At 68.7% G+C, this 115343-nt stretch carries 100 protein-coding genes, 1 tRNA gene and 1 pseudogene (1 of these 102 running past the window's edge); 54 read left to right on the top strand and 48 right to left on the bottom strand.

The genetic code is table 11. The features are described 5' to 3' along the window. Together IHE47_RS05800 and IHE47_RS05795 are read left to right on the top strand one after the other, a co-directional pair. Positions 1-2574: the 3' portion of a pitrilysin family protein gene (locus IHE47_RS05800; protein WP_192104926.1), read on the top strand. Its footprint begins 93 nt before the window's first position; the window shows 2574 of its 2667 coding nt (coding positions 94-2667); its start codon lies off the left edge, out of view; its stop codon occupies positions 2572-2574. 139 nt (positions 2575-2713) lie between these two features. After that, the gene (locus IHE47_RS05795) at positions 2714-3025 is read left to right on the top strand and encodes a hypothetical protein (protein ID WP_192104925.1); all 312 of its coding nucleotides are present in this window, start codon (positions 2714-2716) and stop codon (positions 3023-3025) included. 50 nt (positions 3026-3075) lie between these two features. Here IHE47_RS05795 and IHE47_RS05790 read toward each other — a convergent pair whose 3' ends face one another. After that, positions 3076-3543 carry a Dps family protein gene (locus IHE47_RS05790; RefSeq protein WP_192104924.1) on the bottom strand — a complete coding sequence of 156 codons (468 nt, stop codon included), beginning with the start codon at positions 3541-3543 and terminating at the stop codon, positions 3076-3078. A gap of 361 nt (positions 3544-3904) precedes the next feature. Here IHE47_RS05790 and hrpA point away from each other — a divergent pair, with 361 nt between their 5' ends. From hrpA to IHE47_RS05770, 4 genes are all read left to right on the top strand, one after another. Then, complete coding sequence (gene hrpA, locus IHE47_RS05785) at positions 3905-8032, top strand: ATP-dependent RNA helicase HrpA (RefSeq protein WP_192104923.1); 4128 nt, start codon at positions 3905-3907, stop codon at positions 8030-8032. A 45-nt stretch (positions 8033-8077) separates the two neighbouring features. Continuing rightward, positions 8078-8875: a helix-turn-helix transcriptional regulator gene (locus tag IHE47_RS05780; RefSeq protein WP_225561651.1), complete on the top strand. Its 798-nt coding sequence runs from the start codon at positions 8078-8080 to the stop codon at positions 8873-8875. 125 nt (positions 8876-9000) lie between these two features. After that, entirely contained in the window at positions 9001-10407 is a 1407-nt protein-coding gene (locus tag IHE47_RS05775) for an NAD-dependent succinate-semialdehyde dehydrogenase (RefSeq protein WP_192104922.1), read from the top strand. 263 nt (positions 10408-10670) lie between these two features. Continuing rightward, positions 10671-12314 carry an acetolactate synthase large subunit gene (locus IHE47_RS05770; RefSeq protein ID WP_192104921.1) on the top strand — a complete coding sequence of 548 codons (1644 nt, stop codon included), beginning with the start codon at positions 10671-10673 and terminating at the stop codon, positions 12312-12314. 60 nt (positions 12315-12374) lie between these two features. Here IHE47_RS05770 and IHE47_RS05765 read toward each other — a convergent pair whose 3' ends face one another. Further along, entirely contained in the window at positions 12375-12590 is a 216-nt protein-coding gene (locus IHE47_RS05765; protein WP_192104920.1) for a hypothetical protein, read from the bottom strand. Positions 12591-12704: 114 nt separating this feature from the next. On the opposite strand from IHE47_RS05765, the gene IHE47_RS05760 reads away from it, so the two are divergent. The 7 genes from IHE47_RS05760 to IHE47_RS05730 all read left to right on the top strand — a co-directional run bounded on the left by IHE47_RS05760 (position 12705) and on the right by IHE47_RS05730 (position 20664). Next, entirely contained in the window at positions 12705-14846 is a 2142-nt protein-coding gene (locus IHE47_RS05760; protein ID WP_192104919.1) for a bifunctional (p)ppGpp synthetase/guanosine-3',5'-bis(diphosphate) 3'-pyrophosphohydrolase, read from the top strand. A 237-nt stretch (positions 14847-15083) separates the two neighbouring features. After that, positions 15084-16784: a hypothetical protein gene (locus tag IHE47_RS05755; protein ID WP_192104918.1), complete on the top strand. Its 1701-nt coding sequence runs from the start codon at positions 15084-15086 to the stop codon at positions 16782-16784. 7 nt (positions 16785-16791) lie between these two features. Then, positions 16792-17643, top strand: coding sequence for an NAD-dependent epimerase/dehydratase family protein (locus tag IHE47_RS05750; protein WP_192104917.1), 852 nt, complete (start codon positions 16792-16794; stop codon positions 17641-17643). Positions 17644-17723: 80 nt separating this feature from the next. After that, positions 17724-19373 carry an acyl-CoA dehydrogenase family protein gene (locus IHE47_RS05745; RefSeq protein WP_192104916.1) on the top strand — a complete coding sequence of 550 codons (1650 nt, stop codon included), beginning with the start codon at positions 17724-17726 and terminating at the stop codon, positions 19371-19373. 31 nt (positions 19374-19404) lie between these two features. Beyond that, positions 19405-19896 (top strand): asparaginase domain-containing protein, encoded by a 492-nt coding sequence (locus tag IHE47_RS05740; protein WP_192105040.1) that lies wholly within the window; start codon positions 19405-19407, stop codon positions 19894-19896. A gap of 103 nt (positions 19897-19999) precedes the next feature. Then, positions 20000-20257, top strand: coding sequence for a type II toxin-antitoxin system Phd/YefM family antitoxin (locus tag IHE47_RS05735; RefSeq protein WP_192104915.1), 258 nt, complete (start codon positions 20000-20002; stop codon positions 20255-20257). Continuing rightward, positions 20257-20664 (top strand): type II toxin-antitoxin system VapC family toxin, encoded by a 408-nt coding sequence (locus tag IHE47_RS05730; RefSeq protein WP_192104914.1) that lies wholly within the window; start codon positions 20257-20259, stop codon positions 20662-20664. The genes IHE47_RS05735 and IHE47_RS05730 overlap by 1 nt, the downstream gene beginning before the upstream one ends. A 110-nt stretch (positions 20665-20774) precedes the next feature. Here the strand turns inward: IHE47_RS05730 and sufT are convergent, their stop codons facing one another. Then, positions 20775-21332: a putative Fe-S cluster assembly protein SufT gene (sufT, locus tag IHE47_RS05725; RefSeq protein ID WP_192104913.1), complete on the bottom strand. Its 558-nt coding sequence runs from the start codon at positions 21330-21332 to the stop codon at positions 20775-20777. 161 nt (positions 21333-21493) lie between these two features. Here sufT and IHE47_RS05720 point away from each other — a divergent pair, with 161 nt between their 5' ends. Beyond that, positions 21494-21925, top strand: coding sequence for a hypothetical protein (locus tag IHE47_RS05720; protein ID WP_192104912.1), 432 nt, complete (start codon positions 21494-21496; stop codon positions 21923-21925). 239 nt (positions 21926-22164) lie between these two features. On the opposite strand, the gene IHE47_RS05715 is transcribed toward IHE47_RS05720, so the two are convergent. Next, complete coding sequence (locus IHE47_RS05715) at positions 22165-23634, bottom strand: NAD(P)(+) transhydrogenase (Re/Si-specific) subunit beta (RefSeq protein ID WP_192104911.1); 1470 nt, start codon at positions 23632-23634, stop codon at positions 22165-22167. Further along, complete coding sequence (locus IHE47_RS05710; RefSeq protein WP_192104910.1) at positions 23631-23933, bottom strand: NAD(P) transhydrogenase subunit alpha; 303 nt, start codon at positions 23931-23933, stop codon at positions 23631-23633. The genes IHE47_RS05715 and IHE47_RS05710 overlap by 4 nt, the downstream gene beginning before the upstream one ends. 152 nt (positions 23934-24085) lie before the next feature. Here IHE47_RS05710 and IHE47_RS05705 point away from each other — a divergent pair, with 152 nt between their 5' ends. From IHE47_RS05705 to IHE47_RS05695, 3 genes are read left to right on the top strand one after another with little or no spacing between them, the layout of a single operon-like run. Continuing rightward, complete coding sequence (locus IHE47_RS05705; RefSeq protein WP_192104909.1) at positions 24086-24676, top strand: RNA polymerase sigma factor; 591 nt, start codon at positions 24086-24088, stop codon at positions 24674-24676. Continuing rightward, positions 24673-25074: a hypothetical protein gene (locus IHE47_RS05700; protein ID WP_192104908.1), complete on the top strand. Its 402-nt coding sequence runs from the start codon at positions 24673-24675 to the stop codon at positions 25072-25074. The genes IHE47_RS05705 and IHE47_RS05700 overlap by 4 nt, the downstream gene beginning before the upstream one ends. 3 nt (positions 25075-25077) lie before the next feature. Continuing rightward, a complete protein-coding gene (locus IHE47_RS05695; RefSeq protein WP_192104907.1) occupies positions 25078-25557 on the top strand; it encodes a DUF3106 domain-containing protein in 480 nt (159 codons plus the stop codon). 32 nt (positions 25558-25589) lie between these two features. Here the strand turns inward: IHE47_RS05695 and IHE47_RS05690 are convergent, their stop codons facing one another. Continuing rightward, the gene (locus IHE47_RS05690; RefSeq protein ID WP_192104906.1) at positions 25590-26690 is read right to left on the bottom strand and encodes an NAD(P) transhydrogenase subunit alpha; all 1101 of its coding nucleotides are present in this window, start codon (positions 26688-26690) and stop codon (positions 25590-25592) included. A gap of 122 nt (positions 26691-26812) precedes the next feature. Here IHE47_RS05690 and cdd point away from each other — a divergent pair, with 122 nt between their 5' ends. The 7 genes from cdd to IHE47_RS05655 all read left to right on the top strand — a co-directional run bounded on the left by cdd (position 26813) and on the right by IHE47_RS05655 (position 34325). Beyond that, positions 26813-27217 carry a cytidine deaminase gene (cdd, locus tag IHE47_RS05685; RefSeq protein ID WP_343227446.1) on the top strand — a complete coding sequence of 135 codons (405 nt, stop codon included), beginning with the start codon at positions 26813-26815 and terminating at the stop codon, positions 27215-27217. Between the two features lie 39 nt (positions 27218-27256). After that, entirely contained in the window at positions 27257-27826 is a 570-nt protein-coding gene (locus IHE47_RS05680; protein WP_225561650.1) for a nitroreductase, read from the top strand. Continuing rightward, positions 27823-28722, top strand: coding sequence for a 5'-3' exonuclease H3TH domain-containing protein (locus tag IHE47_RS05675; RefSeq protein ID WP_343227440.1), 900 nt, complete (start codon positions 27823-27825; stop codon positions 28720-28722). Before IHE47_RS05680 ends, IHE47_RS05675 begins: the two co-directional genes overlap by 4 nt. 126 nt (positions 28723-28848) lie before the next feature. After that, positions 28849-29388, top strand: coding sequence for a (2Fe-2S)-binding protein (locus IHE47_RS05670; protein ID WP_192104903.1), 540 nt, complete (start codon positions 28849-28851; stop codon positions 29386-29388). After that, positions 29385-31661 (top strand): molybdopterin cofactor-binding domain-containing protein, encoded by a 2277-nt coding sequence (locus tag IHE47_RS05665; protein ID WP_192104902.1) that lies wholly within the window; start codon positions 29385-29387, stop codon positions 31659-31661. The genes IHE47_RS05670 and IHE47_RS05665 overlap by 4 nt, the downstream gene beginning before the upstream one ends. 298 nt (positions 31662-31959) lie before the next feature. After that, on the top strand, positions 31960-32988 hold the full coding sequence (locus IHE47_RS05660; protein ID WP_192104901.1) for a hypothetical protein: 1029 nt from the start codon (positions 31960-31962) through the stop codon (positions 32986-32988). Beyond that, positions 32985-34325, top strand: a complete 1341-nt coding sequence (locus IHE47_RS05655) for a GGDEF domain-containing protein (protein WP_192104900.1) — start codon at positions 32985-32987, stop codon at positions 34323-34325. The genes IHE47_RS05660 and IHE47_RS05655 overlap by 4 nt, the downstream gene beginning before the upstream one ends. Before the next feature lie 135 nt (positions 34326-34460). Here IHE47_RS05655 and IHE47_RS05650 read toward each other — a convergent pair whose 3' ends face one another. Together IHE47_RS05650 and IHE47_RS05645 are read right to left on the bottom strand one after the other, a co-directional pair. After that, on the bottom strand, positions 34461-36452 hold the full coding sequence (locus IHE47_RS05650; protein WP_192104899.1) for a hypothetical protein: 1992 nt from the start codon (positions 36450-36452) through the stop codon (positions 34461-34463). A 30-nt stretch (positions 36453-36482) separates the two neighbouring features. Further along, positions 36483-37385, bottom strand: coding sequence for a hypothetical protein (locus tag IHE47_RS05645; protein WP_225561649.1), 903 nt, complete (start codon positions 37383-37385; stop codon positions 36483-36485). 346 nt (positions 37386-37731) lie between these two features. Here IHE47_RS05645 and fusA point away from each other — a divergent pair, with 346 nt between their 5' ends. Next, positions 37732-39771, top strand: coding sequence for an elongation factor G (gene fusA, locus IHE47_RS05640; RefSeq protein WP_192104898.1), 2040 nt, complete (start codon positions 37732-37734; stop codon positions 39769-39771). A gap of 119 nt (positions 39772-39890) precedes the next feature. Here the strand turns inward: fusA and IHE47_RS05635 are convergent, their stop codons facing one another. Further along, positions 39891-40286, bottom strand: coding sequence for a hypothetical protein (locus IHE47_RS05635; RefSeq protein ID WP_192104897.1), 396 nt, complete (start codon positions 40284-40286; stop codon positions 39891-39893). 18 nt (positions 40287-40304) lie between these two features. Further along, a complete protein-coding gene (locus IHE47_RS05630) occupies positions 40305-40772 on the bottom strand; it encodes an SET domain-containing protein-lysine N-methyltransferase (protein WP_192104896.1) in 468 nt (155 codons plus the stop codon). Between the two features lie 141 nt (positions 40773-40913). Here IHE47_RS05630 and IHE47_RS05625 point away from each other — a divergent pair, with 141 nt between their 5' ends. The 3 genes from IHE47_RS05625 (at position 40914) to IHE47_RS05615 (ending at position 44084) form a co-directional block, all read left to right on the top strand. Continuing rightward, positions 40914-41408, top strand: a complete 495-nt coding sequence (locus IHE47_RS05625) for a hypothetical protein (protein ID WP_192105038.1) — start codon at positions 40914-40916, stop codon at positions 41406-41408. Positions 41409-41429: 21 nt separating this feature from the next. Continuing rightward, positions 41430-43205 (top strand): acyl-CoA dehydrogenase C-terminal domain-containing protein, encoded by a 1776-nt coding sequence (locus tag IHE47_RS05620; RefSeq protein ID WP_192104895.1) that lies wholly within the window; start codon positions 41430-41432, stop codon positions 43203-43205. A gap of 279 nt (positions 43206-43484) precedes the next feature. Continuing rightward, on the top strand, positions 43485-44084 hold the full coding sequence (locus IHE47_RS05615; RefSeq protein WP_192104894.1) for an OmpA family protein: 600 nt from the start codon (positions 43485-43487) through the stop codon (positions 44082-44084). Positions 44085-44204: 120 nt separating this feature from the next. Here IHE47_RS05615 and IHE47_RS05610 read toward each other — a convergent pair whose 3' ends face one another. Further along, entirely contained in the window at positions 44205-46106 is a 1902-nt protein-coding gene (locus IHE47_RS05610; protein WP_225561648.1) for an alpha/beta hydrolase, read from the bottom strand. A 116-nt stretch (positions 46107-46222) separates the two neighbouring features. Here IHE47_RS05610 and IHE47_RS05605 point away from each other — a divergent pair, with 116 nt between their 5' ends. Beyond that, the gene (locus IHE47_RS05605; protein ID WP_192104893.1) at positions 46223-47224 is read left to right on the top strand and encodes a DUF4105 domain-containing protein; all 1002 of its coding nucleotides are present in this window, start codon (positions 46223-46225) and stop codon (positions 47222-47224) included. On the opposite strand, the gene IHE47_RS05600 is transcribed toward IHE47_RS05605, so the two are convergent. Beyond that, positions 47216-50488 (bottom strand): EAL domain-containing protein, encoded by a 3273-nt coding sequence (locus tag IHE47_RS05600; protein WP_192104892.1) that lies wholly within the window; start codon positions 50486-50488, stop codon positions 47216-47218. The two genes, IHE47_RS05605 and IHE47_RS05600, sit on opposite strands and share 9 nt — an antisense overlap. A gap of 254 nt (positions 50489-50742) precedes the next feature. Further along, a complete protein-coding gene (locus tag IHE47_RS05595) occupies positions 50743-52197 on the bottom strand; it encodes an RNB domain-containing ribonuclease (RefSeq protein WP_192104891.1) in 1455 nt (484 codons plus the stop codon). 122 nt (positions 52198-52319) lie between these two features. Between IHE47_RS05595 and IHE47_RS05590 the strand changes: the two genes are divergently transcribed. Both IHE47_RS05590 and IHE47_RS05585 read left to right on the top strand, forming a co-directional pair. Continuing rightward, the gene (locus IHE47_RS05590) at positions 52320-52805 is read left to right on the top strand and encodes a GNAT family N-acetyltransferase (protein WP_192104890.1); all 486 of its coding nucleotides are present in this window, start codon (positions 52320-52322) and stop codon (positions 52803-52805) included. 39 nt (positions 52806-52844) lie between these two features. Further along, positions 52845-54821 (top strand): CocE/NonD family hydrolase, encoded by a 1977-nt coding sequence (locus tag IHE47_RS05585; RefSeq protein WP_192104889.1) that lies wholly within the window; start codon positions 52845-52847, stop codon positions 54819-54821. A gap of 105 nt (positions 54822-54926) precedes the next feature. Here the strand turns inward: IHE47_RS05585 and IHE47_RS05580 are convergent, their stop codons facing one another. Together IHE47_RS05580 and IHE47_RS05575 are read right to left on the bottom strand one after the other, a co-directional pair. Beyond that, positions 54927-55130 (bottom strand): hypothetical protein, encoded by a 204-nt coding sequence (locus IHE47_RS05580; protein WP_192104888.1) that lies wholly within the window; start codon positions 55128-55130, stop codon positions 54927-54929. Between the two features lie 75 nt (positions 55131-55205). Beyond that, positions 55206-55982 (bottom strand): SapC family protein, encoded by a 777-nt coding sequence (locus tag IHE47_RS05575; protein WP_192104887.1) that lies wholly within the window; start codon positions 55980-55982, stop codon positions 55206-55208. A gap of 250 nt (positions 55983-56232) precedes the next feature. Here IHE47_RS05575 and IHE47_RS05570 point away from each other — a divergent pair, with 250 nt between their 5' ends. From IHE47_RS05570 to IHE47_RS05555, 4 genes are all read left to right on the top strand, one after another. Then, positions 56233-56832, top strand: a complete 600-nt coding sequence (locus IHE47_RS05570; RefSeq protein WP_192104886.1) for an HNH endonuclease — start codon at positions 56233-56235, stop codon at positions 56830-56832. Between the two features lie 109 nt (positions 56833-56941). After that, positions 56942-58834 carry a 1-deoxy-D-xylulose-5-phosphate synthase gene (dxs, locus tag IHE47_RS05565; RefSeq protein WP_192104885.1) on the top strand — a complete coding sequence of 631 codons (1893 nt, stop codon included), beginning with the start codon at positions 56942-56944 and terminating at the stop codon, positions 58832-58834. 108 nt (positions 58835-58942) lie between these two features. Beyond that, on the top strand, positions 58943-59212 hold the full coding sequence (locus tag IHE47_RS05560; protein WP_192104884.1) for a YlcI/YnfO family protein: 270 nt from the start codon (positions 58943-58945) through the stop codon (positions 59210-59212). Continuing rightward, the gene (locus tag IHE47_RS05555; protein WP_192104883.1) at positions 59209-59508 is read left to right on the top strand and encodes a type II toxin-antitoxin system RelE/ParE family toxin; all 300 of its coding nucleotides are present in this window, start codon (positions 59209-59211) and stop codon (positions 59506-59508) included. Before IHE47_RS05560 ends, IHE47_RS05555 begins: the two co-directional genes overlap by 4 nt. A 12-nt stretch (positions 59509-59520) precedes the next feature. Here IHE47_RS05555 and prmC read toward each other — a convergent pair whose 3' ends face one another. From prmC to IHE47_RS05535, 4 genes are all read right to left on the bottom strand, one after another. Next, complete coding sequence (gene prmC / locus IHE47_RS05550) at positions 59521-60348, bottom strand: peptide chain release factor N(5)-glutamine methyltransferase (protein WP_192104882.1); 828 nt, start codon at positions 60346-60348, stop codon at positions 59521-59523. Beyond that, positions 60341-64444, bottom strand: coding sequence for a hypothetical protein (locus IHE47_RS05545; protein ID WP_192104881.1), 4104 nt, complete (start codon positions 64442-64444; stop codon positions 60341-60343). The genes prmC and IHE47_RS05545 overlap by 8 nt, the downstream gene beginning before the upstream one ends. Positions 64445-64517: 73 nt before the next feature. Beyond that, positions 64518-65477, bottom strand: coding sequence for a hypothetical protein (locus IHE47_RS05540; protein WP_192104880.1), 960 nt, complete (start codon positions 65475-65477; stop codon positions 64518-64520). Positions 65478-65638: 161 nt separating this feature from the next. Then, complete coding sequence (locus IHE47_RS05535) at positions 65639-68320, bottom strand: M1 family metallopeptidase (RefSeq protein ID WP_192104879.1); 2682 nt, start codon at positions 68318-68320, stop codon at positions 65639-65641. A gap of 348 nt (positions 68321-68668) precedes the next feature. Here IHE47_RS05535 and IHE47_RS05530 point away from each other — a divergent pair, with 348 nt between their 5' ends. Together IHE47_RS05530 and IHE47_RS05525 are read left to right on the top strand one after the other, a co-directional pair. After that, positions 68669-69610, top strand: a complete 942-nt coding sequence (locus tag IHE47_RS05530) for a LysR substrate-binding domain-containing protein (RefSeq protein ID WP_192104878.1) — start codon at positions 68669-68671, stop codon at positions 69608-69610. A gap of 39 nt (positions 69611-69649) precedes the next feature. Next, positions 69650-69877: pseudogene (locus IHE47_RS05525) on the top strand (transposase); the annotation flags it as partial. 291 nt (positions 69878-70168) lie between these two features. Here IHE47_RS05525 and IHE47_RS05520 read toward each other — a convergent pair. Together IHE47_RS05520 and IHE47_RS05515 are read right to left on the bottom strand one after the other, a co-directional pair. Then, positions 70169-70561 (bottom strand): helix-turn-helix domain-containing protein, encoded by a 393-nt coding sequence (locus IHE47_RS05520; protein WP_192104876.1) that lies wholly within the window; start codon positions 70559-70561, stop codon positions 70169-70171. An 11-nt stretch (positions 70562-70572) separates the two neighbouring features. Then, a complete protein-coding gene (locus IHE47_RS05515) occupies positions 70573-70866 on the bottom strand; it encodes a type II toxin-antitoxin system HigB family toxin (protein ID WP_192104875.1) in 294 nt (97 codons plus the stop codon). A gap of 106 nt (positions 70867-70972) precedes the next feature. On the opposite strand from IHE47_RS05515, the gene IHE47_RS05510 reads away from it, so the two are divergent. Continuing rightward, on the top strand, positions 70973-71617 hold the full coding sequence (locus IHE47_RS05510) for a hypothetical protein (protein WP_192104874.1): 645 nt from the start codon (positions 70973-70975) through the stop codon (positions 71615-71617). A gap of 87 nt (positions 71618-71704) precedes the next feature. On the opposite strand, the gene IHE47_RS05505 is transcribed toward IHE47_RS05510, so the two are convergent. Together IHE47_RS05505 and IHE47_RS05500 are read right to left on the bottom strand one after the other, a co-directional pair. Continuing rightward, a complete protein-coding gene (locus tag IHE47_RS05505; RefSeq protein ID WP_192104873.1) occupies positions 71705-72223 on the bottom strand; it encodes an adenine phosphoribosyltransferase in 519 nt (172 codons plus the stop codon). Positions 72224-72237: 14 nt separating this feature from the next. Beyond that, positions 72238-72516, bottom strand: coding sequence for a DUF2007 domain-containing protein (locus IHE47_RS05500; protein WP_192104872.1), 279 nt, complete (start codon positions 72514-72516; stop codon positions 72238-72240). A 103-nt stretch (positions 72517-72619) separates the two neighbouring features. Here IHE47_RS05500 and IHE47_RS05495 point away from each other — a divergent pair, with 103 nt between their 5' ends. From IHE47_RS05495 to IHE47_RS05480, 4 genes are all read left to right on the top strand, one after another. Next, positions 72620-74368, top strand: coding sequence for a glutamine--tRNA ligase/YqeY domain fusion protein (locus IHE47_RS05495; protein WP_192104871.1), 1749 nt, complete (start codon positions 72620-72622; stop codon positions 74366-74368). Between the two features lie 11 nt (positions 74369-74379). After that, positions 74380-74937 carry a nucleoside deaminase gene (locus IHE47_RS05490; protein WP_192105036.1) on the top strand — a complete coding sequence of 186 codons (558 nt, stop codon included), beginning with the start codon at positions 74380-74382 and terminating at the stop codon, positions 74935-74937. Continuing rightward, positions 74934-75653 carry a VTT domain-containing protein gene (locus tag IHE47_RS05485; RefSeq protein WP_192104870.1) on the top strand — a complete coding sequence of 240 codons (720 nt, stop codon included), beginning with the start codon at positions 74934-74936 and terminating at the stop codon, positions 75651-75653. Before IHE47_RS05490 ends, IHE47_RS05485 begins: the two co-directional genes overlap by 4 nt. Before the next feature lie 109 nt (positions 75654-75762). After that, positions 75763-76752 (top strand): YncE family protein, encoded by a 990-nt coding sequence (locus IHE47_RS05480; RefSeq protein ID WP_192104869.1) that lies wholly within the window; start codon positions 75763-75765, stop codon positions 76750-76752. 99 nt (positions 76753-76851) lie between these two features. Here the strand turns inward: IHE47_RS05480 and IHE47_RS05475 are convergent. The 18 genes from IHE47_RS05475 to IHE47_RS05390 form a co-directional block, all read right to left on the bottom strand. Continuing rightward, a tRNA-Lys gene (locus tag IHE47_RS05475) sits at positions 76852-76927 on the bottom strand. Between the two features lie 62 nt (positions 76928-76989). Further along, entirely contained in the window at positions 76990-77685 is a 696-nt protein-coding gene (queC, locus tag IHE47_RS05470) for a 7-cyano-7-deazaguanine synthase QueC (RefSeq protein ID WP_192104868.1), read from the bottom strand. A gap of 201 nt (positions 77686-77886) precedes the next feature. Next, positions 77887-78576, bottom strand: a complete 690-nt coding sequence (gene queE, locus IHE47_RS05465; RefSeq protein ID WP_343227445.1) for a 7-carboxy-7-deazaguanine synthase QueE — start codon at positions 78574-78576, stop codon at positions 77887-77889. Positions 78577-78586: 10 nt separating this feature from the next. Beyond that, a complete protein-coding gene (gene ybgF / locus IHE47_RS05460; RefSeq protein WP_192104867.1) occupies positions 78587-79414 on the bottom strand; it encodes a tol-pal system protein YbgF in 828 nt (275 codons plus the stop codon). A gap of 42 nt (positions 79415-79456) precedes the next feature. Beyond that, a complete protein-coding gene (pal, locus tag IHE47_RS05455; protein ID WP_192104866.1) occupies positions 79457-79966 on the bottom strand; it encodes a peptidoglycan-associated lipoprotein Pal in 510 nt (169 codons plus the stop codon). A gap of 239 nt (positions 79967-80205) precedes the next feature. Continuing rightward, positions 80206-81531, bottom strand: coding sequence for a Tol-Pal system beta propeller repeat protein TolB (gene tolB, locus IHE47_RS05450; RefSeq protein WP_192104865.1), 1326 nt, complete (start codon positions 81529-81531; stop codon positions 80206-80208). 8 nt (positions 81532-81539) lie between these two features. Further along, the gene (locus tag IHE47_RS05445; RefSeq protein WP_192104864.1) at positions 81540-82481 is read right to left on the bottom strand and encodes a cell envelope integrity protein TolA; all 942 of its coding nucleotides are present in this window, start codon (positions 82479-82481) and stop codon (positions 81540-81542) included. After that, positions 82468-82929 carry a protein TolR gene (tolR, locus tag IHE47_RS05440; protein ID WP_192104863.1) on the bottom strand — a complete coding sequence of 154 codons (462 nt, stop codon included), beginning with the start codon at positions 82927-82929 and terminating at the stop codon, positions 82468-82470. Before tolR ends, IHE47_RS05445 begins: the two co-directional genes overlap by 14 nt. Positions 82930-82942: 13 nt before the next feature. Continuing rightward, positions 82943-83626, bottom strand: a complete 684-nt coding sequence (tolQ, locus tag IHE47_RS05435; RefSeq protein ID WP_192104862.1) for a protein TolQ — start codon at positions 83624-83626, stop codon at positions 82943-82945. A 32-nt stretch (positions 83627-83658) separates the two neighbouring features. Next, positions 83659-84069 carry a tol-pal system-associated acyl-CoA thioesterase gene (gene ybgC, locus IHE47_RS05430; RefSeq protein WP_192104861.1) on the bottom strand — a complete coding sequence of 137 codons (411 nt, stop codon included), beginning with the start codon at positions 84067-84069 and terminating at the stop codon, positions 83659-83661. Continuing rightward, positions 84062-85111, bottom strand: coding sequence for a Holliday junction branch migration DNA helicase RuvB (gene ruvB / locus IHE47_RS05425; RefSeq protein ID WP_192104860.1), 1050 nt, complete (start codon positions 85109-85111; stop codon positions 84062-84064). Before ruvB ends, ybgC begins: the two co-directional genes overlap by 8 nt. A gap of 216 nt (positions 85112-85327) precedes the next feature. Beyond that, positions 85328-87205: a potassium transporter Kup gene (locus IHE47_RS05420; protein WP_192104859.1), complete on the bottom strand. Its 1878-nt coding sequence runs from the start codon at positions 87203-87205 to the stop codon at positions 85328-85330. A 26-nt stretch (positions 87206-87231) separates the two neighbouring features. Further along, on the bottom strand, positions 87232-87825 hold the full coding sequence (ruvA, locus tag IHE47_RS05415; RefSeq protein WP_192104858.1) for a Holliday junction branch migration protein RuvA: 594 nt from the start codon (positions 87823-87825) through the stop codon (positions 87232-87234). Beyond that, on the bottom strand, positions 87822-88343 hold the full coding sequence (ruvC, locus tag IHE47_RS05410) for a crossover junction endodeoxyribonuclease RuvC (protein WP_192105034.1): 522 nt from the start codon (positions 88341-88343) through the stop codon (positions 87822-87824). The genes ruvA and ruvC overlap by 4 nt, the downstream gene beginning before the upstream one ends. A 33-nt stretch (positions 88344-88376) precedes the next feature. After that, on the bottom strand, positions 88377-89105 hold the full coding sequence (locus IHE47_RS05405; RefSeq protein ID WP_192104857.1) for a YebC/PmpR family DNA-binding transcriptional regulator: 729 nt from the start codon (positions 89103-89105) through the stop codon (positions 88377-88379). A gap of 80 nt (positions 89106-89185) precedes the next feature. Next, a complete protein-coding gene (locus tag IHE47_RS05400) occupies positions 89186-89818 on the bottom strand; it encodes an alpha/beta hydrolase (RefSeq protein WP_192104856.1) in 633 nt (210 codons plus the stop codon). A gap of 42 nt (positions 89819-89860) precedes the next feature. Next, positions 89861-91624: an aspartate--tRNA ligase gene (gene aspS / locus IHE47_RS05395; RefSeq protein WP_192104855.1), complete on the bottom strand. Its 1764-nt coding sequence runs from the start codon at positions 91622-91624 to the stop codon at positions 89861-89863. A gap of 375 nt (positions 91625-91999) precedes the next feature. Beyond that, complete coding sequence (locus IHE47_RS05390; RefSeq protein ID WP_192104854.1) at positions 92000-92296, bottom strand: zinc ribbon domain-containing protein; 297 nt, start codon at positions 92294-92296, stop codon at positions 92000-92002. A 266-nt stretch (positions 92297-92562) separates the two neighbouring features. Here IHE47_RS05390 and IHE47_RS05385 point away from each other — a divergent pair, with 266 nt between their 5' ends. Further along, positions 92563-95058, top strand: coding sequence for a TonB-dependent receptor (locus IHE47_RS05385; RefSeq protein WP_192104853.1), 2496 nt, complete (start codon positions 92563-92565; stop codon positions 95056-95058). A gap of 66 nt (positions 95059-95124) precedes the next feature. Beyond that, on the top strand, positions 95125-96906 hold the full coding sequence (gene ggt / locus IHE47_RS05380) for a gamma-glutamyltransferase (protein ID WP_192104852.1): 1782 nt from the start codon (positions 95125-95127) through the stop codon (positions 96904-96906). A gap of 153 nt (positions 96907-97059) precedes the next feature. Here the strand turns inward: ggt and clpB are convergent, their stop codons facing one another. The 3 genes from clpB to rluD form a co-directional block, all read right to left on the bottom strand. Then, entirely contained in the window at positions 97060-99642 is a 2583-nt protein-coding gene (gene clpB, locus IHE47_RS05375) for an ATP-dependent chaperone ClpB (RefSeq protein ID WP_192104851.1), read from the bottom strand. A 182-nt stretch (positions 99643-99824) separates the two neighbouring features. Further along, positions 99825-100574: a peptidoglycan editing factor PgeF gene (gene pgeF / locus IHE47_RS05370; protein WP_192104850.1), complete on the bottom strand. Its 750-nt coding sequence runs from the start codon at positions 100572-100574 to the stop codon at positions 99825-99827. Between the two features lie 4 nt (positions 100575-100578). Next, positions 100579-101550 carry a 23S rRNA pseudouridine(1911/1915/1917) synthase RluD gene (gene rluD / locus IHE47_RS05365; RefSeq protein WP_192104849.1) on the bottom strand — a complete coding sequence of 324 codons (972 nt, stop codon included), beginning with the start codon at positions 101548-101550 and terminating at the stop codon, positions 100579-100581. Positions 101551-101640: 90 nt separating this feature from the next. On the opposite strand from rluD, the gene IHE47_RS05360 reads away from it, so the two are divergent. Both IHE47_RS05360 and IHE47_RS05355 read left to right on the top strand, forming a co-directional pair. Then, positions 101641-102507, top strand: a complete 867-nt coding sequence (locus IHE47_RS05360) for an outer membrane protein assembly factor BamD (RefSeq protein ID WP_192104848.1) — start codon at positions 101641-101643, stop codon at positions 102505-102507. Positions 102508-102601: 94 nt separating this feature from the next. After that, entirely contained in the window at positions 102602-102907 is a 306-nt protein-coding gene (locus tag IHE47_RS05355; RefSeq protein ID WP_192104847.1) for a hypothetical protein, read from the top strand. A gap of 19 nt (positions 102908-102926) precedes the next feature. Here IHE47_RS05355 and IHE47_RS05350 read toward each other — a convergent pair whose 3' ends face one another. Next, positions 102927-104618 carry an NAD+ synthase gene (locus IHE47_RS05350; RefSeq protein WP_192104846.1) on the bottom strand — a complete coding sequence of 564 codons (1692 nt, stop codon included), beginning with the start codon at positions 104616-104618 and terminating at the stop codon, positions 102927-102929. A gap of 121 nt (positions 104619-104739) precedes the next feature. Continuing rightward, a complete protein-coding gene (locus IHE47_RS05345; RefSeq protein ID WP_192104845.1) occupies positions 104740-105357 on the bottom strand; it encodes a LysE/ArgO family amino acid transporter in 618 nt (205 codons plus the stop codon). A gap of 105 nt (positions 105358-105462) precedes the next feature. On the opposite strand from IHE47_RS05345, the gene IHE47_RS05340 reads away from it, so the two are divergent. After that, on the top strand, positions 105463-106371 hold the full coding sequence (locus IHE47_RS05340; RefSeq protein ID WP_192104844.1) for a LysR family transcriptional regulator ArgP: 909 nt from the start codon (positions 105463-105465) through the stop codon (positions 106369-106371). A gap of 65 nt (positions 106372-106436) precedes the next feature. Here the strand turns inward: IHE47_RS05340 and sucD are convergent, their stop codons facing one another. Continuing rightward, positions 106437-107312 carry a succinate--CoA ligase subunit alpha gene (gene sucD, locus IHE47_RS05335; RefSeq protein WP_192104843.1) on the bottom strand — a complete coding sequence of 292 codons (876 nt, stop codon included), beginning with the start codon at positions 107310-107312 and terminating at the stop codon, positions 106437-106439. Positions 107313-107326: 14 nt separating this feature from the next. Further along, positions 107327-108487: an ADP-forming succinate--CoA ligase subunit beta gene (gene sucC, locus IHE47_RS05330; protein WP_192104842.1), complete on the bottom strand. Its 1161-nt coding sequence runs from the start codon at positions 108485-108487 to the stop codon at positions 107327-107329. Between the two features lie 315 nt (positions 108488-108802). On the opposite strand from sucC, the gene IHE47_RS05325 reads away from it, so the two are divergent. The 7 genes from IHE47_RS05325 to IHE47_RS05295 all read left to right on the top strand — a co-directional run bounded on the left by IHE47_RS05325 (position 108803) and on the right by IHE47_RS05295 (position 115174). Next, positions 108803-110443: an ATP-binding protein gene (locus IHE47_RS05325; protein ID WP_343227439.1), complete on the top strand. Its 1641-nt coding sequence runs from the start codon at positions 108803-108805 to the stop codon at positions 110441-110443. A gap of 120 nt (positions 110444-110563) precedes the next feature. Further along, positions 110564-111973 (top strand): sigma-54 dependent transcriptional regulator, encoded by a 1410-nt coding sequence (locus IHE47_RS05320; protein WP_192104841.1) that lies wholly within the window; start codon positions 110564-110566, stop codon positions 111971-111973. 311 nt (positions 111974-112284) lie between these two features. Then, positions 112285-112689, top strand: a complete 405-nt coding sequence (locus IHE47_RS05315) for a hypothetical protein (RefSeq protein ID WP_192104840.1) — start codon at positions 112285-112287, stop codon at positions 112687-112689. A 309-nt stretch (positions 112690-112998) separates the two neighbouring features. After that, positions 112999-113418, top strand: coding sequence for a hypothetical protein (locus IHE47_RS05310; protein ID WP_192104839.1), 420 nt, complete (start codon positions 112999-113001; stop codon positions 113416-113418). A 61-nt stretch (positions 113419-113479) separates the two neighbouring features. After that, positions 113480-113776, top strand: coding sequence for a hypothetical protein (locus tag IHE47_RS05305; RefSeq protein ID WP_192104838.1), 297 nt, complete (start codon positions 113480-113482; stop codon positions 113774-113776). A gap of 577 nt (positions 113777-114353) precedes the next feature. Then, positions 114354-114752, top strand: a complete 399-nt coding sequence (locus tag IHE47_RS05300; protein WP_192104837.1) for an SMI1/KNR4 family protein — start codon at positions 114354-114356, stop codon at positions 114750-114752. A gap of 56 nt (positions 114753-114808) precedes the next feature. Further along, the gene (locus IHE47_RS05295) at positions 114809-115174 is read left to right on the top strand and encodes a hypothetical protein (protein WP_192104836.1); all 366 of its coding nucleotides are present in this window, start codon (positions 114809-114811) and stop codon (positions 115172-115174) included. Positions 115175-115343: the final 169 nt, after the last annotated feature.

The raw sequence follows: 115343 nt of genomic DNA, 5'->3' as shown, positions 1-115343 counted from the left end.
CGCGCCACGCTGGACAACGGCCTGCGCGTGGTGATCGTGCGCGACACGCTGGCGCCGGTGGTCACCACCGAGATGAACTATCTCGCCGGCTCCGACGAAGTGCCCGCCGGCTTCCCCGGCACCGCGCACGCGGTGGAGCACATGATGTTCCGCGGCAGCCCGGGCCTCAGCAAGGACCAGCTCGCCGCGATCGCGGCGAACATGGGCGGCGCGTTCAACGCGGACACCACGCAGGGCGTGACGCAGTACTACTTCCTGGCGCCTGCGCAGGACCTCGACGTGGCCCTGCACGTGCAGGGCCTGCGCATGCGCGGCGTGGACATGGACCCGAAGGAATGGGACAAGGAGCGCGGCGCGATCTCGCAGGAAGTCTCGCGCGACCTGTCCAGCCCCGACTTCAAGTTCTACACGCAGCTGCTGGAGCAGATGTTCGCCGGCACGCCCTACGCGCACACGCCGCTGGGCACGCGCGACTCGTTCGACAAGACCACCGCGGCGATGCTGAAGGACTTCCACGACACCTGGTACGCGCCGAACAACGCGATCCTGGTGATCGCGGGCGACGTCGACCCCGTCGCCACGCTGGCCAAGGTGAAGCAGGAATTCGGCGGCATCGCGAAGAAGACACTGCCGGCGCGCCCCGCGTTCGACTTCAAACCGGTGGCGGCGAAGACCGTGCAACTGCCCACCGACGCGCCCTACGGCTCGGTGTACCTGGGCTACCGCTTCCCCGGCCTCACCGCGAAGGACTACGCCACGGCGATGGTGCTGAGCAGTGCATTGGGCTCGCAGCGCGCCGCGCTGGCCGGCATGCGTTTCGACGGCACCGCGCTGTTCGGCGGCTTCTTCGACCAGGCGATGCCGCAGGCCGGCGTGGGCATGGCGGTGGGCATCTTCCCCAAGGGCGGCAACCCGCAGCCCGTCCTCGCCAAGATGCAGGCCATCCTCGCCGAGGCGGCGACGAAGGGCATCGACCCGGCGCTGGTGGAGGCGGCCAAGCGCAAGGCCATCGCCGCGCTGGAATTCAAGAAGAACTCGGTGGACGGCCTCGCCAATGCGTGGTCGAACGCGCTGGCCTTCCAGGACGCCGAATCGCCCGACGCGATCAAGGCCGCGCTCGCGGCGGTGACGCCGGATGCAGTGAACGCGCTGGCGAAGCAGACCTTCGATCCCGCGCACGCGATCACCGCCATCCTCACTCCGGAAAGCTCGGGCAAGCCGGTGGCGGGCAAGGGCTTCGGCGGCGCGGAAAGCTTCGCCTCCAGCCCCGACAAGCCGGTGCAGCTGCCGGCGTGGGCGGAGCAGGCCTTCGCCAAACTCGACGTGCCGAAGTCCTCGCTGGACCCGGTGTCGTACACCCTGCCGAACGGCCTCAGGCTGATCGTGCAGCCGGAAACCATCAGCGACACCGTGGAGCTGTACGGCAGCGTCAAGACCAACCAGGACCTGCAGGCGGCCAAGGGCGAGGAGGGCGTGGCCGAGTTGCTGGACGGCCTGTTCCCGTTCGGCACCGAACACCTGAACCGCCTGCAGTTCCAGCAGGCGCTGGACGGGATCAGCGCGCACGTGGAGGCAGGCTCCAGCTTCGCGCTGTCGGTGCCGTCCGCGCACTTCGCCGAGGGCGTGAAGCTGCTGGCCGACAACGAACTGCACCCCGCCCTGCCCGCGCAGGCCTTCCCGGTGGTGCAGCAGCAGACCGCCGGCATGCTGGCCGGACAGCTGCAGTCACCCGACTTCCTGCTGCAGCTCGGCCTGGACAAGGCGCTGCTGCCCGCGAATGACCTGCAACTGCGCCACCCGACACCGCAGAACGTGATGGCGCTGACGCTGGACAAGGTGAAGCAGTACTACGCGCAGACCTTCCGCCCCGACCTGACCACCATCGTCGTCGTGGGCAAGGTCGACCCGGCGCAGGCGAAGCAGGCGATCGCGCAGGCCTTCGGCGACTGGAAGGCCGAGGGCGCCAGGCCCGACACCGACTACGCCGCCGTGCCCGCCAACCAGCCCGGCAAGCTGCACGTGCCCGACGCCAGCGCGGTGCAGGACAGCGTGGACATGGCGCAGACCATCGCCGTCACCTACGACGATCCCGCGCGCTACGCGATCAACCTCGGCAACCAGGTGCTGGGCGGCGGCTTCTACGCCTCGCGGCTCACCCGCGACCTGCGCGAGAAGCACGGCCTGGTCTACACCGTGGGCGTGGGCCTGGACGCCGACAAGCACCGCGGCACCTACAAGGTGAATTTCGGCTGCGATCCCGACAAGGTGGGCGCGGCCAGCGCGCTGGTGGTGCAGGACCTGAAGCAGATGCAGCAGCAGCCGGTGACCGGCACCGAGCTGATGCAGGCCAAGGGCATCCTGCTGCGCCGCATCCCGCTGGGCGAGTCCAGCTTCGGCGGCATCGGCAACCAGTTGCTCACGCTGTCGCAGCAGGGCAAGCCGCTGGATGCGATGACCATCGCCGGCCAGCACTACCTCGCGCTCACCGCGCCGGAAGTGCAGCAGGCATTCGCGAAGTACGTGCGTCCGGATGGATTGGTGACGGCGGTTAAGGGGCCGGCGCCGAAGGATTGACCGCTGCAAGCCCCGCTTGCGGACGCCGGGAAGGGCCATGGATGGCCCTGCCTTGAGGAGCAAGGAAGCGGGGTTGGGAAGAGGACACACCCGCTTCTGTCGAACGGATGGACGAAGTCCACCTTCAAGGGAAAACCGAATGATCTGCACCGTTTCCAGACTGCAACGCGAATTCGGCCTGCCGTACCACGTGGCCGAGGGCATCCTCCGCGAACAGATGGCGCTGGCGCAGCGGAGCTACCGTCTCTGGTACATACCCGTCTGGGTCGGCATCGCGGCGGTGCTTGCCTGCAACTTCGCGCCCAATCATTCCGTGTTCTTTCGCGCCGGCCATTTCATCCCGCCCATCTCGATCGCATACCTCTGCGTCACGCAATTTCTCACCTACCGCCACGCGCAAGCACCGATTCTCGCTGCCGCCCGCGCCGCCATGCCCGACGCGCCGGCCTGAAACGACAAGGCCCGCCATCCGGTGGGCCCCGTTCCAGGATGCGTCGCTGCTTACTTGAGCAGCGAACGCAGCATCCAGGCCGTCTTCTCGTGCGCCTTCAGGCGACCGGTAAGCATGTCGGCGCTGCCTTCGTCACCGGCCTTGTCGGCCACCTTGATCGCGGCGCGCGCGGTGTTCGCCACGATCTCGTGGCCTTCGACCAGCTGTTTCACCATCTCCTTCCATTCCGGCACGCCGGACTCTTCCCTGACCGAGCTGAGCTTGGCGAACTGGCTGTACGAGCCGGGGGCGAACACGTCCAGCGTGCGGATGCGCTCGGCGATCTCGTCGGCGGCCAGCCACAGTTCGTTGTACTGGGCTTCGAACATCGCGTGCAGGCTGTTGAACTGCGGGCCGGTGACGTTCCAGTGGAAGCTGTGGGTCTTGAGGTAGAGCGAGTAGGTGTCGGCGAGCAGCCTGGACAACTGCTTGGCGATCGCTTCGCGGCTCTTCTTCGCGATGCCGATGTTCGAGGCCATGGTGTTCTCCCGTGCAGTGAGCGATGAAACCACGTTAGCGCCGCGGCGGCCGCGTTGGAAATGAATCCTTGCAATGCTGCTGATAGCGGGAGCCTATCGGGCGTTGCGCAAATAGTTTGTCATCGTCGAAGGCCGGACAAAAGCGAGCCATGCGAGCGTTGAACAGCCTAAGGCTGGACCCAAAGGGGCGAGCGCAGCGAGTCATCCAGTGGCGGTGAGGCCTGGGCATGCACTGCCGTCACCGGCTGATTCGCTGCGCCCACCCTGCGAGGCCCGCCCCGCGGGTGTTCCACGCATTGCACGCTTGTCCGGCCTGCGCCGGAACGACGGGCAAGAGCGAGCCGTTATCATGTGCGGTTCCATGACCGACACGAACCGCCCACCGAGCCCCCAGCCCACGCTGCGCGACCTGCGCCGCGCACTCGACGCCGTGTGCAGCCGCGACTTCGGCCGCCTGCTGGGGCGCTGGCGCGGGCTGTCGAAGCACGCCGACGACAGGAGGCTCGCGGCCCTGCTCGCCGACATCGGGACCTCGGCCGCGAAACGCCGGGCGCGGGCCGAAGCCAAGCCCGCCATCCGCCTGGACGAATCGCTGCCGATCGCCGCGCGCGCCGACGAGATCGTCAAGCTGATCCGCGAGCACCAGGTGGTGGTGATCGCCGGCGAAACCGGCTCGGGCAAGACCACGCAGATCCCCAAGCTCTGCCTCGCCGCCGGCCGCGGCGAAGCGGGGCTGATCGGCTGCACCCAGCCGCGCCGGCTCGCCGCGCGCTCGGTGGCGCGCCGCGTGGCGGAGGAACTCGGCACGCAGCTCGGCGACCAGGTGGGCTTCCAGGTGCGCTTCACCGACCAGGTGAGCGAGCGCACCCTGGTGAAGTTCATGACCGACGGCATCCTGCTCGCGGAGACGCAGAACGATCCCTGGCTGTCGGCCTACGACACCCTCATCATCGACGAGGCGCACGAGCGCAGCCTCAACATCGACTTCCTGCTCGGCTATCTCAGGCGGCTCGCCGCGAAGCGGCCCGAGCTGAAGATCATCGTCACCTCGGCCACCATCGACACCGCGCGCTTCGCCGAGCACTTCGGCGGCGCGCCGGTGGTGTCGGTGGAAGGCCGCGCCTACCCGGTGGAGCTGCGCTGGCGGCCGGTCGACATGCCTGCAGGAGCGCACCCTGTGCGCGATGGCTCCAGTGCTCCGGCTGGAACAAAAAACGATCGCGCACAGGGCGCGCTCCCACGCTCGAACATCCAGCAGGGCAGCGCCGATCACATCGCCGCCGTGCTCGACGAGATCATGGCCGACCGCAGCCTTGGCGGCGGCCCTGGCGACGTGCTGGTGTTCCTGCCCGGCGAGCGCGAGATCCGCGACACGCACCTGCTGCTGTCGCGCCGCCAGTACCGCGAAACCGAGATCCTGCCGCTGTACGCGCGGCTCTCCGCCACCGACCAGGACCGCGTGTTCAAGCCCGGCCCGAAGCGCCGCGTGGTGCTGGCGACCAACGTGGCGGAAACCTCGCTCACCGTGCCGCGCATCCGCTACGTGGTCGACACCGGCAGCGCGCGCGTGAAGCGCTACAGCCAGCGCAGCCAGCTGGAGCGGCTGCACGTCGAGCCCGTCTCGCAGGCCGCCGCCGACCAGCGCAAGGGCCGCTGTGGCCGCATCGGCCCGGGCATCTGCTACCGCCTGTACGACGAGGCAGACTTCGTCGCACGCAACGCCTTCACCGATCCCGAGCTGCTGCGCTCCTCGCTGGCCAACGTGATCCTGCGCATGCTGGCGCTGAAGCTGGGCGAGGTGGACGACTTCCCCTTCCTCGACGCTCCCGATCCGCGCGTGGTGGCCGACGGCTACCGCCGCCTAGCCGAGATCGGCGCCATCGACGAAGCGCGCACGCTCACCGCCATCGGCCGCACGCTGGCCAGGCTGCCGATCGACGTGCAGCTCGCACGCATGCTGGTGGAGGCCGAGAAGCTGCATGCGCTGCGCGAGCTCATCACCATCGCCGCCTTCCTCAGCATCCAGGACCCGCGCGAACGCCCCGCCGACGCGCGCCAGCAGGCCGACGCCGCGCACGCCGCGTTCGCCGATCCGAAATCCGACTTCATCGGCGTGCTGAACCTGTGGCGCGAGTACGACAAGGCGCATGAGGAACTCACGCAATCCAAGCTGCGCGATTGGTGCTCGCGGCACTTCCTCAGCTTCATGCGCATGCGCGAGTGGCGCGAGCTGCACCGGCAATCGTTGCTGGTGGTGCAGGAGCTGGGATGGACGATGACTTCTCCCTCTCCCCTCCGGGGAGAGGGCCGGGGTGAGGGGGCACGCTCGCGAGGCGATGGGAAGAACAAGCGCGCTTCGCACGAACGCTCCCGCAAGTCCCAGCCCCTCACCCCAGCCCTCTCCCCGGAGGGGAGAGGGAGTGAAGACGAGGCTGCTCGCCAATTCGAACACATCCATCGCGCGCTCCTCACCGGCCTTCCCACCCAGGTGGGCCGCAAGGACGAACGCGGCATCTTCCAGGGCACGCGCGAGCGCAAGTTCCAGGTCTTCCCCGGTTCCGCGCTGGCGAAGCTGCCGCCGAACTGGGTGTTCGCCGCGCAGATCCTCGACGTGGGCGGCAAGGTGTGGGCGATGATGTGCGCGCGCGTCGAGCCCGCGTGGATCGAACAACAGGCCGCACACCTGCTGAAGTCCAGCTGCCGCGACGCGCACTGGTCGAAGAAGCGCGGCTGCGTGGTGGCCTACGAGCAGGTGAGCCTGTTCGGCCTGAACCTGGTCGAGCGCCGCGCGGTGACCTTCGAGAAGCAGGATCCCGCGCTGGCCCACGAAATCTTCCTGCGCGAAGCGCTCGCGCGCGGCGACATCGAGGCGCGCGCCGACTTCGTGCGCGCCAACCAGCGCGTGCTGGAGGATGCCCAGGGCATCGAGGCCAAGCAGCGCCGCGAAGGCCTGATCCGCCACGAGGACGAACTGGTCGACTTCTTCCGCGGCAAGCTGCCAGTGGACATCTCGTCCAGCCGCGCGCTGGATGCGTGGTACCGCCATGCGCGTCCCGCCGAGCAGGCGGCCTTGCGCTGGTCGCTGGACGACGTGATGGTGGGCGGCGCGGGCCTCGATCCCAGGGCCTTCCCTGCCGCGCTTGAGATCGTGCCGGTGGCCGCCAGCGGGGCGCCGGCGGCGGGCGCGCAGCGCTATCGCCTCGAATACCGCTTCGTGCCGGGCGACGACGCCGACGGCGTGACCCTGCACCTGCCGCTGGCGATGCTCAACGCCCTGCCCGCCGCGCGCTGCGAATGGCTGGTGCCCGGCCTGCTCGCCGACAAGGCGGCGGAGCTGATCCGCGGCCTGCCCAAGGCGTTGCGCCGCAACTTCGTGCCCGCGCCGGATTTCGCGCGCGCCTTCGCCGAGGCCGAGGCGCCGCGCGACGAGCCGCTGGCGAAAGCATTGGCCGGCTTCCTCAAGCGCGCCACCGGCGTCGCCATCGATGCCGGCGAATTCGCCGCCGTCGATCTCGCGCCACACTTCCTGATGCGTTTCCGCGTCCACGACGACAGTGGCCGCACGCTCGCCACCGGCCGCGACCTCGCCGCGCTGCGCGCCGAGTGGGAAGGCCGCGCGCGCGAGGCGTTCTCGCGCAAGACCGACGTGGAGCTCACCCGCGAGGACGTCGCCGCGTGGGACTTCGAGGAAATCCCGCGCGAGGTGCGCTCCAGTGGCGGCCTGCTCGCCTTCCCCGCCCTGGTCGACCTGGGCGACGCCGTGGCCCTGCGCGTGTTCGAACGCCGCGACGAAGCCGCCGAGGCGCATGTGGATGGCGTGCTTCGGCTGCTGCGCAACGCGCTGGCCAGCGAGCTGAAGCAGGCACGCCGGCGCCTGCCCATCGCCAACCCGCTCGCGCTGAAATACGCATCGCTGGGCGGCGTGGATGGCCTGCGCGAAGACCTGGTCGAAGGCGGCTTCGCCGACCTTGTCGCCCGGCTCGACCTCGACGCGCGCAGCGCCGGTGCGTTCGAGGCGCTGCGCACGCAGGCCGCGCGCGAGCTGTTCGGCCACGCCGTCGAACGGCTGAAGCTCGCCGAACCCATCATCGAGGCGCAGGCCGAACTGCGGCCATGGTTGCAGCCGCCGCTGATGGGTTTCGCCCGCGCCAGCTACGACGACCTGCGCGAGCAACTCGATGCCCTGCTCGCACCCGGCTTCCTGCGCGAGTTGCCGCTCGCACGCCTCGCCCACTACCCGCGCTACCTCAAGGCCATGCGCCTGCGCGGCGAACGCCTGCGGCAGGACCCGGCGAAGGACCAGCAACGCATGCTGCAGGTGCTGCCCTACTGGCGCGAATACCTGAAGCACCGCGCCGCCGGCGACGGCCACCTCGACGAACTGCGCTGGCTGATCGAGGAGTGGCGTGTTTCGCTGTTCGCACAGGAGCTGAAGACGGCAGAACCGGTGTCGGCCAAGCGCCTGGCCAGGGCGCTGGAAGCCGTCTGATCCGTCCCCGCTATGATGCGGAGAGATCCGCAGGCAGCGACGACCATGAGTGCCTCCACGCACAACGCGGCGCAACGCAAGGAACTCGGCGCGTTCCTGATGGCCTGCCGCGCGCGCGTGCCGCCGACCGCGCTGGGCTTCCCCATCGGCCGCCGCCGCACGCCGGGCCTGAAGCGCGAGGAAGTGGCGCTGGCCGCCGACGTCAGCGCGAGCTGGTACACGTGGATCGAGCAAGGCCGCGACGTGCGCGCCTCGCCCGAGGCGCTGGAGCGGCTGGCGCGGGTGCTGCGCATGAGCGACGCCGAGCGCGCCTACGTGTTCGCGCTGTCCGGCTACGCGCCGCCCGAGGACACCCACGACGAGTCGCTGACCGACGGCCTGCGCCAGTTCGTGCAGGCGCTGGGCCCACTGCCCGCCTACGTGCGCAACAACCGCTTCGACATCCTGATTTGGAACCGCGCCATCGCCGAGCTGTTCGTCGACTACGACCGCCTGGCGCCGCACGAGCGCAACACGCTGCGGCTGATGTTCCTGCACGAGCCCTACCGCACGCTCATCGTCAACTGGGAAGAGATCGCGCGCGGCACCCTCGCCAGCTTCCGCGCCGCCTACGCGCAGGCGGCGGACAAGCGACCCTTCGACGCGCTGGTCGCCGAACTCACCGAGCGCAGCGACGTCTTCCGCCGCTGGTGGCCCGACCACGACGTGCGCCGCTTCGACGAAGGCATCAAGCAGCTCGACCATCCCACGCTGGGCCGGGTCGACCTGCAGTACGTGGCGCTGGTACCGCAGAACCGCCACGACCTGTCGCTGGTCACCTACCTTCGACGCACGAAAGGCTAGCCTGCCCAGACTGGTGGTACGGCACCCAGGATCGCCACCCGTCTTGTCCGCGCAAGCGTGCAGGTCCATGTTTCGCGCATCGACCGCGCGCCGTGCCGGCCACATCCCCTCGAAGGAAACACGCCATGCCTGCCGACTCCACCCACCAAACCGCGCCCGACAACGTTTCGGTGTCGCGCGACCCCGCCACCGGCGAATTGGTCGCCGAACGCCCCTTCCTCGACGACGCCGCGCTGGGCCCCTTGCTCGACCGCGCGCAGGCCGGCTTCGCGCGCTGGAGTGCCGCCAGCCTGGCGCAGCGCGCCGAAGTATTGCGCGCGATGGCCGCCTCGCTGCGCCAGCGCAGCGAGGCAATGGCGGCGATGGCCACCGCCGAGATGGGCAAGCCGCTGCGCGACATGCGCGCCGAGGTGGAGAAGTGCGCGCACCTGTGCGAGTGGTACGCCGAGCACGGCCCGCGCCTGCTGGCCGACGAACCCACCGAGGTGCCGGACGGCAAGGCCTATGTGTCCTACCTGCCGCTGGGCGTGGTGCTGGGCGTGATGCCGTGGAATTTCCCCTACTGGCAGGCGATGCGCGCCGCGGTGCCGATCCTGATGGGCGGCAACGCCTTCCTGCTGAAGCCGGCCGAGAACGTGGTGGGCTGCGCCGAGCTGCTGGACCAGGCCTGGCGCGCCGCCGGCCTGCCCGCGGACGCCTTCATCAGCGCCCACCTCACCCGCGCGCAGAGCGCCACCGCGATCGCCGATCCGCGCGTCACGGCGGTCACCGTCACCGGCAGCGTGGGCGCCGGGCGCACCATCGCCGGCCAGGCCGGCCAGGCGATCAAGAAGGTGGTGCTGGAACTGGGCGGCTCGGATCCCTTCATCGTGCTGGCCGACGCCGACGTGGAGAAGGCCGCCGGGATCGCCGTGGCCGCGCGTTTCCAGAACGCCGGCCAGGTGTGCATCGCGGCCAAGCGCATGATCGTCGAAGAGGCCGTGCTGGAGCGCTTCACCCAGGCCTTCGTCGAACACACCAGGGCCCTTGTGGTAGGCGACGGCCGCGACGCGGCCACCCAGGTCGGCCCGATGGCCCGCCTCGACCTGCTGGAGCAGTTGCACCAGCAGGTGACCGACAGCGTGAAAGCCGGCGCGAAAGTGCTGCTCGGCGGCCAGCGGCTGGATCGCGAGGGCTACTTCTACGCGCCCACCGTGCTCGCCGACGTCAAGCCCGGCATGCCGGTGTTCGATGCCGAGACCTTCGGCCCGGTGGGCGCGATCATCGCCGCGCGCGACGCCGACCATGCGGTGGAACTGGCCAACCAGAGCGACTACGGCCTCAGCGGCAACCTGTGGACCGGCGACGTCGAGCGCGGCAAGCGGCTGGCGCGCCGGCTGGTCACCGGCGGCGTGTTCATCAACGGCTGGTCCGCCTCCGACCCGCGCGTGCCGATCGGCGGCGTGAAGCACAGCGGCTTCGGCCGCGAGCTGTCGCACTTCGGCCTGCGCGAATTCGTCAACGCGCAGACCGTGTGGGTCGATCGTCTCTGACAAGGACCTCATCCTGCTCGTCATCCCAGCGAAAGCTGGACAAGCGCTTCGCGCGCAGAACGCCCGAAGGGCGGCCCCGGAGGGGCGAGCAAAACGAGTCATCCAGTGCCTTCAAGCCTTGAACACGAAGACACTGGATTCCTGCTTGCGCAGGAATGACGGGCAAAGAGCAGATTATTCCGACCCTCCCTGATGACACCCGGTTTCCGCTTGCACGGGAACGACAGGGAAATCACCAACCCCATCACCCGGAACATCACGACATGACCAAGGGATCCGACCTGCTGGTGGCCGCGCTGGAGAACGAAGGCGTCGAGCGCATCTTCGGCATACCCGGCGAGGAAAACCTCGACGTGGTGGAATCGCTGCGCCACTCCTCCATCCAGCTCGTGGTCACCCGCCACGAGCAGGCGGCGGCATTCATGGCCGCCACCTACGGCCGGCTCACCGGCAAGCCGGGCGTGTGCATGAGCACGCTGGGGCCGGGCGCGCTCAACTTCACCACCGGCGCCGCCTACGCCTTCCTCGGCGCGATGCCGATGATCATCCTGACCGGGCAAAAGGGCATCCAGTCCAGCCGGCAGGCGCAGTTCCAGATCGTCGACATCGTCAACACGATGAAGCCGCTAACCAAGTCGGCGCGGCAGATCGTCTCGCCCACCACCATCCCCACCCTGGTGCGCGACGCCTTCCGCATCGCGCAGGAAGGACGCCCCGGCCCGGTGCACCTGGAGCTGCCCGAGGACATCGCCGCGATGGAGTGCGAAGCGGTGCCGCTCATACCGCCGCATGCTCCGGAGCCGACGGTGGCCGGCGTCGAATCGCTGGAACGCGCCGCTGCGCTGATCCGCGGCGCCGAGCGGCCGCTGGTGATGCTTGGCGCCGCGGCCTCGCGCCCGGCATCGAGCGAGGCGCTGTCGCGCTTCGTGCTGCGCGCCGGCATCCCGTTCTTCACCACGCAGATGGGCAAGGGTTCGGTCGCCGGCGGCTCCGGCCTGTACATGGGCACGGCCGCGCTGAGCGAACGCGACTACGTGCATGAGGCGATCGACCGCGCCGACGTGATCGTCGCGATCGGCCACGACACCGTGGAGAAGCCGCCCTTCATGATGCGTCCCGGCGGCCCCACGGTGATCCACGTCGGCTACCAGCCGGCGAGCGTGGAGCAGGTGTACTTCCCGCAGGCGGAGGTCGTGGGCGACATGGGCCGCTCGCTGGCGCTGCTGGCCGACCGCATCGAGGGCCAGGTGCCGAACGCCAGGGCGCTGCTGCCGCTGCGCGAGGGCATCCTCGCCCGCCTCGCCGACCGCGCCGGCGAAGACCGCTTCACGCCGCAGCGCATCGTGCGCGACGTGCGCGCGGTGATGCCGTCCGACGGCGTCGTGGCGCTGGACAACGGCATGTACAAGATCTGGTTCGCGCGCAACTACCGCACCCAGGTCGCCAACACCCTGCTGCTGGACAACGCGCTGGCCACCATGGGCGCCGGCCTGCCCTCGGCGATGATGGCCTCGATGCTGTACCCGCACCGCCGCGTGCTGGCGGTGTGCGGCGACGGCGGCTTCATGATGAACGACCAGGAGATGGAGACGGCGGTACGCCTGAAGCTCAACCTGGTGGTGCTGATCCTGCAGGACAACGCCTACGGCATGATCCGCTGGAAGCAGGCCGTGGACGGCTTCGCCGATTACGGCATGACCTTCGGCAATCCCGATTTCGAGCTGTATGCGCGCGCGTTCGGCTGCCAGGGGCACCGTGTCGACGACATCGCGCAGTTCGCGCCCACGCTGGAGGCCGCCTTCCAGGCGGGCGGCGTGCACCTGGTCTCGGTGCCGATCGACTACTCGGAGAACGAGCGCGTGCTGGTGAGCGAGCTGCGCGAGGCGTTCCCGCCCAACTTGTCCTGATTCCGGCCGGCGGCAACCAGGCCGGGGCGGAAGCCAACGGCAAGCCCAGGAACGATGGGTTCAGCGTGACTTTTGTCGGCGCCGTTGAAGCAGCGCCGACACCACCACGGCCAAGGTGGACAGCAAGCCGAAGGTGGTCCCGATCAGGGGATGCCGTTGCGTGACATCGAGCAGCGACGGCGCACCCGCCTCGCTCCACGCCATCAGCAGCCACGCCCCGAGCAGGGTGATGCCACCAGCCAGCACGACGGCCAGCAGTGATCGAAACCAACGCATGAATAGAACTCGCTGCAACCGAAACGGTATCGGCATGATTCTGCAGCCGTAGGGCGGTGAAGCCAAGCGCCGCCGATCCACCTAGAATGGATCGTCCCCGATGCGCTCCCGGCCATGACCACGCCCACGCCACCCGCCCGCCCGCAAGCCTGGCGCGACCGCGCCGGCACCCTGCCGCCCACGCTGGCCGCGGCGGTGGATGCCTGCGTGGAGCGTGCGGTCGACCAGGCCGAATGCGCCGACGTGCTCGACCTGCTGGCAACGATGGGCTGCGACGCGCCCACCCAGGCGGCGGCGCTGTGGTTCGCGCTGTCGCGCGCCGATGCCGCGCTGTGGCAGGCCGAGGCGCCGAAGCTTCCCGTGGACGTGCGCCGGCTGGTGGAAGGCCAGCAGGCCGCCGAGCAGGTCTGGGCGCTGCACGCGCAGCGCACGCAGGGCGGCGGTTCCGAGGGTCTGCGCCGGCTGCTGCTGGCGATCATCCGCGACCTGCGCGTGGTGTTCGTGCTGCTGGCGCGCCAACTCGCGCGCCTGCGCGCGGCGACCGCGCTGCCGGAAGCGGAACGCACCGAACTGGCGCGGCTCACCCGCGACATCCACGCGCCGCTCGCGAACCGCCTCGGCATCTGGCAACTGAAGTGGGAGCTGGAAGACCTCGCCTTCCGCCACCTGCAGCCCGACACCTACAAGCGCATCGCCAAACTGCTGGACGAGCGCCGCGCCGACCGCGAGGCCTTCATCCGCGACTCGCTGGACGAGCTGGGCCGCGCGCTGGCCGATGCCGGCATCCGCGCCGAGCTGGCCGGGCGGCCCAAGCACATCTATTCCATCTGGAAGAAGATGCAGCGCAAGGAGCTGGAATTCGGCGAGCTGTACGACATCCGCGCGGTGCGCGTGCTGGTGGACTCGGTGGCCGACTGCTACGCCGCGCTGGGCGTGGTGCACACGCTGTGGCCGCACCTGCCGCGCGAGTTCGACGACTACCTCGCCCGCCCCAAGGGCAACGGCTACCGCTCGCTGCACACCGCGGTGATCGGCCCGCGCGACAAGACGCTGGAAGTGCAGATCCGCACCCACGAGATGCACCGCGCCAACGAACTCGGCGTGGCCGCGCACTGGCGCTACAAGGAAGGCGGCGGCGCCGATGCCGAGTTCGAGGCCAAGATCGCCTGGATGCGCAAGCTGCTGGACACGCGCAGCGAGGACGAAGGCACGCTGGCCGCCGACCTGCGCACCGAGCTGATGGAGGACCGCGTCTACCTGCTCACGCCACGCGGCGAGGTGGTGGACCTGCCGCACGGCGGCACCGTGCTGGACTTCGCCTACCACGTGCACACCGAGGTGGGGCACCGCTGCCGCGGCGCCAAGGTCAACGGCCGCATCGTGCCGCTCACCTACCAGCCGCAGAGCGGCGACCGCGTGGAGATCCTCACCGCGAAACAGGCCGAGCCCAGCCGCGACTGGCTCTCGCCGCACCACGGCTACCTGAACAGCGCGCGGGCGCGCGACAAGGTGCGCGCGTGGTTCCGGCGGCTGGCGCACGACGCCAACCTCGCGGTGGGCCGCGCGATGTTCGAGCGCGAGCTCAAGCGCCTGGCCCTGCCCGAGATCGAACTGGCCAAGCTGCCCGCGCACTTCCACCTGAAGACGCAGGACGAGCTGCTGGTCGCGCTGGCGCTCAACGAGATCAGCACGGGACAGATCGCGCGCGCGCTGCAGGAAGCCGCGCAGCCGCTGGCAGACGACGACGCCATCGTGCCGACCGCGACCGCGCGACCCGCACCCGCGCGCGATCCCGGCGCGCTCAGCATCGAGGGCATCGGCAACCTGCTCACCACGCTGGCGCGCTGCTGCCAGCCGCTGCCCGGCGATCCGGTGCGCGGCTTCATCACGCGCGGCCGCGGCGTGTCGGTGCACCGCGCCGACTGCGCCAGCCTCGCGCGGCTCGCGCGGCGCGACCCCGACCGCGTGATCGAAGTGGCCTGGGGCAAGGCCAGTGCGCAGGCCTACGAAGTGGACGTCGAACTGCGCGGCTACGACCGCAAGGGCCTGCAGAAAGACGTCGCCGGCGTGATCAGCAACGCCGGCACGCCCATCCTCGCCTCGTCCAGCCGCGCCATCGCCAGCAGCGGCGAGGTGGAGATGCGCTTCGCCCTGCGCGTGCGCGACTTCGAGCAGCTCTCCACCCTGCTCGGCCGGCTGCTGGCCCTGCCCAACGTGCTGGAAGCACGCCGCATCGGCGGGGCGCGCGCATCCTGAACGCGCGTTCCGGCGCGGCGCGGCAATGCTGCAGTGCGCTGCTAAGCTGCGGTGGATTCCCGGACACTGCGGGTTTTGCCCGTCATCCCGGCGAGGCGCTCCTCAACAGCCGGATGGCTGGTCAAGCCGGGATCCAGCGCCTTCAGGCCAAGCGCATCAAGACACTGGATGCCGGCCTTCGCCGGCATGACTAGCCAGAAAGCCGATCACTCCACCTCCCCACGATTTGCCGAACCCATGAGCGGACGCCGCGACCAGCACGAACCCGAACAGCGCGGACGCACCGAACCCACGCTGGGCAACCTCGACCAGCTCGACGCGCCGCCGCGCCAGGCAACGCCGCGCGACGACCTGCCGTCGATGAAGGCCGAGCCGCGCGGCGCCCGCGCGGCGGCGCAACCCCGGCGGAAGCGCCGCGGCTGGCTGGCGCCCGTGCTCCTGCTGCTCGCGGTCGGCGCGATCGGCGCGATGTGGTACGGACGCAGCTACCTCAGCAACAGCCTGCTGCCGCGCACCGAGCTCAACGACGTGCTCGGCCGCGCGCAGCAGGCGCTGGCCGCCGGCCATCTGGACGGCCAGGACGGCACCAGCGCGCGCGAGCTGTTCCAGGCCGCGGTGGCGCTGGAACCGGACAACGACATCGCGCACGACGGCCTGCATCAGGTCGGCACGGCCGAACTTTCGCAGGCCGACGCCGCCCTGCAAGCCGGCCAGTTCGACGTGGCGGCGCAAAAGGCCGCGGTGGCCCGCGAGCTGCTGGGCGGCGGCAGCGACGTGGACCATCTCGACCAGATGATCGCCGCCAAGCGCGCATCGCAGGTACAGGTCTCGACCCTGGTGGACCAGGCGCAGCAGGCCTTCGCCGCCGGCCAGTACGGCGGCGACCGCGGCGCCGGGGCGCTGTACCGGCAGATGCTCGCCGCCGATCCCGGCAATGCCGTGGCGCGCCACGGCCTGGACCAGGTCGGCGACGCACTGGCGGCGCAGGCGCAGAAGGCCATCGATGCGAACGACGGCGCGGGCGCCGACGCCGCCATCGAACAGCTGGCCGCGTTGCAGCCGAATAACGCCGCCCTGCCCGGCCTGCGCGCCGCGCGGGCGCAGGCCGGGCAACAGGACGGCGCCGCATTGGCCGCCGACCTGCAGCAAGGCGACGATGCGCTGCGCAACGGCCGCATCGCCGGCGCCGGCGACGACACCGCGCTGGCGCATTACAAGGCCGCGCTCGCGCTGGACCCGGACAACGCGCAAGCGCAGGCCGGCCTCGGCAAGGTGGCGCAGGCACTCACCGTGCAGGCCAGCGCGGCGATGGACGCCGGCGACGCCGCGCAAGCCGGCAAGCTGCTCGACGACGCGGCGGCACTGGCGCCGAAGTCCGCCGACATCGCCGCCGCGCGTGCGCACCTGCAGGGCATGCAGCAGCAGCCAGCGGCCGCCAAGGCGCCCGCGAACGACGGCCAGGACGTCGCAGCCGCCGCGGCGCCCGCGCCGACGCCGCAGCAAAGCGCGCAGATCGCCCGCCTGCTGCAGCAGGCGCAAGCCGCCACGCAGCGCGGCGACATCATGATGCCGCCCGGCAACTGCGCCTACGACCTCTACCGCAGCGCGCTGGCCATCGACGGCAACAGCGCCGCCGCCCAGCAGGGCCTGCAGGCGCTGCCAGGCACGGTGCAGCAGCTGTTCAACCGCGCGCTGGCCTCGGGCGACCTCGTCCGCGCCGGCCGGATGCTGGACAACCTCGCCGACCTCTCGCCCGGCGATGCATCGCAAGGCGCGCTGCGCCAGCGCCTTGCCGGCGCGTGGCTGGACCAGGCCGACCGGCAACTCGCCGGCGGCGACCGCACCGGCGCCATGCAGGCGCTGCAACAGGCGCGCAAGCTGGCGCCGAACCTGCCGCGCGTGCTCGACCTCGCCACGCGCCTGCAATCGGGTAACTGACACGCGCATGACGGTATTGGTCTTCGGCGGCAGCAGCCAGATCGGCCACTTCCTCCTGCCGCGCCTGGTCGCCGGCGGCGCAGCGGTGACGGCCCTGAGCCGCCGCGCGCGCGTCTCGCGACCCGGCCTGCACTGGCTGCAGGGCAACCTTCCAGACACCATGCCGGGCGAACTGCCGCATCCCTCCGCCATCGTCAGCTTCGGCCCGCTCCAGCCGTTTGCCGACTGGCTGGCGCGCATGGATTTCGGCAGCGAACCGCCGCGCGTGGTCGCCACCAGTTCGATGAGCGCGGAGACCAAGCGCGATTCCGGCGAGCCTGCCGAACGCGCCATCTCGCAACAGCTGCGCGACGGCGAACAGGCCCTGGCCGCCGCCTGCGCGCGCCACGGCGCCCCGTGGACGGTGCTGCGCCCCACGCTGATCTACGGCGCGGGACTCGACAAGAGCCTCAGCCCGATCGCCCGCCGCGCCTGGCGCACGCGCGTCTTCCCGCTGCCCACCGGCCGCGGCATGCGCCAGCCGGTGCACGCCGAGGACATCGCGCTCGCCGTGCTCGCCGCGCTGGCCAGCCCCGCCAGCGCGGGACGCATCCTGCCCATCGGCGGCGGCGAACGGCTCAGCGCGCACGACATGTTCGCCCGCGTCCGCCAGACCCTGCCCCACGCCAACCTGCCCGTGCCGTTGCCGGCATGGCTGCTGCATGCGGGCCAGCGCTTCGCGCCGGCGAAATGGCGCGGCCCGCTGGCGCGGCTCGATGCGGACCTCGTGGCGGACAACGGCGAGCTGGAGCGCCTGCTCGGCGTGACGCCGCGGGCGTTCCAGCCGACGGCGAACATGTGGTTTCCCGCCAGGGATTGACGCCGGCACTGCCGGTCTGATCCGGCTTGCCCGGCGCTTCCTATACTGGCCGCTCCGCGCAAAGGAACCAGGAGCCGCCCATGGGATTCCTGCAAGCCGCCCCGCAACTGCCGCACCCATGGCGCGACGAGCGCCTGCTGCACTCGCTGATCGAGCGCGTCCTGCCCGCTGCACGGCGCGACGCGCTGGCCGGCGATCTCGACGCGCTGGGCGACTACGCACTGATGGCCTGGCGGCGCGCCACCACGAGCACGCGGCGCAAGCCGGTGCTGACGCAGTGGGACGCGTGGGGGCGGCGGGTGGACCGCATCGAGCTGACCACGGCGTGGCAGGAAGGCCCGCTCCTCACCACGCGCCACGCGATTCTCGCCGCCGGCCACGAAAACCACGAGCACGCGCGGCTGGAGGAATTCGCACGTGTCTACCTCTACCACGTGGCCAGCGAGTTCTATACCTGCCCGCTGGCGATGACCGATGGCGCGGCCACCGCGCTGAAGGCCTCCGGCAACCGCGCGCTGATCGAACGCGCGCTGCCGCATTTCCTCAGCCGCGACGCGGCGACGTTCTGGCTCAGCGGCCAATGGATGACCGAGACGCACGGCGGCTCCGACGTGGGCAACACCGAGACCGTGGCGCGGCAGGATGCCGACGGCCAGTGGCGGCTGCACGGCCGCAAGTGGTTCAGCTCGGCCGTGGTGGGCGAAGCGGCGCTGGCCCTGGCGCGCCCCGAAGGCGCCGGCAGCGGCTCCGGCGCGCTGGCGCTGTTCTACGTGGAGACCATGGACGACGCGCACGGCGCGCAGCGCAAGCCGCAGCTCGTCATCGACCGCCTCAAGGACAAGCTGGGCACGCAGGAACTGCCCACCGCCGAGATCCACCTCGACGGCCTGCCCGCGTGGCCTCTCGGTGAGTTGTCGAACGGCGTGCGCCAGGTCGCGCCGATGCTCAACGTCACGCGCACCTGGAACGCGGTGTGCGCGATCGCCAGCATGGCGCGGGCGATCGCGCTGGCGCGCGACTACGCCACGCGCCGGCAGGCCTTCGGCCGCCCGCTGATCGAACAGCCGCTGCATGCGCAGACGCTGGCCGACATGCAGGCCGAGTTCGAGGGCGCGTTCGCGCTGGCCTTCGAGGTGGCGCAACTGCTGGGCCGCGTGGAACACGGCAGCGCCGCCCCGCACGAAACCGCGCTGCTGCGCCTGCTCACGCCACTGGCAAAACTGTGGACCGGCAAGCTGGCGGTGCGCCTCTGCTCCGAGGCGCTGGAATGCTTCGGCGGCGCCGGCTACATCGAGGACACCGGCCTGCCGCAACTGCTGCGCGACGCGCAGGTGTATGCGATCTGGGAAGGCACCACCAATGTGCTGTCTCTTGACGCGCTGCGCGCGCTGGCAGGCGACGGATTGGGCGCACTGCGCACCGCCGTCGCCGCATGGCTGCACGGCGGCGACCCGCACGCCGCCTTCGCCATCGACGCTGCGCTGGATGCCGCCGCCGGCCATCTCGACGCGACGCCCGCGCAACGCACCACCCTGGAAGCCGGCGCGCGCGGCCTCGCGCTCACGCTGGCGCGCTGCGCGGCGGCGGCCCTGCTGGCACGCCAGGCGGCCTGGTCGCAGGCGCGCGGCGATGCGCGACCCGCGGCGGCCTTGCGCCGTTTCCTCGGCCACGGCCTGCTGCGGCTGGCGGATGTCGGCACGGACGACACCGCCCTGCTGTCAGGCGGCTAAAATGGCGGCTTTCACCATCGGCGCAGCGACCATGCAGCATCTCACCATCGTCACCACCGGCGGCACCATCGACAAGATCTACTTCGACGACAAGTCGGACTACAAGATCGGCGCGCCGCAGATCGGCGAGATCCTCGGCCAGCTCGGCGTGGCCTTCCAGTTCGACGTGATCCCGATCCTGCGCAAGGACAGCCTGCACGTCACCGACGAGGACCGCGCGCTGATCCGCTCCACCATCGAGGCGCAGCCGCACCGCCACGTGCTGGTCACCCACGGCACCGACACCATGGTGGAAACCGCCAAGGTGCTGGCCGCCATCCCCGGCAAGGTGATCGTGCTCACCGGCGCGCTCAACCCCGCGCGCTTCCAGGGCTCGGACGCGGTGTTCAACATCGGCTGCGCGGTGGCCGCGGTGCAGACGCTGCCCGACGGCGTGTACATCGCGATGAACGGGCGCGTGTGGGATCCGGCGAAGGTGCGCAAAAACCGGGCGGAGAATCGGTTTGAGGAAGTGCGGGGCTGAAATATCGCGGCCCTTGGAAAGGGCACTCTGCCCCCTGTTTCCCGGGCCGTCTCCAGCCAACGTGCTAAACTAGTCACATATCTGGTCAGGACAGAGGTGACTCATGAGCACATGGCCCGTACAAGATGCAAAAGCCCGCTTCAGTGAGTTTCTGGACGCCTGCATGACCGATGGCCCCCAGCTTGTGACCAAGCGCGGGGCAGAGGCCGCCGTCCTGGTCAACGCGGCTGAATGGCGGCGCCTGAAACAAGCGGCGAAGCCAAGCCTGAAGGATCTTCTCCTAATGCCTGAAGGTCGTGGAGACATCCCCGTCCCGACACGCGGAAAGGCAAAGCGCCGACCTGCCAAGGGATTGTCCTGATGTTCCTGCTCGACACGAACGTCGTTTCGGAATTGAGAAAGCCGAAGCCGCATGGCGGAGTCGTTGCCTGGATCGAGCAGGTGGCCGATGCCGATCTGCACCTGTCGGCCGTGACCATCGGCGAGATTCAAGCAGGGATCGAGATCACCAGAGAGCAGGACAAGGCCAAGGCGGCCGAGCTGACAAGTTGGCTGGATCAGCTTGCTGCGGCCTACAACGTGATTCCCATGGACGGGCGGGTGTTCCGGGAGTGGGCAAGGCTCATGCACCGGAAGTCGGACACCCTGTATGAAGATGCCATGATCGCAGCGACGGCACGAATCCATGACTTGACCGTCGTGACGCGGAATATTGCTGATTTCAGGGGATTCAAGGTTGCGCTGTTGAATCCGTTTGCGAGGAAGTAAAAAAGCACACGCAAGAGTGCAACTTCTGAATCGCACTCCGACTTCACCACCTCGCAAGATTGCCCCTCACCCCAACCCTCTCCCCGAAGGGGAGAGGGAGAAAAGCGGCATCAAAGCATCCCCGTTTCCAGCTTCGCCAGCTCGGACATCATCGAGTGGCTCCACGGCGGGTCGAACACCAGGTCGATGTCGGCTTCGGCGATGGTGGGGATCATTTCCAGCTTGGTGCGGGCGTCGTCCACCAGGATGTCGCCCATGCCGCAGCCGGGCGCGGTGAGGGTGAGCTTGACGTAGACCTTGCGCTGGCCGTCCTCGCGCTGTTCGAGGCTGAGGTCGTAGACCAGGCCCAGCTCGACCACGTTCACCGGGATCTCCGGGTCGAACACGGTGCGCAGTTGGTCCCAGCAGAGCCTTTCCACGTCGGCGTCGGTGGCGTCGGCCGGCACCTCGATCGGCGGCGGCGGCTCCTTGCCCAGCGCGTCGGCGTCCTTGCCCGCGATGCGGAACAGGTTGCCTTCCACGTACACGGTGAAGCTGCCGCCCAGTGCCTGGGTGATGTAGCCGATCTGGCCGGCCGGCAGGCTCACCGTTTCGCCCTGCGGCACCATCACCGCCTCGCAGTCGCGCACCAGGGTGAAGGGTTCGCTGCTCAGACTGAAACCGCTCATGCCACTCGCCAATCCGTCGTCAATGAGGCGTGCTGCACGGCACGCCAAGCTGCCTATTATGGCCCGGATCGGGGGCAGCTGGGCACGGCGACCAGCTATGATCGGCGTTTTTTGCCCACCGACCACCGCATGACCCGCCTCTCCGCCACCCGGCCCGCGCCATGAAGCCACGCGACGTTCCGCTGTTCGTTTTCGCGCTGTTCTGCGCCGCGATGATGGGCCTGGCCGTGGGCGCGACGTGGATGGTGGCGACCATGTACCTGCACCGTGCCGCCCCCTGGCTGGCGCTGCCGGCAGGCGCCGTGCTGGCGTGGGCGACCCGCCACTGGATCCGCCGCGCCGGCGCCGGCGCGGCGGTGCTGGCGGCCTTTGCCACGGTGCTGGCGGCGCTCTACTTCAACGTGCTGATGGCCGCGATCCTGCTGGCCGGCAACTTCGACCTGGGCCTCACCGAGGCATTGCGCACGGCAGGCGCCGGCATGTTGCTGGACCTGGCATGGCTGGGCCTGCATCCGGCCGATGTCGCGTGGTACGCGCTGGGCATCCTGCTGGCGGCCTGGCTGGCCTGGCGCCAGGCCACGCCGCGCCGCTGATACACCATCGGTAGGAGCGCACCCTGTGCGCGATTGCCTTGCGCCTTGATCGAAGCGCAAGGCAATCGCGCACAGGGTGCGCTCCTACACGTGGCATTTTGCCTGGCCCTTGTCTGTACTTTTGCGATCATCCTGATCGCGAGAATCAAACGGGCAACCATCCATGGCCGCACTGCTCAAGCTTTTGCGATCATCCCTGATCGCAGGATCAAACGGGCGGCCATCCATGGCCGCACTCTTCAAACGTCGAGGGACTTCAGCTCGCTCACCAACTGGCCGGCGGCGGCCTGGCCGTCGCCGTACAGCATGCGCGTGTTGTCGGCGTAGAACAGCGCGTTCTCGATGCCGGCGAAGCCGGTGCCCTTGCCGCGCTTGACCACGATCACGTGCTTCGCCGCCGCCACGTCGAGGATGGGCATGCCGTAGATCGGCGAGGACGGATCGGTCTTGGCCATCGGGTTGACCACGTCGTTCGCGCCGATCACCAGCACCACGTCGGTGTTCGGGAACTCGGGGTTGATGTCGTCCATGTCCTCGATCAGGTCGTAGGGCACGCCGGCCTCGGCCAGCAGCACGTTCATGTGGCCGGGCATGCGGCCGGCCACCGGGTGGATCGCGAACTTCACCTTCACCCCGCGCTCGATCAGCAGCTTGGCGAACTCCCACACCTTGTGCTGCGCCTGCGCCACCGCCATGCCGTAGCCCGGCACGATCGCCACGCGCTCGGCGTAGGCCATCATCACCGCCGCATCGGCGGCCTCGATCGGTTTCTGCGCACCGGCGATCTCCTGCGCCGCCCCGCCCGCCGCCGCGCCGAAGCTGCCGAACAGCACGTTGCCCAGCGAGCGGTTCATCGCCTTGGCCATCAGCTGGGTCAGCAGGGTGCCGGCCGCGCCGACCACCATGCCGGCGATGATCATCGCCTCGTTGCCCAGCACGTAGCCCTCGAACGCCACCGCGAGGCCAGTGAAGGCGTTGTACAGCGAGATCACCACCGGCATGTCGGCGCCGCCGATCGGCAAGGTCATCAGCAGGCCGAACAGCAGCGAGAGCACGAAGAACGCCGCGATCACCGGCAGTTCGAGGTGCCCCGTCGCCAGCATCGCGCCATGCAGCAGCGCCAGCAGCAGCACCAGCAGGTTCACGATGCGCTGGCCGGGGAACACGAAGCGCCGGTCCATCCAGCCCTGCAGCTTGGCGAAGGCGACCAGCGAGCCGGAGAAGCTCACCGCGCCGATCAGCGCGCCCAGCACGCCCAGCAGCAGCGCCACCGGCGACAGCGGGGCCACCGCGGGAACCTGGTGCAGGGCGTCGATCGCCCAGCTTTCCGGGCGCAGCGGCGAGGTGTCCGGCACCATCGTCGCGGCACGCTGCACGTGCGCCACCAGTTCCGCCGCGCCAATGCCGGCCGCGGCGCCGCCACCCATGCCGTTGTACAGCGCCACCATCTGCGGCATCGCGGTCATCGCCACGCGGCGGCCGCTCCACCACGCCGCGGCCACGCCGATCAGCACCGCGGCGAGGATCAGCCCGCGGTTGTGCATGTCCGGCAGCGCGAAGGTGGCCAGCACCGCCAGCAGCATGCCCACGCCCGCCCACACGATGCCGCCGCGCGCGGTGCGCGGCGAACTCATGCGCTTCAGGCCCAGGATGAACAGCAGTGCGGCGAGGAAATAGCAGGCATCGACCAGGGTGGGCAGCCAGCTCATGCCTTGTCTCCCGGCTTGCCGGCGCTGGGCTTGAACATCTCCAGCATGCGCTCGGTGACCACGTAGCCGCCGGCGACGTTGCCGGCGCCCAGCAGCACGGCCACGAAGCCCAGCCCGGTCTCGAACGGCGTGGAGGCATGGCCAAGCGCTATCATGGCGCCCACCAGCACGATGCCGTGGACGAAGTTGGAACCGGACATCAACGGCGTGTGCAGGATCACCGGCACCCGCGCGATGATCTCGTGGCCGGTGAACGCGGCCAGCATGAAGATGTACAGCGCCACAAACCCGTCGATCATGACCCCTCTCCCATGAGTGCCACCCGCCTGAACAACGCAGTTCCAGCATCATACGGGCGCCAGTCAACCTGTGCGAGCGCCAAGCGTTGAGCACGGGTGTCGAACCGTTGGAGCCCAGGCATGCGTCAGCCGACGATGCGGACGAGGCCGCCATGAACGGCCTCGCCGGTACCCTCGATGCCGAACTGCTGGCCGCCGCAGGCGCGCAGGAAATCCCGGCCACCCTGGACGCCTTCCTGGCGCAGGTGGAGCGGCGCGCCTTCCGCGTGGCGGAGCTGAACCTGCGCAACCGCGAGGACGCGCTGGACGCGGTGCAGGACGCCATGCTGCGGCTGGTGGGGCACTACCGGGACAAACCGGCCACCGAATGGGCGCCGCTGTTCTGGGGCATCCTGCGCCGGCGCATCGTCGACCTGCAGCGCCGCCGCAAGGTGCGCTCGATCGTGGTGGGCTGGCTGGGCGGCGGTCGCGACGACGAGGGCGACGAACTGCCCAGCTGGGATCCGGCCGACCACGGTCCCGGCCCGCAGGACAGGGTGCAGGACGCGCAGTCGTGGCACGACCTCAGCGCCGCGCTGCGCGGATTGCCGCAGCGCCAGCGCGAGGCCTTCACGCTGCGCATGCTGGAAGAACTGGACGTGGCCGAGACGGCACAGGCCATGGGTTGCTCGGAAGGCAGTGTGAAAACACATCTGTCGCGCGCCATGCAACGGCTGCGCGAACAACTGGAGGACTGGCGATGAACACGCCTGGCAACAACCTGTCGAACGCCACGCTGGAGCAGCGCGCCCGCGCGCTTTACCACGAAGCCGCGCGCAACCTCGATCCCGGCCTCGCCGGCCGCCTGCGCGCCGCGCGCCGCGAGGCGCTGGCCGGCACGCGGCAGGTGCACCATCATGTCGCGCGCTGGCTGGTGCCTTCCGGCGCCTGCGCGGCGATCGCGCTGGCCGCGCTGCTGGCGTGGCCGTCCGAACCCCGCCCAGCCGCCGAGATGCCGGCCACCGCCGTCACCGCCACGGTTGGCAACGAAGCCGACAGCCCGCTGCCGCCCGATCCCGAGCAGGCCGACCCCAACCTGTACCAGAACCTCGACTTCTACGGCTGGTTGGCCGCCAACGACAACCCGCCCCCCGCCCACTGATCCATGGCCCTGTCCGCACGCCCATTGCAGTCGCTCGCCCTCGCCATCATCCTGCTCGGCGGCCTTGCCGCGCCTGCCCTGCACGCGCAGAACGCACCCGCGCCGACCGCCTGGAACAGCCTCACGCCGGCCCAGCGCGACGTGCTGTCGCCGTTGCGGCAGGACTGGAGCAGCCTGCCGCCGCAACGGCAGCAGCACCTGCTGGAAAAGAGCAAGGACTGGGTGAACCTGCCGCCGCAGCAGCGCGCGCAGATCAGCGATCGCATCGCGCGCTGGCAGCAGATGACGCCGGCGGAGCGCCAGCAGACGCGCGAGAACCAGCGCCTGTTCCGGCAATTGCCGCCCGCGCAGCGCGAGCAGTTGCACGCCGCCTACCAGCGTTTCCAGCAGATGCCGCCGGAGCAGCGCGAGAAACTGATGCAGCAATGGCACGCCATGCCTCCCGCGCAGCGGCTGCGCTGGCTGCACGCACCAAGGCACTGATCGCGCCGCGGGCCGTTCGCCCGCGGGAGCCGCTACCCCTTGAACACCGCCTCGCCGGCGCGCGCCACGCAGCTCTTCGCCACCAGCTCGTCGTCGAAGTCGGGCGCGAGCGCGCCATCCTTCAGCAGCAGCTCGGCGAAGTTCACCACGTTGCGCGCATACATCTCCGACGCGTGCAGCGGCGCACCGGCCGGCAGGTTGAGCGGGCCGAGGATGGTGACACCGCCCTGCTCCACGCGCTCACCCGGCCGGGTCAGCCCGCAGTTGCCGCCGCTCTCGGCGGCCAGGTCCACGATCAGCGCGCCCGGCTTCATGCCCGCGACCATCGCGGCCGTGAGGATCTTCGGCGCCGCGCGGCCCGGCACCGCGGCCGTGCTCACCACCACGTCGAACGCCTTGAGGTGCTCGGCCAGCGCCTGCTGCTGCGCCGCGCGCTCCTCCGCCGACAGTTCGCGCGCATAGCCGCCGCTGCCGGCGGCGCTGACGCCGAGGTCGAGGAACTTCGCGCCCAGCGACTCCACTTGTTCACGCGTTTCGGGGCGCACGTCGTAGCCCTCGGTCTGCGCCCCCAGCCGGCGCGCGGTGGCGATCGCCTGCAGGCCGGCCACGCCAGCGCCGATCACCAGCACCTTCGAGGGCCGGATGGTGCCTGCGGCGGTGGTGAGCATGGGGAAGAACTTGGGCGCCGCCTCGGCGGCGATCAGCATGGCGCGATAGCCGGCCACCGCCGCCTGCGAGCTCAGCACGTCCATCGCCTGCGCGCGCGTGGTGCGCGGCAGCAGCTCCAGCGCGAACGCGGTGAGCCTGCGCGCGGCCAGTGCCGCGATGCGCGCGGGCGCGCCGTAAGGCCGCAACTGCCCCACGACCACCGCGCCTTCGCGCAACTGCGCGAACACCGCATCCTCCGGCGGCAGCACGCAGGCCAGCAGGTCGGCCTGCGCCAGCACCTCGCCGGCCGGGGCGAAATCCGTGTTCGCATACAGCGCGTCGGGAAAGCCCGCCGACGCGCCCGCACCGTGTTCCAGCAACACGCGCAGGCCCTTGCCGTGGAGCTTCTTCGCCATCTCGGGCGTGATCGCCACGCGGCGTTCGCCGGCGGCGGTCTCGCGCAGGGCGGCTACGGTGATCGGCATCGTGCGTCCCTCATGGAAGGTCGCCGCATCTTGCCATGTTTGCGCGGGCTTGGACGCACCGCCGCGGCGCGCTACCCTGACCCACCGCCCGGGGGAACACGGAGAGCACGATGCCCGTTTCCATCCCGCACGACGAACTGCTGGCGCTGGCGCGCGCCGCCCGCGAACAAGCCCACGCCCCGTATTCCGGCTTCGCCGTGGGCGCCGCCCTGCTGGCCCGCGACGGCCGCCGCTTCGCCGGCTGCAACGTCGAGAATGCCGCCTACGGCCTGTGCAACTGCGCCGAACGCACCGCGCTGTTCGCCGCCATAGCCGCCGGCTGCAGGCCGGGCGACTTCGCCGCCATCGCGGTGGTCGCCGACTGCGATGGACCGGTCAGCCCCTGCGGCGCCTGCCGCCAGGTGCTGAGCGAGCTGTGCGACGGCGACATGCCGGTGCTGCTCGCCAACCTGCGCGGCGACACCGCGCAGACCAGCGTGGCGGCCCTGCTGCCCGGCGCCTTCGCCGCACGGGCCCTGCTGCGCTGATGCCGGTTACCATGCGGCTTTCCGCAACGTGACCACGACATGCCCGCCCCGCTCGAGCTGCTGCAGCAACGCCAATCCGTCCCGTCGCGCCAGCTCGGCGCGCCCGCGCCCGACGAGGCCACGCTGCGCGAACTGCTCGCCGCCGCGATCCGCGTGCCCGACCACGGCAAGCTGGCGCCGTTCCGGCTGATCCGCCTCGAAGGCGACGCCAAGCTGCGCTTCGGCGAGCGGCTGGCGGAACTGGCGATCCGCAAGCAGCCGGAACTCTCCGACGCCAAGCGCGAGAAGGAGCAATTGCGCTACACCTTCGCGCCGCTGGTGATCGTGGTGGTGGCGCGCATCGACGCCGGCAGCAGCGTCCCCGAGATCGAGCAGCGCCTGAGCGCCGGCTGCGTGGCCTACAACATCCTGCTCGGCGCGCATGCGCTGGGCTTCGGCGCGCAATGGCTCACCGGCTGGGCCGCCTACGACCCCGATGTGGCCGCCCTGCTGCGGCTGTCCACGAACGAGCACGTGGTCGGCTTCGTGCACCTCGGCACGCCGCAGCTCGACGTGCCCGACCGCGAACGCCCCGCGCTGGACGACCTGCTGGTCACGTGGGCGCCGTGAACGCGGATCGCCGCACCGCCGCCCACCTGGTCGACGGCAGCCTCTACGTGTTCCGCGCCTGGCACTCGATGCCGGACGAATTCCTCGACGCCGAAGGCCACCCCGCCAACGCCGTGCACGGCTACACCCGCTTCCTGTGCGAGCTGCTGGAAAAGGCACGGCCGGAGCGCCTGGCGGTGGCCTTCGACGCCTCGCTCACCAGCTCCTTCCGCAACGCCATCTACCCGCCCTACAAGGCCAACCGCGAACTGCCGCCGCCCGACCTCGAGCGCCAGTTCGTGTTGTGCCGCGAAGTCACCGCCGCACTCGGCGTCGCCGTGCTGATCGACCACAGCTACGAGGCCGACGACCTGATCGGCAGCGCGCTGTGGAACCTGCGCGCGCACGGCGTGCCCGGCGTGATCGTCTCCGCCGACAAGGACTTCGGCCAGTTGCTGGGCGAGCACGACGAGCAGTGGGACTACGCGAAGAACCTGCGCTGGGGCCCCGCCGGCGTGCACGAGAAACTCGGCGTGCACCCGCACCAGGTCGCCGACTACCTCGCCCTGTGTGGCGACGCGGTGGACAACATCCCCGGCGTGCCCGGCATCGGCGCCAAGACCGCCGCCGCCCTGCTCGGCCATTTCGGCAACCTCGAAGCCCTGCTCGAACACGTGGACGAAGTCCCCTTCCTGCGCCTCCGCGGCGCCGCCAGTTGCGCCGCGAAGCTGCGCGAGCACGGCGACCAGGCGTTGCTCTACCGCCGGCTCACGCGCATCGCGCTCGATGCGCCCGTGCCCGAGGGCATCGATGACCTGCGCCGCGGGGCCGGCGATGCCGCCGCGCTCGACGCCTTGTGCGGGAAACTGCGGTTCGGCCCGTTGACGCGGGCACGGGTGAAGGCCCTGCTGGAATGAGCGGCCCCGGGCGGCGGGGCATTCCGGCGCCCCGCCGGCACGCGCGCGCGACAATTCAGCCCCTGCATTCCTAAGCCGCCCGCGGCAATGCCACAATGCGTGGGATACGTTTGGAGGAGATCCCGCATGGCGCAAGCCCAGGCCCACGGTACGCCGGCCGTTCCGGACAACGGCGTCGCCGCCGAGACGGCGCGCAACGACGGCATCGCGGTCGAGATCAACGGCGAACGCTTCGTGCACACCGGCGATCCGCAGATGCCCCTGCTGTGGTACCTGCGCGACGTGCTGTGGCTCACCGGCACCAAGTACGGCAGCGCGCACGGCGGCAGCGGTGCCGACCTGGTGCTGGTGAACGGCAGGCTGGTTTCCGCGATCACCCAGCCGATGGCGAAGCTGGCCGGCAAGAGCATCACCACGGTGGAGGGCCTCGCCGCGGAAGACGGCGCCCTGCACCCGCTGCAGCAGGCCTTCATCGATGAGGACGCGATCGGCTGCGGCTACTGCACGCCGGGCTGGCTGATGGCCAGCTTCGACCTGCTCAGGCGCAAGCCGCAACCCGGCGATGCCGACATCGACCAGTTGCCCAACAGCTGCCGCTGCGGCTGCCAGACCCGGGTACGCGCCGCGATCAAGCGCGCCGCCGCCGGCAAGGCGGGCCAGGCATGAGCACGAACCCGTCGAACGGCATCCGGCTGTCGCGCCGGCGCTTCCTGCAGATCCTCGCCGGCACCGCGGGCGCGCTGGTGGTCGGCGTGCGCTTCGCCGAAGCCGGCGAGCCGCCGCTGCCGGCGGAATGGCTGGGCAACGACTTCCACGGCCTGGGCGCCTACGTGCGCATCGATTCCGACGGCAACGTGCTGATCGGCGCGCGCGACCCCGACACCGGCACCGGCGTCGCCACCGCGCTGCCGATGATCGTGGCCGACGAGCTCGACGCGGACTGGAACCGCGTCAGCGTGGTGCACCTCGGCCTCGGCGTCGAGGCCGGCGACAACGGCAAGCCGCGCTGGACCTACGGCCACCAGCGCGGCGGCACCGGCGACTCCATCCCCGCCGCCTGGGCCGACCTGCGCCATGCCGGCGCGCTGGCGCGCTGGCTGCTGACCCAGGCCGCCGCGCGCCGCCTCGGCATCGCCGCCGACCGCCTGCACTGCGAAGCCGGCACGGTGATCGCGCCGGACGGTCGCCGCGTCACCTACGGCAGCCTGGTCGACGACGCCAGCAAGATCGACCTGCCCCAGCAGCCGCCCGCGCCGAAATCGCCGCAGCACTACACCCTGATCGGCAAGCCGGTGGGCGACGCCAATGCGCACGCCATCGTCACCGGCCAGGCCAGGTACGCCATCGACCACAACGAAGCCGAGGCGCTGGTCGCCGTGCTGCTGCACTGCCCGTGGCCGGACGGCACGCTGGCGAGCATCGACCCCGCGCCCGCGCTCGCCGTGAAGGGCGTGGCCAAGGTGATGCAGCTCAAGCCGGACCCGGCCCAGCAACCCGGCTTCACCGTGATCGCGCCCGCGGTGGCGGTGCTGGCGGAGAACACCTGGGCCGCACTGGAAGGCCGCGACAAGCTCAAGGTGGAATGGAAGCCCGGCGCCGGCGCCACGGAAAGCAGCGTCGCGCTGGAACAGCAGGCCACCGCCCTGCTCGACGACAAGTCCACCGCCGCGCCCACTACCCGCGTGCGCGACGACGGCGACGTGGAGAAGGCCGCCAGGCACGCCGCGGTCCGCGTCGACGCCACCTACTACCAGCCCTGGCTCGCGCACGCCTGCGCCGAGTCGATGAACTGCCTCGCGCGCGTCGACAAGGACAAGGCCAGCCTGGTGGTGCCCACGCAGGCGCCGCAGCAGGCCTGGGCCGTGGTGCAACGGCTCACCGGCCTTGCCCCCGAGCAGATCGAGATCCGCGTGCCGCGCGTGGGCGGCGGCTACGGCCGCCGGCTCGACCACGACTACGTGGCCGAAGCGGTACTGCTGGCCAAGGCCGTGAACAAGCCGGTGCGCCTGTTGTGGACGCGCGGCGAGGACCTCGCGCACGACTACTATCGCCCCGCCAGCGCGCACCGGATCAGCGCCGCGCTGGACCGCAAGCGCAATGTGACCGCCTGGAACCAGCGCGTCGCCAGCGCCTCCGCGCTCGCCGGCCGCGGCGTGCCCGCCGAGCGGCTGTGGAGTTCGGAAGTCTCCGCCGACCAGTTGCCGGCCGGCCTCGTGCCCAACTTCCGCAGCGACTGGTACGCGCAGCAATCCGCCCTGCCGCGCGGCCCGCACCGCGCCATGCCGCACCTCGCCAACGCCTTCGCGGCGGAAAGCTTCATCGACGAGATCGCCCACCAGTTGCGCGAGGATCCGCTGCAGACCCGCCTGCGCCTGCTCGGCGAACCGCGCGGTATCGCGCTGAAGAACGGCGGCACGCTGGACACCGGCCGCCTGCGCAACGTGCTGCAACTGGTCGCCGACCGCATCGGCTGGAAGAACTGGCTGCGCAGCATCAACGGCCTGGGCATCGCCTGCTGGGCCATGGACGGAGCCTACGTGGCGCACGCCATCGAGACCTCGCTGCAGAACGACAAGCTGGGCATCGAGCGCGTCGTCTGCGCCGTGGACGTGGGCCGCGTGATCAACCCGCTCGGCCTCGAAGGCCAGGTCGCCGGCGCCACGCTGGACGCGCTCTCCACCGCGCTCAACCTCGCCATCACCACGAAGGACGGCGAGGTGCAGCAGCGCGACTGGAAGAGCTACCCGCTCGCGAGCATGGCCCTGCTGCCGGACAGCGTGGAAACCATCATCGTCTCCGACGACGACCGCCCGCCCACCGGCGCCAGCTTCCTCGCCATGCCCACCGCCGCGCCGGCCCTGGCCAACTCGGTGTTCCGCGTCAGTGCGGTGCGCGTGCGGCGGTTGCCGTTGCTGAGGGAATTCCAGCGGTTGCTGTGACCGTTCGCCACCGGTTTCCTCGCCTGCTGTTACCGGCCTGCGGACGGCTTGTGCCCACCCGCCAGGCGACGACGACTCCGGGCGCTTGCCGGCGGCCGGGGCGACCCTTCCCTGCCCACCCGGGAAGCAGGCCCGGTTAATGTTTCTGGCCTGCACGCCGATACCACACGCAACGATGTATCAATGATCCGGGAACGATCCCCGACTGCGCGAGGCGCCTGCCGACCACCCCCAGCCGTAATCAAATTTGCGTGCTATCGACTGTATTCACGATCCGGCGCAACCGTGGATCAGTCAAGTGATCGGCCGTCAGGAAATTCGAAGCCCTGCAAGTATCCGGTGCATTCCCGACGACCCGCTGCAAGACGAACGGATGGCCGTCCCGGCCACCCTTTTCATGGCCAAGGTGTCGGCGCCGGGGAACGATGTGACTTGGCAAGGCGAGGCTGGCATGGTGGGGAAACGTCTTTTCCGCTTGGCCATGATGGCTGGACTCGGACTCCCGTCGGCAGGCGTGCGTGCCACGCCACCTCTGCGGGTGGTCTTTCCCCGGCCGGAAACGCCCTACGACACCAGAACGGGCTACCCGGTCGCGGTTCTGCGCCTGGCGCTGGAACATCTGCATGTCGCGTTTTCGATGAAGCAAAGCACGATCGTGCTGTCGCAGGCACGCACGCTCAAGCTGCTCGAAGACAACCAGGTGGTGACCGTGGGATGGTCCGTCGCGACGGTGGAGCGGGACAAGCGGCTGCTTGTCGTCAGGGTCCCGATCGATCGCGGCCTGATCGGCTGGCGCGTCCTGCTGATCAGGCGGGACGACGAGAAGCGGTTCAGCGACCTGCTGACGGCATCGCAGCTGGCCCATGTGCCGATGGCCCAGGACCAGGACTGGCCGGATCTGGCGATCTTGCATGACAACGGCTTCGACATGACCGCGGCGATCAACTACACGTCCCTTTTCTCGATGTTGAAGCTGGGCCACGTCGACGCCGTGCCCCGATCGGTGGCCGAGATCGGCGGGGAACTCCAGAGCCCCGATGGCGCCGGCCTCGTCGCGGAGACGCATCTGCTGCTGCACTATCCGTCGGCGCTCGTCTTCTTCGTTTCGAAAAGCAATCCATCACTCGCCGCCGACCTGCAGATAGGCCTCCAACGGGCCATTGCCGACGGCAGCCTCCAGCGGCTGTTCGAGCTCACCTATCGCCAGAACCTGAATGCCCTGCACCTGCACGATCGCCGTGTCATCGAACTGGCCAACCCGTTGCTTCCGGCCAGCATGGTGCCCGCTTGCCGCGACTTCGGGTTTCAACCCGGCACCGCGCAATGAATACGCAAGGCCCCGACGGCCGGCACAAGCGCGTACTGGCGAAGAGGCTGGCCGTAGCGAATGTCTGCATCAACCTCCTGGTCACCGCCATCATCACTGCCTGGATGCTTCTCGGCAGCTATCGCAGCGAGGTGAACGCGACGCGGCAAAGACTCGACGAAATCGGCCGGACCATCGTCCCCGGGCTCGTCGACAGCCTCTGGCAGGTGGACCCGCATGGAATCGATGACCGCCTGGACGAGATCGGCAACATACCTGGCGTCGAATATGTGCGCCTGCAGAGCAAGGAGGAACTGCATGAGCGCGGTCGGCCCGATGCCCACCCGCGGACGGCCCGCAGCTACCCCCTGATCTACAACGACCACCGGCATTTCGACCTCGGCACCCTGACCGTCGAGTTCGGCTGGGACCCGGTCAGGCAGAAGCTGCAGCACCAGGCCATCGAGATAGGCATCGCCACGCTGTCCCTCACGTTCTTCGGAACGCTGGCGCTACTGTTCCTCGTCCAGGCCCGGATGACGCAATCGCTGGAGATCATGTCCGGCTATCTGCGCATGCTGCGTGTCGAGTACCTGGACATCCCGCTCATCCTGCCCAAATCGACCTGGAACCGGTCGCCCGACGAGATTGATCAAATGGCGGGGTCGATCAATCGCATGCGCGAATACCTGGCCGAAAACGTTGCGGCACGCATTCGCCACGAGGCGGAACTTCAATCGCACCACGAGAAACTGGAAGCGCTCGTCAGGGAGAGAACCGCGGCCCTCGAGGAAAAGACGCGCGAACTGGAGCTCCAGTCGCATACCTTCGAGAAGATGGCGAATACGGATGCGCTCACCGGGGCCTGTTCCAGGCGCTTCTTCATCGAGATGTCCGAGCACGTGATAGCACGCTGTGCGAGAAGCAAGACCCCGCTTGCAATGCTGCTGCTGGACGTCGACCACTTCAAGAGCATCAACGACGTCCATGGCCACGCCGTGGGCGACCAGGTGCTCGTCGGCCTGGCCAGCACGTGCCAGGCCGGGCTGCGCGAGATCGACCTGCTCGGCCGGCTCGGCGGAGAAGAATTCGGCCTGCTGCTGCCCGAGGTGAGGATCAGCGACGCGCTGGCCATTGCGGAACGGCTGCGCAGCACCCTGGCGTCGCTGGCCATCCGCATTCCGCGCGGGGACGAGGTCCGGTTCACCGTCTCCATCGGGCTCTGCATGCTGTCCGATGGTTCGGACACCTACGAGACCCTGATGGCCCACGCGGACAGCGCCCTGTACGGCGCCAAGGAAGGCGGTCGCAACCGCGTTTGCATCTTCGACGCCGCCACACTCATGGTTGCGCGATGAAGACGGCCCGCCTCCTGCCCGGACCTTGACCGCAGGACGACTCGCGCGGGACCCACGGTGGGCACCGGCATCCAGGGCCATCCGGGCGACCCCTCATCCGCTGGTCCCGGCGCACGACATCCCCGATGCGCCGTCCTACGGCTGGCCGGCACGAATCGGCGAAGGCGGCCCGAACTGGTCGCTGGCCGGCACCCACGAACGCGGCGAAGCCGCTGGCGCATGGCCTTTCACCATCGGCTCGACGGGCGGACATCCGGGTGGCGGCGGGCCGCCTGCGACGCGCGCAGCGGCACACTGCGCCGAATTGTCCAGCACGATGCGCGAAGGCGCCCCGGCGGTCGCCGCTGCTGCGGGTGGCATGCTGGGCACGCTGCCGCCGGGCACATCCGGCAGATTGAGACGATCATAGGATTTCTGCGCCACAGCCGGCGGAGGCGCATCGGCATTGCCACAGCCGAGCAGCGAAACGGGTATCAGCGGCGTCACCGAACACTTGATGCGGATGCCGAGCGGCAGGTGGAAGGTGTGCTGCACCGTGGTCTTTTCCGCCGCGTGGCGCAACGCGGTATCCACCGAGCTTTCGCCCGGCGGCGTCCAGTACGGGTCGAAGCGCGTGGCCTGGTACTTCACGCCGTTGACGTCGTGGCGCATCACCGCGGTGTCGCCGGTGGGCTTGAGCTGGACGAACTCGGGCACCTTGTCCGGCGTGGCCTGATCGCCCGATGCCGTGCCCGCGCCCGCGATGCCGGCGCCGGATTGCGTGCCCGGCAAGGCGCCCTGCCCCTTGCCGGCCTCGCCTGAAGTGGCGTGACCCAACCCATGCGAGTTCACCGGGCCATGGCCATGCACGGCGGCCACGTCGCTGGCGCTGGTCGTGCCCTGCGGCTCGCCGGGACGTGCAGCGTCACTGCCCTGCGGCGTGGCATTGGGCGCAGTGCTGACGTCCGGGGCCGCGCTTTCACCTGGCTTGCCGGCGGCCTCTTCGCTAGCCGCGTTGTCCGCGGCGGTCGATGAGGCCGTCGTCGATGCCCCGCTCGACGCCGGCGTGCTTGCCCCCAGCGGCAAGGCCACCGGCGTGGGCTGGCCGATCGCGGTGAGCGAGCTGTCGTTGGCGATCTCCACCGTGGCCCTGGGCGAAGGCGTGACGCTGGGCGTGGCGGACGCGGACTGCGGGATCGCGGCGAGCGGCTGCTCCGGCGCCTCGACAGGCTCCGGCGCCTGCACCTTGGCCAGGTGCCGCGGCACATCCGGGACGGGCGCGGCCAGCGCAGTTTGCAGGCTCACCTGCGGCGCGACCTGCGCCGGCAGCGGCACCGCCTGCAGCTCGGGAACCGGCGGTGCCGCCGGCAGGTCCACGTGCGCGGCTTGCACGATGGCGGGCACCTGCGTGTCCGGCGCCACGCGGTCCAGCGCCACGGCGGGTGGCGTGACCGTGGGCGGCGATTGCGGCGGCTCGGCCGGCAGCGCCAGCGAAGGCGGCGGCAACATCGGCTGGTTGCCCTCGATCTGCGGCGGACGCACGGGCTGCGGCTGGAATTTCGGGGGTACCGGTGGCTGCAGCGTGGGCCTGGACAGGGTCACCGGCGGCGGCTGGCTCGCCACCGGCACCGGCTGCAATTTCGGCGTGGGCGCCGGCTGCGGCACGCTGGGCGGCGGCACGGGAGCCGCGGCCACCTTCGCAGGCGCGACGGCCACGGCCTTCGCGGCGACGACGGGTTGTGGCTGCGCGCGGTGCGCGGCGGCGCTCGCGGCATGCTGCGCACCGGAACGGGCGGCCGCATGGCCCAGATGCACCGGTCCGGCCTGGCGCGGCGGCTCGCCTTTCGGCGGCGGCGGTGGCGCGAGGTCGGGCAACTCGATGAAACGCGCCTGCATCTTCGCCGGCGTGTCCACGCCCGGCGGCGGCTCCCACTCCGTCACGAAGGTGAAGCCGAGCAGGAACAGGACGTGGATCAGCAGGCTGCAGGCGAGCGCCACCACGCGCCGCCATGCCAGCTGCGGACCCGGCCGTCGCGATGCGCGCAGGCCGAGCATGCGCGACGAGGCGGCGAGCGGCGAGTTCAGCAGTACCTGCGCCGGCCGTTGGGCATGCGGGCGTGGTGCGTGGGGATCCGTGGGCAGCGGCATCGCGCGAGTGTAGCGGGCGACCTGGAAACTTCAGTGTCCCGCAGCTTGCTTCGCCTGCTTCCCGCGTTGCTCGCGCAGCTCCTCGTCCACCGCGCGGATCGGCGTGTCGGCGGGGCAACCGTCGGCGAGCGGTTTGCCGGCGCGATAGAGCGCGATGCACCTGGACAGCGGCGGCGGCTCCGGCGTGTCCGGGTTGGGCGCCAGCGGCCTGGCCGGCGCCATGTCCATGCGCACGTCGCCGTCCTTCGGCGGCGGCGGCGAAGGCGGATCGCCGCCACAGCCGCCCGCCAGCGCCGCCAGCGAAATGCCGCAATGGATGTGGATGCCATGTCCCAGGTCGAAGGTGTGCTTCACCGTGGTCTTGTCCACCGCCTTCTGCAGCGCATCGTCGATGGGGTTGCCGCCGTGGCCCCAATCCTTGTCGAAGCGCGTGGGCTGGTATTTCACCGGGTTGGTGTGCTGCATGATCCGTTCGTCGCCCTGCGGCATGCGCTGCACGTATTCGGGCGGCGGCGCACTGCTGGAGGCTGCCGGCAGGATGGGCATGCCGTTGCTGTCGAACAGGCGCGGCCGCGCCACGCTGGCCGCCGGCGCCGGTGCGGGCGGTTGCACGCTCGGTGCGCCCTTCCCGCTGGCGCGCTTCGCCGGCGCATGGATCGCCGGCGGCGGCAACGCCATGGGCGGCGGCGCCTTCGCGACCGGTTTGCCGGCGACGGAGATGAAACGCACCTCGAGCACGTCGTCCGCCGCCGCGGATGGCGCGCCGGCCGACGGCGCCGGTGGCCGCATCGCCCACCACGTCAGCACCGCGAACACCAGGTGCAGCAGCGCGACGACGGCCAGCACCCACCACGCCAGCCCCCGCCCGTACGTCGGCTCGCGCCAGCGCGACTGGCGCAGGCGCGCGACCGTCGCCGGATCGAGCACGGGCATGCCGCCCCACCCGGGATCGGGCTTTGCCGTGGCACGGGTTTCGGCCTGCGAGGGAGTGGCGATGGGAATGCCTTTGCGCCAGGGACGGCGTCGGGGATGGCGTGGAGTATGCGGGGCGCCGCTTGAACCGGCCCTAGAGACAACGGGGCGCCGCGGCGGTTCCCGGCGCGTGTTGACGCGAGCCTAACCATTCCGCGCCGTACCATCGGCGGACTCGTCCCGCCATGACCGCCCCCGCGTCCGCGCCCGGACGACCATGACGGCCCCGTCAGCCGCCACGTGCGGTTCCGTGCGGCGCCGCTCATGCCGATGCGGGCCCGCACCTCTGCAAGAGGAGGGTCGCATCGTGTCGTACAACACGGAAAGCATCCGCAACATCGCACTCGCCGGCCACGCCGGCAGCGGCAAGACCACGCTGTTCGAGGCCTTGCTGCACGCCGGCGGCGCGATCCAGTCGCAAGGCTCGGTGGAGCGCGGCACCACGCAGTCGGACACCGACGCGCAGGAGAAGGCGCGCGGCCATTCCATCGACAGCTGCATCGCCGGCATCGACCGCGGCGGCTGCCATATCAACCTGATCGACACCGCCGGCTACGACGATTTCCGCGGCGGCACGCTCTCCGCCTTCGCCGCGGTGGAAACCGTGATGGTGGTGGTGAACGCCGTCAACGGCATCGAGCACGGCACGCGCCGCATGATGGATCACGCGCGTGCGCGCGGCCTCGCCCGCGTGCTGGTGGTCAACAAGATCGACTTCGAGGGCGCGCGCCTCGGTGCGCTGGTGGAAGCGCTGCGCGACGAGTTCGGCCCCGAATGCCTGCCGGTGAACCTGCCCGCGCAAGGCGGCAAGTTGGTACTGGACTGCTTCTTCCACGCCGAGGGCACCACCGATTTCTCCTCGCTGGCCAGCGCGCACCAGCGCATCCTCGATCAGGTGGTGGAGATCAACGAAGCCACCATGGGCGCCTACCTCGACAACGGCGAGGCGGCGCTGGGCCGGCAGCAGCTGCACGATGCCTTCGAGCAGTGCCTGCGCGAAGGGCACCTGGTGCCGATCTGCTTCGTCAGCGCGCGCAACGGCGCGGGCGTGTCGGAACTGCTGGATCTCGCGGACCGGCTGCTGCCGAATCCCGCCGAAGGCAACCCGCCGCCCTTCCGCAACGGCGAGGACGAGGCGATCACCGTGAACGCCGACCCGAAGCAGCACGTGATCGCCGACGTGTTCAAGATCATCAACGACCCCTTCGTGGGCAAGCTCGGCATCTTCCGCGTGTGGCAGGGCACGCTGCGCCGCAACGCGGAACTGTTCGTGGACGACGGCCGCAAGCCGTTCCGCGTGGGCCACCTGTTCCGGCTCAACGCGAAGAACCACGTGGAGATCGAGCAGGCCATCCCCGGCGACATCGCCGCGGTGGCCAAGGTGGAGGAGATCCACTACGACGCCGTGCTGCACGACGCGCACGAGGAGGATCGCATCCACCTCGCGCCGATGCGTTTCCCGCAGCCGATGTCCGGCCTCGCGCTGGAACCGAAGCACAAGGGCCAGGAACAGAAGCTGGCGAACGCGCTGGCGCGGCTGGCCGAGGAAGACCCCTGCCTGCGCATGGAACACCACAAGGAACTCAACGAGACCGTGCTGCGCGGCCTGTCCGAACTGCACCTCAAGGTGACGCTGGAACGCATGCGCGAACGCTACGGCGTGGAAGTCGTCACCCACCCGCCGCGCATCGCCTACCGCGAAACCATCGCCGCACCGGCGGAAGGCCACCACCGCCACAAGAAGCAGACCGGCGGCGCCGGCCAGTTCGGCGAAGTGTTCCTGCGCGTGGAACCGCTGGAACGCGGTGCCGGCTTCGAGTTCGTCGACGCGGTGAAAGGCGGCGTGATCCCCGGCAGCTTCCTGCCCGCGATCGAGAAAGGCGTGCGGCAGGCGATGGAACGCGGCGCGGTGGCCGGCTACCCGCTGCAGGACCTGCGCGTCACCGTGTACGACGGCAAGTACCACCCGGTCGATTCAAAGGAGGTCGCCTTCGTCAGCGCCGGCAAGAAAGCCTTCCTCGACGCCGTGGGCAAGGCGCGCCCGGTCCTGCTGGAACCCATCGTGGACGTGGAGATATCCATCCCCGAGGTCGACGTCGGCGACGTCACCGGCGGCCTCGCCGGCAAGCGCGCCCGCATCCTCGGCACCGACAGCAACCGCGGCGGCGAACTGATGATACGCGCCCAGGCCCCACTGGCCGAACTCGCCGACTACCCCACCGAGCTCAAGGCCATGACCGGCGGTCGTGGCCGCTACAGCCTAGACCTCAGCCACTACGAGCCGGTGCCAGCGCCGGTGCAGAAGCAGCTCAGCGAAGCGTGGCGGCCGAAGGTCGAGGAGGACTAAGGAAACGGCTTTCTGCTCGTCATTCCGGCGAAAGCCGGAATCCAGTGCCTTTGCTTTACAAGGCATTACAGGCACTGGATCCCGGTTTTCGCTGGGATGACGAGCACAATCAAGTCTCCCTAATGATCCACGTTCGCGTAGGCGCGCAGGATGCGTCTTGCGGCGAACAGGTTCTTGGCCGGGGGAATCAATCCCGACTCGAATGGACTCAGCACGAAGGTGGTGATCAACAGGGGAACCCAGCCCACCGTGGCGGCGGCCGGGTCGATGCTGCGGCAAAGCTTGTGCACCCTGACGGTGTAAAAGAGTACGAACGGAACCGTGACCAATGTCAGCAACACGGCAGCTTCCACGCCATCCTTGTGCCATTGCATGCCCGCCGTGATGCACATGGCGGCGAACCAGAAAACGTGCAGCACATACGCCTGTACAAGTGTCCGGCTTGCCTTGCGCAATTGACGAACGAGCACCGCTTTTTCTTCGGTGCAGCGTCCATGTTCGTCAAGTCGTGGCATGACTGCGGATGCGGCGCGCTATTTCTTCGGCTTGAGCAACGTCCCCGTGCAATTCTTCGACCCGCACAGGCACTTCCACAGCTTCTTCAGCCGCGCCGTATGCGGCACTTCCAGCGTGATGCCGTAGTCGTAGGTGAGTTCCTCGCCGGGCTTGATGCTGCGGATGGACTCGATCAGCACCCTGTCCTTGCGCGGGTCGCCGCTGGCGCTTTCCTCCACCACCGCGCGGCAGTTCGGCGCGCAGCTGTGGTTGATCCAGCGCGCGGTGTTGCCCTTGCGGTTGGCGTCGACGATGTAGTCGTCGTTGAGCGTGAACAGGAAGGTATGGCCAGTCTCGCCGCCGTCGCCGTACATGTCGTCGGCCTCGGCGTGGGTCATCAGCGTGCCCTTGTACTGGATGATTTCCTCGCCCTTGCCGATCGGCTCGACGGCGAACACGCCATTGCCATGGATGGGGGAGCGACGGGCGACGATGCGACGGGTCATGTGGCGTGCTGGCGTGGTGATGGAACTCCGCATGATGCCTGCAGTGCGCACCCGTGGAAACCGCCGGCATTGACGCGCGCGGCGGCCCGGGTCAAGATTCAAACAATCGTTTGAGATCGTAGCCCTGAGGTCACGGCCGTGATGCGACTGATCCGCTGCTTCGCCCTCGCTGTCCTGGCCGCCTGCCTTGCGGCCTGCGGCCCGCAGCGCAAGAGCGTGTTCCCGCCCTCGCTCACGGTGCAGCAGATGCAGGTGCTGCCGAACGGCATGTGGCGCCTCACCGTGCGCATCCAGAACAACAGCTACGGCGGCATGGACTTCAGTGCCATCGAAGGCTCGCTGCAGGTGGCCAGCGAGACGCCGGTGCGCCTGCATGCCGCGTTCGACCGCGATATCCCGTCCTTCGCCGGCGACGTGATCAGCGTCGACGTGCTGCCCACGCCGCCGATGGGCAAGGCGCTCGCCGCCACGGCGGCCAAGGGCAGTGCCGGTGCGCTGGCCTATGCCATCAGCGGCACCATCCACGCCCAGCCGGATCTTGCCGACCGGCCGGACGACAAGAACCCGCAGGACTTCCCCTTCCAGCACAGCGACTTCCTGTCGCCGGTGCCGGGCATCGCCAACACCTTCCGCTGATTCCTTCCGAGAGTAACGACCATGACGATCTACAAGGCCCCGCTGGACGACCAGCGCTTCGCCCTCTTCGACCTGCTCGGCGCCGAGGCCATCCTCACCAAATTGCAGGGTGGCGCGGAACACAGCCGCGACCTGCTCGACGCGGTGCTGGAGGAAGCCGGCAAGCTCTCCGAACAGGTGCTGGCGCCCACCAATGCAGCGGGCGACGCCGAGGGCTGCCACTACGACAAGGCCACCCACGCGGTGACCACGCCCAAGGGCTTCAAGGAGGCCTTCAAGGCCTTCGCCGAAGGCGGCTGGGCCGGCCTCACCGCGAAGGAAGAGTTCGGCGGCCAGGCGCTGCCCAACGTGATCGGCACCGGCACCACCGAGCTGTTCCAGTCCGGCAACCTGTCGTGGAGCCTGTACCCGCTGCTCAGCGAAGGCGCCTGCCACGCGATGGAGCTGCACGGTACCAAGGAGCAGCAGCACGCCTACATGATGCCCATCGTGGAAGGCCGCTGGACCGGCACGATGTGCCTCACCGAGCCGCAGGCCGGCTCCGACCTCGGCCTGCTGAAGACCCGCGCCGAGCCGAACGCCGACGGCAGCTACGCGATCAGCGGCACCAAGATCTTCATCAGCGCCGGCGAGCACGACATGGCCGGGAACATCGTGCACCTGGTGCTGGCGCGCCTGCCCGACGCCCCGGCCGGCAGCCGCGGCATCTCGATGTTCATCGTGCCGAAGTTCAAGGTGAACGCGGACGGTTCGCTGGGCGAACGCAACCAGGCCTACGCCGGCGCGATCGAGCACAAGATGGGCCTGAAGGGCTCGGCCACCTGCGTGATGAACTTCGACGGCGCCGAGGGCTATCTGATCGGCCAGCCGCACAAGGGCCTGGCGGCGATGTTCACCATGATGAATGCCGCGCGCCTGTCGGTGGGCGTGCAGGGCCTGGCGCTGGCCGAACGCGCCTGGCAGAACAGCCTGAACTACGCGCGCGAACGCCTGCAGGGCCGCGCGCTGTCCGGCGCGAAGTTCCCCGACAAGGCCGCCGACAACCTGCTGGTGCAGCCGGACGTGCGCCGCATGCTGCTGACCCAGCGCGCCTTCGTGGAAGGTTCGCGCGCCCTGCTCTACTACACCGCGCTGCAGACCGACATCGAGGCGCGCGGCGTGGACGAAGCCACGCGCAAGCAGGCCAGCGAACTGGTGGCCTTCCTGATCCCGATCGCCAAGGGCGTGGTGACCGAACTCGCGCAGGAGTGCACCAAGGAAGCGTTGCAGGTGTACGGCGGCCACGGCTACATCGGCGAGAACGGCATGGAGCAGTTCGTGCGCGACGCGCGCATCATCACGCTGTACGAAGGCACCACCGGCATCCAGGCCGCCGACCTGCTGGGCCGCAAGATCCTCCAGTTGCAGGGCGTGGGCTTCAGGCATTTCCTCGCCGAGATCGGCGCGTTCTGCAAGGCGCATGCGGGCGATGCGAAGCTCGCCGCCCTGGTCGCTCCGCTGGCCGTCCTGGCGAAGGAATGGGGCGAACTCACCCAGTCGCTCGCGCAGCGCGTGCAGGCCAACCCGGAGGAACTGGGCGCCGCCGCCACGGATTACCTGTGGTACTCGGGCTACGTCACGCTGGCCTATTTCTGGGCGCGCGCCGTGGCCGCCGCCGAAGCGAGTACGCAGTCCGAGGCGTTCAAGCAGGCCAAGCGCGACACCGCCGCGTTCTACTTCGCCCGCCTGTTGCCGCGCACGCTGGCGCACAAGGCGGCCATGGTGGCGGGCGCCGGGACGATCGCCGACATCGCCTGACGCACGCTGCGCACCTGCCTCGAAGCGAAGCCCGGCCCATGCCGGGCTTCGCTTTTGTGCTCGCGTGGCACGCGCACATCGCCGCGGCGGCAGGCTTCATCGCCCTCGCGACCGAGCGCCGGGAAACTGAACGCAACCGTAGCGATGGCGCCCCGACATGCGCGATTCCGCGCCGGCATGGGTTAGGTTCGAAAAGGCAGCACATGCAGGGGGATCCATGAAGGGCCGGCATCGCCGCTGTCACCCGCGATGCCGGCACGCACATCGGGAGAAACATCGATGAACATCCGAACCCCACGAACCGCCCTGCTGGCAACGGGCATCCTGGCCGTCGGCCTGGCGGGTTGCTCGCAATACGTGAAGAAGGACGAGCTCAACGCCGCCATCCAGCAGCTGCAGCAGAAGCAGCAGGACCAGCAGCAGCAGATCGATGCGATCAGGCAGCAGATGCAATCGCAGTTCTCCAAGTACGACTCGCAGATCACCGCCATGCAGGGCCGCGTCAGCGTGGACACCGTGGCGCACTTCGCCTTCAACAGCGCCGACCTCAGCGACCAGGACAAGCCCGCGCTGCAGGACTTCGCCGCGACCATCAGCAAATACCATCCCAACGTGCTGGTCACGGTGGAAGGCTTCGCCGACCCGGCCGGCTCGCGCGCCTACAACCAGCACCTGGGAATGGAGCGCGCCAAGGCCGTGCGCGACTTCCTGGTTTCCAGCGGCATCAGCGCCGACCAGGTCCGCGCGGTGAGCTACGGCAAGGATGCGAACCGCCAGGTGGTGAAGGGCGCCAGCCGCGACCAAGGCGCCGACAACCGCCGCGTCTCGTTGACGGTGGATTCCGCCGGCGCCGCAGCCTCGGCCACACCCACCACCTGACGCGGCTTTCGTCGCACCCCACCCACGCGAAAACGCCCGGATCGATCCGGGCGTTTTCGTTCGTCGGCAGCCGGCGATCAGCCACCCCTTTCCGCCGATGCCTGATGCCGGGCTTCCGGCTCAATCCGGGCCCGCGGCCTTGCCCGCCGCGGCGGCGGCGCCATCCACCTGCTGCAGGTGCAGCCGCATGATCCGGCGCAGCTCCAGGATCGCCGCCGGCGTTTCCTGCACGCTGTGCCACGAGGGGATCACCACCTCGGAATCCGCGCCGTCGAGATGCGCGCTGGCATAGGGCACCACGCCGTCGCTGCTCTGCTGCAGCGGACCGGTCGGCTTGTACAGGCCGATGATCGAGTGGTAGCGCACCGCGGGCGAGATCGGCAGGTTCGCGGTGGCGACGATGAAGGGATCGGCGTCGCTGAGGTTGCCCACGCTGTTCGAGACGTGGATGGGGGCGCCGTTGCCGCCGTCCTCCTGCAGCAGGTCCGACACGCCGGCCAGTTCCTTGAGCACGCCGAACGGCAGACGGATCAGCTCGGCGACCCAGCGTGCGAGGCGATGCCGCGCCACCGGCGTGCCGCGGTGCGGCGCGGCGAGGAAGACCGCGGCATCCACCTGCGGCATGGGGGAGAACTGCAGGTAGGGCGCCAGTTGCCGGTGCAGCTTCGCGCGCTTGGCGTCCGAAAGGTGCGTGCCTTCCGGCACCAGGCTCCACAGCCTGTCGCCGCTGGACGACACCAGCAGCCGCGCGATCACGCCGCCCATGCTGTGTCCCACCAGCATCATGTGCCGGGTGGCGCGTGCGCTGCCGGCGGGGTCGAAATGACGGATGGTGGCGTCCAGCGCGCGGCGGATCTGCAGCAGGTTCACCGCGATGGGCGCATTGGTGGGGTAGTAGACCTGCCACACCTGGTAATGGCGGCGCAGTTCCTCGTCGCCCAGCACTTCGTTCGCCACGTTCACCCACGCCTCGGGGCTGCTGGCCAGGCCATGCAGCATCACCACGGTGCGGCGGTCCGGATCGTAGGGCTGCAGCAGCAGCACGCGTGGCGAATCCAGCCCGCCCCGCCCCAGCAGCGAACGGATCGACTGCACCGCGAAACCCGAGCGCGCCAGCCACAGGCCGTAGGGTGCGGTGAAGTTGGCGCCCAGTGGCACGCTGCGCCCGGCGATGTCCACGGCCGCGTCGCGATACGGATCACGCACCAGCAATTGCACCTGCCGCGTGTCCAGCACTTCGTCCAGCGTGCCGCCGCCGAACGCGAGCACGCCGGTCATCGCCACGAAGCGCGGCTCGCGCCACGGCACGGCGTCCGCATCCGGGGCGCGCGGCGTCACCGCCACGAATTCCGAACCGAAGCCGTCGCGCCGGTACACGTTGCGCAAGCCCTTGAAGCGCAGCGACGAGGCGGGCAGCAGCTCCGTCGGCGCGGTGCGCAGGTGCAGGTCGGTGTCCGGCCGCAGCACCGTCCAGCCGGCCAGGTCCGTCCGCGACCAGCCGGTGCTGAGCTTCGGCAACTCCTGGAACCAGCGTCCCACCACGCGCTCCACCGCGTAGTCGTAGAACGCGATCACCTTGGCCTGGCGCTGGTCGAACACGCGCTCGGCCGGCGTGCGCCGCGTGTAGAACAGGTAGGCGTAGGCGTAGCGCGCGGATTGCAGGTAGGCGTCCAACGTGGCCTCGTCCATCACGGGCTGGCGGTCGCCGCGCAGCGCGCGGCCCAGCCACAGTTCGGACAACGCGGAAAGCCGGCTCTCCTCGTCGAGCCCGCTGGCGTGCTCGACGATGCCTGCGCAGTCGGCGAAGGACTGCGTGCACTGCTTGCCGGTCAACGCCACGCCGTTCAACGCCTGCACCGTGCCGTCGCTGAGCTGGCCGCTGCCGATCACGTCGGCGCGCCGCTCGTTCACCACGTCGGCGGGCTTGAGCCGGCTCACGTCCACCATGGCGCAGGCATTGAGGCACAGCAGCGCCACCGCCATCGCGAGCCACCACACTTGCCTGATCCGGTCACCCCGCATTCCCTGCCGCCTCCCTCGCCCGAGCTGCCGCGATTGTAGTCACGGCCACCGCGCCCGGTTGCCATGGCGCGCACGCCGCGGCAGGCTGGCGCACCGGCCACGCAGGGACGACACACATGGCGAGACTGTTGCGCATCCTGGGACTGGGCCTGGCGCTGCTGCTGGGCGGGCCGGTCGCCCTGCTCTCCATCGCCTGGGGCGCGCTGGCGCTGTGGTACCAGGTGCCCGGCGGCGGCCCGCGCGTGCTGGGTGCCGTGCTGTGGACCGCAGCGGCCCTGGCGCTGCTTGCGCTGGCGATCCGCCGCCGCCGATGGCTCCCCCTGTCGGGCTACGTGCTGATGTATGCGCTGTTGCTGGCGTGGTGGGGCACCATCCGGCCCGGCGGGCACCACGACTGGGCCGACGATGTCTCGCGGCAGCTCACCGGCGAGGTGCGCGGCAACCTGGTCGTGCTGCACGACGTGCGCGATTTCACCTGGCGCAGCGACAGCGACTACGACGCGCGCTGGGAAACGCAAGGCTACGACCTCGACCGCCTGGTCTCCGCCGATGCCGTGCTGTCGCACTGGAACGGCGGCGCGATCGCGCACGCGATGGTCTCGTTCGGCTTCGACGACGGCCGCCACCTCGTCTTCTCGGTGGAGGTGCGCAAGCGGCGCGGGCAGGCGTTCTCCTCCATCGGCGGCTTCTTCAAGGATTTCGAGACGACCCTGGTCGCCGCGCCGGAGGACGACCTGATCCGCGTGCGCACCAACGTGCGCGGCGAGGACGACTACCTCTACCCGCTGGCCATCAGCCGCGCCACGATGCGCGCGCTACTCCTCTCCTACGTGGATACCGCGAACCGGCTGGCGCAGGCGCCGGCGTTCTACAACACCGTCACCTCGAACTGCGCCACCGTGGTGTACCGGATGGCGCGCCACCTCGACCCCGGCCTGCCGCTGGACGCGCGCCTGCTGCTCACCGGCTACCTGCCCGGCTACCTCTACCGGATCGGCGTGCTGGACCACCGGCTCACGCTGCGGCAATGGAACGAACGCGCGCGCATCACCGACCGCGCGCGCGCCAGCAGGCCGGGCGAGGATTTCTCGAAGGCGATACGCGCGACGCTACGCTGAGGCCGCTTTCGCCGGCTGCTCGCCCAGCATCTGCTCGAACGAGTGCAGCGGCATGGGCCGCGAGATCAGGTAACCCTGGAAGATGTCGCAGCCCTGGGTCATCAGGAAGTTCCGTTGCGCCTCGGTCTCCACGCCCTCGGCCACCACCTGCAGGCTGAGGCCGCGGCCCATGCCGACGATGGTCTGCGCCACCATCGCGTCGTTGGCGTCCTCCGGCAGGCGCGCCACGAAGGCCTGGTCGATCTTCAGCTCGTCCAGCGGCAGGCGCGACAGGTAGGCCAGCGAGGAGTAACCGGTGCCGAAGTCGTCCAGCGAAATGCGCAAGCCCATCGCGCGCAGGCGGGCGAGCTTGTCGGCGGCTTCGACGAGGTCGTCCAGGATCGCCGTCTCGGTGATTTCCAGCGTCAGCAGCGAGGGGTCGGCGCCGGACAGGACCAGTGCGCGCTGCACGTTGTCCACGAAGCCCGGCTGCAGGAATTGCCGCGCGCTCACGTTGACGGCCAGCGACAGTTCGCGCCGGTTCGGCAAGGCGGACCAAGCCGCCAGCTGCGCGCAGGCCTTGCGCAACACCCAGTCGCCCAGCGGCAGGATCAGGCCGTTTTCCTCGGCCACCGGGATGAACTCGTCCGGCGACACCCGCGTGCCGTCGGGGCGCGTCCAGCGCAGCAGCAGTTCGGCGCCGACCACGTTGCCGCGGCGGTCGGCCTGCGCCTGGTAGTGCAGCTCCAGCGCTTCGTCGGCGATCGCATGCAGCAGGTCGCCGGCCAGCGTCTCGCGGCGCGCCAGCGCCACCTGCATCTCCGACTCGAACTGGCGCACCCGGTCGCGCCCGGCGGCCTTGGCGGCGTACATCGCCAGCTCGGCCTGCTTGAGCACCGTCTCCGGCGAGTCGCAGCCCGACATCAGTTCGGCCCAGCCCAGGCTGATGGTCATGCCCGCCAGCGCCTCGCCGTCCAGCCGGAACGGCTCGCGCAGCACCTGGCGCATGCGCTCGGCGCAATCCAGCACCTCGCTGGCCAGCAGCGCCGGGGTCTCCGCGCGGATGGGCAGCACCAGCGCGAAGGTGCCACCGCCGAAGCGGCTCAGCACGCAGTCGTCGTCCAGCATGTTGCGCAGGCGCTGCGCCACCAGCGCCAGCAGGCGGTCGCCGGCGGCATGGCCGCGCAGGTCGTTGACCCGCTTGAAATGGTCGAGGTCGAACAGCAGCAGGGCACCGATGCAGGTGCCGGGCTCGCCCAGCATGTGCTGCAGCTGGCCGTGCAGGAAGCGCCGGTTGGGCAGGTCGGTGAGCGAATCGAAATAGGTCATGCGGTCGACGCTTGCGTGCGCCTCGCGCTCGCTGGTCAGGTCGATCATCGAGCAGACGAAGTGGCTCACCTGCCCTTCCTCGGAAGCGACGGCCGACTTGGTGAAGCGCACCACCTTGGGCTGGCCGTGGCTCGTCTGTATCCACATTTCACCCTGCCAGAAGCCGTCGCTCCAGGCGTCGGCCCACTGGCTTTCGTAGAACTCCGGATCGTTCTGCTTCGAACGCAGCAACGACACGTGCTGCCCGACCGCGTCGCCCGGCTGGTAACCGGTGAGCGCAATGAAGGCCTGGTTGACCCGCTGGATGACCTGGTCGGCGTCCAGCACCATCAAGGCCTCCTGCATCTCGAACGCGACGGCGGCCAGCCGCCGCTCGCCCTCCACCCGCTTGCGCTCGGTGATGTCCTGGGCGTGGATGAACACGTATTGCGCGTTGCCCTCGACGTCGTGGAACACCGAGCAGTCCAGCCATACCGGGAAGCGCCGGCCGTCCTTCGCCACGTGCTCGGTTTCCCACACGTAGTGGTCGAACCGGTCCGCCGTCACCCGCAGGGCCGCGCGCTCGGCGACCAGCTCGGGCGGATACAGCACGTCCACCGACAGGCCCGCCATCTCCTCCACCGTGTAGCCGCGCTCGCTGGCGAAGGTCGGGTTGGCGGCGATCAGGGTCTTGCTGCGCGCATCGCAGATGTACATGCCGAAGGCGGCGTTCTGGAACGCATGCGCCCACAGCCGCAGTTGCGCTTCGGCCAGCAGCCGGTCGGTGGCGTCGCGCGCCGCGCTAAGCACGCCGTACAGCTCGCCCTGCGGCGTGAACAGGGGCGCGCTGATGACCTCGAATTGCCTGGCCGTGCCATCGGCGGCGTCCAGCGGCAACAAGGTGCTGGTGTTCCGGCCGAGCCGCGCGGCCTCCTCGTCCAGCGCGCACACCTTCGCCGCGAACCCCGCGTCGAACAATTCGTCGCAACGGCGCCCGACCGGCGCCTCGCAGGGCGCGCGGAACAGTGCGACCGCGCGATCGTTGCCTTCGCGGTAGACGCCCCTGAGGTCCTTCACCCACATCGCATCCGGGCTGGCATCGAAGATCGCCCGCAGCTTGCCCTCCTCCGAGCGCAGGGCAGCGGTGCGCGCGGCCACCGTGCGGCGCAGCGTCCATACCCACAGCGCCATCAGCGCCGCCAGCGCCAGCACCACCGCCAGCGCGATGGCCGCGATGCGGGTATTGCGCTGGTAACCCGTCGCCACCGACGAGGGGTGATCCAGCCAGCGCTTGCGCAGCGTCGCGCGTTCGTCCGGCGTGACGAGCGCCATGCCATGCTGGATCGCGAGGAACATGGCCGTATCGCCCTTGCGGACGGCCCAGTGCGACTGCTCGGTGAACAGCACGAAGGCCTCGTAGAAGCGATCCAGCGCCGAGTACCGGTACAGGTTGTAGTCCGCCGGATACTGGTCCATGCAGAACACGCGCAGATCGCCCTTGGTCGCGGCCCGCATGATGTCCTGGTAGTCACCGTAGAACTGCACGCCGGTGACGCCGTCCGCCTTCAGCCGCTCGGCACAGGCGTCGCCGCGTTGCACGCCCACCGGCAGGCCGCGCAGCGTGGCCACGTCGCGGATGCCGCTGATGCTCCGGTCCGCATAGATGCCCACCGGCAGGTTGGCATAGGGATCGGAAAAGTCGAACAGCAGTTCGCGCGAGGGGGTGCGGTAGAGCATGTCGATCACGTCCGCGCGTCCGCTCGCCATGTTCCGCATGGCGTCGCCCCAGTCCGTGAGCACCAGGTCGACCCGGATGCCGGTGTGCTGCTGGAACAACCGCCACATGTCGACTTCGTAGCCCTGCGGCTTGCCGTCGCCGTCGATGAACACGAACGGCGGGTAGTTGTCGTTGGTGGCCACGCGGATGCGCGCCGGGGCGTCCGCGGACGCCGGCGCGGCGGCAGGACCGACTGGCACGGACGCGGACGAAACCGCCGCCATGCAGCAGAACAGCCCGGCCACGCATGCAACTCTCCATCCGCTCAGGCGCATATCCTCATCCGCACGCGACCACCGGCGTAGCGGCAGCATCGTTGCCTGCGCAAGCGACGCCGCCTTTTCAACCAGCCTGCAGCCCTGCCATCCTCCCGCAAACCCGCCATCGAATCCCTAGCGGATCGGCAGGCCGTGCGTAAACTGAAGCCGCCGGCGACGTGTGCCGGCGTCGTCCTTCATTGCGCGCCACCCGCCAGTTCGAAGCGCACCAGCCGCTTCGCCGGATCGGCCTCGACCAGGCGAACCGCCACTTCCTGCCCGAGCTGCAGCGGCGTCAAGGAACCGACGGCCGCCTCGATGGCGGGATCGCGCAGCATCACCACGCCGGTGTGGCCGTCGCCATGGGCACCGTTGATTTCCACGATGGCGCCGCGAAATGTTTCGCCTACCCGCGGCGCCAGCAACACCGCCTCGACCAGTTCGGTTACCTGGCGCTCGTAGTGCTTGGCGCGATGGTCCGACTCGGCCATCAGCGCCGGCAGCGCGGGCAACGCGGCACGCGCCCAGTCCGGCACCGGCTGGTTCGCGCACAACGCCACGCACACCTCGCCCACGTAGCGATCCACCAGCCGGCGCAACGGCGCGGTGGCGTGGGCGTATTCGGCCGCCACCGCGGACTGCAGCGGTTGCGCCGGCAGCGCGCCGTCGAAGGCCACGTAGCCGGCGCCGCGCAGCACGGTGGTGCAGGCGGTGAGCATCGCGACGTGGGTGTCCTGCGACGGATCGAGCGTGCGGATGAAATCGGGGTAGCCCTGCCCGTCCGGCCACGCGATGGCCAGCGCCTGCGCGGTGCGCTTGAGCCGCGCGATGTCCTGCGGTTGCGGCGGCGGCAGCGTGCGCAGGATGCCCACCTTGCCCTTCATCATCAGCTGCGCTGCGGCCATGCCGGTGAGCAGCGAGATCTGCGCGTTCCAGTCCTCGTCCGGCTGGTTGGCGCGGTATTCCAGCTGCCACTGGCCGTCCACCACGCTGATCTCCTGTTCGGGCAACGCCAGGCTGACGCCGCCGCGCGCCCGTTCGCGCTGCTGGCGCAGCTCGCCCACCTCGCGCAGCAGCGTCCACAGCGGGTCGGCGGTGCCGGCGTCGAGTTGCTGCTGCACGCCGGCGTAGTCGAGCCGCGCGCGGCTCTTCACCCGCGCGCGGCGCACGTCGACGGCGGCGATCTCGCCGCTGGCGTCGAGGTCGATCGTCCACAGCAGCGCGGGCCGCAACTGGTCCGGCAACAGCGAGGCCGCGCCCTCGGACAGCACCGGCGGATGCAGCGGGATGCGCGAGTCGGCGCCATACAGGGTTTCGCCGCGGCGATGCGCCTCCGCGTCCACCGCGCCGCCCGGCGCCACGAACGCGGCCACGTCGGCGATGGCGTAGTGCACGCGGTAGCCTCCGCCGTCGCGCCGCTCGAAGTGCAGGGCCTGGTCCAGGTCCATCGAACCGGGCGGGTCGATGGTGACCAGCGGGATGTCGGTGCGGTCCAGGTCGGGCAGCCGCGGCTGCGCAGCCGCCCGTTCCGCCTCGGCCTCGACCTCGGGCGGGAACGCCAGCGGCAACTTCATTTCGCCCTGGATCGCGGCGATGCCCTGCGCAAGCGTGGCGTCGTCGCCAGACGACAGGCGGATGCGGGTGGCTGGCATGAGCGGTCCTCGCGAAAACAATGAAGTCCGCACTATAGCCGTGCCGCCAACCGGCCTGGCGCACTTCCGCCGCGCTCCGTGCAGGTGTAGAACCGGCGGACGTTTCCGCATCTGCGACGACCATGAGCGACCCGTCCCTGCTGATCCGTCTGGCCGAAGACGACGACGATTTCATCCTGTCCCTGGTACCACGTTTCGTGGACTTCCCGCTGCCCGCGTGGCGGCGACGGCACGAGTGCATCGAAGGCATCCGCGACGAGCTGCTCAGGCACCTGGAAGACCAGCCCGCGAACAGCCACCTGTTCGTGGCCGAGGACGCCGACGGCACGCGGGTGGGCTTCATCCACCTGCAGCGCACCGAGGACTTCTTCACCGGCCGCGGCAACTGCCACGTCGCCGACCTGGCCGTGGCGCCGGCGCACGAGGGCCGCGGCGTGGGCAAGGCGCTGCTGGCGCATGCCGAGCAATGGGCGCGCGAGCACCATTGCCAGCTGGTGACGCTGGCGGTGTTCCCCGGCAACGAGCGCGCACGCGCGTTGTACGAGGCCGCGGGCTACGACGCGGACCTGCTCCGGCTGGCGAAGCCGGTATCGACTGCTTCGCGATAAGCTGGCCCGGCTGCTCCATCCCACAGGGGAACCGACACCATGCCACCACGCCGTATCGCCGCGGGCCCCGGTCCCGCGCTGCTCGCCACGCTGTTCGCCGCCCTGCTCGCCGCGACGGGCGCCCTGCCTGCCGCGGATGCGCCGCAGGCGAAGTATCCCGGCTACCCCAGCGAGACGCCGGCCAGCTTCAAGCCGGCCATCGGCAGCTTCGACTACGTCGAGCGCGACGTGATGATCCCGATGCGCGACGGCGTGAAGCTCAACACCGTGATCCTGGTTCCGAAAGGCGCGAAGCATGCCGGTATTGTGCTCACCCGCACGCCGTACGACGCGCACCAGCTCACCCACAACACCATGAGCGGCCACCTCGAGACACTGCTGGAGGGCTACGACAACGCCGCCGACGTGATCGTGGAGGACGGCTACATCCGCGTGATCCAGGACATCCGCGGCAAGTACGGTTCCGAAGGCGATTACGTGATGAACCGCCCGGTGCACGGGCCGCTCAACCCCACGCCGGTGGACGACGCCACCGACACCTGGGACACCATAGCCTGGCTGGTGAAGCACATCCCCGAGACGAACGGGCGCGTCGCCACCATCGGCATCTCCTACGACGGCTTCGAGCCGCTGATGTCGCTGGTGCATCCGCATCCCGCGCTGAAGGCGGCGGTGCCGATGAACCCGATGGTGGATGGCTGGATGGGCGACGACTGGTTCCACCACGGCGCCTTCCGCGCGCAGAACCTCAGCTACATCTACGAGCAGGAGGCCACCCGCGACAACACCGCGAAATGGTGGACCAGCTTCCACGACGAATACGACCTGTTCATGCACTACGGCTCCACCGGCGCGATGGGCGATGCCTACGGCATGCGGCAACTCGGATTCTGGAACAAGCTCCTCGCCCATCCCGCCTACGACGCGTTCTGGCAGCAGCAGGCGGTGGACAAGCTGCTTGCCGCGCAGCCGCTCACCGTGCCGGTGATGCTGGTGCACAGCCTGTGGGACCAGGAGGACATCTACGGCGCGCTGGCCGTCTATCGCGCGATCAAGCCCAAGGACACCGGCGGCGACAAGGTGAAGCTGGTGATGGGCCCGTGGCACCACGGCCAGGAGATCGAGGAAGGCAGCTCACTGGGCGCGATCCGCTTCGGCAGCGACACCGCGAAGTATTTCCGCGAGCACATCCTGCGGCCGTTCCTCGCGCAATACCTCAAGGACGGCGCGCCCGTGGCCGGCCTCGCCCCGGTCACCGCCTTCCAGACCGGCACGGACCAGTGGCAGCGCCTGGACCGCTGGCCGCTGTCATGCGACAGCGGCTGCAGCGCCAGGAGCCGGGCGCTGTACCTGCAACCGGGGATGCGACTCGGCTTCGACGCACCAGCGGGTGGCAATGCCTATGACGAATACGTCTCCGACCCGGCGCACCCGGTGCCGTTCCGCGCGCGGCCGATCCAGCCGGTCGGCTACGACAATGGCCTCACCTGGTCGGAATGGCTGGTGGACGACCAGCGCGAGGCCTCCGGCCGCACCGACGTGCTCACCTACGAAACGGCGCCGCTGGACAAGCCGCTCGCCATCGCCGGCGTGCCCGCGGTGCACCTGGTCGCCTCCACCAGCGGCACCGACAGCGACTGGGTGGTGAAGCTGATCGACGTGTATCCCGACCAGGTGGCCGAGCAACCGGCGATGGGCGGCTACCAGCTCGCCGTGTCGATGGACATCTTCCGCGGCCGCTACCGCAACGGCTGGGACAAGCCCGAAGCGCTCGCCGCCAACCAGCCACTGGCCTACCGCTTCGACCTGCCCGCCGCCAACCACGTGTTCCTGCCCGGCCACCGCATCATGGTGCAGGTGCAGTCGAGCTGGTTCCCGCTGTACGACCGCAACCCGCAGACCTTCGTGCCCAACATCTTCTTCGCGCAACCCGCCGACTACGTGAAAGCCACCCAGCGCGTCTATCACGCACCCGGCGAGGCCAGCTACATCGCGTTGCCGGTGGTGGGCAATTGAAAAGTGCGGCCATGGATGGCCGCCCATTTGATCTTCGCAATCAGGGACGATCGCAAAAGAATTGAAAAGTGCGGCCACGGATGGCCGCCCATTTGATCTTCGCAATCAAGGACGATCGCAAAAGAATTGAAAAGTGCGGCCACGGATGGCCGCCCGTTTGATCTTCGCAATCAGGGACGATCGCAAAAGAATTGAAAAGTGCGGCCACGGATGGCCGCCCGTTTGATCTTCGCGATCAGGGATGATCGCAAAAGAATCGCCAAAGCAAACGCCGCGACGGTCGCCCGTCGCGGCGTTTGCTTCAGGCACGCAAGGCGCCTGAAGGCCCCCTTGCTGTCCCGTCACCCCGGCACAGGCCGAAATGACGTGGCAAGAAGACCAGCCTCAGTTCCTGGAAGCACCCGCTTCGCCGTCCTCGCGCGAGCCCAGGCGCTGGCCCAGGCGGTCGAGGTTGTTCATCGAGATCAGGTGCGCGTAGATCCAGCCGAGGACGCCTTCACGCAGGAACTCCTGCGCGGTCTTCTCGTCGAGCTGGCGCAGCTTTTCCTCGTTGACCACGAACAGGCCGTTGAGGTTGATGACGTTGCCGCCCTGGCCGTCCGGCGAGTCCTTGCGCATGCTGATGTTGCGCTGCTCCAGCAGGTCGTGCTTGCGCAGCTGCTCCATGAACCAGCGGGTGCGCGCCACGTGCTGCTGGAACTCGCCGAGGAAACCCACGGCGCGGCTCAGCATCTCGGTGTCGCTGCCGTCCTCGTTGAACAGGCGGTCGCCTTCGTTGGCGTTGAAACCCTCGTAGCCTTCGTCGAGGAACACGGCGAAGTCGTCGCCTTCCTGGCCAGCCGGCTTCTCGGCCAGCACGAACGGATAGCGGCGCACGAAGGCCGGCACGTAGGCGCCCGGCAGCCACTGGCCGTTGGCATCCACGAACAGGTTTTCGTTCTGGCGCAGGCCCAGCAGGGCCACCGGGCCGGCGGAAGCGAGGTCGTTGCCGGCGAACACGATGGGCATGTCGCGCGTGGCCAGGGCGAACTCCACGCCGGTGAGCGGCACGGAATGGGCGTTCAGCGCGAATTTCATGTTCGGGATCGGCTTCAGGCGCAGATCCTTGTGTGCGGTACGGTTGAGCGGCACCGGGCGCTCGTAGAAAAGAACTTCAGCCACGTCATTACCTCTGCCCCGCCGTGCCGGGGTTGCCACCATCGGCCCCCCCTCCCAAACCCGGCGTCGGGTCTGCAAACGAACGATCACTATATCAGCGCCCGCGGCCGGCCGTGAATGCCCGCGGGGAGCTATCTGATTGAGCCAAGGGCCTATTTGCGTGCGTTTGCAACAAATTTTGTTCTATGCTCGGGTGCATCCGAACACCGTTGCATGATTGCCGCGCTCTTTCTCGTAAGGAAGGACGAACCGCATGCTGATGGAAGTCGCCAACCGGGCCGACCTGCATTCGACCCGCGTGCTGTCACTGGACGCCGCCGGCCGCATCCTGGACTGGATCAGCTGGCAGGATGCCGCGTGCCTGTACGTGCGCGACGCGGTGGCCTGGACGCTGGGCGACCCCTGCCTCACCGTGCACGGCGGCCACAACCGCGCCCTGGGCGTGCAGAGCCAGCTCGCCCTGCACCCCATCATCGCCAGCACCGGCCACTGCCACGAACACGCGGTCGACCCGGCCCCCGCGCTCACCAACAGCGCGCTGTTCGCCCGCGACCGCCACCTGTGCCTGTACTGCGGCGAGCACTTCAGCCGCGGCGAGCTGACCCGCGACCACGTGCAGCCGGTGTCCAGGGGCGGCCGCGACGAGTGGGAGAACGTGGTCAGCGCCTGCGTCGCCTGCAACCTCAGGAAGAGCAACCGCACCCCGCAGCAGGCCCACATGCCGCTGCTGGCTGTGCCCTACCGGCCCAGTTGGGTGGAACACCTGATCCTCTCCAACCGCAACATCCTGAGCGACCAGATGGACTTCCTGGTCAGCCACCTGCCGCGCGACCGGCGGCGGGCGATGGGTTGAGAGCCGGGATTCGGGATTCGGGATTCGGGAGCCTGCCACCTCGGACGGGCCACCGCGCCGCCAGACCGCCGCCCTTGCCCTGCCCCGCCGCCGGGCCAACAATAGGCGGATGAAAGATCCTGCACGCTATCCCCACCTGGCGGCCATCGAGTCGCCGGCTGACCTGCGCCGCGTCCCCGACGAGGAGCTGCCCGCCGTCGCCGACGAGCTGCGCCAGTACCTGATCGAGGCCGTGGCCAGCTCCGGCGGCCATTTCGGCGCGGGCCTGGGCGTGGTGGAACTCACCGTGGCGCTGCACCACGTGTTCGACACCCCCACCGACCGGCTGGTGTGGGACGTCGGCCACCAGTGCTACCCGCACAAGATCCTCACCGGCCGCCGCGACCGCATCACCACGATCAAGAAGAAGGACGGCCTCGCCCCGTTCCCGCGCCGCGAGGAAAGCGAGTACGACACCTTCGGCGTGGGCCATTCGTCCACCTCGATCTCGGCCGCGCTGGGCATGGCCATCGCCGCGCAGCGCAAGGGCGACCCGCGCAAGTTCGTGGCGGTGATCGGCGACGGCGCGATGACCGCCGGCATGGCGTTCGAGGCGCTCAACCACGGCGGCGACGTCGAGCCGGACATGCTGGTGGTGTTCAACGACAACGGCATGTCGATCAGCGAGAACGTGGGCGCGATGACCAAGATCATGTCGCGCGCGCTGGCCAGCCGCCGGCTCAACGCCATGCGCGAGCGCGCCAAGCGGGCGATCCCCAAGCAGTCCTTCGCCGGCCGCTTCTTCAAGCGCTGGGAGGAGCACGCCAAGGGCATGTTCGTGCCTTCGACGCTGTTCGAGGAACTGGGCTTCCACTACACCGGCCCGATCGACGGCCACAACATCCCGCAACTGCTGGCCGCGCTGCGCACGGTGAAGAACCTGCCCGGCCCGCAGCTGCTGCACGTGGTCACCACCAAGGGCAAGGGCTACGCGCCCGCCGAGCAGGCGCAGATCGAATACCACGCCGTCGGCCCGTTCGACCCCGAGGCGGGCCTGGTCAAGAAGAACGCGCCGGCCAGGCCCAGCTACACCGACATCTTCAGCGACTGGCTGTGCGACCAGGCCGCCGCCGACGAGCGCCTGCTGGGCATCACGCCCGCGATGCGCGAAGGTTCCGGCCTGGTGCGCTTCTCCAGGGAATACCCCGAGCGCTACTTCGACGTGGCGATCGCCGAACAGCACGCGGTGACGCTGGCCGCTGGCATGGCCTGCGAAGGCGCCAAGCCGGTGGTGGCGATCTACTCCACCTTCCTGCAGCGCGCCTACGACCAGGCCATCCACGACGTGGCGCTGCAGAACCTCGACGTCACCTTCGCCATCGACCGCGCCGGCGTGGTCGGCCCTGACGGCGCCACGCACGCGGGCAGCTTCGACCTCAGCTTCCTGCGCTGCCTGCCCAACATGGTGATCATGGCGCCGGCGGACGAGAACGAGTGCCGCATGATGCTCAGCACCGGCTTCCAGTACGCCGGCCCCGCCGCGGTCCGCTACCCGCGCGGCACCGGCCCGGGCATCGCCATCCGCCCGGAGCTCGACACGCTGCCCATCGGCAAGGCCGAACTGCGCCGCCGCGGCCACGGCCTCGCCCTGCTGAGCTTCGGCGCGATGCTTTCCCCGGCCACGGAAATCGCCGCGGAACTGGACGCCACCCTGGTCAACATGCGCTTCGTGAAGCCGCTGGACGAAGCGCTGGTCGTGGAACTCGCCCGGACCCACGACGCCTTCGTCACGCTGGAAGACAACGCCGTCGCCGGCGGCGCCGGCAGCGCGGTGGCCGAATGCCTGGCCGCCCACGGCATCGTCAAGCCCGTCCTGCACCTCGGCCTGCCGGACGCTTACCTGGAACACGGCAGCCGCGAGGAAGTGCTGAGCATGGCCGGCCTCGACCTGCCCGGCATCCGCCGCGCGATCCATGCGCGGTTTCCGCAGGCGGTCGGAGCGAGCGTCGCCAGCGCAGGTTGACGTCACAGAGATAGGCCGAGGCTTTTTCGGGCGATGCATCGTCGTGACCCCTTCGTCGCGTGCACGTGCTAGGCTTTGCATTGCAAATGCAACGCAAAAGGTGCCGCCATGAAAACCGCATCCATGCCGTCGCTCCGGGTCGACCCGGTCTTGCGCAAGGCAGCCGAATCCGTGCTGCGTGAAGGCGAAAGCCTGTCAGGCTTCATGGAACAGTCGCTGCGCGACGAAGTGAATCGCCGCCAGCAGCAACGCGAATTCATTGCGCGCGGCATCGCATCGCGGGACGAGGCGTATCGGACAGGTACGTACTTTGAAGCCGACGCGGTACACGCCGAATTGCGCGGCATGCTGGCCAAGGCGCGCAAGGCCAGGCGGTGAACTGGCGGGTCCGCTACACGAAAGCGGCGCGCGAGGATCTATTGCGTCTTTACGGTTTCCTGCTGGAACAGGATGTGGACGCAGCGCAGCGGGCACTGGATGCCATCGAGAAAGGGATCGACCTGCTTCGATCATTCCCCTTCACCTGCCGCAAGGCTGACCCGGACAATCCATTCCTGCGCGAACTATTGGTGTCGTTCGGCGCATCGGGCTATGTGGCCCTGTACGAGATCGGGAACGGCGACACCGTCACCCTCCTCGCCATTCGCCATCAACGCGAAGACGACTACCACTGAAGCGGGCCGGGTTCATGCCGTCCACATCCCGCCACTCACCCGATCGCGCGCCTCCAGGTCCCGTGCGGTGAACACTTCGGCATAGCCCGCCGCATCCAGCAGCGCGCGCGCGGCGTCGCCCTGGTTCCAGCCGTGCTCGAACAGCAGCCAGCCGCCGGGTTCGAGATGCGCGCGCGCAGCGGCGACGATGCGGCGGATGTCGTCGAGGCCGTCGAGGCCGGAAGCCAGCGCCGAGGCCGGCTCGAAACGCAGGTCGCCTTGTGCGAGATGCGGATCGGCCGCCTCGATGTAGGGCGGGTTGGAAACGACCAGCGCGAAGCGCTCGCCCGCCAACGGCGCCAGCCAGTCGCCTTCGACGAAGCGCACGTTGGCGATGCCGAGCCGCCGCGCATTGCGTTGCGCCACCGCCAGCGCGGCGGCGCTGGCGTCCGTGGCGACGACTTGCGCGTGCGGCCGCTCGCTGGCGATCGCCAACGCGACCGCTCCGCTGCCCGTGCCGAGGTCGGCCACGCGTGCCGCCGCATCGCCCGGCAGGCGCTGCAATGCCAGCTCCACCAGCGTCTCGGTTTCCGGACGCGGGATCAGGGTGGCCGGCGTCACCTCCAGGTCCAGCGTCCAGAAGCCGCGCCTGCCGGTGAGATAAGCCACCGGCTCGCCCGCCGCGCGCCTTTCGACCAGGGCGTCGAAAGCCGTCTGGACGTCCGGATCCAGCGCATCGCAGGCATGCGCGAACAGCCAGCCGCGCGATTGGCCCAGCACGTGCAGCAGCAAGGCCTCGGCATCGACGCGCTCGCCGAGACGCAGCGCCGCCGCGGCCAGCGCCGCGCGTAGCTCAGCCATGCGGCGCCTCCTCCGGCAAGGGCGGCTGTGCGGGAGGATCCTTCCCGACATCGCGACGACGCCAGTAGCCGCCGTGCGTCCATGCGGCGAATGCCCACTGCAACCAGCCGATCAGCGCGAAGGCCAGCCACAGCGCCCAGGCCAGCATGGCCAGCTTGTAGAACCACAGCGACACGCTGACCACGCCGCCGGCAGGCAGGACGCCGCTGCCCTGGTCGGCGAACCAGCGCAATTGCCAGGCCTCGGAGCCGTTGCCGGCGACGTGCATGTCCGGTACGCCGAGCAGGCCCTTGGGCACGGCGGCGACCAGCACGGCCAGCGCCAGCGCGGTGAGCAGGGCAAGGCCGAGTTGCGCGAGGTTGAAGCGCGTCGCGGGCAGCCGTTCCGCGGGTGTCCAGCGCGCGCGCAACCCGGTCAGGACCAGCCACGCCACCACCAGCGCGAACGCGCCCCACGCGAAGGCGGAGAAGCCCAGGCCCAGCAGCAGCCAATGGCGGAAGCGCAGCGGCGTGGGCGCGTGGCGGGCGAGCAGCCAGGCGACGAGCAGCAGCACCGCCAGTTGCGACCAGTACATCACCGCCGGCCCGGTGGTCGGCCCCCGGGTCCACAGCACCCAGCGGTCCTGCGGCAGGTCGAGCTCGCTGGCGATGTTCGCCGCCGGCGCATCCAGCGCGAACGACGATGTGCCGAGGCGCGTGGCGACGCCGTGCGGTTCGCGCAGCCGCAGGCTGTAGGTGTGCGCGCCGGGCAGCAGCGGCAGGCCGAGCTTGCCGTTGCGCACGGCGAGGTTCAGCGCCTCGCCGTCGCGGCTGGCCTCCAGCAGTTCCGCGCCCGCCGGCAGGCCGATCGCGTGCTCGCCGCCGCGCGTGCTGCGCGCCGCGAGCGTGAGCGTGGTTTCCGTGCTGTGTTCGCCTACGCGGCTCTGCACGCCCACGCCGTCGAAGGCGAGGCTGCCGCCATCGGCGGCGACCGGCTGGCTGAAGCCGAGCTGCAGGGTTTCGCCGGGCAACGGCTGGAAACGCAAGCCCGTATCGCTGGCGCTGGTCGGCACCCCTTGCGCATCGACGTGCCACATCGGCGCGGCGACGATTTCCCAGACTTCGGCGCGCTCGCCCAGCGCCGGCGCCGCGAGCGCCAGCCTGGCCGCGTGATCCAGCCGGCTCGTCCAGCGCACGACGTTGCTGCCCGCATTGAAGGTGACGTCGATGCGGCCGTCCTTGACCAGTGCGCCATCGCCTTGCGGATGCTCGCCGGCCAGCAGCGGCAGGGCGAGGCTGAAACCGCCTTCCGCCGGCGCGATGCGTTGCACCGTGTTCTCCACCTGCCAGTCCACGCCCAGCAGCAGGCGCCGGGTCAGCCGCACATAGGGCGGGAAGTCCTGCGCGACGGCCGCCGGCTCGCCGTTGCCGGCAACGCGCTCGCGCTGCAGCGCGAGGCTGTCGCCCAGCATGCGCCCGCCGTCCACGCCGTCCAGCGACCAGCCCTGGCCATCGAACGCCACCCGTTGCGGACGCAGCGCGAAGCGCAGGCTGGCGCTGTCCGCCGCGCCGATGCGGTAATGCAGGCCGATCCGGTGCACGCCACGCTCCAGGCGCAGCAGCGCGCCATCGCCGTCGCGCACCAGCGCGGCAGGATGGCCGTCCACGCTGGCGTCGAGCAGTTGCAGCGCGTCGTCGGGATGCGGCAACGGCAAGGCCACGGTGGCGCCCGCGTCCACGTCCAGCGCCAGGTCCAAGGCATCGCCGCCGGCCTGCAGTTGCGCCTGTGCCACGCTGGCGCAGGCGGGCGCGCATTTCGGCGCCTCGGTGAGACGGTCCTTCAACGCACTCAGCATGTCCTGGTCGGGCAGGTTCTGTGCATGCGACACCGACGGCAGCAACGCCATGGCAAGCAGCAGCGCGCCGGTCGCGCTGACGCCGCGTGCGATCGGCCTTGACATGCGCCACGGGCGCAAGCGGGAGAGCAGCTTCGCCAGCAGCGCCGCCAGCAGGGCGACCATCGCCACGCGCAGCAGGCGCACCAGCCAGCGCGGCGCGATCAGCAGGCGCGTGGTCTGTTCCGCGCCGACCGGGCCGGACCAGCCGAGTTCGTAGTTGTTGCCCTGGTCCCAGCTCGGCGTGCCCGCACCGGCCTGGATCATGCTGCGACTGTCGAAATCGGTGGGGCCCGGGCTCGGCATGGCCGAAGCGGTCACCACCATGGAAGAAAGCACCATGCGAGGCGCCGGGGCCGCCTGCTCGGCTGGCGCCTGCATTTCTGAAGGCGGGGCCGGCGGCGCTGGTGGCGGGGGCGGGGGCGCCACCGGCGCGGGAGCGGCCGCCGCCTGCGGCTCCACTTCCTGCTTCAGATTCTGACGCGACAGCGCATCGGCAAATTCCACCTGCGCGAACGATCCGCCTTCCAGCTGCGGATGCAGTGCGTACTGCAATTGCCGCGCCGCGAACGGCAGGCTCCACAGCGCCGCCAGCGCCAGCATCGCGGCCGCCGCCGCATGCACGGCGACGCGCAGTCGGCCGTCCGGCAGGGCGCGCATCAGCAGTGCCAGCAGCAGCATCGCGGCCAGCGTCCACAACGGCGCGCCTTCCTCATGGCGGCCCAGCGCGAGATACAGCGCCGCGAGCAACGCCCAGCGCCAGCCGAGCAGGCGACCGGCCAGCAAGGCGACCAGCGCGAGCACGAACAGGTCGAGCAGGCTCCATTGCGCCACCCACGTCTCCGGCGCGCGATCCGCGCCGGGGGCGGCGATCAGGCGATAGCCGAAGGGCAGGTGCAGGGTGGCGTCGATGCCCTCCAGCGGCAGTTGCCAGCCGGATGCGGGAATCGCGCCGCCGTGTCCGGCCAGGCGCAGGCCGGCATCCAGGTCGAGCTTGCGCGTGCGCAGCTCGACGCCGCTGCGGCCGTCGCCGCCCTTGCTGACCAGCAGCGGCGTGTCGCCTTCGCTGGCGCGCTGCAGTTGCCACGGCGCGGTGACATCCAGCCGCTGGTGCAGGCGCAGGTCGCCGCTGAGATGGTCGGCCACGCGCAGGCCGCGGCCGTCGAAGTCCAGCCACAGCTCGCGTTGCAGGTGGATCTGGTCGCCCTTGCCGCCTTCGTCGCCGCGCGTGCCGGCGGCGATGGCGAGCCCGGCGCCGTTGTCCAGCGCGAACGCGGGCAAGTCGCTCCAGTCGTCGGGCACGCCGGCTTGCGCGGCGTCGACGCCCTGCCCTTCCGCGCGGCTGCCGCGGAATGCGGGATCGTCCCGGTAGCTCCATGTCTCCTGCCGCGGCCACGGCTCGGCCGGCAGTTTCAGCGCCACCTGCTGCAACGGCGCGGTGGCGCGCGCGTCCAGCGTCAGGACCCAGTGCCCCGGCCGCAACTGCAGGCGCAGGCGGCCATCGCTTTCCAGCCGTGCCGGCAAGTCGCCGTCGAGCGCGGTGGCGACGAAGCCCGTGGGCAAGGCCGGGCCAAGCACGACTTCGCGCGCGCTGCCGGCCACGTCCAGTTGCAGCCGCGTCTGCAGCGTGGCGGGCAGGCCGTCGGCGAGTTCGCGGTAGACGCGCAACGACAAGGCATCCGCGGCGCGCTGCGCGGCGGCGGCCTCGCCCAACGTGAGCTCGTCGCCGTTGCGTTCGACGCGCGATACCGCCGCGCCATCCAGGCTCAGCGCGACCAGGCCGATTTCCGCCGGCACGCGCAGGCGCGCGGGCCGCTCCGACCACGGCAGCGTGCCGCGCAGCTGATAGTCGCCGGGAGTCAGCCACAGCATCGGGCGGCCGCCGTGCTGCAACACCACGGCGGCCTGGTTGTTCGACGTCACCGACTGCGGCCAGGCGTGCCCGTCGCCCGGCAACGCCACCCAGCCCGGTGCGTCCACGTGCACGTCGAGGCTGAAGCGCGCGCCGTCCTTGCCGGCATCCAGGGCCAGGCGGCCGGGCCAGGCGCAGCGGTAGCTGTCCGTATCCGGCGACCGGTTGGCGAGGAAGGGACAGGCGTGTTGCGGCACGTCGTGCAGCACCCAGTCCTGCCAGTCGCGCAGCGGCGGCGGCACGTCCTGCGCCTGCAATGGCGCAGCCACCAGCAAGCCAAGCCCCAGGCATCCGATCAGTCGAGCGAGCATTCCCATCTCCCTGTGCCCCCATGGCCGGCACAGTGTAAGGGCCTGTCCGTGATCCCAGGAATTGCGCCGGCGACTATTCGGATATGGCCAGCACGCAGTCGTCGGCGCCGAAGCTGCGGCAGCAGACAGGGAAGATCGACAAGCCTTGCGGCGCGATGGCGGGTGCCAGCAGGCCTTCCAGGAAGCCACCGTAGAAGCTGCAACCGGAATGGCCGTCTTCCGCGCACAGCGGGCTGTGGCGTATGTGCAACTGGCCGTCCTGCAGGTCGACTTCCGCAATGGCCCGCAGGGCCGGTCCGCCGATGGCGGCGAGCGCGGCGGCCAGCGGCTGCCTGCCGTCGCGCGCATGCTCGCGCGCGTGCAGCCACGCGCCGACGCGCAGCCCGGCCAGCCGCAGCGACGACTCGCGCGCGCCGGCGGCCACCTTGCGGTCCAGCGCCAGCAGGTTGGGCACGATGCGCGGGTAGTCGTACTCCAGCGAGGCCAGCGCCTTGTCCACCGCGGCCACGTCGGCTTCCAGCACCTCCGCTTCCACGAAGGGCGCGGGCGGCGGCTCCGCCGGCGCGGGCGCCGGCGCGGGCGCGGGCGCGGGCCGGTGCACCACGATGAATTCCTCGAACGATTCCGCGGGCGCGGGCACCGGCGCCTGCACGGGTGCCTTGGCGGGCGGCGGCGCGGGAGCGGCCTCGACGATTTCCTCGACCACTTCCTCGACGGGTTCGGGTTCGGGCGCGGGCGGCGGCACGTAGTTGGACACGGTCGTGTTGGTGGCGGCGAAATGCCCGCGCTGCACACCTTCCACGACGCCATGCAATTCGAAGCTGACGAGGCGGTCGCACGACGCCAGCGCCCCGCGCAACGCGCGCTTCTTGAACCATGAGCCGCGCACGACCATGGACAGCAGGGTTCCGTGCGGATCCTGTACCAGCCGCTGCCGCACCAGGGTGTAGCCACAAGTGCCGGCCAGCCGACCGACCTCGATGAGCAGGCCCTCGCGTTGCAACGCGAGCGCCTGGATTTCCAGCTCGATCATGCGTCCCCCTGTAGACGATGTCGGTGGGTTGAATGGACGGCCATGCTACGACAAGGGCCACGGCAATGGTCGCATCGCATGGATGCATACCCCTGCGGCGACGCGGAAAACGACCAGCCCCGCCATGGCGGGGCTGGTCGTTTTCCCGGGCGTAGAGCCGGTCAGCGCGTGATCGAGGCCGGATCCTGCCTGGCGGTCAATGCCGCGCACAGCTCGATGGACTCGGTGGTCTGCGCCAGGCCGCGCGAGATGCCCGCGGCATCGTTCATGCGCGACCCGAAGAACGACTGCAGGCGCTGCGCCTCCTTTTGGGAGCAACCGCCGCCACCCGCCAGCATCGGCAGGAAGCCGCCGGCGAAGCTGCCGGTGCGCGCGAGGATCTGCGCATAGTGGCCGTCGAACCACGTCCACGTCGCGTCGCGCTGGGCCTGCGTGTCGCGGCCCGAACGCAACAGCGAGGCCATCTCGCCCACCTTCACCGGCTTGCTGATCGCGAAGTCGCGCACCTGCTCGGCCAGGGCCGGATCCTCGACGCTGGCGAGGCCGCCGAGGATGCCGTTGCGCAGCGCGGGATCGCTGGTCTGCGGCAACTCGGCGACCAGCGCGTCCACCGCGACCTTGCCCTGCGTCTGCACCGCCACGCCCAGCGCGTCGCCTAGCAGGTCGGGGTTGGCGGCGGTGAGGTTCAGGCGGCCGTCGGCGTTCTTCTGCAGTGCGGCCTCGCCCTGCTTGAGCAGTTCCGCGCGCGCCTCCGGCAGCTTGAAGTCGAGACCCAGCGCCCCGGCCAGCGTGCTGCGCAGCAGGGCGTCGTCGTCCGATTCGCCGGCCTTGCGCTGGTAGCCCAGCGCCTCGAGCCTGGGCAGGTAGGCGGCCTTCACCCAGTCGGCGATGCGTGCGCGTTGCGCGTCGGTCTTCGCCACGTGGTGGTAGATCCACTCGAGCTGGCCCAGCGGCGCGGTGGCCACCTGGCTGGTTCTGGACGCGGTGAGCGGCTTGAGCGCGGCCAGCACCTGGCCGGCATCGAGGTCGCCATGCTGGAAGCTGGCGTTGATCGCATCGGCATAGGCCAGTTGCTCGGTGTCGCCAAGGCTGGCGACCTGCCTGGCCAGCGCGTCCAGCTCGCCCTTGCCGAGGCTGAAGCGGTAGTAGCCGGCGGCGTTCGCGTTCGGCATCACCCAGGTCGGGTTGCTGGCGCCGGGCAAGGCCACCGAACCGGTGGCCTTGTCGAGCATCTCGCAGGCCACCTTGCTGCCGTCGGCAGTGCCGTAGCGCACGCACACCGGGATGCCCCAGGTGCGCTGGCTGTCGCCATGGCTGCCCAGCGGCAGGTAGCGGCTCTGCTTCAGCGTGAGCACGGTCTGGCCGTTCTTCTGCTCCAGCGCGGTCTGCACGTAGGGCACGCCGGACTGGTCGAGGAAGCTCTTGAACGCGTGCTTGAAACCGTCGCCCTTGCCTGCGGCGGTGGCGATGGCGTCGACCAGGTCGTCCGCATTCGCATTGCCGAACTTGTGCGCCTCGATGTAGGCGTGCATGCCCTTCTGGAAGGTCTGCTCGCCCACGTAGTTCTCGAACATGCCGATCACCGAGGCACCCTTCTGGTAGGTGATGCCGTCGAAGGCGGTCATGATGTCGCCGTTGCCGGTGATCGGCTGGCGGATCCTGCGCGCGCTGACCAGGCTGTCGTTGGCCATCGCGCCCTGCGCGCCGCGCACGCGGTCGAGGTCGGCGCGGTATTCGGGGTGGACTTCCTCGGTGACCTTCTCCTGCATCCAGGTGGCGAAGGCTTCGTTGAGCCAGATGTCGTTCCACCAGGCCAGCGTCACGGTGTCGCCGGTCCACTGGTGGGCCAGTTCGTGCGCGGTGACGTTGAAGGAGCCGCGCACGTTGCGCGCCGGCGAATCCTTGTCGAGCAGCAGCAGCCAGTCGCGGAAGGTGACCAGGCCCGCGTTCTCCATCGCGCCGGCGGAGAAATCGGGCGCGGCGAGCACGTCCAGCTTGTCCCACGGGTAACCGAAGCCGTAGTAGTTCTCCAGCGCACGGATGATGCTCGGCGTTTCGGAGATCACGTGGCTCATGCGATGCGCCTCGCCGGCGGCCGCGATGCCGCGCAGCGGCAGCGGCTTGCTGCGGTAGGCGTCGGGCGGGATTTCCGCGGTGGGCGTGATGTCCCACGGGCCCACGGCAAAGGCCACCAGGTAGGTCGGCAACGGCAGGGTCTGCGCGAAGGTCACCGTCTTCCAGCCCTTGCCGGCGGGCTTCTCGCTCACTTGCTGCGTGTTCGCCACCGCGACTTGGTTGTCGGGCAGGGTGATCGAGATGTCGAACGGCGTCTTGAAGCCCGGCTCGTCGAAGCCGGGGAAGGCGAAGCGCGCGCTGATCGGCTCCATCTGCGTCATCGCATAGGGCTGGCCCTTGGCACTGACCTTGTAGAGCCCCTGCAACTGCGCGTTGAGCGGCGCGCTGTAGTCGAACTGCAGCGTGATCTCGCCGGCCGGCAGCGTGCTGCCGAAGTCCACGCGCACCACGCCGGCCCTGGGATCGGCTTCGACGTACTTCGCGTCATGCGCCTTGCCCGCGGCGTCGGTCACCGTCACCTTCGACACCTTCAGCTCGGCGCCGTCCAGCCACACGTGGTCGGAGGCCTGGGTGAGCTTCACCTTGATCGTGGTGGTGCCGGAGAAATCGGTCTGCGCCGGATCCACCTTGAAGGCGATCCGGTAGGACTGCGGCACCGCCCACGCCGGCAAGCGGCCCGATGGCACCTGGTCGGCGGAAGCGGCGAAGGCCATGCCGCAGCCGGCGGCCAGCGCAGTGAGCAGGAGAGGACGGACGAGACGGCGCATGGCGGTTCCCCATGGAGTGAAGGCAAACGCTCACGCTAGGCCCGGCATGACTTTCCACACAGTGCCATAAGGCATGCGGAGACTCCGATTTTGCCCGTCATCCCAGCACGGTGCTTTTCAACAGCCGAAGGCTGGTCAAGCCGGACAAGCGCTTCGCGCGCGGAACGCCCGGAGGGTAGCCCGGAAGGGGCGAGCCTTCGGCTGTTCAACGCTCGCATGGCTCGCTTTTGTCCGGCTTTCGCCGGAATGACGAGCAAAAAGCCGGTTAGCCAGACCTTCCTCGGTTTGCACCGACCAACCCAATGGCTACCATGCCTTTTCATAGCCACCACCTATGACGAGCCCGCCATGAACCTGCGCGACCTGCACTACCTCGTGGCGCTCGCCGAACAGCGCCATTTCGGCCGCGCGGCGGAAGCCTGCTTCGTCAGCCAGCCCACGTTGTCCACGCAGATCAAGAAGCTGGAGGAGGAACTCGGCGTGGCGCTGGTGGAGCGCACTCCGCGCAAGGTGCTGCTCACCGACGTGGGCCGCGAGATCGCCGCGCGCGCACGCGACGTGCTCAACGAGGTGGAGCAGATCAAGGGCATCGCGCGGCGCACGCTGGACCCGGAATCCGGCACGGTGCGGCTGGGCATCTTCCCCACCCTCGGCCCCTACCTGCTGCCGCACGTGGTGCCGCGGGTGCGCGAACGCTTCCCGCGGCTGGAACTGCTGCTGGTGGAGGAGAAGACCGAGGAAGTGCTGCGCCGCCTGCGCGAAGGCCGGCTCGACGCCGGCATCCTCGCCCTGCCCGTGCACGACGAAAGCCTGCACGCCGAATTCCTGTTCGAGGAACCGTTCCTGCTCGCCGTGCCGCAATCGCATCCGCTGGCGAAGCGCGGCTCGCTGAAACTGGCCGACCTCGGCGAGCAGAGCCTGCTGCTGCTGGAGGACGGCCACTGCCTGCGCGACCAGGCGCTGGAAGTCTGCCAGCTCGCCGGCGCGGGCGAGAAGAGCGGCTTCCGCGCCACCAGCCTGGAAACCCTGCGCCAGATGGTGGCCGCCGAAGTCGGCATCACCCTGCTGCCCACGCTCGCGGTGAAGCCGCCGGTGGCGCAGGCCCCGAACGTGCGGCTGATCGAGTTCCGCGGCAGCCACCCGCCCAGCCGGCGCATCGCGATGCTGTGGCGCAAGAGTTCAGCGATGGGCGGTTTTCTCAAGCAGCTTGCTGGCGTGTTCCGGGAGTTGCCGAAGGGATTGCTGGATACGCGGGATGTGGTGGTGAGTAGAGTGAAGCGGCCTGCGTAGATGTGATGGTTTAATTCACTCTGGATCGAATTTTTGCAGAGCGCTATCGATGCGCGTACGGCACGCGGCAAGGGCTACGCCATGAGTTTGAAGGTGCGTAAACGCATCGAGCAGTGCTTCGGCTGGGCCAAGACCGTCGGTGATTTGCGCAAGTTGCCGTTGGTCGGGATGGCTAAGGTCAGCGCATGGGTGCACTGGAACTTCGCGGCCTACAACCTGATCCGGCTGGGCGGTATCGGCGAGTGGTGGAATCCCTCGCCGACCTGAGGAAACGTGCGTCCGGGGGGCGCCATTACCGGGGGTTTTCGATCAACAAAATCGATCGATCGGCTTGGCGATAGGGGTTTCTCAACAGCCTGCTAACGAATGGGAGCATGCGACAGCCTATTCAGGGGACTCCATCAATCTGCCTGTCATTGGTCGCTTTCGAATAGATTCCATATTGCCATCGCAATCCGGCCGGCATGATTGGGCAGTTATCACCCCCGATAATGGGACGAGAATGGGGCTAGGTTCTTCCAAATAGGAATAGCTCCAGAGTCGCCCGCTTCACCAATATCACGCAGCTACCCGCTCATCATCAGCCTGCCGCAGCCGGTAAGGGCGGATCAGCACCTCAGCGGGCAGCTTCAAGCCGTCGGACAGCTTGCGGATCATGTCCAACGTGAGAGGGCGAATGCGGTTCATGATGTCCGACACCCGTCCACGCGGCCCGATGTAGGGTTCCAGATCCTTGCGCGTCAAGCCGCGCGCTTCCATGACGTGCCCCAGAAAATCAATGGGGTCGGGATCGACCATCGGGAAGTGCTCGCGCTCGTATTGCTCGATCAACAGGGTCAGCACATCCAGTCGGTCGGCGGCCGGCGATTTGGCGGGGGCATCCCACAGGCGTTCCACCCCGGCCAGCGCTGCCCGATAGTCTTTCTTGGTGCGAATCAGCTTGAGTTCCATGTTGGACTCCTTCAAATCGTCTCGACATCGATCTTGTCGTACTGGCGATGCGTGCCCACGAAGCGCACGTACATCAGCCCTTTGTCGTAACGCACCGCCACCACCAGGCGGTAGTCGTTCCCTTTGATGTTGAACACGACCCGGTTGTTCCCGGTGAAGCTGGCGTTTCCGTAGGCAGCCTTGACGTCTGCCGGCGTCTTCCAGACAGCACGGCTTGCCAAGGCGTACCACGATCGCAGCGGCGTTTCAGCAGCAGGATGCGACACCCAGAACGTCCGCAAGGTGGAAAGGGCGATGATGCGCATGAATCACTCTAACGCGATACCGGGATGGTAGCAACAAGACGTCGGGTTCGATTCAGCTACGCTCCCGCGATCACCCACGTTTCACCATATCAAGGCTACCCACCGAATGCGCCGCGACCGGCCCTCCCCCTGGCTCATCGTTGCCCTGCTGCTGGCGCTCTGGGGCGGCTGGTCGTGGTGGCACACGCGGCCATTGCACCCGGGCCCGGGCGAACTGGCGCCGGACGATCCGGTGCAGACGGCGCTGGATGCGCCGATGGAGCCCATCCGCTTCGGCGACTTCACGCTCACCCCGCGCGCGAAGTTCAGCCTCGTGGCGCGCGTGCTGTCCACCGAGAACTACCATGCCGACGCCGGCGCGGCGCTGGTGCCGGAGGACTTCGCGTTCGGCTGGGGCCGCATGTCCGACAGCGCCGTGCTGAAGGACATCGACATCTCGCAATCCGGCCGCTTCTACTACTGGCACGTGCAGGAGTTCCCGATACCGCGCCGCGAAATCGAGACGCACAGCGCCAACATGCACCTGATCCCCGCCGATGCCGGCGTGCGCCGCGAACTGGCGCGCGTGCGCGTGGGCCAGGTGGTGGCGCTGGATGGCTTCCTCGTGGATGCCGACCGTGCGGGCGGCTGGCATTGGCGCACGTCGATGACGCGGGACGACACGGGCGCCGGCGCCTGCGAGTTGTTCTATGTCACCGCGGTCGACCTGCCTGCGGGACAAGCCGACCCGGCCCCGCCCGGTCCGCAATAGTCATCCGAGCGCGTCGGCAAGTGTTGCCGATGCCTGTTTCCGACATGGAGGAACGGATCGGCGAACGCGATCCGGCGGCGATCGCGATCAGTATCGCAACAGGGCGTGCAACGGCCGGTCGCCGCTCCAGCGCGCGCGGCCGCGCAGCGCCTCCAGCTCGATGAGCACCGACGCGCCCACCACTTCGCCGCCGCAGCGCGCCACCAGCGCCTGCGCCGCGGCGAGCGTGCCGCCGGTGGCCAGCACGTCGTCCGCCAGCAGCACGCGGGTGCCCGGCGCGATCGCGTCGCTGCGCGCCTCCAGCCGGTCGCTGCCGTATTCCAGTTGATAGTCCACCGCCAGCACCGGCGGCGGCAGCTTGCCCGGCTTGCGCAGCGGCACGAAGCCCGCACCCAACGCCTGCGCCAGCGCAGCGCCGAAGATGAAGCCACGCGCCTCGATGCCACACACCGCCTGCACCCCGGCATCGCGCCACGGCGCGGCCAGCGCGGCGATGCAGTCGGCGAAGCCCTGCGCGTCGGCCAGCAGCGGCGTGACGTCGCGGAACAGCACGCCGGGCCCAGGGAAGTCCGGCACGGCGCGGATCAAGGCGGCGAACGGGGGCATCGCGCCTTCCACGGTCAGCAAGGCACGCCCACCGGCAGGCCGGGATCGTCGTCCCATTCGCGCAACGCCTCGCGCGCCTCGGCCAGCTGCGCCTCGACTTCGCGCACGATGCCTTCGGCGGCTTCCGCGCCGGAGTCGGGCACCATCACCGCAAGGTAGTCCAGCGCCGGCAACTGGCCCACGCCGCCGGTGAGGTATTCGCCGGCGATGAAGGCGGGGATCTGCGCGTGTTCCAGCGCATCCTTCACCAGGTGCGCATCGAACAGGTTTTCGGCCCGGTAGACGGTATGCATGGCTGCACGCTAGCCCCGCCATGCGTCCACGGCAAGCCTGCGACTGCCGCCGGGGACAAGGTAAACTTCGGGGGATTCCCTTGCCAGACCACGAGACCGTTGCATGTCGAGCACGCCCAGCCCTGCCGAGTCCGCCCTTGCCGCCAGCGACGGCCCGCGCGACTTCATCCGCCAGATCGTGCGCGAGGACCTGGGCTCGGGCAAGCACGCCGGCATCCATACGCGGTTCCCGCCGGAGCCTAACGGCTACCTGCACATCGGCCACGCCAAGGCGATCTGCCTCAGCTTCGGCATCGCGCGCGAGTTCGGCGGCTGGTGCAACCTGCGGCTGGACGACACCAACCCCGGCAAGGAAGACCCGGAGTTCGTGCAGGGCATCAAGGACGACGTGCGCTGGCTGGGCTTCGAATGGCACGACCTGCGCCACGCCTCGGACTACTTCGATGTGTTCTACCGCGCCGCGCTCAAGCTGATCGCGGACGGCCTGGCCTACGTGGACGACCTCAGCGCCGACGAGATGCGCGAGTACCGCGGCACGCTGACCGCGCCCGGCCGCAACTCGCCGTACCGCGAGCGCAGCGTCGCGGAGAACCTCGACCTGTTCCAGCGCATGCGCGCGGGCGAGTTCGCGGACGGCAGCCGCACGCTGCGCGCGAAGATCGACATGGCCGCGGGCAACATCAACCTGCGCGACCCGGCGCTGTACCGCATCCGCAAAGTGACGCACCAGAACACCGGCGACGCGTGGCCGATCTACCCGATGTACGACTTCGCGCACGCGCTGTCCGACGCGATGGAAGGCATCACGCATTCGCTGTGCACGCTGGAGTTCGAGGACCACCGCCCGCTGTACGACTGGTGCGTGGACAAGGTGGACCTGCCGAACCACCCCGGGCTGTGGCAATCGGTGGTCGCCGCCGGCATCGAGGCGAAGCCCGCCAAGCCGCGCCAGATCGAGTTCTCGCGCCTCAACCTCAGCTACTGCATCACCAGCAAGCGCAAGCTCGCGCAGCTGGTCGCCGAGGGCTTCGTCGACGGCTGGGACGACCCGCGCATGAATACCCTGCGCGGCATGCGCCGCCGCGGTTTCACGCCGGCCGGCCTGCGCCTGCTGATCGAGCGCGTGGGTATCTCCAAGCAGAACAGCGTGATCGACTACGCCATCCTCGAGAACTGCATCCGCGAGGACCTCGACGCCAGCGCGCCGCGCCGCCTGGCCGTGCTCGACCCGCTCAAGCTGGTCATCACCAACCTGCCGGATAGCCACGCGGAAACGCTGGCTTTCCCGAACCATCCGAAGGACGACAGCTTCGGCACGCGCGAGGTGCCGTTCGCGCGCGAGCTGTGGATCGAGCGCGAGGACTTCGCCGAAGTGCCGCCCAAGGGCTGGAAGCGCCTGGTGCCCGGCGGCGAGGTGCGCCTGCGCGGCGTGGGCATCGTGAAGTGCGAAGACGTGCTGAAGGACGCCGCCGGCAACATCACCGAACTGCGCTGCACGCTGGACCCCGAATCGCGCGCCGGCCTGCCCGGCGCCGACCGCAAGGTGAAGGGCACCATCCACTGGGTCAGCGCGCCGCACGCGATGGCTGCCGAAGTGCGCGTGTACGACCGCCTGTTCAACGTGGCCGCGCCGGATGCCGAGGACGACGGCCAGCCGTGGACCTCGCACATCAATCCCGAAGCCAAGCGCGTGGTGCAGGGCTGGATCGAACCCGCCGCCGCGCAAGCCGAGCCCGAGCAGCGCTACCAGTTCGAGCGGCTGGGCTACTTCGTGGCGGATCGCGTGGAACATCGCGCCGAGTCGCCGGTGTTCAACCGCGTGGTGACCCTGCGCGACACCTGGGCGAAGTGAGGCCCGCGATGCTGCTGCCGATGCAGATCCACCTAACCCTGCCGCCGTGGATCAACGAAGTGGTCGACGGCACGCACCGCTACGTCGGCGACGATGAGCGCGTAGGCCTCGCCATCGCGCTGGCCCGCCGCAACATCGAGCACGGCGAGGGTGGCCCGTTCGGCGCGGCGGTGTTCGACGCCGAAGGCCGCGTGGTGTCGGTGGGCGTGAACCGCGTGGTGCCGCAGACCTGCTCGGTGGCGCACGCCGAGATGATGGCCTACATGAGCGCGCAGCAGCGCCTCGCCAGCTTCCGCATCAACGCCAACGGTGGCCGCTATGCGCTGGCCACCAGCGCGCAGCCCTGCTGCCAGTGCTTCGGCGCCACCGTATGGGCCGGCATCGACGAACTGCTGATCGGCGCGCGCGCCGAGGACGTGGAGGAACTTACCGAGTTCGACGAAGGCCCGCTGCCCGCCGACTGGGCCGGCGAGCTGGAGCGCCGCGGCATCGGCGTGCGCCGCGACATCCGGCGCGACGAAGCGCGCGACGTCCTCGCCGTCTACGGCGCCCGCGGCGCATCGTATTGAAACGCCTGCGCGCCGCGTTGCCGCTGATCCTGCTGCTGCTCGCCGGGGTCACGCTGTATGCCTCCGGCGCGCTGGACCGCTTCAATCCGCAGCACCTGGTCGCGCACCAGCACCAGATCCGCATGCACATCGCCGAGCATCCGTGGCTGAGCCGCTTGACCTACATCGGCCTGCTCACGCTGGGCATGGCCACCGGCATCCCCGGCACCATCGTCATCATCCTCGCCGGCGGCTATGCGTTCGGTGTGGTGGACGGCACGCTGTGCTCGTCGGCGGGCCTCACGCTGGGCACGCTGATCCTGTACCTGGCCAGCCGCTACGCCTTCGGCACGGGCAGCAAGCATCCGCCGGCCATCGTCGCGAAACTGCACCACGGCTTCGAGCGCCACCCGGTGAGCTACACGCTGTTCCTGCGCTTCGTGCCGGTGATGCCGTTCGGCGCCGTCACCGTGGGCCTGGCCTGGCTGCGCTGCCCGCTGTGGCTGTTCCTCGGCGCCAGCTGGCTGGGCGGCACCGTGTCGCTGGTGTTCGAATCCTCGATCGGCGCCGGGCTGGGCGATGCGCTGGACCAGGACGGCGCGCTCAATGCCGGCCTGCTGATGCATGCCTCGGTGCTGCTGCCGATGGGCGCGCTCGCCGTGCTGGCGCTGCTGCCGCTGCTGATCGGCCGCCTCACCCGGCACCGGCGCCAGGCGCCACCGGACCGGCAGGGCTGAGTACCTGTTCGCTATCTCCACGTGGAGATAGCGAACAGGTGCCGGGCAGCCACAGCGTTCGCTAATCACCCGGCGGCATGCTTGGCGCATCCCACTGCCGGAACCCGCCATGAAATCCACCGCCCTGCTGCTGTTCCTCGCCATCGGCGCCGCCACGACGGCCCAGGCCGCCACGCCGGACTACGCCGTGCTGCAACGCCACCCGCTGGGCGGCAGCGGCGGCTGGGACTACCTCACCATCGACCCGGCCGCGCACCACCTGCTGATCGCGCGCACCGACCGCGTGATGGTGGTGGACACGCAGGACGGCAAGCTGGCCGGCGAGATCGCCGGCATGCAGCACATCCACGGCATCGCACTGGTGCAGAAGGCGCGGCGCGGCTACGTGAGCGACGGCACCGCCAACAGCGTGCACGTGATCGACCTCGACGGCCTGAAGAACCTGCGCGACATCCCGATCGGCGGCAAGGGACCCGATGCCATCGTGTTCGACCCGGCCAGCGGCCACGTGCTGACCATGAACGGCCACAGCGGCGACGCCAGCGTGATCGATCCGGCCAGCAACAAGGCCATCGCCGAGATCGCCCTGCCCGGCCGCCCCGAGTTCGCGGTCAGCGACGGCCACGGCCACGTGTACGCCAACATCGAGGACAAGAGCGAGCTGGCGCGCATCGACACCCGGACGGACAAGGTCGATGCCGTGTGGAAGCTCGCGCCCTGCGACTCGCCCAGCGGCCTGGCCATCGACACGCAATCCCGCCGGCTGTTCTCGGTCTGCGACAACAAGCTCATGGTGGTCACCGACGCCGACGACGGCCACCAGGTCGCCACCGCGGCGATCGGCGACGGTCCGGATGCCGCCCGCTTCGACCCTGCCACCGGGCTGGTCTACAGCTCCAACCACGATGGCACGCTGACCATCGTGCATGAGGACGACGCCAACCACTACAGCGTGGTGGCGAACGTACCCACCCAGGCCGGCGCCCGCACCATGGCGCTGGACCAGGCCACCCACCGCATCTGGCTGGTCGCCGCGGCTCCTGCACCACGCCATGCCCAGGTGAAGGATTTCACCGCGCTGGTGGTCGGTTCGCACTGAAGCTCCGCGATCACGCCGGACCGCGGGAACCATGCGTGCGGCCGCCGATGGCCGCACGTTCCAAACAAAAAGCGCCCGGTGCCGGGCGCTTCGTGAACCTGGTGGGTCGTCCGGGACTCGAACCCGGGACCAATGGATTAAAAGTCCAGTGCTCTACCAACTGAGCTAACGACCCGTCAAAACCAGCGGACTGGCGATTCTAGGGATTGTGCTGCATGCGCACAAGCAAAAGGCGCCTCAGGCGTAACGTGTAGGATCGGGCAATCCCGCCTCGCGGAAACCCTGCGCGCGCAGGCGGCAGGCGTCGCAATGGCCACAGGCGCGGCCTTCGGCATCGGCCTGGTAGCAGCTCACCGTAGCGGAGAAATCCACGCCGAGGCGCTGGCCCTCGCGCGCGATGTCGGCCTTGCTCATGCGCATCAGCGGCGCGTGGATGCGGATGCCGGCGCCCTCGACGCCGGCCTTGGTGGCCACGTTCGCGAGCGTCTCGAACGCCTCGATGAAGGCCGGGCGGCAGTCCGGGTAGCCCGAGTAGTCCACCGCGTTGACGCCGCACCAGATGTCGGTGGAACCCAGCACCTCAGCCCATCCCAGCGCAATCGACAGCATGATGGTGTTGCGCGCCGGCACGTAGGTCGCCGGGATGTGACCATCACCGTCGTGCGCGTCGTCGTCCAGCGGCACGGCGATGTCGGCGGTGAGCGCCGAGCCACCGATGCTGCGCAGGTCGACCTGCACGGTCTTGTGCTCCACCGCGCCGAGCAGGCGCGACACGCGCTCGGAAGCTTCCAGTTCGGAGCTGTGGCGCTGGCCATAGGCCACGCTCAGCGCATGCACCTGGTAGCCCTGCTCGCGGGCGATGGCCACGGTGACGGCCGAATCCATGCCGCCGGAGACGAGTACGACGGCCTTGCGGGGAGCGGTTTCAGACATGGTTTTCATCCATTGCAAAGCGGCCGGTCACCGGCCGGAGAGCGCTCGCGGCAAGACAGGCCACGGCGCGGATACTGTTGAAGCGTGCAATCACGGCGGTGGCCGCCCGATCCCGGTGCTTGAGGACGAACGCACCGGTTCAGGCAGTGCAGCCATGGGTGGCCGCCGTTTGACCTTCACGCCCATGGATGAACGCACGGGTCACTTTCCCTTCGCGTCGTTCCACAACAGCTTGTGCAACTGCAACTGGAAGCGCACAGGCAGCTTGTCGTCGATGATCCATTCGGCCAGTTCGCGCGGCTCGACCTTGCCCCACACCGGCGAGAACAGCGCCATGCAGCGCCGGTCGATGGCGTGTTCGGCCACCACGTCACGCGCCCATTCGTAGTCGGCCCGGCTGGCGATCACGATCTTGACCTGGTCGTGCGGTGACAGGTGGTCGAGGTTCGACCACAGGTTGCGCGCACTCTCGCCGGAATCCGGCGCCTTCAGGTCGACCACCTTGCGCACGCGCGGATCGACAGCGGCGACGTCCAGCGCACCCGAGGTTTCCAGCGAAACCTCGTAGCCCGCATCGCACAGGCGCTGCAGCAGGAGCAGGCAGCGCTTCTGCGCCAGGGGCTCGCCGCCGGTGACGCAGACATGCTGCGCACCATGGCTGGCGACTTCGGCGAGGATGTCGTCGATGGTGCGCCACTCACCGCCATGGAACGAATACGTGGTGTCGCACCAGGTGCAGCGCAGCGGGCAGCCGGTGAGGCGCACGAACACGGTGCGCCAGCCGATCGCGTCGGCCTCGCCCTGGATCGAGTGGAAGATCTCGGTGATGCGCAGCCGCTCGGCGGCAACCGGAGGCGCGGCGGTCACCGCGCTAGTGCTTGCATCGACCACGGCCACGACCTCAGCCGGCCTGCTGGATGCGGCCCAGCCGCTCCTTCGCCAGGTTGGCGGCCTTGGAGCCGGGGTACTTGCTGACCACCGCCTCGAGCGTGGCCTTGGCCGCGGGCGCCTGCTTCAGCTCGTACTGGCAGTAGCCGACCTTGAGCATGGCGTCGGGCGCCTTCTCGCTCTGCGGGAACTGGCTCAGCAGGTGCTGGAACGCCTGCAGCGCCACCTGGTAGTTGGTGGTGACGTAGTACGACTCGCCCAGCCAGTAGAAGGCGTTCGGGGTGAGCGGGTGGTTCGGGTACTTCTCGATGAAGGTGCGGAACTGGCGCGAGGCGCCCACGTAGTCGCCACCGCGCAGGGTCTTGAAGGCGGCGTCGTAGTCGGCCTGCGCTGCCGCGTTGTCGGCGGCCGAAAGCGGCTTGCCGTTGTCGGCCTGCGCCGTGGCGGCGGCATTGCCGGCCGGAGCGGCACCCGCGGTTGCCGCGCCAGCGGCAGCGCCCGTGGCCGCAGCCGGCGGCGCGCTGGACGCACCCGGCGCCGCACCCGGCTGGCCCTGGTTGCCGGCCTCGAGGCGTCCCACGCGGGAATCGAGGTCGGTGTACTGATCCTTGCTCTTGTCCTGGAGCTGCTGCAGCTGGTGCTGCAGTTCCTCGATCTGGCCCTGCATGTCGCGCAGCTGCGACTGCATCTGCTGCAGCTGGTTGACCAGTTCGGCACTGCTCTGGTTCTTGTTCTGCGCCTGCTGCTCGAGCAGGGAGACGCGATCGGCGAGGCTCAGGCGCGAGTCCTGCGCGGACGCCGGCAGCACGAAAAGCATGGCGGACGCGATTGCGCCCGCCATGCCGATCCTGGCTGCAAGTTTGCTGACCAGTCGTTGCATCGATTACTCGGCCGTGTAGACGATCTCGACGCGACGGTTCTTGCTCCAGCAGTCCTCGTTGTGCTCGCGGCACACCGGCTTTTCCTTGCCGTAGGAGATCACGCTGATCTGGCTGGCGGAACCGCCGTTGGCCTGCAGCGCGCTGGACACGGCGTTCGCACGACGCTCGCCGAGGCCCAGGTTGTATTCCTTCGAGCCGCGCTCGTCGGTGTTGCCTTCCAGGCGCATCTGCGCCATCGGGCGGTCCTGCAGGTACTTGGCGTGGCAAGCCATGATCTGCTGGAACTCCGGCTTGATTTCGTCCTTGTCGAAATCGAAGTACACGACGCGCTGGCGCAGGCAGGCATCCTTCTCTAGGTCGCCGAGCTGGTACTTGCCGCTGGTATCAGCCGGGGCGGTCTGAGGGGCGACCTCATTCTGCTGCGGCTGCGGCTTGACTTCCTGCTTCTTGGAACAGGCGGCCGCGCCAACGCAGAGCAGGGCGACCAGGGCGACGCGAACGGTCTTATTCATGGTGACGTTCCTTCAAACGTGTGTGAGATCCGACATGCAGTGACGGACGGGTTACGGGACGAATTCGCCGGTGGTCCGGCTGTTATTGATTTTTGGTATTGCAAGATCAACGGCGTGTGATGCTCGCCATCAGTGGCTGGCCTTGGCACGACAACGCCCCGACCGCAAAACACGCCGGGCGCGACCCTCGCGGGCCGTCCCCGGCATCGACCGCCCCACGCAAGTGCGGCGGCACGAGTTCACTGCTGTTGCCGGTACGGTCCCCAGGAAGGATCGCTCACGCTGCCATTGGCGAGCGCAAGGCGCTGACGCACCATGCCATCGGACGAAGTGGCATACAGCACGCCGCGCGGGCCTTCGGTTGCACCGTACAGCAACATGCTGGCGTTCGGCGCCCAACTGGGACCGAAATCCAGCGGACCCGGCGAGAGGTAATGCACCTGCCCGCCCAGGCCGAGATCCATGACTGCAATACGATACACGTTCCCGTTGCCCTGCACCATGGCAAGTTCCTTGCCGTCGTAGCTGATGTCGGAGTTGGAGTTGTACGTACCCTGGAAGCTGATGCGCTGGGGTGTGCCGCCGCCGGCCGGAATCTGGTAGATCTGCGGGCGGCCGGAGCGGTCGGAGGTGAAATAGAGGGACTGGCCGTCCGCCGCCCACACCGGCTCGGTGTTGATCGACATGCCATGGGTCAGCTGGATCTCCTGGCGCGAGGCCAGGTCGAGCGCGTACAGCTCGAGGTGGCCGGTGAAGGACAGCGCCACCGCCAGCCTGCGGCCATCCGGCGACCACGCCGGTGCACCGTTGATGCCCTTCTTGTGCGACTCCACCAGCTGGCGCGCGCCGGTGGTGAGGTCCTGCACGTAGATCTGCGAGTTGCCGCTCTCGAAGGAGACGTAGGCGATCTTCTTGCCATCCGGCGACCATGCCGGCGACATCAGCGACTCATGCGAACGCGCCACCACCTGCGGGTTGAAGCCGTCCGAGTCGGCCACCACCAGCGAGTAGTTGGTGTTGTTGCCCAGGCCGACCTGGGTGATGTAGGCGATGCGGGTCCAGAACGCGCCGCGCACGCCGGTGATCTTCTGGTAGATCGCGTCGGCGATCTGGTGCGCCACGCCGCGCAGGTCGCCCGGCGGGGCCGTGAAGTACCCGGCCAGCAGGTTCTGCTGCCGGTTCACGTCCCACAGTTCGTAGTCGACCCGCACCATGCCGTTGCCGGCGTCGCTGATGTGGCCGACCGTGATGTAGTCCTGCTTGAGCAGGCGCCAGGTGGCATAGTTGATGTCCGCGCCCTTGGCGGGGAACTCGACGATGTCGCTCTTGGCCAGCGCACGGAACTTGCCGCAACGGTTGAGATCGGCGCGGATCACGTCGGCCACGTCGGTGGGCAGCGGCGCCACGCCGGGTTGCGCGTACGGCACCACGGCGATCGGGGTGGCGGTCTTCACGCCATTGGCGATCTGGATGTCCAGCCCGCCGGTCTGGGCGGCCGCCGTGCTGGCGAACAGCGCCGCGACCAGGCACAGGATCAGGGCGTACAACGGATTGGGTCTGCGCATGTGGGTCTTCATTGCGGCGTGAAAGTGAAGGTCAGTTCGCGCTGGAACACGCTCTCGAAACCCTTGTACGGCAAGGTCTTGGTGCGCAGGATCGCATTCTCCACCGACCGCCTGCCCGCGTCGTCGTAGGGACAGCTGGAGTCGACCTGGGCGCTGATCACGTCGCCCCCCGGCAACTGCACGACATGCACCCTGCAAGGGACGTTCGGCATGTTATCCGGGCGAGTCCAGTTGGGCGTGACCGCATTCTGAATGGCGGCCGCATATTCGCTGGTGAGGTCGCTGTTCTGCGCGTTGTTGCCGGTCTGCCGCTGGGCGGCATTGGGCAGATCGGGCTGGCCGTTGTCCTGGGCGTTCTTGAGGTCGGCCAGCTGCTGCTTGGCCTGTTTCGCCTTGCTGTCGGCCCGCTTGGTCTGCGCCGAGGCCGCGTCCATCTGGGCGAGCATCTCGTCGACCTTCTTCAGCTCTTCCTGCTTTTTCTTCTGGGCCGCCTGCGCGTCCAGCTCGGCCTGGCGCTGGCGCTGCTTCTCTTCCTGCACCTGCTTTTCCTCGGCCTGCTGGATGCCCTGCTCGACCACGCGCTCCTGGTCCTTCACATCGGGATGCTCGGGCGGCGGCGGCAACGGCGCGATCTTGGGCTGCGCCACCGGCGGCGGGGGCGGCGGCACCGACGGCGGTGGCGGTACGCTGTCGGGGACCGGCTTGACCTTGACCGCCTTCGGCGGCGGGCTGCCGGTGGGGCCGATCAGGGTAGCCTCGATCACCGGCCCCTTCAGCTGCAAGGGACGCGAACAGGTGATCGGGTTCATCGATGCGGGCAGGCCCAGCATGTCGATGAAGTTCTCGTAGCTGGTGCAGGGCAGTACCGCGAGGAACAGGAACGCGACGATGCCCAGATGCAGCAGCGCGGACAGCAGCACCGCCCGCGGAATGCCCTTACGGTCGTCCATGGGACCCCTGACCCTGGCTGGAACCGTCGCCGGGCGTGCTCATCAGGCCGACCTTGTCCACGCCGGCCTGCTGCAGGTCCGCCAGCACCTTGTACACGCCGCCGTAGTTGCCGCTGGTGTCGCCGGCCACCAGCACGCTGAGCTGCTGGTTGGCGTCCAGGAACGCCTTGACCTTGGCCTGCAGGTCGGCCTCGTCCACCGGCTGCGGCTTGCCGTTGCCCACGATGAGGGCGAGCGTGCCGTCCTTCGCCACCTGCACGACCAGCGAGTCCTTCTTGCCCTGCAACGCCTTGGCATTGGCCTGCGGCAGGTTCACGTCCACGTTGGAGTTCAGCATGGGCGTGGTCACCATGAAGATGATCAGCAGCACCAGCATCACGTCGATGTAGGGGACGACGTTGATCTCGGATTTCAGCTTGTAGCGCTTGTAGCGCCGCGCGTTTCGCATGTCAGCGCTCCGGTCAGGCCGCGTCGTCGGCCTGGATCTGCCGCTGCAGCACGGAGGAGAACTCCTCCTGGAACACGTCGTAGCGCGAGGCGATGCGCTCCACCTTGGTGGCGAAGCGGTTGTACATCCACTGCGCGGGGATCGCCGCGAACAGGCCCATCGCGGTGGCGATCAGCGCCTCGGAGATGTGCGGCGCGACCACGGCGATGGTGACGTCCTTCATGTCGCCCAGGCCCTGGAACGCGCCCATGATGCCCCACACCGTGCCGAACAGGCCCACGTAGGGGCTGATCGAGCCGACGTTGGCGAGGAACTCCAGGCTGCGCTCCAGCGTGCCGACCTCGCGGGTGCTGGCCACCTGCATCGCACGCTCGGTGCCCTCGATCACGCCGCGCGTGTCGTGGGTGCGGCGCTGGCGCTGGCGGGCGAACTCGCGGAAACCCGACTCGAAGATGGTCTCCAGGCCGCCTTCCGCGCCGCGGTTGCTCACTTCGCGGAACAGTTGCGCCAGGTCGCCGCCGGACCAGAAGCGCTCCTCGAAGTTCTCCGCGTTCTCCAGCGCCGCCTTGGTCTGGCCCAGCTTGCGGATGATGATGACCCACGACATGAAGGAGAAGATCACCAGGATCAGCAGCACGCCCTTCACGGGCAGGCTGGAATTCATGATCAGGTCGAAAACATTGAGTCCGCCGTTCATTGGCTTGGGGCGCTCCGCGTCGGCAAAGGTGGTCAGGAAGGAGTTCCGGGGAACAGATCGGCGGGCATCGGCACGGCGCGCATGCGCCGCGTGTCCACGCAGGCCACGCGCACGCCGGCGCGAACCAGGCAGGTACCGTCCGCACGATCGATCGTCTGGCTGAATAGGATACTGGCCGCGCGCCGTTCCTTGACAGCCACCGTCACCGACAGTTCATCGTCCAGCAGGGCTGCGCGCAGGAAATCCAGTTGCATTTCACGCACCAGGAAGGCCAGCCCGGTGCTTTCCTTGTAGGCCATCTGGTTGATGCCCAGCGCGCGCAGCCACTCGCTGCGGGCGCGCTCCAGGAAGCGCAGGTAGCTGGCGTGGTAGACCACGCCGCCGGCGTCGGTGTCTTCCCAGTACACCCGCACCGGCCAGCGGAAGGGCTCGCGCTCACCCATCGAGGGCATCCCCCGCAAACAGGTCGGCCGCCTGCGGCTGGCGCGGCGGCGGCGTCAGGCCCAGGTGGCGCCAGGCGCGCGCGCTGGCCATGCGGCCGCGCGCGGTGCGTACCAGGAAGCCCTGCTGGATCAGGTAGGGCTCGACCACGTCCTCCAGCGTGCCGCGGTCCTCGCTGAGCGCGGCGGCCAGCGACTCCACGCCCACCGGGCCGCCGTCGAAACTCTCGATGATGGTGCTGAGCATGCGGCGGTCCAGCTCGTCGAGGCCGTCGGGGTCGATCTTCAGCATGTCCAGCGCGGCCTGCGCCGCGGCCAGGGTGATCTGGCCGCCCGCGCGCACCTCGGCGTAGTCGCGCACCCGGCGCAGCAGGCGGTTGGCGATGCGCGGCGTGCCGCGCGAGCGGCGCGCGATTTCCTGCGCCCCGTCGACCTCGCAGGCGATACCTAGGATCTTCGCGGCGCGGCGCACGATCGCGGTCAGCTCGTCGACGGTATAGAACTCCAACCGCTGCACGATGCCGAAGCGGTCGCGCAACGGCGCCGTGAGCATGCCGGCCCGCGTGGTGGCGCCGATCAGGGTGAACGGCGGCAGGTCGAGCTTGATCGAGCGCGCCGCGGGCCCCTCGCCGATCATGATGTCGATCTGGAAGTCCTCCATCGCCGGATAGAGCACCTCCTCCACCGCGGGCGACAGCCGGTGGATCTCGTCCACGAACAGCACGTCGTTGGGCTGCAGGTTGGTGAGCAGCGCGGCGAGGTCGCCCGCGCGCTCCAGCACCGGGCCGGAGGTGGAGCGCAGGCTCACGCCCAGCTCGTTCGCGATCACGTGGCTGAGCGTGGTCTTGCCGAGGCCGGGCGGGCCGAAGATCAGCACGTGGTCCAGCGCGCCACCCCTTTTCCGGGCAGCCTCGATGTAGATCGACAGCTGCTCGCGCACCGCCTGCTGGCCGAGGTACTCGGCGAAACGACGCGGACGGATCGTCGCCTCCAGCGCCTCGTCGTCGAGCTGGGAGGCGGGGGTGATGAGGCGGGGTTCGGTCATGTCGCCATTATGGCGGCACTGGCTCCGAAAAAGGAGCGAAAAACAAGAGCAAGAGCGCCGTACTCATGAGCCAAGGAAGGGCTGTCCTGCCCTTCCTTGGCTCGCCTGGACGGGCGAGCCCATCCAGGCTCCACACACCGATCGCGGAGCGATCGGTGTGTGTGCGGTCCATCCTTGGACCGCGGTTCGCAGGTGGAGATTTGATCCGCAAGCGGATCAAATCTCCACCTGCGCCCCCAGCTCAATCAAACGGTTGCCGGGAATCTGGAAATACGCCGTGGCCGGCAAGGCATTGCGCGCCATGAAGGCGAACAGCTTGTCGCGCCACAGCGCCATGCCGGGGCGGCGCTTGTCGGCCACCACGTTTTCGCGCGACAGGAAGAAGGTGGTGTCCATCATGTCGAACGGCAGGCCGCTCCTGGTGCACATGGACAGCGCCAGCGGGATGTTCGGGTCTTCCGCAAAACCGAAGCGCAATTCGAGTCCGTAGAAGTCGCCCTGCATCGGCACCAGGTGGATGCGCTCCTCGGCATCCGCCACCGGCGTCTCGAGGATCTCCACCGTCAGCAGCACGTTGCGCTCGTGCAGCACCTTGTTGTGCTTGAGGTTGTGCAGCAGCGCATGCGGCACCGCGTTCTGGTTCGCGGTCAGGAAGATCGCCGTGCCCGGCACGCGCAGCGGCGGATGCTTCTGCATGGCCTCGATGAACGGCGCCAGCGCCAAACCACCCTGCTTGATCTCGCGCACCACCAGCTCGCGGCCGCGACGCCAGGTGGTCATCACCGCGAACACCGCCACGCCCAGCACCAACGGGAACCAACCGCCCGCCTCGATCTTGATGAGGTTGGCGCTGAAGAACGACAGGTCGATGATCAACAGGCAGGCACCCACCACGATCAGCAACGGCAGGTTCCACTTCCACTGGTGGCGTGCCACGAACAGCGCAAGCACGGTGGTGATGCTCATCGTGCCGGTCACCGCGATGCCGTAGGCCGCGCTCAGCGAGTCGGAACTGCCGAAGTGCAATACCGCGAACAGCACCATCACCAGCAGGAAACTGTTGACCCACGGCACGAAGATCTGGCCGGACATCTCACGCGAGGTGTGCACCACCGGCATGCGCATCGAATAGCCCAGCGACATCGCCTCGCGCGTCATCGAGAACGCACCGGAGATCACCGCCTGCGAGGCAATCACCGCCGCGGCGGTGGCCAGGGCGATCATCGGGTACAGCATCACGGACGGCACCGTCTTGAAGAACGGGCTGTCGATCGCTTCGGGGTGATCCAGCAGCAGCGCGCCCTGGCCGAAATAATTCAGCACCAACGCCGGCAGCACGAAGCTGAACCATGCCAGCCGGATGGGCTTTTTGCCGAAATGCCCCATGTCGGCATACAGCGCCTCGCCGCCGGTCAGCGCCAGCACCACGCCGCCCAGCGCGATGAAGGCATGCCGGCCGTGGTTGAAGAAGAAGTGCACGCCATACACCGGATTGACCGCCCACAGGACGTGCGGGTTGTGCAGGATCATGTTCACGCCAAGCAGCGCGATCACCACGAACCACAGCACCATCACCGGCCCGAACATGCGCCCCACGTGATCGGTACCGCGCCGCTGCAGCCAGAACAGCACCAGCAGCACGACCACCGTGATCGGCACCACCCAATGCCCCAGCCCGGGCGCGGCCACCTTCACGCCTTCCACCGCGCCGAGCACGGAAATCGCCGGCGTGATCACGCCGTCGCCGTAGAACAGCGACGCGCCGAAGATGCCGAGGATCGCCAGCCCCCAGCGCAGCCGCGGCTGCTCGCGCACACTGCGCAGGGCCAGCGCCATCAGCGCCATGATGCCGCCCTCGCCCTTGTTGTCCGCACGCATGATGAAGGTGACGTACTTCAGCGAGACCACGATGATCTGCGCCCAGAAGATCAGCGACAGCACGCCGTAGATGCTGCCCGGCGTCGGCTTCAGGCCGTCCATGTCGAGCGTGCTCTGCAGCGTGTACAGCGGACTGGTGCCGATGTCTCCGTAGACGACGCCGATCGCGCCCAACGCGAGCGCCGCGAGGCGCCGCTTGGTTTCGGCTTCGCCCATGCCTTGATGCATTTCGTGACCCACGATCAACTCCCCAGCGCGGCGCGCAGCGCCTTGCGGATGATGGTTTCGGCGCTGTCGCCGTCGACGGCGACCTTCTGCACCAGCCGCGTCACTTCGGCGGGCTTGTAGCCAAGCTGTTGCAGCGCCACGGTGGCCTCGCCGGCCGCGTCGAGCGGCGCGCCGGCCGGCATGGTGCCGGGCAGGTTCACGGCCATGCCGTCCACGCGGTCGCGCAACTCCACCACGATGCGCTCGGCGGTCTTCTTGCCGATGCCGGGGATCTTGGTGAGCGCCACCACGTCGCCTGCGTGCACCAGCCGCGCGAAATCGTTGGTCGACACGCCCGACAGCACGGCCAGCGCGATCTTCGCGCCGATGCCCGAGACCTTCTGCAGGTTGCGGAACAGCGCACGCTCGGCCTCGGTGAGGAAGCCGTACAGCGACACGCTGTCTTCCTTCTGCGCGTAATGGGTGAGCAGGATCACTTCCTTGCCCAGCCCCGGCAGGTCGTAGACGGTGGACATCGGCGCTTCCAGCTCGTAGCCGACCCCCCCCACTTCCACCAGCAGCCACGGCGGCTGCTTCGACACCAGGGTGCCACGCAGTCGGCCGATCATCGGCGACGCCTCCAAGCCGTGCGCGGAATGCCCACGCGCTGCAGGCTGGAGCGGGTGTGCGCATGCGCCACCGCGATCGCCAGCGCATCGGCGGCGTCGGCCTGGATCGGCCCTTTCAGCCCGAGCAGGACGCCGACCATGTGCTGCACCTGGGCCTTGTCGCCGCGGCCGCTGCCGACCACGGCCTGCTTCACTTCCGTCGCTGCGTACTCGTGCACCGCGATCCCCTGGCTCACCACCGCGCAGATCGCGGCACCTCGCGCCTGTCCCAGCTTCAACGCCGAATCGGCATTGCGCGCCATGAACACGCGCTCGATGCCGCATTCATCCGGGCGATGGGCGGCGATGATGTCATTCAACTCGTCAAAAATGCGTTTCAGGCGCAGCGGGAAGCTGGCCTCGCCGGCCACCGCCAAGGCACCGTGGAACACATGCGCAAGCTTGCCGGCGGCATCGACATCGACGATGCCCACGCCAGTGCGCTGGCTGCCGGGGTCGATGCCGATGATCCGGGTCATCAGGGCGGCGGACACGAAGACGCTTGCCGGCGCTTACTCGCCAGCCTCGGCGGGCAGCAGGGCGTTGTGGTAGACCTCGCTCACGTCGTCCAGCGCATCGAGCTTTTCCAACAGCGTGGTGAGCGCTTCCAGCGTCTCGCCGTTCACCGCGGTGCGATTGTTGGGGCGCATGCCCACGCCGGCGTGCTCGGATTCCAGGCCGGCGGCGGCCAGCGCCTGCTGCACGGTTTCGAAGTTCTCCGGCGCGCACAGCACGGTGCTCTCCCCATGCTCGTTCACCACGTCATCGGCACCGGCTTCCAGCGCGGCTTCCAGCACCTGCTCTTCCTTCGCCGCATCGCCGCCGGTGGCGAACACCAGTTCGCCGCAGCGGGTGAACTGGAACGCCACCGAGCCCGAGGTGCCGAGGTTGCCGCCGTGCTTGGTCAGCGCGTGGCGCACGTCGGCCACGGTGCGCACCGGGTTGTCGGTGAAGCAGTCGACGATCAGCGCGATGCCGCCGGGGCCGTAGCCCTCGTAGCGCATGTCCTCGCCGGCGCCGTCGGCACCCGAGCCGCGCTTGATCGCGCGCTCGATGGTGTCCTTGGTCATGTTGGCTGCCAGCGCCTTGTCCACCGCCGCGCGCAGGCGCGGATTGCTCGCCGGATCGGCGACACCGGCACGGGTGGCGACGGTGATCTCACGGATCAGCTTGGTGAACACCTTGGCGCGCTTGGCGTCTTCGGCGTTCTTGCGGCCTTCGATGGACGGACCTCTACCCATGATGATCCCCGGACATGCTCAAGAAAGACAAGCTGGCGATTTTACCGCAAGACACGGGAATCGCCGCCAGTGCACCGCAGTCAGGCGACCGCCGGGTCGAAACGGCCGTGTCGCAGGAAGGCATCCACCTGCCGCGCCACTTCTTGCGAAAACAGCAGCCCGGTGTGGTTGGCCTCGACCACGCGGTGGTCGGCCACGCCGGGCAGGCGCGTTTCCTCCACTGCCACGGTGCCATCGTGCTCGCCGTCCAGCTGGCCCAGCATCGCGCCCAGCCCCAGCGGCAGCCGGCCGGCGATCACGCCGACCTCGCGCAGGCCGTCCCAGCGCTCGAAGCCCTGTTCCAGCAGGTCTCGGTTGTGCCCCAGCAGCACCTCGCCGCCGCGTCCCCAGGCGGAGAAAGCGCGCGCTGCTGCGCTGCCCTTGAGGGGCGAACCGAGGCAGACCACGCGCCCCGGCGGCAGGCTGGCCGCATCGACGCAGGCGCGCAGCGCCAGCAAGCCGCCGAGGCTGTGCCCCACCAGATGCACCGCATCGGGGGCGTACTCGGCCATGCGCGCCTGCAGCCGGGCGAGGATGCGCTGCTGCGACGAGGCCACGCTCAAATAGTCGAAGCGATGCACGCGGTAGCCGTCGGCGATCAGTCGACGATGCAGCATGCCCAACGCGAAACCGCGCATCCACAGGCCGTGCAACAGGATCACGTGTTGGGTCATGGGCGTCCCGATTCGCTCCCTCTCCAGGAGGGAGCCAGGGTCTCAGGCCTTCCCGACCGCCACCGCCACGCTGAGTTCCTTCAGCTGCGCCTCGCTCACCGCCGACGGGGCATCGGTCATCAGGCACTGCGCACTGGTGGTCTTGGGGAAGGCGATCACGTCGCGGATCGATTCGGTGCCGGCCATCAGCGCGGCGATGCGGTCGATGCCGAAGGCCAGGCCGCCGTGCGGCGGCGCGCCGAACTTCAGCGCCTTGAGCAGGAAGCCGAACTTCGTCTCGGCCTCGTCCGCGCCGATGCCGAGCAGCTCGAACACCGCGCTCTGCATCTCCGGGCGATGGATGCGGATCGAGCCGCCGCCGATCTCGTTGCCGTTGAGCACCATGTCGTAGCCGCGGCTCACCGCGGTGGCGGCGTGGCTGCGCAGGTCGGCGATGTCGTCGATCTTCGGCGCGGTGAACGGGTGGTGCAGGGCCACGTAGCGCTGCTCGTCCTCGTCGTACTCGAACATCGGGAAGTCGGTGACCCACAGCGGGCGCCAGCCGTCCTCGACCAGGCCGCGATCCTTGCCGACCTTGAGGCGCAGCGCACCCATGAAGTCGGTGACGGCCTTCCACTTGCCCGCGCCCACGAACACGATGTCGCCGGACTCGGCGCCCGTGGCCTTGAGCACGGCGTCCAGCGCCGCGTCGTCGAGGAACTTCGCCACCGGCGAGTTGACGCCTTCGCGCCCCTTGGCGAGGTCCTCGACCTTGATCCAGGCTAGGCCCTTCGCACCGTACCTGGCAACGTATTCGGCAAGGCCGTCGATCTCCTTGCGCGACAGCGCCGCGCCGCCCGGCACGCGCAGCGCGGCCACGCGGCCGGCGGCATCGTTGGCGGGTTCGGCGAACACCTTGAACTCGACGTGCTTCAGCGCGTCGGCCACGTCCACCAGCTCCAGCGCGATGCGCAGGTCGGGTTTGTCGGAGCCGAAGCGGCGCATGGCCTCGGCCCAGGTCATGCGCGGGAAGCTCGCGTCCAGTTCCACGCCCTGCACTTCCCTGAACACGTGGCGGATCAGCTCCTCCACGAAGTCCTGCACGTCCTTCTCTTCGACGAAGGCGAACTCCAAGTCGAGCTGGGTGAATTCCGGCTGGCGGTCGGCGCGCAGGTCCTCGTCGCGGAAGCAGCGGGCGATCTGGTAGTAGCGGTCGAAGCCCGCCATCATCAGGATCTGCTTGAACAGCTGCGGCGACTGCGGCAGCGCGTAGAACTGGCCCGGATGCACGCGGCTGGGCACCAGGTAGTCGCGCGCGCCTTCCGGCGTGGCCTTGGTGAGGATGGGCGTCTCGATGTCCTGGAAGCCGCGCGCGTCGAGGTAGCGGCGCAGCGCCTGCACCAGCCTGATGCGCTTGCGCATCATCGCCTGCATCTCGGGACGGCGCAGGTCGAGGTAGCGGTAGGTCATCCGCAGGTCTTCGTTAGGGTTCTCGTGCAGCGCGAACGGCAGGTCCTTCGCGGCGTTGAGCACCTCCACCGTATCGGCCAGCACTTCCACCGCGCCGGTACGCAGCTTGTCGTTCACCGACAGGCGCTTGCGCAGCGTGCCGGTGACGCGCACGCAGTACTCGTTGCCCAGCTCGCCGGCGACGGCGAACGCGTCGGCGTTCTCGCGCTCCACCACCACCTGCGCCAGGCCCTCGTGGTCGCGCAGGTCGACGAAGGCCACGTGGGCCTGCAGGCGGATCTTGTTGACCCAGCCACACAGGGTGACGGTCTGGCCGAGCAGCGACTCGTCGATGAGGCCGCAGTAATGCGTGCGCATGCGCTTGGAACTCCGGGCCGTGGCCCCAGGGAAACGGGAGGAAAGACCCGAAATAATACCATCACGGGACCGCGGCCCGGCGCGCTATCCGCCTGCCGGCCGCACCGGAACTGCGACGACGAAGCCGTAGTACGGCCGGCCCCCACGGGCACGCGGAACTGGCCATGACAGCCCCCGCTCACCCGCATGCCACAGCACTGCCGCTCCGCGCGCGGCGTTCGACGCGGGCCACGCGCGACATCCGCCGTGACGACACCGGACAGCGCCACGGCTGCCAGCAGTGCTTACCGTGGCTGCGTTGCCGGCGCAACAGGGCCGGCCCGGGACAGGCACCGCATGGCGACCAGCGCGGTATGCGGCGATCCAGCCCGCCGATCAGTCGCCCGAACCGGAGCCGGGCGCCGTCGCGGGAGCGGGAGCAAGTGCGGCGGCGGGAGCAACGGCCGGGGCGCTGGCGCCATCGCCGGCCAGGTTGCGCTTCTTGTCGCCGTCCTTCTTGAAGTCGGTCTCGTACCAGCCGCCTCCGGCCAGGCGGAACGAGGGCGCACTCACGCGCCGCTGCACCTTGGGCGCACCGCATTGGGGACACTCGGCGGGATCGGCGTCGGACAATTTCTGCAGACGGTCGAAACGATGACCGCACTGGCTGCATTCGAATTCGTAGATGGGCATGCTCACTCCGTGGCCGCCGGATCGGGCAGGCAATCCGACAGCGTCCCATTATTCGGCCCCCGCCGCCGCTTTTCAATGCGACGGATGGCGCATGGACAGCCCGCACTGCGCGCGGCAGGCTCGACACAGGGAGAACTGGACCTGCTCGCCCCTGGGATCCGCGAGCCCATGAATTTGGACGTCTATACGGCTGTTGACGTACACGACAAGCAGCACTAGCCTGCAATTGGTGCAACGCACCAACCACTTTGCCCGGGGAACCACCAATGAACAAGCCACATCGCATCCTGCTTCCGACCGCACTGGCCGCCGCGGTCCTGCTGGCGCTCGCCGGCACGCCCGCCGCCGCGCAGGACAACAGCACCAATAACGGCAACGCCACCACGCCCGCCAATGCCAAGAAGCTGGAGACGGTGATCGTCACCGGCACCCGTTCCGCCAACCGCACCGAAAGCAGCGCATTGACGCCGATCGACGTGGTTTCCGCCCAGGTGCTGCAGCAGACCGGCACCACCGACCTGCCCACCGCGCTGGCGCGCATCATCCCCTCGCTGAACTTCCCGCGCCCGTCCGCCGCCGACACCGCCGACACCCAGCGCCCCGCGCAGTTGCGCGGCCTGTCGCCGGACCAGGTGCTGGTGCTGGTAAACGGCAAGCGCTGGCATCCCGGCGCGATGCTGCTGAACAACGGCGTGATCGGCCGCGGCTCGCAGCCGGTGGACCTCAACACCATCCCGGTCTCGGCGATCGACCACATCGAAGTGCTGCGCGACGGCGCGTCCGCGCAATACGGCTCCGACGCCATCGCGGGCGTGATCAACATCATCCTCAAGAAGGGCGCCCAGGGCGGCGACGTGGAAGTGAGCGGCGGCCAGTACTCCGCCGGCGACGGCCGGCAGTGGCTGGGCTCGGCCAACTTCGGCATCCCGCTCGGCAACGACCAGGGCTGGATGCGCTTCACGGTGGAAAGCGGCAACGAGGACAACACCAACCGCGCCGGCCCGGACAACCGCTCGCCGGCCTGGGAGGCGCTGGGCGTGAACTTCCGCCAGGGCGACCCGTGGGTGCACAGCAACAACGTGCTGGTCAACATGCAGTACGACTTCACGCCGGACGTGCAGTTCTATGCCTTCGGCCACTACGGCAACCGCGACAGCATCTCGCCGGCGTTCTTCCGCTACGGCCTGAACTCGCCCTCGCCGAAGAGCCCGCTGATGGCGGCGTACTACCCCGACGGCTTCCTGCCGCTGGAGAACTCCAACTCCTTCGACCAGTCGTTCGTGGCCGGCCTGCGCGGCACGCTGAATGGCTGGCGCTGGGACGTCTCGGCCAACGAGGGCGCCAACCGCGTCTCGTACGAGACGCTGGACAGCATGAACTTCGCCTTCTACCACGACTACGGCTACTCGCCCACGACGTTCGACGACGGCATCCTCACCGCCGGCCAGCAGTCGTTCGACGTCGACATCGCCAAGGACTTCAACCCGAGCTGGCTGCCGAATCCGCTGACCGTGGCCTTCGGCACCGAGTACCGGCGCCAGACCTACCAGATCGCCCCGGGCGACCTGGCCTCGTACTACGTGGGCACCTCGGGCACCTCCGGCGGCGCGCAGGGCTTCGCCGGCTGGCAACCCGCCAATGCGGTGAACGCCGCGCGCCACGACGTGGCCGAGTACATCGACCTCGAAACCAACCTCACCGACAAGTTCGGCGCCTCGCTGGCGGTGCGCCACGAGAACTACTCCGACTTCGGCAACACCACCTCGGGCTCGCTGTCCCTGCGCTACGACTTCACCGACAGCTTCGCCCTGCGCGGCACCGCGGGCACCGGCTTCCGCGCGCCGTCGCTGGGCCAGGAGTACTTCTCGCAGATCTCCTCGCTGTACTACGCCGCGGGCAATTCGGCGAACCTGCCGCCGGGCATCTACAACAGCGGCCTGGTGCCGGCGACCAGCCAGATCGCGCAATTGCTCGGCGCCCAGGCGCTGAAGCCGGAAAAGTCGCGCAACTACACCTTCGGCGCGGTGTGGAACCCCACCGACACGCTGAACCTCAGCATGGACGTGTACCAGATCTACATCGACAACCGCATCGCGCTGTCGGGTGCGATCTCCACCACCTCGCCCACCGTCATCAACTACCTGGCGGCCAACGGCATCACCAACCTCGACTACAGCAGCCTCGACTACTTCACCAACGCGGGCGACACGCGCACCCGCGGCGTGGATTTCGTGGGCACCTGGGTGAAGGACCTCGGCGACGTCGGCACCTTCACCACCACGCTGAGCGCGAACTACAACCAGAACGTGGTGACCAGCGTCAAACCCAACCCGGCGGTGCTCAACCAGCTCGGCGTCAACTTCGTGCGCCTCAACCGCCAGGACATCAAGGGCTACCTCGCCAATTCCACGCCGCGCAGCAAGCTGATCCTCGGCGAGCAGTACGCCATCGGCAACTGGGCCTTCAACGGCACGCTGACCCGCTACGGCCGTTACACCAGCTACGTGAGCAGCATCGCCAGCTACAACCCGGCGACGGGCGTGGTCGACCAGACCTTCACGCCGAAGTGGGTGCTGGACCTGTCCGGCAGCTACCGCTGGCAGGCCTGGACCTTCACGCTGGGCGTGGATGACGCCACCGACACCTACCCGGACAAGAACATCCGCACCAACACCAACAACGGCACCCTGCCCTATTCCACGTTCTCGCCATTCGGCTACAACGGCGCCTACGTGTACGGCAAGGTCCGCTACAGCTGGTAAGGGCCCGGCCCGGACGGCGTGGCCAGGCCACGCCGTTTCCCCCGTCCATTCCCCAAGGTTTCGAACATGAGCAAATCAGCTTCCGCATGGGGCCTCGCCGCCGTGCTGGCGGCCGCGCCCGTCGCGCAGGCCGCGGCCCGGCAGGCGGCGCCGGCACCGATTCCCCAGCAGGCCCTCGACGCCAGCGCGCACGGCACCACCATGGCGGAACTCGCCAACGCCAGGCCGGTGACGGCGCCGCACGCCATGGTGGTCTCGGCCCAGCATCTCGCCACGCAGGTCGGCGTGGACATCCTCCGGCAGGGCGGTAACGCCGTGGACGCCGCAGTCGCGGTGGGCTTCGCGGAGGCCGTGGTGCACCCCTGTTGCGGCAACATCGGCGGCGGCGGCTTCATGCTGGTGCATCTCGCCGACGGCCGGAACGTGTTCCTCGATTTCCGCGAGAAGGCCCCGCTTAAGGCCACGCCCACGCTGTTCCAGGACGACAAGGGCAACGTGGTTCCCGGCAAGAGCACCCACACCTACCTCGGCGTGGGCGTGCCGGGCACGGTGATGGGCTTCGACACCGCGCTGAAGAAGTACGGCACGATGCCGCTCGGCAAGGTGATCGCGCCCGCGATCAAGCTGGCCAGCGAGGGTTACGTGCTGGAACAGGGCGACGTGAACATCCTCGGCCAGCGGGTGAAGGACTTCGCCAGGTACCCCAACGTCGCCGCGACCTTCCTCAACCAGGGCAAACCCTGGGCGGCGGGCGACCGCCTGCGCCAGCCGCAGTTGGCGAAGACGCTGGAGCTGATCGCAAAGGACGGCACCGACGCCTTCTACCGCGGCCCCATCGCAAAGGCCGTGGTCGCCGCCAGCAATGCCAACGGCGGCATCCTGTCGCTCAAGGACTTCGCCGACTACACGGCGCAGTGGGAGACGCCGATCACCTGCGCCTACCACGGCTACACCTACGTCGCCGCGCCACCGCCCAGTTCCGGCGGCGCCTCGATCTGCCAGATCCTGCAGATCCTGGAACCGTATCCGCTGGCGAAGTGGGGCTACGGCTCGGTGAACAGCGCGCACACCATCATCGAGGCCGAGCGGCGCGCCTATGCCGACCGCAACACCTACCTCGGCGACCCGGCCTTCGTGCACAACCCGATAGCCAAGCTGCTCGCGCCCGAACACATCGCCGCGCTGCGCGCCAGCATCCAGCCCGACAAGGCCACACCATCGTCGGAGATCAAGGGCAGCCTGGGACCGCAGGAAGGCACCAACACCACCCACTACTCCGTGGTGGACAGCCACGGCAACGCGGTGGCCGTGACCTATACGATCAACTACCTGTTCGGCAACGGCCAGATCGCCGGCGACACCGGCTTCTTCCTCAACAACGAGATGGACGACTTCACCTCCAAGCCGGGCGTGCCGAACTCCTTCGGCCTGGTGCAGGACAAGGCCAACCAGATCGAGCCTGGCAAGCGCCCGCTCAGCTCCATGTCGCCCAGCATCGTGCTGCGCGGCACGGAGAAGAAGCTCTACATGGTGACCGGCAGCCCCGGCGGCTCCACCATCATCACCACCGTGCTGCAGAGCTTCCTCAACGTGGAAGAGTTCGGCATGAACATCAAGCAGGCGGTGGACGCGCCGCGCATGCACATGCAGTGGCTGCCGGACATGGTGATGGTCGAGCCCGGCCTGTTCGCGCCCGACGTGCAGAAGCAGCTCGAGGCGATGGGCTACAAGTTCAGGCAGGTGCAATCGTGGGGCGCCGACGAGGCGATCCTGGTGGATCCGAAAACCGGTGCGCTGGAAGGAGCCAACGACCGCCGCCGTCCGGCCGGCCTGGCCGCGGGTTATTGAGGCCGCGACTTCCAGCTCGAGGCAACACGGGATTTTGTAGGCGCACCCTGTGCGCGATGGTTCTGGCGTTTGATCAAAGCCAAGAGCACTCGCGCACAGGGTGCTCCTACAGTCCCCGCTCTCGCGAACGAGAGCGGGCTTCACACGGGTACATCAGTCCTTGCCGAACACCAGGTGGCCGCCCTTGGCATCCACCGCGATGGTGCTGCCCGGCGCATAGCGGCCTTCCAGGATTTCCCTGGCCAGCGGATTCTCCAGTTGCTGCTGGATCGCCCGCTTCAGCGGTCGTGCGCCGTAGACCGGATCGAAGCCCACGTTGCCGAGCAGGTCCAGCGCCTTCTCGCTGATCTCCAGCTTCAGCTGGCGCTCGGCGAGGCGCTTCTCCAGCGCGGTGAGCTGGATCAGCGCGATGCGGCGGATCTGCTTCTTCTCCAGCGGGCGGAACACCACCAGTTCGTCGAGGCGGTTGATGAACTCGGGACGGAAGTGCGCCTGCACCACGCCCAGCACCGCGGCCTTCATCTGCACGTAGTCCGCCTCCGAGTCGCCCGCCTGCTCCTGGATCAGCTGCGAGCCGAGGTTGGAGGTCATCACGATCACGGTGTTGCGGAAGTCCACCGTGCGGCCCTGGCCGTCGGTGAGGCGGCCGTCGTCCAGCACCTGCAGCAGGATGTTGAACACGTCCGGATGCGCCTTCTCCACCTCGTCCAGCAGGATCACGCTGTACGGGCGGCGACGCACCGCCTCGGTGAGGTAGCCGCCTTCTTCGTAACCGACATAGCCCGGAGGCGCGCCGATCAGGCGGCTGACGGAATGCTTCTCCATGAACTCGCTCATGTCGATGCGCACCATCGCGTCCTGGGTGTCGAACAGGAACTCGGCCAGCGCCTTGCACAGCTCGGTCTTGCCCACGCCGGTGGGGCCGAGGAACAGGAAGGAGCCGCTGGGCCGGTTCGGATCGGACAGCCCCGCGCGCGCGCGGCGCACCGCGTCGGACACGGCGCGTACCGCCTCGTCCTGGCCCACCACGCGCTTGTGCAGTTCGTCTTCCATGTGCAGCAGTTTCTCGCGCTCGCCCTCGAGCATCTTCGACACCGGGATGCCGGTCCAGCGCGCCACCACCTCGGCGATCTCCTCCGCGGTGACCTTGTCCTGCACCAGGGTGAACTCCTGCGTCTCGGCGGCCTGTGCGGCGGCGAGCTGCTTTTCCAGTTCCGGCAGCTTGCCGTACTGGATCTCGCTCATGCGCGCGAAATCCTGCCGGCGCTGCGCCGCATCCAGCTCCAGCCGCGCCTGCTCGATCTGTTCCTTGATCCTGGTCGCGCCCTGCAATGCGGCCTTCTCCGACTTCCACACCTCGTTGAGGTCGGAGAACTCGCGCTCCAGCTTGGCGATGTCGGCTTCCAGGTCAGCGAGGCGCTGCTTCGACTCGCTGTCCTTTTCCTTCTTCAGCATCTCGCGCTGGATCTTCAGCTGGATCAGCCGGCGTTCGAGGCGATCCAGCTCCTCCGGCTTGGAGTCGATCTCCATGCGGATGCGCGAGGCCGCTTCGTCCATCAGGTCGATGGCCTTGTCCGGCAACTGGCGGTCGGGAATGTAGCGGTTGCTCAGCGTGGCGGCGGCGACGATGGCGGGATCGGTGATCTCCACGCCGTGGTGCACCGCGTAGCGCTCCTTGAGGCCGCGCAGGATCGCGATGGTGTCCTCCACCGAGGGCTCGCCCACGAACACCTTCTGGAAGCGGCGCTCCAGCGCGGCGTCCTTCTCGATGTACTGTCGGTACTCGTCCAGCGTGGTGGCGCCGATGCAGTGCAGCTCGCCGCGGGCCAGCGCGGGCTTGAGCATGTTGCCGGCGTCCATCGCGCCTTCGCCCTTGCCGGCGCCGACCATGGTGTGCAGCTCGTCGATGAACAGGATGATCTGGCCCTCGTTCTTGGCCAGGTCGTTCAGCACGGCCTTCAGCCGCTCCTCGAACTCGCCGCGGAACTTGGCGCCGGCGATCAGCGCGCCCATGTCCAGCGCCAGCACGCGGCGGTCGCGCAGGCCCTCCGGCACCTCGCCCTTCACGATGCGCTGGGCGAGGCCTTCGACGATCGCGGTCTTGCCCACGCCCGGCTCGCCGATCAGCACGGGGTTGTTCTTGGTGCGCCGCTGCAGCACCTGGATGGTGCGGCGGATCTCCTCGTCGCGGCCGATCACCGGATCGAGCTTGCCCGACTCGGCGCGCTCGGTGAGGTCGATGCAGTACTTCTGCAGCGCCTGGCGCTGGTCCTCGGCGTTCTCGCTCTGCACCTTCTCGCCGCCGCGCACCTGTTCGATGGCCGCCTCCAGCTTCGCCTTGGTGGCGCCCGCGGCCTTCAGCGCCGCACCCAGCTCGCCCTTGTCCTCCAGCGCCGCCAGCACGAACAGCTCGCTGGCGATGAACTGGTCGCCGCGCTGCTGCGCCAGCTTGTCGGTGAGGTTGAGCAGGCGGGTGAGGTCGTTGCCCACGTTGATGTTGCCCTCCTGCCCGCTGACCCTGGGCAGGCGCTCGAGCAGTTCGTTCACGCGCTGGCGCAGCGCCGGCACGTTGACGCCGGCATGCGTGAGCAGCGGCGCGGTCGAGCCGCCCTGCTGGGCCAGCAGCGCCGCCATCACGTGCGCGGGTTCCAGCATGTTGTTGTCGCGGCCCACGGCCAGCGACTGTGCGTCGGCCAGCGCCTGCTGGAAACGCGAGGTGAGTTTGTCCATCCGCATCGGTTGATCCCCAGAAAGGTTTGGCGGACCGGCCGCCACTGCCCGCCGAGATGCGGGTAGCCGCCCGCGATTCAAGCAGGCGGCATGCGGGGAAAACGTCAAGGCTTCAGCCGGCGGACGGAATCCGCGCGGGTGCCCGGCCTGCAGCGCCCAACCGGGGCGCCGGCGCCGCAAACAGGCGCTCAGCCGCCGGCCAGCCAGACCAGGCTGGCGAAACGCCCGCTGCGCGCACCCTCGCGCCGATACGAATAGAACCGCGTCTCGTCGAACGTGTCGAAGCCGCCGCCGTGCACCCGTGCGATGCCCGCGGCGGCCAGCCGCTGCCGCGCCAGCGCGGCGAGGTCACAATGCCAGTGGCCCGGCCGCGTGGGTGCGAAGCAGGCGGCGGCGCCGGGCGAACGATCGACGAAGGCGGCGCGCACCTCCTCGCCCACTTCGTAGGAAGGCCCGGCGATGCACGGCCCCAGCCACGCCATCAGCCGCGCGGGGGACGCCTGCATCTGCTCGGCCGTGGCCTCGAGCACGCCGGCGGCCAGGCCGCGCCAGCCCGCGTGCGCCGCGCCGATGCCGCGGCCGTCGTCGGTGCAGAACAGCACCGGCAGGCAGTCGGCGGTGAGGATGGCGAGCACGGTGCCGGGGATGCGCGACACTGCGGCGTCGGCCTGCGGCTCGTGCGCGCCGGGCAGCGGACCCAGCTCCGCCACGGTGCTGCCGTGCACCTGGTGCAGCCAGCGCGGGGTGCTCGGCAGGGCCAGCGCCTGCTGCAGCACGTCGCGGTTGCTTTCGACCACCTCGGCGGATTCGCCGCTGCGCATGCCCAGGTTGAAGCGGCCGAACGGCGGCGCCGAAACACCCGGGCCTTCGCGCGTGCTCACGGCCGCACGCACGTGCGCGGGTGCGGGCCAGTCGGGGAAGATCCAGGTGTCGGTCATGCGATCAGTCGTCGTGGCCGTGGGCGGCAAGGTCGTCGCGCAGGGCGGCGATCAGGTCGTCCATGTCGCCGGGGCGCGGCGCGGCAAAGGACAGCGGCTCCCCCGTCGCCGGATGCTCGAACGCGAGCTGCTCGGCGTGCAAGGCCTGCCGGCGGAAGCCGCGCAGCGCGGCGACCAGCTCCGGCGCGGCGCGCCTGGGCAGCTTGAGGCCGCCGCCGTAGAGCGGATCCCCCACCAGCGGATGGCCGATATGGGTGAGGTGCACGCGGATCTGGTGGGTGCGGCCGGTTTCCAGGTTGCACTGGAGCAGGCTGTGCGCGCGGAAGCGCTCGCGCAGGCGGTAGTGGGTGACGGCGTGCTTGCCGGTCTCGTCCTCGCGCACGGCCTGGCGCAGGCGGTCGCCCATGCTGCGGCCGATCGGCGCGTCCACGGTGCCGCCGGAGACCATGCTGCCCAGCACCACGGCCTCGTACTGGCGCCGCACGTCGTGGCTGGACAGCTTCTCCACCAGTGCGGTCATGGTGGGCAGGGTCTTGGCGACCACCATCAGGCCGCTGGTGTCCTTGTCCAGCCGATGCACGATGCCGGCGCGCGGCAGCTCGGCCAGCTTCGGATCGTGGTACAGCAGGGCGTTGAGCAGGGTGCCTGAGGCATTGCCGGCACCGGGGTGCACCACCAGGCCGGCCGGCTTGTCCAGCACCAGCAGGTGCTCGTCCTCGTGCACGATGGCCAGGGCGATGTCTTCCGGCGCGCTCTCCACCTCGGTTTCCAGCTCGGCTTCCAGCCGCACCAGCTCGCCGCCCCGCAGCAGCTGGCGCGGCGCCGCCAAGGCGCCGTCCAGCGTGACCGCGCCGGACTTGATCCAGCCGGTGAGGCGCGAACGCGAGTAATCGGGGAACAACTCGGCCAAAGCCTGGTCGAACCTGCGCCCGGCCGAAGCCAGCGGCACCCGGGCCTCGTGGCGTATCGCGGTCATGCCCCGGTCCCCGTCGGGCGGCCCGCGGGCCGCGAGGTGGTGGCGGTTTCGGCTATGATGCCCTTTCGATCCAACATACGATTCTTTTCCATGCGTTCAATTATCGACTCGCCCAAGCTGCCGACGATCACCCGGTTCTGCCTCAGGACGCTCGCCGTGCTTGGCCTGGCGCTGGCGATGAGCGCCTGCTCGCTGTTCCACCACAAGCGCGACAACATCGACACCATGCCGGCGGACGCCCTGTACAACAAGGCGCACACCTCGCTGGAGAATGCCGACTACTCCGCGGCCATCAAGGACTACCAGCGCCTGATCGCACGCTTCCCCTCCGGCGACTACAACGAACAGGCCCAGCTGGAGCTGACCTATGCGCAGTACAAGGACGCCCAGTGGGAGGACGCGTACTCGACGATCAACCGCTTCATCAAGGCCGATGCGTCGAACAAGCACATCGATTATGCCTATTACCTGCGCGGATTGATCAATTTCGACCGCACCACCGGTTTCATGGACAAGGTGTCGCGCGACAAGCAGGCGCAGTCGCGCCGCGACCAGGGCTACAACCTGCAGTCCTTCGACGACTTCGCCGAGCTGTCGCGCCGCTTCCCGAACAGTGCCTACGCGGCCGACGCGCGCCAGCGCATGATCTACCTGCGCAACGTGCTGGCGCAGTACGAGATCAACGTGGCCGAGTTCTACCTGTTCAACCGCGTGTACGTCGGCGCCGCCGACCGCGCCCAGTACGTGATCGAGCACTACCAGCAGGCGCCGCAGGCCGGCGACGCACTGGCCATCCTCACCCGCAGCTATCTCGAGCTGAAGGAAGACAAGCTGGCCGACCAGACCCGCCAGGTGCTGGCGCTGAACTACCCGGACCATCCCTACCTGAAGGATCCGAAGTGGCCGCACCAGGTGGCGATGTGGCGCAAGATGGTGCCGTTCATGCGGCATCACTGATGTCGATGGGCCAGCACAACGAAAACCGGCGAGCAATCGCCGGTTTTTTTATGCGGACCCTTCAGCTTCAAAGAGCCATTCCACCGGAGTCGCCATGGATCGGGAAAAGAAGCCGAACAACCGCAACGGTCACCGGGTATGGGCCGGCATCCTGCTGCTCACCGCCATGGCCACCCTCTGGACCGACAGGCCGCCCGCATCGGTCTTCACCGGGTGCGGCCTGCTGCTGGGGGCGTGGGTGGCGCTTTACCACCCCGGGCCGGGCTTTCGCTTGACGCCAAGCGAGATCCATAGGTCCGCCAGGCAAGGCCGATGGGGCAACCCACGATCGATCATGCTTGTCTCGCTGCTGTCGGTCATCCTGATGATCCTCGGTAGCGTCTATCACTACACACAATGACCAGGCTGCCGTGCAGCCGTCATCGCCAGCCCGAGGTGATCGGGTAGCGCCGCTCGCGGCCGAACGCGCGGGTGGTGACGCGCGGGCCGGGCGCCGACTGGCGGCGCTTGAACTCGTTCACCAGCACCAGCCGCACCACGCGGTGCACCACCTCGGCGGCGAAGCCGGCCGCGATGATCTCGGCCTGCGACTGCTCGCCCTCGATGAAGCGTTCCAGGATCGCGTCCAGCACCTCGTAGGGCGGCAGCGAATCCTGGTCGGTCTGGTTGTCGCGCAGCTCGGCCGAGGGCGGGCGGTCGATCACTTCTGCCGGGATTGGGGATACGGGATACGGGATTCGCGAAGAGCCGCCATCTTGCGGGGACGCGCCTTGCCGAATCCCGAATCCCGTATCCCGAATCCCGGCTCCATTGCGCCAGCGCGAAAGGCGGTACACCGCCGTCTTGTAGACATCCTTCAATGGCGCATACGCCCCGCACATGTCGCCGTACAGCGTGCAGTAGCCCACCGCCATCTCGCTCTTGTTGCCGGTGGCGAGCAGCAGCCTGCCGTGCTTGTTGGACAGCGCCATGAGGGTCACGCCGCGCGTGCGCGACTGCAGGTTTTCCTCGGTGGTGTCGGCGCCCTTGCCGGCGAAGGCCGGCGCGAGCGCCGCGAGGAAGGCGTCGGTCATCGGCTCGATGCTGATCACGTGGTAGTCCACGCCCAGCCGCTCGGCCTGCGCGCGCGCGCCGTCCAGCGACAGTTGCGAGGTGTAGCGCGTGGGCATCATCACCGCGGTGACGCGATTCGCGCCCAGCGCGTCCACCGCCAGCGCCAGCGTGAGCGCCGAATCGATGCCGCCGGACAGGCCCAGCAGCACGCCGGGGAAACCGTTCTTGTCGATGTAGTCGCGCAGGCCGCGCACCAGCGCGGCGTACAGCGTGGCCTCGGGCGAGGGATCGGCGGCAACCGGCCAGTCCGCCGCCTGCAGCGTACGCGTCGCCGCGTCGAAATCGGCCCACAGCAGCGCGTCGACGAAGGCCGGCGCGCGCGCCGCGATGGAACCGTCGCCGTTCACCAGCAGCGAGCCGCCGTCGTACACCACTTCGTCCTGCCCACCGACCAGGTTGAGATAGGCGATGGCGCAGCCGGTTTCCTGCGCGCGCGCGACCAGCACCGCCTCGCGGCCGGCCTGCTTGGCGTCGTCCCAGGGCGAGGCATTGATCACCACGATCAGTTCGGCGCCGGCACGCGCCACGGCGGCGGCCGGTTCGGGCCGCCACACGTCCTCGCAGATCAGCAGGCCGACGCGCACGCCGCCCAGCGTGGCCACCGTGCTGGCATGGCCGGGGCGGAAATAGCGCTTGTCGTCGAACACCCCGTAGTTGGGCAACGCCTGCTTGTGCGCGATCTGCGCGATGCGGCCGTCATGCAGCAGCGCGGCGGCATTGAACACCTCGCCCTCGCTGTGCGGGAAGCCCACCAGCGCGGCCAGGCCGTCCGTGCCGGCCGCCAATGCCTCCAGTTCCTGCTGGCAGGCGGCGAGGAAACTGGGGCGCAGCAGCAGGTCCTCGGGCGGATAGCCGGAGAGGGTCAGCTCGGGAAACACCACCAGGTCGGCGCCGCCGCCACGGGCCTGCGCCATCAGGCCGGCCACCTTCGCGGCATTCGCCGCGACCGCGCCGACCGGGAAATCGTGCTGGGCCAGCGCCAGTCTCAGGACAGCCATGGATCAAGCTCTTCGGGGGAGGGAACCGGGGACGGAATGGTAGTGCATCGCCATCGGCACAAGAGGCCCGGCCGCCTTCACCCGGTCGCCCGCTTCGCCGGCTTTGCGTGCCTTCCAGGCTTCAGGCCATCGGCTGCCGCAGCAGCAGGATCGCCAGCCCGCACATCAGCGCCGCCACGAGTACATCGAACACGCGCCACGCCACCGGACTGCGGAACACCGGCAACAGCAGCCGCGCACCGTAGCCCAGCGCCGTGAACCACAGCAGGCTGGCCGTGCCCGCGCCCGCGGCGAACGACCACCGGCCGGTGCCGTCGTAATGGGTGGACAGGCTGCCGAGCAACACCACGGTATCCAGGTACACGTGCGGGTTGAGCAGGGTGAACCCCAGGCAGGCCAGCACCGTGCGCCCGCGCCCGCCTGCCGCCGCATCGGCGGGACGCAGGCCGCTTTCGCCGCGCCAGGCGCGCCGCGCGGCCAGCAGGCCGTACGTGGCGAGAAAGGCGGCCCCCACGAAGCGCAGGGCCTGCAGCAGCCCGGGCTGTTGCTTCACCGCCAGCCCCATGCCGGCCACGCCCAGGGCGATCAGCGCGATGTCGGCCAGCACGCAGACCAGCACCACCGCGCCGACGTGCAGGCGCTGCAGTCCCTGGCGCAGGACGAAGGCATTCTGCGCACCGATCGCGACGATCAGGCCGGCACCGGTGCCGAGCCCGGCGAAATAGGCGGATGGAAGCATGGGGGGACCTCGCGGAAAGAGGCGCCACTTTACGTATGGCCATCCGCATCAGTAAAACTATATTTACTTAACTCAATTCAGTTTTTCTGATTTCAGGAGAGGGCCGTGCGCATGCTCAATCCCCAACTGGCCGCTTTCGTCGCCGTGCTGGACGAGGGCAGTTTCGACGGCGCCGCTAGGCGGCTCGCGCTGACCCCGTCCGCGATCTCGCAACGCATCAAGGCGCTGGAGGATCGGCTGGGCCAGGTGCTGGTGTTGCGCCAGTCGCCCAGCCGGGCCACGCCCGCGGGTGAACGACTGCTGCGCGGCGTGCAACAGATGCGCCTGCTGGAAGCCGAGATCCTGGGCGACTTCGCCGTCGAGGCCGCGCGCACCACGCCGGTCACGGTAGCCATCGCCGTGAGCGCGGATTCGCTCGCCACCTGGGTGCTGGCCGCCCTGGCCGAACCGCATCGGCGCGACGGGCTGCTGTTCGACGTGCGGGTGGAGGACCAGGACCATTCCGCCAACCTGCTGCGCGACGGCTCGGTGCTCGGCGCGATCACCGCCGATGCCCGCCCCGTGCAGGGCTGCACGGTGAAGAAGCTGGGGGTGATGCGCTACCTGCCGATCGCCTCGCCGGACTTCGTCGCCAGGCATTTCCCCGAGGGCCTGGATGCCGCTTCGCTGGGCGCGGCGCCGATGCTGGTGTTCAACCGCAAGGACGCGCTGCAATGGCGCTTCATCCGCAGCGTGACCCACGCCCGGCTGGCTCCGCCCATGCACTACCTGCCTTCATCCACCGCCTTCGTCGAGGGCGCGGCGCTGGGCCTGGGCTGGGCCATGGCACCGGAAGCCATGCTGGAACAACCCTTCGCCCAGGGCGTGCTGCAACCCATCGCGCCCGCACGCTGGCTGGACGTGCCGCTGTACTGGCAACACTGGTCGATCCGCTCGGCCGCGCTGGCCAAGGTCACCGACGCCCTGTTGCACGCGGCCCGGCAAGGGCTGCGTGGCGCGCGATCTTCCCCATAGGCGCCGGAAACAAGAAGGGCCGCACGATGGCGGCCCTTCTCGCATCGATCGGTCGGAACCGACGATTACTTCTTCATCAGCTGGGCGAGCGTCTTGCCGAGGTCGGCAGGCGACTTCACCGTGGTGACGCCGGCCTTTTCCAGCGCGGCGAACTTCGCCGCCGCCGTGCCCTTGCCGCCGGAGATGATCGCGCCGGCGTGGCCCATGCGCTTGCCGGCCGGGGCCGAGGCACCGGCGATGAACGACACCACCGGCTTCTTCACGTACTCGCCGATGAACTCGGCGGCGTCTTCCTCGGCCGAACCGCCGATCTCGCCGACCATGATGATGCCTTCGGTCTGCGGGTCGTCCTGGAACAGCTTCAGGCAGTCGATGAAGCTGAGGCCGTTGATCGGGTCGCCGCCGATGCCGATGCAGGTGGACTGGCCCAGGCCTTCGTTGGTGGTCTGGAACACGGCCTCATAGGTCAGCGTGCCCGAACGCGACACGATGCCGACCTTGCCCGGCTGGTGGATGTGGCCCGGCATGATGCCGATCTTGCATTCGCCGGGAGTGATCACGCCGGGGCAGTTCGGCCCGATCAGCACGGTTTCCGGATGCTGCGCCAGCACGTTCTTCACGCGCAGCATGTCCAGCACCGGGATGCCTTCGGTGATCGCCACGATCACGCGGATGCCCGCGTCCACGGCTTCCAGGATGGAGTCGGCCGCGAACGGCGGCGGCACGAAGATCACCGACGCGTCGGCGCCGGTCTGGTCGACGGCTTCCGACACCGAGTTGAACACGGGCAGGCCGATGTGCTCGCTGCCGCCCTTGCCGGGAGTGACGCCGCCCACGACCTTGGTGCCGTAGTCGATCGCCTGCTGCGCGTGGAAGGTGCCCTGCTGGCCGGTGAAGCCCTGCACCAGCACCTTGGTGTTCTTGTTGATCAGAACTGACATGACTTAGTTGCTCCTCACTTCGCGGCGGCCACGGCTTTCTGCGCCGCGTCGTTGAGATCGTCGGCCGGCGTGATCGCCAGGCCGGAGTTGGCCAGCAGCGCACGGCCCTGTTCCACGTTGGTGCCCTGCAGGCGCACCACCACCGGGATCTTCAGGCCCACTTCCTTCACCGCGGCGATGATGCCCTCGGCGATCATGTCGCAGCGGACGATGCCGCCGAAGATGTTGACCAGGATGGCCTTGACCTTGTCCGACGAGGTGATCAGCTTGAACGCCTCGGTGACACGCTCCTTGGTGGCGCCGCCGCCGACGTCGAGGAAGTTGGCCGGCTCGCCGCCCGCCAGCTTGATCACGTCCATGGTGGCCATGGCCAGACCCGCGCCGTTGACCATGCAGCCGATGGTGCCGTCCATCGTCACGTAGTTGAGGTTGTTCTGCACCGCAGCCGCCTCGGCGGCGTCTTCCTGCGTGAGGTCGCGCATCGCGGCGAGGTCGGCGTGGCGGAACTCGGCGTTGTCGTCGGAGTTCACCTTGCCGTCCAGCGCGGCGAGGTTGCCGTCGGCGAGGATGGCGAGCGGGTTCAGCTCGACCAGCGAGAGGTCCTTCTCGTTGAACAGCTTGTACAGGCCCAGCATGATCTTGGTCAGCTGGCCGACCTGCTTGGCGTTGAGGTCCATCGCGAAGCCGAGCTGGCGGCACTGGTAGGGCTGCAGGCCTTCCACGAAGTCCACCACGATGGTGTGGATGTCCTCGGGGGTGTCCTTGGCCACCTGCTCGATGTCCACGCCGCCGTGCTTGGAGGCGATGAAGGAGACCGACTTGGAGTCGCGGTCCACCAGGATCGACAGGTACAGCTCCTTGGCGATGTCGGTGGCGTCGGTGACCAGCACCAGGTTCACCGGCAGCGCGCGGCCGGCGGACTGGTAGGTCTCCATCCTGGTGCCCAGCATGCCCTTGGCGGCAGCGCGCACGTCGTCCAGGCTGCGGCAGAACTTCACGCCGCCGGCCTTGCCGCGGCCACCGGCGTGGATCTGCGCCTTGACCATCCATTGGGTGCCGCCCAGCGCCTTGGCGGCGTCGACGGCGGCGTCGGGAGAATTGGCGACCTTGCCCGGCGGTACGTTGATGCCGTACTGCGCGAACAGTTCTTTGGCCTGGTATTCGTGGAAATTCATTCGAAAGCCTCGAGCGAACGGGGAAACACGGCCTCGCGCGGAAGGGACGCGGCGCGGGCTTGCGGGGGAAGTCGGACGGCGCGGACGCTGCCGGCATGTCGACGCGCGGAACCATGCCCGAAAGGGCGGGATCCATGCGAAACGGCCGCCCATTTTCGCGGAAGCGGCCCCCGATGGAAAGGGGCTGGCCCGGAAGCCACCCGCCATGCGGCTTTCCGGCCAACCGCCGGTCTCCGGCCGGGCCGCCGGACGGCTCGAAGTTTCCGCGGGGGCAACCCTATACTCCACCGCACCCGCCCCGGAGTGCCGAACACCGTGTCCAGCACCGTCCTGCCGCAGCTCAACGCCCCGCGCGCCATCCCGGCGGCGATCCGCCACGAGATGCTGTTCTTCAACGGCTTCCGGCTGGTGCAGGCGCTGGTGTACATCGGGCTGGCGTTCGCCCCCGCGCAGATCCGCGGGGTGTCGCTGGAGTCGCTGCAGTTCGCCCTGCTGGTCACCCTGCCCTACCTGCTGTTCGCGGTGGCGGCGCTGGCGCTGACCCGCCGCTGCGTGCCCTACGCCAAGGCCACCGTGTCGATCTGGCTGGTGGTGGACATCGCCGCCGCCGTGCTGGCGCTCAGCGCCATCGACTACTCGCGCATCGGCATCGCGATGATGCTGGCGGTGAACCTGGGCGTCGGCGCGCTGATCCTGTCGCTGCGCTTCGCCAGCTTCTTCGCCGCGCTGGCCACGCTGGGCCTGCTCGGCCATGCCCTGCTCGTGCAAGCCAGCGGCAGCGGCGAGCGCAGCCTGCTGGAATCGGCGCTGTTCGGGCTGGCCTATTTCTCGATCACCACGCTGTGCCACGTGCTGAGCCGGCAACTGCGCGCCAGCGAGGCGCTGGCCGAGCAGCGCAGCACCGACCTGGCCAACCTCTCGCAGGTCAACGAGCTGATCATCCGGCGCATGAAGACCGGCGTACTGCTGGTGGACGACGCCAACCGCATCCACCAGATCAACGAATCGGCGTGGATGCTGCTGGGCAACCCCAGCGCCGAACAGCGCGACCTCGGCCGCCTCGCGCCGGAGCTGTCGCGCCGGCTGTACCACTGGATGACCTCGGGCAAGCTGGACGAGACCGCCACCCAGCTCGCCGACGGCGTGCCCGAGGTGGTGCCGCGCTTCTCGCGACTGGCGCCGAACGACGACTCGCTGGTGCTGATCTTCCTCGACGACACCTCGCTGGTGTCGCGCCGCGCCGAGGAGCTCACGCTCAGCTCGCTGGGCCGGCTGTCCGCCTCGATCGCGCACGAGATCCGCAACCCGCTGGCGGCGATCCGCTATTCGGCGCAGCTGCTGGCCGAGTCGGAAAAGATGGACGCCGCCGACCAGCGCATGGTGGAGATCATCAACAACCACTGCGTGCGGCTCAACGAGATCATCGAGAACATCCTGCAGCTGTCGCGGCGCGAGCGCTCGCGCCCGGAAACGCTGGACCTCGGCCGCTGGGCGCAGGGGTTCGTGGACGAGTACAAGCAGGGCAACGACATCGGCAACGACACCCTGCGCGTGGTGGTGGGCGGCCCCACTGCCGTCGCCGCGCTGGCCGACCCGCAGCAGCTGCAGCAGGTGGCGTGGAACCTGGTGCAGAACGCGCTGCGCTACGGCCGCATGCCCGGCGAGCCCGCGCGCGTGATCGTGATCGTGCGCACCGGCGAGCATGGCGAGCCCATCCTCGAAGTCACCGACCGCGGCCCCGGCATCGCGCCCAAGGTGGCCGCGCAGATCTTCGAGCCGTTCTACACCACCCACGAATACGGCACCGGCCTCGGCCTGTACCTGGCGCGGCAGATGGCCGAGGCGAACCAGGCCTCGCTGGAATACGTGCGCGTGGCCGGCGGCGGCAGCTGCTTCCGGCTGGTGCTCACGCCGGCGCAGATGGGCCGCATGGCGGGCGAGGCGGCCGTGAACTGAACGGCGGCCCCGCGCCACCCTCGCCACCCGTTGCGCCGCCCCGTTTCCGGCGTGGCGCTTTGCCCCCTTCCGGCGCCACGGGTATCCTGAGCGGTAACGCCGCAACCAGTGCCACGAACCATGAGCCAGCAGTCCGTCCTGGTCATCGACGACGAACGCGACATCCGCGAATTGCTCACCATCACGCTGGGCCGGATGGATCTCCAGGTCGATGCCGTGGGCACCGTCACCGAAGCCCGCCGCGCGCTGGGCGAGCGCAGCTACGACCTCTGCTTCACCGACATGCGCCTGCCCGACGGCACCGGCCACGAGATCGTGGAGCACATCTCCGCCAACCACCCGGACATGCCGGTGGCGATGATCACCGCCTACGGCAACGTGGACGCCGCGGTGAACGCGCTGAAGGCCGGCGCGTTCGACTTCGTCTCCAAGCCGGTGGACATCCAGATGCTGCGCCAGCTGGTGCGCACCGCGCTGCGGCTGGCCGAGGAAAAGCGCAGCGGCAAGTCCGCCGCCAAGGCCGGCGGCGCCGGCGACCGGCTGGTCGGCGACTCGCCCGCGATGCAGCAGGTGCGCTCCACCATCGTCAAGCTCGCGCGCAACCAGGCGCCGGTCTATATCGCCGGCGAGTCGGGCGTGGGCAAGGAGCTGGTGGCGCGACTGATCCACGAGCAGGGCCCGCGCGCGGTCGGCCCGTTCATCCCGGTGAACTGCGGCGCGATCCCCTCCGAGCTGATGGAAAGCGAGTTCTTCGGCCACAGGAAGGGCAGTTTCACCGGCGCGCACACCGACAAGGAAGGCCTGTTCCAGGCCGCGCACGGCGGCACGCTGTTCCTCGACGAAGTGGCCGAGCTGCCGCTGCACATGCAGGTGAAGCTGCTGCGCGCGATCCAGGAAAAGGCCGTGCGCCCGATCGGCGCACGCGAGGAAGTGCCGGTGGACGTGCGCATCCTCTCTGCCACCCACAAGAACCTCGCCGCGCTGGTCGAGCAGGGCCAGTTCCGCCAGGACCTGTTCTACCGCATCAACGTGATCGAGCTGCGCGTGCCGCCGCTGCGCGAGCGCCGCGGCGACGTGCCGCTGCTGGCCAACCACATCCTGCAGGGCCTCGCCCGCAAGGACGGCGGCGCCCCGCGCCGCCTGCTGGCCGAGGCGCAGCAGGCGCTGGAAAGCTACGACTTCCCCGGCAACGTGCGCGAACTCGAGAACATCCTCGAACGCGCCACCGCGATGTGCGACGGCGACCACATCGCCGCCGACGACCTGATGCTGCCGCAACGCCAGCCGCGCCAGGAATCCGCCCCCGCCCATCTCCCGCCCGGCAACGGCACGGCCGCGCCGGCGACGGCACCCCCCGCATCCCCGGCTGCCGCCGCCGGCGGGCTGGACGACTACATCAGCAACCTGGAACGCGGCGCGATCATGAAGGCGCTGGAAGAGTCGCGCTACAACAAGACCGCCGCCGCGAAGAAGCTCGGCATCACGTTCCGGGCGCTGCGCTACAAGCTGAAGAAGCTGGGCATCGACTGATGCCTCCTCCCCTCTCCCGCTTGCGGGAGAGGGGCCGGGGGAAAGGGGCTTCTCCCGCCTTGTCGCCACGAACAAGACGCAGCCACGCCGCACCCCACACAACGATGTGGTGCGTATCCGCCTGTTCGAGGCGATAAACCATGGCGCCTCGTCTCGCGCGATACGCAAAGCGAACAATCATCAGCCAACGCGCAGGAAGGCAGAGCAAGTCCTTGAAACTGCCCCCATTCATTCGCTTGACGGGCCCGCATCGACAATGGAGCATGGCGTGCATATACCCCGATCCGGGGTCTACTAAGCGTTAGGCACCCATGATAGATATCCTTCTAATCCTTGTGCTTTCAGTGCTCACAATTCGCGGGTTTGCGGCCTTGCGCCGCGAATCCGTCGTACGGCGTGAGTTCGGGCAGTCGAGCCTTCTGGACGTCCTGGTGTTGCTTTATCCATTAGGGCCGCTCGTACTCCTACTCGGGCCACGCTTTATTCCTGCAGCCTTAGTGTTTCTTTGCGCGGCGCTGCTTTACGTCGTCCCGATTTTCGTCGCGTCAAAGCAGCGCAATGCATTGGAGTGTGCGGGTACCGACAGGGTCAGCAGTGCACTAGAGGCAACTTCGTCCGCCACGTTGGGTGCAATTGTTGGCATCATCTACGTTGCCTTGGCCGCTATGTTTGTCTTGCTTGTTCATTCGCTCAGCTCTCAGCAGCTGGGTGCCTAACAACTCGTTCAAGGCGGACGGCTTCGCCGCCGCTTAACTCCAGCGTTAGGCGGTTGCTCGTGTTGGTCTTTCGTGGCGTGTGTTTCGCCCAGCTTCGCGTCGGCTTGCTGTCTTTCGCTTCGATAGCATTTTCTGCAGTGGTGCGGCAAGCCTTCAGCTTTCAGAGCTGGTAGTTTTGAGGTAGTCGGTTGCTCATGTTCTGCGCTCGTTTTGGTCAGCAGTCTCGCCCAAGCGCATCGCGTCGCACCCGTCTAACATTTCGTTCAAGGCGGACGCCTCCGGCGCCGCTTAACTCCAGCGTTAGGCCTCATGAAAGACATCGCGTTACTTGAAGCAAAATGCGCCGATTGCGGGCGACTGTTCGGCCATCCGAGTCTTGGCGACTTTGCCTACGGAGAGGTCGTCTTGTGCACCGCAGACGGAAAGCACTACGCCACCGTGGACGCGTTCAACGAATTTGCCGTTCAAGTGCGTGCTGTAGTCAAGTCGGGCAGCACCTCATCAATTTGGCCTGCTCTTGCTGCACTCGCAGACCCGGTTGCCGGTCAACAATTCACAACTTCTGTCCACTGCCCACATTGTGCTTCAAACAACTTGGAGTATTGGGGTGGCCAAAAGGTTGGCGTCACATGTGTCCCTGAGGTCAGCTTCGCGACCGTAGCCAAGCTCAGCCCCAGCTTGTTAGCGCAACATATGGCGCTTGCCATCTCGCAGGCGCATGAGGCATAACCAGTCGTTCAAGGCGGACGGCTTCGCCGCCGCTTAACTCCAGCGTTAGGCTTCCAAGCGCATGATCAAACGCATCCTCTTAGCTTTCGCAATTGGTGTGCTGGCAACAGCCGCATTATTCGCGCTTTCATTTGCCGCCGACTCCTTTGGCTTCACCTCTCTCGCCAACGCCTTTCTCTGGCAAAACACACTGCTACAAAGCTTTGCACCGCTCGGCAACATGGGCACTTCGGAGCATCCCGTTTATGAGGGCACGCCGCTCAACTTCCTCGCGTTCCTCGCTAGCGTTCCGCTGGGCATCGTCATCTACAGTGTCATGGCGTACGCAGTGCTATCCATGGTGCGGCGTCGCGCCTAACATCTCGTTCAAGGCGGACGGCTTCGCCGCCGCTTAACTCCAGCGTTAGGGTCGCGATGAAAGGATTCCGCATATCAAGCATCATCTTTGCGCTTTCAGCTGCAATCTACGCCGTGCCTGGTAGCGCCGTGTGCTTCTACCCGCATAGCACGCTCTCCGGGTACCACATTCCGCTCAAGTATGAAGTAGGAGCCAGCCCAGCCATCATCATTGGCAAGGTTGTGCGCGTACAGTACGTTCAAGCAGACCCGAGCGATCCCGACGGCATTACCTCATACGTCTATACGGTCCATCGTCTGCAAGAGCTTAAAGGTAGCGTCCCAAAGTACCTTACGCTTCGTGCAGAGAACGACTCGGGCGGTTATCGCATGAACGCGGGGGAGACGAACTTGTTGTTTCTGACACGGACAAAGGATGGGTTTACTGTCGACGCGTGTGGTAACTCTACTGAGCTACCCAAGGGCGAAAGCGTTGTATCTGAGGTGCGTAGGTTGCTAGCCCAGCAAGGTGCGCAACCCTAACCATTCGTTCAAGGCGGACGGCTTCGCCGCCGCTTAACTCTAGCGTTAGGCTTCACATGGCTACTCCAAGAGAATCGTGGCTCAACAACGCCGAGGCCTCCTCCGATGCGCTGGATGCTTTGTTGCTTGCCGTCCCCGCGCTTCCGCAGAACTACATTAATCTGCTAGCTAGGGGTAACGGCGGCGAGGTGGAGCTTGCGATATCCCCTTACAACTTCTGCCTAGACTCTGCTGAAGCCGCATTGAACTATTGGGGTAGTGGTACCTGCACGATGCAAAATGTGTTCGTGTTCGGCGGTAACGGAGGCGGGGCACTTCTTGCGCTCGACATGCGGGCACCAGAGCCTTGGCCTGTAATCAGCTTCGATCCAATCGACCCTGAGGGCAGCATAGAGAACGTAGCAACCAACTTTTCTTCCTTTCTTTCCCTGGTGGCTCAAGGCAATACAGCCTAACCAGTCGTTCAAGGCGGACGGCTCCGCCGCCGCTTAACTCCAGCGTTAGGGGTCACATGAAGGCAGTCGGTCTACTTGTGGTTTTGGCATTGGCTTTGAGTGGCTGCACTCGGTCAATCCACTTCACTCTACCAAGTGGCCCGCTCAGTCTGTCGTTTACGGTAAACGGCGCTTCAACCAAGCGATGCGCCATCAATCAAGACTCAGAGCAGTACAAGACTCTTTCCACCTGGCTCATGACGCATCAAGATGGCTGGCAGAGCAGCATTGTCACTTACGTTCCAAGCCTCGTGGTCACCGGAGATGGTTTCAACCTCAACTTCCTGCATTCGGTTGCCGTACTCAATTATGCAGGTAGCCAGTTCACTCAACAGGTGTCGCCAAGCGATTACGCGTATCTCGTCTGCGCTGGCAACCCCTAACTACTCGTTCAAGGCGGACGGCTTCGCCGCCGCTTAACTCCAGCGTTAGGCCTCTATGAGCATTGTCTCACTCATTCTTATCGCCGCAGCTGTTAGCCCCAATGTCACATCGTTGCCAACCGGTCAGGCCATTGTAAATATCTGCTGGGATGGGCACTCCCACGTTCAA

This window comes from Rhodanobacter sp. DHB23, from assembly GCF_014842975.1.
GTDB lineage: Bacteria > Pseudomonadota > Gammaproteobacteria > Xanthomonadales > Rhodanobacteraceae > Rhodanobacter_A.
The sequence above is the reverse complement of the archived record's forward strand: the minus strand, read 5'-3'. Positions and strand labels throughout refer to the sequence as shown.

Coding starts and splice junctions, on each gene's coding strand:
- IHE47_RS05625 (WP_192105038.1), top strand. CDS start 40,914: ATGCGACTGATCCGCTGCTTCGCCCTCGCTGTCCTGGCCGCCTGCCTT.
- IHE47_RS05540 (WP_192104880.1), bottom strand. CDS start 65,477: ATGATCGAGCTGGAAATCCAGGCGCTCGCGTTGCAACGCGAGGGCCTG.
- IHE47_RS05535 (WP_192104879.1), bottom strand. CDS start 68,320: ATGCGCCGTCTCGTCCGTCCTCTCCTGCTCACTGCGCTGGCCGCCGGC.
- IHE47_RS05755 (WP_192104918.1), top strand. CDS start 15,084: ATGAGCGGACGCCGCGACCAGCACGAACCCGAACAGCGCGGACGCACC.
- IHE47_RS05775 (WP_192104922.1), top strand. CDS start 9,001: ATGCCTGCCGACTCCACCCACCAAACCGCGCCCGACAACGTTTCGGTG.
- tolQ (WP_192104862.1), bottom strand. CDS start 83,626: ATGAACGGCGGACTCAATGTTTTCGACCTGATCATGAATTCCAGCCTG.
- tolR (WP_192104863.1), bottom strand. CDS start 82,929: ATGCGAAACGCGCGGCGCTACAAGCGCTACAAGCTGAAATCCGAGATC.
- tolB (WP_192104865.1), bottom strand. CDS start 81,531: ATGCGCAGACCCAATCCGTTGTACGCCCTGATCCTGTGCCTGGTCGCG.
- IHE47_RS05795 (WP_192104925.1), top strand. CDS start 2,714: ATGATCTGCACCGTTTCCAGACTGCAACGCGAATTCGGCCTGCCGTAC.
- IHE47_RS05570 (WP_192104886.1), top strand. CDS start 56,233: ATGCTGATGGAAGTCGCCAACCGGGCCGACCTGCATTCGACCCGCGTG.
- IHE47_RS05750 (WP_192104917.1), top strand. CDS start 16,792: ATGACGGTATTGGTCTTCGGCGGCAGCAGCCAGATCGGCCACTTCCTC.
- hrpA (WP_192104923.1), top strand. CDS start 3,905: ATGACCGACACGAACCGCCCACCGAGCCCCCAGCCCACGCTGCGCGAC.
- IHE47_RS05510 (WP_192104874.1), top strand. CDS start 70,973: ATGCGCCGCGACCGGCCCTCCCCCTGGCTCATCGTTGCCCTGCTGCTG.
- IHE47_RS05400 (WP_192104856.1), bottom strand. CDS start 89,818: ATGACCCAACACGTGATCCTGTTGCACGGCCTGTGGATGCGCGGTTTC.
- IHE47_RS05790 (WP_192104924.1), bottom strand. CDS start 3,543: ATGGCCTCGAACATCGGCATCGCGAAGAAGAGCCGCGAAGCGATCGCC.
- IHE47_RS05420 (WP_192104859.1), bottom strand. CDS start 87,205: ATGGGCGAAGCCGAAACCAAGCGGCGCCTCGCGGCGCTCGCGTTGGGC.
- IHE47_RS05405 (WP_192104857.1), bottom strand. CDS start 89,105: ATGGGTAGAGGTCCGTCCATCGAAGGCCGCAAGAACGCCGAAGACGCC.
- IHE47_RS05745 (WP_192104916.1), top strand. CDS start 17,724: ATGGGATTCCTGCAAGCCGCCCCGCAACTGCCGCACCCATGGCGCGAC.
- IHE47_RS05500 (WP_192104872.1), bottom strand. CDS start 72,516: ATGCATACCGTCTACCGGGCCGAAAACCTGTTCGATGCGCACCTGGTG.
- IHE47_RS05605 (WP_192104893.1), top strand. CDS start 46,223: ATGGCGAGACTGTTGCGCATCCTGGGACTGGGCCTGGCGCTGCTGCTG.
- IHE47_RS05740 (WP_192105040.1), top strand. CDS start 19,405: ATGCAGCATCTCACCATCGTCACCACCGGCGGCACCATCGACAAGATC.
- IHE47_RS05650 (WP_192104899.1), bottom strand. CDS start 36,452: ATGCCGCTGCCCACGGATCCCCACGCACCACGCCCGCATGCCCAACGG.
- IHE47_RS05505 (WP_192104873.1), bottom strand. CDS start 72,223: ATGCCCCCGTTCGCCGCCTTGATCCGCGCCGTGCCGGACTTCCCTGGG.
- IHE47_RS05680 (WP_225561650.1), top strand. CDS start 27,257: ATGCCCGCCCCGCTCGAGCTGCTGCAGCAACGCCAATCCGTCCCGTCG.
- IHE47_RS05645 (WP_225561649.1), bottom strand. CDS start 37,385: ATGCCCGTGCTCGATCCGGCGACGGTCGCGCGCCTGCGCCAGTCGCGC.
- IHE47_RS05595 (WP_192104891.1), bottom strand. CDS start 52,197: ATGCCAGCCACCCGCATCCGCCTGTCGTCTGGCGACGACGCCACGCTT.
- IHE47_RS05320 (WP_192104841.1), top strand. CDS start 110,564: ATGAGCCAGCAGTCCGTCCTGGTCATCGACGACGAACGCGACATCCGC.
- IHE47_RS05390 (WP_192104854.1), bottom strand. CDS start 92,296: ATGCCCATCTACGAATTCGAATGCAGCCAGTGCGGTCATCGTTTCGAC.
- dxs (WP_192104885.1), top strand. CDS start 56,942: ATGAAAGATCCTGCACGCTATCCCCACCTGGCGGCCATCGAGTCGCCG.
- IHE47_RS05545 (WP_192104881.1), bottom strand. CDS start 64,444: ATGCTCGCTCGACTGATCGGATGCCTGGGGCTTGGCTTGCTGGTGGCT.
- rluD (WP_192104849.1), bottom strand. CDS start 101,550: ATGACCGCGATACGCCACGAGGCCCGGGTGCCGCTGGCTTCGGCCGGG.
- clpB (WP_192104851.1), bottom strand. CDS start 99,642: ATGCGGATGGACAAACTCACCTCGCGTTTCCAGCAGGCGCTGGCCGAC.
- IHE47_RS05665 (WP_192104902.1), top strand. CDS start 29,385: ATGAGCACGAACCCGTCGAACGGCATCCGGCTGTCGCGCCGGCGCTTC.
- ruvA (WP_192104858.1), bottom strand. CDS start 87,825: ATGATCGGCCGACTGCGTGGCACCCTGGTGTCGAAGCAGCCGCCGTGG.
- IHE47_RS05715 (WP_192104911.1), bottom strand. CDS start 23,634: ATGAGCTGGCTGCCCACCCTGGTCGATGCCTGCTATTTCCTCGCCGCA.
- IHE47_RS05690 (WP_192104906.1), bottom strand. CDS start 26,690: ATGCCGATCACCGTAGCCGCCCTGCGCGAGACCGCCGCCGGCGAACGC.
- IHE47_RS05495 (WP_192104871.1), top strand. CDS start 72,620: ATGTCGAGCACGCCCAGCCCTGCCGAGTCCGCCCTTGCCGCCAGCGAC.
- IHE47_RS05480 (WP_192104869.1), top strand. CDS start 75,763: ATGAAATCCACCGCCCTGCTGCTGTTCCTCGCCATCGGCGCCGCCACG.
- IHE47_RS05655 (WP_192104900.1), top strand. CDS start 32,985: ATGAATACGCAAGGCCCCGACGGCCGGCACAAGCGCGTACTGGCGAAG.
- sucC (WP_192104842.1), bottom strand. CDS start 108,487: ATGAATTTCCACGAATACCAGGCCAAAGAACTGTTCGCGCAGTACGGC.
- IHE47_RS05585 (WP_192104889.1), top strand. CDS start 52,845: ATGCCACCACGCCGTATCGCCGCGGGCCCCGGTCCCGCGCTGCTCGCC.
- IHE47_RS05350 (WP_192104846.1), bottom strand. CDS start 104,618: ATGGCTGTCCTGAGACTGGCGCTGGCCCAGCACGATTTCCCGGTCGGC.
- IHE47_RS05305 (WP_192104838.1), top strand. CDS start 113,480: ATGATCAAACGCATCCTCTTAGCTTTCGCAATTGGTGTGCTGGCAACA.
- IHE47_RS05730 (WP_192104914.1), top strand. CDS start 20,257: ATGTTCCTGCTCGACACGAACGTCGTTTCGGAATTGAGAAAGCCGAAG.
- IHE47_RS05310 (WP_192104839.1), top strand. CDS start 112,999: ATGAAAGACATCGCGTTACTTGAAGCAAAATGCGCCGATTGCGGGCGA.
- IHE47_RS05295 (WP_192104836.1), top strand. CDS start 114,809: ATGAAGGCAGTCGGTCTACTTGTGGTTTTGGCATTGGCTTTGAGTGGC.
- IHE47_RS05360 (WP_192104848.1), top strand. CDS start 101,641: ATGCGTTCAATTATCGACTCGCCCAAGCTGCCGACGATCACCCGGTTC.
- IHE47_RS05700 (WP_192104908.1), top strand. CDS start 24,673: ATGAACACGCCTGGCAACAACCTGTCGAACGCCACGCTGGAGCAGCGC.
- IHE47_RS05615 (WP_192104894.1), top strand. CDS start 43,485: ATGAACATCCGAACCCCACGAACCGCCCTGCTGGCAACGGGCATCCTG.
- IHE47_RS05520 (WP_192104876.1), bottom strand. CDS start 70,561: ATGGAACTCAAGCTGATTCGCACCAAGAAAGACTATCGGGCAGCGCTG.
- ybgF (WP_192104867.1), bottom strand. CDS start 79,414: ATGGCGGGCGCAATCGCGTCCGCCATGCTTTTCGTGCTGCCGGCGTCC.
- pal (WP_192104866.1), bottom strand. CDS start 79,966: ATGAATAAGACCGTTCGCGTCGCCCTGGTCGCCCTGCTCTGCGTTGGC.
- IHE47_RS05590 (WP_192104890.1), top strand. CDS start 52,320: ATGAGCGACCCGTCCCTGCTGATCCGTCTGGCCGAAGACGACGACGAT.
- IHE47_RS05630 (WP_192104896.1), bottom strand. CDS start 40,772: ATGACCCGTCGCATCGTCGCCCGTCGCTCCCCCATCCATGGCAATGGC.
- IHE47_RS05355 (WP_192104847.1), top strand. CDS start 102,602: ATGGATCGGGAAAAGAAGCCGAACAACCGCAACGGTCACCGGGTATGG.
- IHE47_RS05515 (WP_192104875.1), bottom strand. CDS start 70,866: ATGCGCATCATCGCCCTTTCCACCTTGCGGACGTTCTGGGTGTCGCAT.
- aspS (WP_192104855.1), bottom strand. CDS start 91,624: ATGCGCACGCATTACTGCGGCCTCATCGACGAGTCGCTGCTCGGCCAG.
- IHE47_RS05670 (WP_192104903.1), top strand. CDS start 28,849: ATGGCGCAAGCCCAGGCCCACGGTACGCCGGCCGTTCCGGACAACGGC.
- IHE47_RS05720 (WP_192104912.1), top strand. CDS start 21,494: ATGAAGCCACGCGACGTTCCGCTGTTCGTTTTCGCGCTGTTCTGCGCC.
- IHE47_RS05765 (WP_192104920.1), bottom strand. CDS start 12,590: ATGCGTTGGTTTCGATCACTGCTGGCCGTCGTGCTGGCTGGTGGCATC.
- IHE47_RS05445 (WP_192104864.1), bottom strand. CDS start 82,481: ATGGACGACCGTAAGGGCATTCCGCGGGCGGTGCTGCTGTCCGCGCTG.
- ybgC (WP_192104861.1), bottom strand. CDS start 84,069: ATGGGTGAGCGCGAGCCCTTCCGCTGGCCGGTGCGGGTGTACTGGGAA.
- IHE47_RS05760 (WP_192104919.1), top strand. CDS start 12,705: ATGACCACGCCCACGCCACCCGCCCGCCCGCAAGCCTGGCGCGACCGC.
- sucD (WP_192104843.1), bottom strand. CDS start 107,312: ATGTCAGTTCTGATCAACAAGAACACCAAGGTGCTGGTGCAGGGCTTC.
- IHE47_RS05635 (WP_192104897.1), bottom strand. CDS start 40,286: ATGCCACGACTTGACGAACATGGACGCTGCACCGAAGAAAAAGCGGTG.
- IHE47_RS05735 (WP_192104915.1), top strand. CDS start 20,000: ATGAGCACATGGCCCGTACAAGATGCAAAAGCCCGCTTCAGTGAGTTT.
- IHE47_RS05695 (WP_192104907.1), top strand. CDS start 25,078: ATGGCCCTGTCCGCACGCCCATTGCAGTCGCTCGCCCTCGCCATCATC.
- IHE47_RS05705 (WP_192104909.1), top strand. CDS start 24,086: ATGAACGGCCTCGCCGGTACCCTCGATGCCGAACTGCTGGCCGCCGCA.
- IHE47_RS05610 (WP_225561648.1), bottom strand. CDS start 46,106: ATGCGGGGTGACCGGATCAGGCAAGTGTGGTGGCTCGCGATGGCGGTG.
- sufT (WP_192104913.1), bottom strand. CDS start 21,332: ATGAGCGGTTTCAGTCTGAGCAGCGAACCCTTCACCCTGGTGCGCGAC.
- IHE47_RS05560 (WP_192104884.1), top strand. CDS start 58,943: ATGAAAACCGCATCCATGCCGTCGCTCCGGGTCGACCCGGTCTTGCGC.
- IHE47_RS05530 (WP_192104878.1), top strand. CDS start 68,669: ATGAACCTGCGCGACCTGCACTACCTCGTGGCGCTCGCCGAACAGCGC.
- IHE47_RS05770 (WP_192104921.1), top strand. CDS start 10,671: ATGACCAAGGGATCCGACCTGCTGGTGGCCGCGCTGGAGAACGAAGGC.
- queC (WP_192104868.1), bottom strand. CDS start 77,685: ATGTCTGAAACCGCTCCCCGCAAGGCCGTCGTACTCGTCTCCGGCGGC.
- ggt (WP_192104852.1), top strand. CDS start 95,125: ATGAGCAAATCAGCTTCCGCATGGGGCCTCGCCGCCGTGCTGGCGGCC.
- IHE47_RS05710 (WP_192104910.1), bottom strand. CDS start 23,933: ATGATCGACGGGTTTGTGGCGCTGTACATCTTCATGCTGGCCGCGTTC.
- prmC (WP_192104882.1), bottom strand. CDS start 60,348: ATGGCTGAGCTACGCGCGGCGCTGGCCGCGGCGGCGCTGCGTCTCGGC.
- pgeF (WP_192104850.1), bottom strand. CDS start 100,574: ATGACCGACACCTGGATCTTCCCCGACTGGCCCGCACCCGCGCACGTG.
- IHE47_RS05300 (WP_192104837.1), top strand. CDS start 114,354: ATGGCTACTCCAAGAGAATCGTGGCTCAACAACGCCGAGGCCTCCTCC.
- IHE47_RS05345 (WP_192104845.1), bottom strand. CDS start 105,357: ATGCTTCCATCCGCCTATTTCGCCGGGCTCGGCACCGGTGCCGGCCTG.
- IHE47_RS05620 (WP_192104895.1), top strand. CDS start 41,430: ATGACGATCTACAAGGCCCCGCTGGACGACCAGCGCTTCGCCCTCTTC.
- IHE47_RS05780 (WP_225561651.1), top strand. CDS start 8,078: ATGAGTGCCTCCACGCACAACGCGGCGCAACGCAAGGAACTCGGCGCG.
- ruvB (WP_192104860.1), bottom strand. CDS start 85,111: ATGACCGAACCCCGCCTCATCACCCCCGCCTCCCAGCTCGACGACGAG.
- IHE47_RS05385 (WP_192104853.1), top strand. CDS start 92,563: ATGAACAAGCCACATCGCATCCTGCTTCCGACCGCACTGGCCGCCGCG.
- ruvC (WP_192105034.1), bottom strand. CDS start 88,343: ATGACCCGGATCATCGGCATCGACCCCGGCAGCCAGCGCACTGGCGTG.
- IHE47_RS05315 (WP_192104840.1), top strand. CDS start 112,285: ATGATAGATATCCTTCTAATCCTTGTGCTTTCAGTGCTCACAATTCGC.